Here is a 114,410-nt window from a genome sequence, read left to right as displayed (position 1 = left end):
GGGCCGCGGCGATCTGGCCGGTGAAGATGGCCAGCGGGAAGTTCCACGGGCTGATACAGGCGAAGACCCCGCGGCCGTGCAGCATCAGCTCATTGGTTTCGCCCGCCGGGCCTTTCAGGGTTTCGCGGCCTGCGAACTGACGCTCGGCCAGCATGGCGTAGTAGCGGCAGAAGTCGGCGGCCTCGCGCACCTCGGCGACCCCGTCGTTGAGCGTCTTGCCCGCCTCGCGGCTCAGCAGGGCGACCAGCCGGTCCATGTCGTTTTCCAGCGCATCGGCCATGGCGCGCAGGATCACGGCGCGACCGGCCCCGCCCTTGCGGTCCCAGGCGACCTGGGCGGTGTGGGCCTTGTCGATGGCGCGGTCCATCTCGGCCTCGGTGATTTCCGACACCTGACCCAGCACGCGCTTGCGATCCGAGGGGCTGGTGACCTCCTGCACGTTCTGGCCGGCCATCAGGGCACCGCCGACGATGGGGCCGGAGGTGAAGCGTTCACGGTCCAGCTTGTCCAGAGCCAAGGCGTGGGCGTCGCGGTCTTCGGCGCGCGAATAGTCGCGTCCGAGGGAGTTCTGACGGTCGCCGTACATGTCGATGGGCCTCGGGATTTTCGGGTGGGGGCCGGGTTCGGCCTCGAGCTGATCCAGCGGATCGGCGGCGACGGCCTCGGCGGGCACGCGCTCATCGAGCAGCGCGTGGACAAAGGAGGAGTTGGCACCGTTCTCAAGCAGACGGCGGACCAGATAAGGCAGGAGGTCTTCGTGGCCACCGACCGGCGCATAGGTGCGCACCGTCATCGGCTCCTTGAAGCTCTTCTCGGCGGCCTCATAGAGGGCCTCACCCATGCCGTGCAGGCGCTGGTACTCGATCTTGACCCCGGCCTCCTTGGCCATCTGGTGGACGGCGGCCAGCGAATGGGCGTTGTGGGTGGCGAACTGGGCGTAGAGGTGGGGCGACGCCGCGATCAGCTTGCGCGCGCAGTACAGATAGTTGACGTCGGTGGCCGGCTTGGTCGTGAAGACCGGATAGTCGGTACGACCCGCGACCTGGGCGCGTTTGATCTCGGTGTCCCAATAGGCGCCCTTGACCAGCCGGCACATCAGACGCCGCCCACGCTCACGGGCGATCTGATGGACCGTGTCGATCACTTGCGGGCAACGCTTCTGATAGGCCTGAATCGCCAGTCCGAGGCCCGTCCAGCCGCCAAGCGATTCCTCGCCGGCCAGACGGTCGAGCAGCTTGAGCGACAGAACCAGACGATCCGCCTCTTCGGCGTCGATGGTGAAGTTCAGATCATGGCGCGCAGCGATCTGGGCCAACCGAACGACACGCGGATAGAGCTCGTCCCAGACGCGCTCTTCCTGAGTCGCCTCATAGCGGGGCGAAAGGGCCGACAGCTTGACCGAGACACCGTGACCCGTTTCCGGTCCACCGGCCTTGCCTGACTTGGCGCGGTGTTTGCCAACCGCCTCTATGGCCACGGCATAGAGCCGCTCATAGCGTTCGGCATCAGCGACCGTGCGGGCGCCTTCGCCGAGCATATCGAAAGAACAGAGAAAGCCCTCCCGGCCGGCGCGCTTCATCGCCGTTTCGATGGTGCGGCCAAGGACGAACTGTTCGCCCATGATGCGTACGGCCTGGGCCACCGCCTGACGGATAACCGGCTCGCCCAGGCGCCCGGCGATGCGGCGCAGGAAGGCCGGCAGATTGTCGCGCGCCTCAGGGTCGACCTCGACCAGGTGGCCGGTCAGCATCAGGCCCCAGGTCGAGGCGTTGACGAACAGATTGTCGGAATGACCCAGATGACTGGCCCAGTCGGCCGAGCCGATCTTTTCGGCGATCAGCTTGTCGCGGGTGTCTTCGTCGGGTGTGCGCAGCAGGGCCTCGGCCAGGCACATAAGGGCCAGGCCCTCGCGGGTGCCGAGCGAGAACTCCTGAAGGAAGCTCTCGACCACGCCCTGACGGTCGTTGGAGCGGCGCGCACCGCGCACCAGTTCGACGGCCTCGTCCAGCACCGCCGTCCGCTCCGCGCCGGCCAGTGGCGGTGCGGCCAGCAGATCGGCCACAGCCTCGCGCTCATCGCGGTATTTCAACGCGTCAAGGGAATCGAACTGGGGGGTGGTCAAGGCCATGCCGCGCCGTCTAACGCCGCTTTGACGGTAGGGAAAGGGGCTGGGAAGGGAATAGGGATCAGGGAACAGGTTTTAGGGGGATTGCGGATAGGGACGTCAATGCGGCCACCTGCCCTGGAACCTGGAACCCGAAAGCCTAAAACCTAGCCCCTGGAACCCCGCAGCTAGCCCGCGTTCATGTCCTGGATCTTGATGATCGCCGGCCCGAGGATGACCACGAACAGCACCGGCAGGAAGAAGAGGATCATCGGCACGGTCAGTTTGGCCGGCAAGGCGGCGGCCTTCTTCTCAGCAGCCGACAGCCGCATCTCGCGGCTTTCCTTGGCCATGACGCGCAGCGCCTGCCCCAAGGGGGTGCCGTATTTTTCGGCCTGGATCATGGCCGTGGCCACCGACTTGATGCCCGGATGGTTCGTTCGTTTGGCGAAGCCCTCGTAGGCCGAGCGTCGCTCCGGGAGATAGGACAGCTCAGCTGCCAGCAGGGTGTATTCTTCTGCCAGGTCGATGGACTGGCCACCGATCTCTGCCCCAACCTTAGTGATTGCGGCCTCGATCGACATCCCGGATTCCACACAGATCAACAGCAGATCCAGCGAATCCGGGAAGGCCTGAACGATTGACTGGCGACGCTTGGAAGCCCGGTTCGAGACATAGACGTTGGGAAGATAGAAGCCGAGCACGAACCCGCCGACGACGGCGGCCACGCGCATCATGCCCGTCAAGCCGAAGTCGTTGATGGCGAACAGATAGATGGCGACGATCAGAGCCATGACGAAGGGCATGGCAAAACGGAAGAAGTAGAAGGTCGTGAGCGGGCCCGGGCCTCGGAACCCGGCCTGCGCCAGGCTTTCAACGACCTTTGGGTCCTCCAGTAGCTTCGAGAGATTGAGGCGATCTACCACCCGCTTCTTGAAGCCTTCGTCGCTGTGGCGCAGGGCGGATTCCCGCTGGGCCAGTTGTTGGCGAGACCGCCGGCGCAGTTCTTCCTTGCGCTCAGCCATCGCCTTCATTCGTTTCTCAAGCTTTGCCCCGCCACCTAGCCCCCCGAGGAGGGTGATCAGGGTCGCAAACGTCAGGATCGCGATCAGGACGGTGAGGAGGTTGCGGGGCTCGACAAGGGCTTCCATGACAGGTCCCGCGCTAGAACTTGAAGTTGATCATGCGCCGCATCACGAAGATGCCGATGCCCATCCACAGACCGGCTCCCAGAAGCATGATCTGGCCTCGGATATCCGTGAACATGAGCATCATGTACGAGGGTGTCGTGGCCGTTACCATGGCCATGACGCCGGGCGGGAGACAGCCGATGATGGCGGCTGAGGCCGTGGCCTCGGACGACAGGGCCTTGATCTTTTCGGCCATCAGTTTGCGCGACCTGAGGACGTTCGACAGATTGCCCAGCGCCTCCCCCAGGTTGCCCCCGGTCTTGGCCTGGATGGAGATAACGATAGCCAGAAAGCGGAGCTCCGGTGTCGGCATTCGCGCGTACATCTTCTCCAGAGCCTGCTCGAGCGTCAGACCCATGCCGATGTTCTCCACCAGGCGCTGAAACTCAGGCCCGAGAGGCGCGCTCATCTCCTTGCCGATGACCTTCAGACAGTCGTGGACCGGCAGTCCTGATTTGACGCCACGAACGATGATATCGATGGCATCCGCAAAATCAGCGGTGAATTTCTTTGTCCTTCGTTTGGCCAGGGTGCCGACGATCCAGCGTGGCAGCCCCACACCAAAGACGAGGGGCAGGGCCGGCCAGATGAACCAGGGCATGCCGAACAGCATCCCGAACAAGAGGGCAAAGACGCCCAGCGCGGCTGATACCACCCAGAAGACACCGATCTTCATCGACAGGCCGGCCTGCTGGAGCTTGGCCTCCATGGTGACGCGCGCCTTGCGCTCGTTGCGCTCGGCCTCCTTGAGCTGGAGCACGATCTGTTTGCGGCGCTGCTCAGCCGTCTGGGGTCCGGTCTGGTTCCGCTTGGAGGCGGCCTGGGGAGCACGGTTCGAGAACCCCTGAGCACGCTTGACCGCGCGCGATGAGGAGTCCTCACCTCCGACAAACGCAAAGCCAAGGCTGGTGATGGTCACGAACCCCAGGACGGCAGCCAGTATCATCAGCATGACGGCTACTCCGCGGCGTCCAGGGCCTCGGCCAGCTCTCGTTCCAGCCCATAGTATCGGGCCCGGTCCCAGAAGCGCGGACGAGCGATCCCTGTCGAACGGTGCCGACCAAGCACCTTGCCGTTTTCATCCTCACCGGTGATCTCGTAGACGAACAGATCCTGGGTCACGATGACGTCGCCTTCCAGGCCCAGAACTTCGGTCACATGGGTGATGCGACGCGACCCGTCGCGCAGGCGCGTCGCCTGGATGATGACGTCGACCGAGCCGACGATCATTTCGCGAATGGTCTTGGACGGGAGGCCGAAGCCACCCATGGTGATCATCGATTCCATCCGGCTGATGGCTTCGCGTGGCGAGTTGGCGTGCAGCGTACCCATGGACCCGTCATGGCCGGTGTTCATGGCCTGGAGCAGGTCAAAGGCCTCGGAACCGCGGACCTCACCGACGATGATCCGCTCGGGACGCATCCGCAGACAGTTCTTGACCAGATCACGCATGGTGATCTGGCCCTGACCCTCCAGGTTGGGAGGGCGCGTTTCAAGGCGCACGACATGCGGTTGCTGGAGCTGAAGTTCGGCGGCGTCTTCGCAGGTGATGACCCGCTCGGTCGGATCAATGAAGGCCGTAAGGGTGTTGAGCAGGGTGGTCTTGCCCGAGCCCGTGCCGCCCGAGATGACGACGTTGCAGCGGCAGGCCCCGATGACCCCCAGAACACGCGCACCTTCCGGGCTGATGGAGGCAAACTCCACCAGGTTGCGCATGGTCAACTTGTCCTTCTTGAACTTTCGGATGGTCAGGGTCGGGCCATCGATCGCCAGGGGCGGCGCGATAACGTTGACGCGTGACCCATCCGGAAGCCGGGCGTCACAGATCGGCGAGCTTTCGTCGACACGGCGACCGACCTGAGACACGATCCGCTGACAGATATTCATCAGCTGAGTGTTGTCCCGGAAGCGAACATTGGTCAGCTGGACCTTGCCGCCCACTTCGATAAAGACCCGATTGGCCCCGTTGACCATGATGTCAGCGATGTCATCGCGCGCCAGCAACGGCTCCAGCGGCCCATAGCCCAGGACGTCGTTGACGATGTCCTGAACCAGGTACTCCTGTTCAGCCACGGACATGGAGACGTTCTTGATCGCCACCAGCTCGGCAACGATGTCGCGAATTTCCTCCGCCGCCGCTTTAGGGTCGAGCTGCGCCAGCTGCGACAGGTCGATTGTGTTCAGCAGGGCATTCAGAATGGTCGTCTTGGACGCGTGGTAATAGTCCGACTGTTCGCGGACGATCTCAGCAACCGGCTGGGCCTTCTTGAGCTGCTCAAAACCTTTGGTGGCCCGCGGCGCGGCGGCGGGCTCGGGCTTGCGCGCTGAATCGTGGCCCGACTTCCCGGCAAGCGCGTCCATCCGCTCAGGCCGAGCGGTCACCCCGACATCGATGGCTTCGTCATCGCGACCGGATTCCGTCAGCGCCTCCGGCATCGGCGTAGCCGACTGTTGGGGCCGGACGGTCGGCGTAGGTGCCCCGGTGCCTGAAGAGGTGCGCTTGCCGAACACTCGCGTTTAGGCCTTCTTCTTGAACAGGTTTGAGAACAGACCACCCGATTTTTTGCCGGGAGCCGGCAGGGCTGTGATTTCTCGCTGAGACACAATCTGGGCCAGCCCAAGAAAGGCTTCCGCCGCCTTGGACTTGGGTGCCGCCTCGATCACCATCTGACCATTGTTCGCGGCCTCGCCAAAAGTCTTGGCGTCGAACGGAATGATCATCGAGGGATGGACGCCCAGCGCGCCGGCGAACTCCTTGAGGGGAATTTCCGGGCGACCCGGGAGGCCAACCTGATTCAGGACCAGGCGGGGCGGGGCGTCGTTCGGACGCGCCTGACGAACCAGGTCGATGATATTCTTGGCATTGCGCAGCGAGGCCAGATCGGGCGCGGCGACCACAACGACCTCGTCCGAGGTCACCAGCGTCTGTCGCATCCAGCTCGACCAGCTGTGCGGTAGGTCCAGCACAACGAAGGGCGCGGTTGACCGAATCTTCTGGGTCACCTCTTCAAAGGCCTCGCTCGACAGATCCCAGTCCGCTTCCAGGGTGGCCGGTGCCGCAAACAGGCTCAGGCGATCGGTGCAGCGGGCCGTCAAACGATCCAGCAGGGTCGGGTCCAGTCGATCGGGCTGGCCCAGGGCATCGGCCACGCCGCTCAGGGGGTCCTGATTGAAGTCCAGCCCTGCTGTTCCGAACGGAAGATCGTAGTCGACAATCACCGTGTTGGACCCGACGCGCTCGGCCAGGGTGTAGGCTGTGTTGTGGGCGACAGTCGAAGCCCCCGCTCCGCCACGGGCTCCGACAAAGGCGATCGACCGGCCCACAAAGGGGCGTGCCGGGTCGGAAAAGAGCGATCCGATGGTCGAGATCAGCTGCAACGGGGGAACCGGTCCGACAAGGTATTCGCTGACACCGCGGCGGATCAGCTCACGATACAGCATGATGTCGTTGGCCGCGCCAATCACCACCACCTTGGTCCCGGCGTCGCAGACCTCTGCCAGGCCATCCAGCGCATCCAACAGGCTGGTGCCCATCAAATCGCTCTCGACCATCACCAGCGCCGGCGTCGGCTCATGTCGATAGGTCTCTATCGCGGCCGCCATGCCGCCGACCCGGATCTGGGTCGTGGCGCGTGCCATGCGACGATCCTGGCCGGCCCGCTCAGCCGCTGACAGGGTTTCAGCGCGCTCGCCGAAAATGTGGATTGTGATGCGCGGAATCTGAATGGCCGCCAGCGCAGCATCGGTTTGGGCCACTAGATCGCCGACAGGATTGAACCCTCCGGGGGACGTCGCGACAGGCGCGCTCGCGCGGGTCGCCGGCAAGGCCGAAGCCGAGGCTGATGCGTCAGGCGGCATGAATTGCAACGGCCCGGCATCGCGCGCGGTGCTGGCTTCCAATGCCGAAGGGTTTGAATCGGATGACGACGGCATGGCACCGCTCAGCGGCGATCCATTCGACCCGAGTTCGAGGTCGAGATCGAGATCGAAGTCCTCTTCGAACCCGTCGTCTCCAAAGGCCTGGCTGCGGGCAGAGTTCATGGTCTGGCTCGAGAGTTGGCGGTCATCAGTTGACGGCGTCCGAAACGGTAGTTGAGTCGCTACTGGTGTGCGTCGAGGTGCCTTCGCCCCTTCGGTAGCTCTGAATCACGACCGTGCGGCGACCGGCATCTGACGGCCCCATGGGGCGCTGCCCCATGATGTCGCGGGGATCGGCGATCTGGGCGGCCATGTTTGATATCGTGGCGCAACCCAGGCCTGAGTATGAGGTGTTGTTGGCATGACGCGTCAGGGACTCCCATTGGCGCGAGCAGTCATGGGTGACAGCCTGAAGACGGGCGAACCCGACAATGACCGGAGCCCGGGGGTCCGGGGCCCCGTAGGCCACGGTGCGAACCGGAACGCCGCTGGAGCCCAGCATCTCGGACACGGCCCATCCCATCTGCAGAGTGGCGGGATCGTCGCCAGACGGTATCTCGATGACGATCTCCGAGCTTTGCTCGGCGCGAGCCCGCGCAACCAGACTGGCCAGAGCCGACCGCTGGTTGGCCGACAGGCCGCTGTCGTGGACGGCCAGAGCGATCCGATCCAGTTGCGGCTCGACCCGGAGCTGCCAGCGAGACAGCGGCGTGAGCGGCTCAGGCTGCCGGATGGACGCTGAGCCTCCGCAGGCCGCCAGGAGGCCTGCGCTGAGAGAGAGGGTGACGAGGCTGGCGGTAAATCGCATCGTCGGCTCCTATTCGATCACATAGCCGACCGGGCCCTGCCATTGGCCGGCGGGCGGGGCGGATTGGTCGGGACGGTAGGCGCGGTTGAGGCGGCCCATCAGGATGGATTCGGCATCGGACGCGATCCGGTACCCATCGGCAGGTGTCTGCAGGCGCGCCGGATCTGTCGGGTTGACCAGATACGGGGTCACGATGATGACCAGCTCGGTTTCACCCTGAAGATAGTCCCGCGACCTGAACAGCGCGCCCAGGACGGGCAGTTCTGTCATGCCCGGCAAGGCATCAATGCTTTCACGCGTGATCGACTGCATGAGGCCACCGATCATCAGGCTCTGGCCGGACGGGATCTCGACGGTGTTGGAAATGCGACGCACGGTCAGGCCCGGAATGACCACCGAGCTGCCGGTGCCCAGGGACATCGAGAATGACCCGTTGGTCGTCAGGTCTGACACCTCAGCCGAGACACGCAGCGAAATCCGACCACCGGACAGGACAACCGGGGTCACCGTCAGGCCGACGCCATAGGACCGGAACTCGATGACCACGCGGCCATTGTTGTCGACGCCCGACGGCACGGGGAACTCACCGCCGGCGAGGAAGTCCGCCTCTTCGCCGGACACCGTGGTCACATGAGGTTCCGACAGGACCCGCACGACACCCACCCGTTCAAAAGCCCGCAACTGGGCCGACAGTCCGTTGCCACCCAGGGCTGCCGGCGTTTCAAAGTTGAGAGTACCGCCGCCCGCCGGGGCGCCATTCACACCAAATCCCGGCGCATTGCTGATCAACCAATTGGGATCGGCCCCGTTGTTGACCGATCCGCTGAGCGAGATGCCCAACTGTTCGACGATGTTGCGCTGCATCTCGACGACGCGGACCTGGACCATGACCTGATCGGATCCCGCGATCGACATCATGTTCAGGACCTGGTCCGGGCGCTCGACGAAGGTGGCCGCCACGCGTTCGATGCGCTCTGCCTCACCTGCACTGTCCACCGTCCCGGTGAGGATCACGGCACCGTTGACGGCTTCAGCCGTGACGTTGGCGGTCGGGGCAATGCGCCGGATCGTATCCTGCAAGGCCCCAACGGGTGCGCCGACACGGACATTCAGACTGAGAATCTGGCGTCCAGATGCGTCAAAGAAAAGGGCATCGGTGGCCCCGGGTGCCAGCCCCATAAGGACGATCCGGCGAGGTGACTGAAGCACCGCATCGGCCACCGCCGGGTTGGAAACCATCACGTCGCGCGCATCAACCGGCAGCTCGATCACGGCCGATTCGCCGCGTGGCAGGCTCATGGACTGGCTCGCCGATGATCCGACGCCGACACGAACCACCTGCTGGGCATTCGCTGGATATGACAGCGCGGCGAACCCCAAGCCCAGGGTCGCCGCCGCCATCAGACAAAGGAGAGGGTTCTTGTGCGCGGTCATCCCACGGGCACCTCTGTAACTTCACCGTTGCGGAAGACACGCACGGATCTGGCCTCGCCGCTGTCGGCGCGTGTTTGGGTTGAAATCGCGGCCCCTGACGCCTCGCGAGAGTCGGCGTAGGATCTCAGAACGAGGAACAGCTCGCCCTGGGCCTGGGCGAAGGCCAGGACCTCCGCTTCACGTGGGCCAACTTCAAGTGTGGCATTGGTCCCCTCGATCGTCTGTTGATCGCCGGCTTCCGTGGTTTCGCCCACGGCAAGAACGCGGATGTTGACCAGGACGGTGGCCGTGATTGTCCCGTCTGCTCCGGCACTTCCCTGTTCGGCGCGGCGGCTCATAATGACGTCGACGCGATCCCCCGGCAGGATGAAACCGCCCGCCCCCGTCTCCCGGGTTACCGGTACGGACATGGCCCGCATGCCGCGTTCAAGGACAACGGCCAGGAAGCCGCTCTGCCCGGCCCGGACAAGTTTGGAGGCGACGATCGGTTCTCCGGCGAGAATGCGTTCGCGCACGACCGCTCCGACAACCTGGGCCCGCACGCCGCCGCCGGTTACGCGTTCCGCCATGCGTTGAACCTCGGCGGTTGCGGATCCATCGCCTTGGGTATCTGGCGCAGCATCCTCGCCGCCCTCGCCCCCTTCGCCCTCAGCCGGCGTTCGACGGGGCGTCGGGATGGAAGCTGCGCCTTCAACGATCCAGGCGGCGTTGACCGCCTCAGCGGGGAAGGCCCGCCAGGTCATCGCCCCATCGTCGATTCGGTCGCCGACTTCGAGATCCCGCGAGGCGACGAGCACCTGGGCCATCTGGGCCTGCGAGGCTTCGGCTGCAGCGGCGGACGGGGCCGCCTCGCCATTGCCCGAACCCATGGCGCGCACGACAAGCGCCAATCCGATGGCGGAGACAGCGGCAACCGCAATGACGGCAATTCGAGCTGGTTTCATCGGTCAGATTCCTTCCAGTCCGAGCGGCATTCTGCGCCCTGGCACCGGGATTGTTCTGACTGAGGGTGAAGCCGACGGGTTAACGGTCGCTTACGACGCGTCCGCAGGGCTTGAGCTTATCCCGCGATGAAGGCCTGAACCAGGGCGCTTGTCGGGAAAGCCATCAGGGCGCCGGCCGAGATGGCGACCCCATACGGAATGTCGCCGGCCGGTTCGAGCAGACGCGACATCCAGGACGGCCCGGCGAGCATAGCCAGCCCAGGCGTGCTCCGCGCCATGATCAGTCCCAGGGAAAACAACCCGCCCACAACCGCCGTCACCAGAAGAAATGTCGCCGAGCCGCTCAGGCCGAGCCAGAGGCACACGGCGGCGATCAACTTGGCATCGCCTCCGCCCAGCCAGCGCAGGGCGAACATGCCGGCACCGATGAACAAGGCCCCCAGGGCCACCCCGAAGTGCACGGCGATGGTGCTGAGCGGCAGGCCCAGCGCAAAGGCCGCCGGGACAAACCCGATCATCAGTCCCAGCGATATCCAGTTCGGAATCGTCATCGTCGTCAGGTCGTTCAGACCCGCGGCGATCACCAGAATCGGTAGAACACTCAGAAGGATGATCAGGGCGAAATCCACGACGTATTCCTTGATTGGACGCGCAGAGTTTCGTCGCTCTGCGTAAAGTTTTCGTCACCCAGGCGACGTGAAATAAGAAAAGGCCCCGGCGTTTCCGCCGGGGCCTGATCCGTGACCTTTTGGTCGGGTCAGCTTAGCTGGACTTGCCGACCGAACCGCCGAGGTTGCCGGCGATGTTGTTGAAGGTAGCCTTCAGGTTCGTACCCACCAGGGTAACCGCCGTAATGATGACCACGGCGATCAGAGCGGCGATCAGGCCGTACTCGATGGCGGTGGCACCCGACTCGTCGTTCAGGAACTGTTTGATAAAGTTCGACATGAGATTTCTCCTTGGATAGTTGAGCAACCGATTTTGACACCTGGTCAGGGTTTGGTCGGTTGCCCGCCGTCCCTGATCACACGATCACAATGCGCCAAGGTGATTAAAAGCAAGTAAAGCGAACAATGCTTGTTGGAATTATTATATAGTAAACAACGATTTACTATTAACGACCATTAACTTACCCGCATCTTAACAGAAATCGGCCGCCCGCGGACTCATGGCGGGAACGCAGAAACGAATTTTTGAGATTTCGGCGGCAGCTTGCGCGGGCGCGTTACGCGTAAAGATTCAAATGGAGTCCGACATGCGCCGGATCGGAGTTGCGCTTCTCACCCTGGCCGTCCTTGGAAGCGCCCCAGCGGCCCTCGCCCAGAATCGCGGCCTGTCGGTCGAGGTCAATCACATCACGCGCCTCAATCTGAATGGCGCGGCGGCATCCGTGATTGTCGGCAATCCGACCATTGCTGATGTCACGGTCGTGGACGCCCATACCCTCTACGTCAGCGGTCGCGCCTCGGGCGTGACGGAGATCGCCGTCCTCGATGGCCTGGGTCGCACCATCTATCAGGGCCAGGTCGTCGTGAACGATGCCTCTTCGGGCCAGGTTCGGGTCTGGCGCGGCGTGGCCGTCACCAATATGGCATGCGGCACCACCTGCTCGGCAATCTCTTCGGACGGAACCGCGGCACCGGCCGCTCCCCCTATGCCGACCGCTACGGCGGGCACGCCCTAGTCGTTCCTGACTGGCGGGTGCCCTAGCCTTCCAGATCCAGCGAATAGCCGGCAGACCGCACGGTGCGGATCGGGTCGATATCTACGTCCTGCATCAAAGCCTTGCGCAGTCGTCCGACATGAACATCGACCGTGCGGGCCTCGACATAGACATCCGAGCCCCAGACCGCATCGAGGAGTTGCTCGCGGCTGAAGACCCGACCGGGGTGCTGGATCAGATGGTCGAGCAGCCGATACTCTGTCGGCCCCAGATGCACTTCGCGACCCGCCCGCCGAACCCGATGGGACACCCGGTCCACGACGATGTCACCGTGGCTGAGGCGGTCGTCGGCCAGGCCGGGACGCATTCTGCGCAGCACCGCCCGAATGCGCGCATTCAGCTCCGGCACGGAAAACGGCTTGGTGAGATAATCATCCGCGCCGACATCGAGGCCGCGCACCCGGTCGCTTTCTTCCCCCCGGGCCGTCAACATGATGATCGGCACATTGCGGCTCTCCGGCCGACTGCGAAGGCGGCGGCAGACCTCGATTCCTGAAACCTTGGGCAACATCCAGTCCAGAACGACCAGATCCGGCAGCCGCTCCTCGGACTGCATCAGGCCCTCTTCGCCGTCACCGGCCACTGCCACGTCATAGCCTTCCTTCTCCAGATTGTACTGGATCAGGGTGGAGATCGCGTCATCGTCTTCGATCACCAGAATGTGCGGCTCGCTCATGACGGCTCCTTCTCACTCACCGGGGTGTCATCGGCACCTTGTCGGGGCCGGGCCGTATCCAGCTCATCGCCGGTGATCTCATAGTGGATCATCTCGGCAATATTCGTGGCGTGATCGCCGATCCGTTCCAGGTTCTTGGCCATGAACAGCAGGTGGGCACAGGACGTAATCGTGCGCGGGTCCGCCATCATATAGGTCAGGAGTTCGCGAAACAGCGCATTGTAGTGCTCATCAACGTCGTCGTCGTGCGACCAGACATCGAGGGCGCCTGCAATCTCCGACGTGACATAGGCGTCCAGGACCGCCTTCATCCGCTTGGCGACCAGCTTGCCCATCCGCTCGATGGAACGGGTCAACGGGGCCAGGGGCTCCAGGTCCGACAGGCTCAAGCCCCGCTTGGCCACAGACCGCGCCAGATCGCCGGTTCGCTCCAGATCGGTGGCGATCTTCATGGCCGCGACGGTCCGGCGAAGGTCGGTGGCCACGGGCTGACGCAGAGCGATAAGGCGGATGGCCTTGCGTTCGATCTCGCGCTGGAGCTCATCCAGCCTGGCGTCGCGGGCAATCACCTGCTGGGCCAGTTCCGCATCGCGGCGTGAGACAGATTCGATCGCATCGGCGATCTGGGCCTCGGCGAGCCCTCCCATGCGGGCCACATCGGCAGTGATCTGATTGAGTTCGTCGCCGTAGGCGCGAACCGTGTGCTGATTGGTCGAGTCCATCATCGCGTCATTCCCTAGCCGAAGCGGCCGGTGATGTAGTCCAGCGTCCGCTGTTCCTTGGGATTGGTGAACAGCTCGTCCGTACGACCGATCTCAACGATCTGGCCCATGTGAAAGAAGGCGGTCTGTTGCGACACACGAGCCGCCTGCGCCATCGAATGCGTCACGATGACGATACAGTATTGCTGGCGCAGTTCGTCGATCAGCTCCTCGATCCGAGCCGTGGCGATGGGGTCCAGAGCCGAACAGGGCTCGTCCATCAGGATGACTTCTGGATCAACGGCAATGGCGCGGGCGATGACCAGACGTTGCTGCTGCCCGCCTGACAAACTGGAGCCCGACTGGTCGAGGCGATCTGCGACCTCATCCCACAGGCCGGCGCGACGCAAGGCCTGTTCCACGACGTCCTGGAGCTCGGATTTCGACGTTGTCAGGCCGTGAATCCGCGGGCCGTAGGCCACATTCTCAAAAATAGACTTGGGGAAGGGGTTGGGCCGCTGAAACACCATGCCGACGCGGGCACGCAGGGCCACCGGATCGACCGCGCGGGCGTTGACGTCCTCTCCGTCCAGTTCGATCACGCCCTCGACGCGCGCGCCCTGGATGGTGTCGTTCATCCGGTTCAGGCAGCGCAGGAAGGTCGACTTGCCGCACCCTGACGGACCGATCAGTGCGGTCACCGCCCGATCGGCCATATCCAGGGAAACATCACTCAGCGCCTGTTTGTCGCCATAGAAGACACTGACATCACGGGTGCGGACCTTGATGCCGTGCGCCGGAGCTTTGGGGCCGGCGGCAACGATGGGGCGAGTGTCGATCACGGGAGCATCCATGCGGGTCACCATCTCCGTTCAAGTCGGCGTCGCAGCACAATTGCGACGGCATTCATGACCACCATGAAGACCAGCAACACCAGGATGGCGGCGGCGGTGCGTTCATGGAAGGCGGCCTCAGCGGCATTCTCCCAGATGAAAATCTGGGTAGGCAGGGCACTCGACGCGGACAGGATACCCTCCGGAACGCCCGGCACGAACGACACCATGCCGATCATCAGCAGAGGAGCCGTCTCTCCCAGAGCATGCGCCATCGAGATGATTGAGCCGGTCATCACGCCCGGCATGGCCAGGGGCAGGACGTGAGCAAACACCGTCTGGGTGCGCGATGCCCCAAGGGCCAGGGCCGCATCCCGGATCGATTGCGGGACAGCCTTCAGCGCCGCACGCGTCGCGATAATCACCGTCGGCATGGCCATCAGGCTGAGCACGATACCGCCGACCAGCGGCGAGGACCGGGGCAGGCCCATCCAGCCGATGAAAACGGCCAGGCCCAACAGGCCGTAGACAATCGATGGCACGGCCGCGAGGTTGTTGATGTTGACCTCGATAATCTCCGTCAGTCGGTTCTTGGGCGCGAATTCCTCGAGATAGACCGCCGCCAGAACACCCACCGGGATCGACAGCAGAGCCGTCACCATCAGCATCAGGGCTGAACCGACCACAGCGCCCAACAGGCCCGCCATCTCCGGCTGGGTTGAATCCGACCGGGTGAACAGGCCCGTATTGAAATGCGCCTCGACCAGTCCCTGGCGCTCAAGCTGATCCAGCCAACCAATCTGTTGATCAGTGAGAACACGTTGCTCTTCTGGCGTGTCCCGACTGATCTCGCCCTTGAAGTAGAGGTCCGCGCTATCGCCGACCGGGGCTTCGATCGTCACCGTTCGACCGATCAACGAAGGGTCGGCTCGGACCTGGGCCAGGATCTGGAACCCCATGTCCGGGCTGAGAAGGTCGCGCACAGCGCGTCCGTTGTCCGCGGTGTTGGCATCGACGCCCAAACGGACCAGCAGGGCCTCGGCGGCCATCTGGTCGTAGTTGGCCCCTTGCGGATAGGCGGGATCAACCCGGGCGGCATCGACGGGCACGTCCAAGGTAATCGAATGGGTGACAAAAGCAGAGTGGCCCTGCTCGATAATTCGACCGAGCAGCAACGCCAGAAAGGCGACCGCCACGGTAATGGCCAGCACGCCATATAGCCGGAAGCGGCGCTCTGCCGCGTGCCGCCTCTTGAGCCGCCGCTCGACTGCGGCGCGAATATCGGGCCGATCAGTCATACTGTTCTCGATAGTGCTGGACGATCCGAAGGGCGACGATGTTCAAGATCAGGGTCACCACGAACAGGGTCAAGCCCAGACCAAAGGCCGACAGGGTCTTGGGACTGTCGAACTCCTGATCCCCGGTCAGCAGGGTGACGATCTGCACGGTGACGGTCGTGACGCTGTCCAGCGGATTGGCCGTAATCCGGGCCTGGAGCCCGGCCGCCATGGTCACGATCATCGTTTCGCCAATGGCCCGGCTGGCAGCCAGCAGCATGGCCCCGGCGACCCCTGGCAGGGCGGCGGGCAGGACCACCCGCTTGATCGTCTCGGACTGGGTCGCCCCCATGGCGTAGGAGCCGTCGCGCAGCGACTGGGGCACAGCATTGATAATGTCGTCTGAAAGAGAAGATACAAAGGGAATCAACATGATCCCCATGACCACACCCGCGACCAGCGCCATCTGGTTCTGCACGCCCATCAGGTACAGGCCAAGATCGTTGAGGGGCCCGCCCAGCAGATACTCCCCGAGCCGATTGAAACCGGCCCGGAAGGCCGGCCCCACCGTCAAGGCCGCGAAGAATCCGTAGACCACGGTTGGAATGCCGGCCAACACCTCCAGCAAGGGCTTGATCCAGGCCCGCTGAAAGGCCGACGCATATTCGGCCAGATAGATGGCAGCCATCAATCCGATCGGTGCCGCCGTCAGCATGGCGATCCCCATAATCAGAAAGGTGCCGACGAACAGCGGCACGGCCCCGAACCCACCGGACGACCCCACCTGATCGGCGCGGATCGCGATCTGCGGGCTCCAGTGGGTGCCGGTGAGGAACTCCAGCGGCGAGACAGTCTGGAAAAAGCGAAGGGATTCCCAAACCAGAGACAGCACAATCCCCAGCGTCGTCAGAACCGCTATGGCTGAGGTGGCGAACAACAAGCCCCCCACCCAACGCTCAACGGCGTTGCGGGCCCGATAGTCTGGCCTGGCCCTCGACCAGGCGTACAGGCCGCCCATGAGGGCCGCTAGCCCAACGGCGACCAACCCGCCCAGGCGCAGCATTCCGCTAAGGGCTGAAATCCGATCCGCGTGGGCCGCAAGCGCGGCGCGCTGGTCGGCGGAATAGGCCACCGCCGAAGGGATAGAGCCGGCGGCGATAGCTTCGGCATCATATTGGAATTGTGATCGGAACGGCTCGACGCTGGGAGCCGCTGCCGGCAAGTCCGCCCAGGTGACGGCTGTGATGATGCGGGGGGCCGCCACCGCCAGACCAACAAGAACCAGCAGGGCCGGGATCGCAGCCCAGAGGGCCGCGTGGGCACCATGATATTTGGGTCGCGAATGCGGGCGGGTGCCAGACCCGTGTGCGGCCTGCAGGACCTTGCGCCGCGCCAACCCATAGGTTGCCGCCGAGAACACCGCCAGACAGATGAGGACCAAGCCGAACATGACGCCCGTGCCTTTGCCCGCATCAGGTCATCCCATCGCGACGGTTCGATGACAGTTTTGATACGCGATCAGCCCGGTTCTGTGACGCCGCGCCGCTCGGTGACTGGAAAATAGACCGAGAACGTCGTGCCGTGACCCTTCTGGCTCTCAACAATCAGGCCTCCGCGGTGGCGGTTGACGATGTGTTTGACGATTGAAAGACCCAGGCCTGTTCCGGGGCTGGCCCCGCTCTTCTGGCCTTCAACACGATAGAATCGTTCGGTCAGGCGCGGCAGGTTCTCGCGAGCCAGCCCCTCTCCCTGGTCGACGACCCGGATCAGGACATAGCGGACACCGCCTTCCCGATCCGGCGTCAGGAGCGCTAGCCGAGCACTATCCGACCTGGAGGGGGCCTGCGCCTCGGCCAGCGACAAGTCCCCGAGAATATGGATCCCGACGCGCGAGCCCCGTCCCGAATAGCGCACGGCATTCTCGGTCAGGTTTTGAATCACCTGGATAATCTGATCTCGATCTCCCACCACCGTCGCGTCGGTTGGGCGCTCGACCAGTTCGACCCGACTGTCGTGCTCCGCCAGCAGCGGGGCCAGGGCATCCATGACATCCGTGGTGGCTCGCGCGACATCCGCGCGACCGGCGGGCGATATGTGCTCTGACAGTTCGATTCGGCTGAGCGCCAGCAAATCGGCGATCAGGCGGCTCATCCGAGCCGTCTGCGCCGCCATGATATCGAGAAAGCGATCCCGCGCCCGTTCGTCATCGCGCGCATGGCCCTTGAGCGTTTCGATGAACCCCTGAAGCGAGGCCAACGGGGTCTTGAGCTCATGGCTGGCATTGGCCAGGAAATCGGCCCGCATCCGTTCGATCCGTTGGCTGTCCGTCTCGTCGCGAAACCGCACCACGGCCATTTTTCTTCCCAAGCCAGCCGCCGTCAGTGGTGTCACTGAAATCCGCCAGAACCGATCCTGGGCCCCGGCCGGTTCATAGGTCGTCTCGCCGGCTATTTCGCCGTAGATGGCCGCGTCAACCGCATCGAGAGCCTGAGGATCACGAAGGGCCGCAACCAGCGGCTCGCCGCGACCCTCGACCTTGAGCAGGCCACGCGCCGCGGCATTGGCGAACAGGATCCGGCGGGCGGACAGGTTGCCGACAGCCCCCCCCTCCACGATCAACACCGGATCTGGAAGGCTCTCCAGGGCGGCCCGAAAGTCACCCGCCTCGGCATCGACGAGCGGCAGAACGGGCGGCGAGACCGCCTCAGGCGACCAATTCCGAAAAGCCGCCAGGGCGGCTTTCCAGCGGCTTGAAGCTCGATGGCCTAAAGACGTTTCCGGCATGGGGGCTTGTATAGCCGTCCAGAGCACGCGCAAGAAAGTCCTGCAATTGCTCACGGAATGTTCATTCGATCCTGCGACTGTGCACGCTGGTATCCGAGGGTTGAATGCTCACAGTCCTGAACTGCCTGACGACCGAACACGACCTGAGACTGGTTGTGCTGGCGGCGCTGGTCTGTCTGATCGGCGTCTGTGCCGCCGTGCGCCTGTTCGTCCACTCGCGAGAGGTTGACGGCACGATCGGCCTGGCATGGCTGGCTTTGACCGGCGTTGTCGCCGGGGCCAGCGTCTGGGCGACCCATTTCATCGCCATGCTGGGCTATGACCCCTCGTTCGAGGCCGGCTATGAGCCAGTCGGAACCGTCGCATCCCTGATGATCGCCATCGTCGGTGCGATTGGTGCCTTTTCGATGTGGCACTTGCGCCCTGGCAAACTGGGCACGATCGCCAGCGGCTTGATCCTGGCCGGTGTCATCGGAGCCATGCACTACATCGGCATGAACGCCTTTCAAACCAAGGGCGTCATCGTCTGGGACCCGGTGCTTGTCACGGCCTCGTTTGTCCTGGCCATGGCCATTGCTCCGCTGGCTCTCCTGGCGCTGGGCAAGAGCCAGCGCTGGCGCGCCACCTTCGTCGCCACGGGGCTTCTGGCGGTAGCAATTTGCAGCCTGCATTTCACCGGCATGGCCGCCGTCACCATTATGCCGATCGAGACCGACATGCAGGGTGTGACGGTGATCGACCGTGGCCTTCTGGCCGCGATGGTCGCCGGTGTTGCCAGTATCCTGGTGTCTGCTGCCTTGCTGGTGGCGGCGCTGGACCGCTGGCATCGCGGTACGGCCCATGAACGACTTATGGAAGCTCTGGAGGCCATGACCGATGGTCTGGCCTATTATGACGCCCACGACCGCTTGATGGTCTGGAATGGTCAGTATCAACGCACCTGTCCCGATATAGAGGACTGCCTGGCGCTCGGCATCACCTTCGAACAAATTCTCAGGCTTGGCCTGGAACGGGGCCACTATTCGGAGGCCATCGGACGCGAAGAAGACTGGCTGGCCGAGCGCATGGCGGCGCGGCGCACCGGGATCGGTGCCCTGGAACAGCGGATGGCGGATGGCCGCTGGCTGCGGATTCAGGACCGACGCAGCGCCCTCGGTGGTACCGTGTCGACCATCATCGACGTCACCGACCTGAAGACGGCGGCTGCCAAGCTGGAACAAGCCCGCGACGCAGCTGAAGAGGCCAACCGTGCCAAGTCCGAGTTCCTGGCCAATATGAGCCACGAGATTCGCACGCCCCTCAACGGCGTCCTGGGTGTGGCTGAGGTTCTGAGCAAGACCGACCTGAGCCAGGACCAGAAGGAAATGCTGCGCCTGATCGCGGCCTCGGGGACAACCCTGCAGCAGCTGCTCAGCGATATTCTCGACATCGCCCGGGTGGAATCCGGTCGCCTCACGCTCAGCGACAACCCGTTTGATCTGGCCCAGGCCGTTCGCGACGCCGGGCAGCTCTATCAGGCAGCAGCGCGGGACAAGGGCCTCCAGTTCTTTATCGACGTATCCGCCGACGCCGAGGTCTGGGCCTTGGGGGATGTGGTCCGGGTCAAGCAGGTCCTGACCAACCTGGTGTCGAACGCGGTCAAGTTCACCCAGACCGGCTTTGTCCGACTCACCGTCGAACGGGCCGCCGACCGTGATAGCCAGGCCGTCTTTCGTTTCTCAGTGGAAGACACCGGTGTCGGCTTCGATGCCGCAGGTCGAGACAAGCTGTTCAACCGCTTTGAACAGGCGGACGGTTCGATTACCCGCCGCTTCGGCGGGACTGGTCTGGGGCTGGCGATCTCTCGTCAGCTTGCCGAGATGATGGGCGGGGATATCGATTGCGAGAGCGAGCTCGGCGGGGGCTCTGCCTTCTTCGTGACCCTGCCAATGTTCCTGACCGACGCGCCGGCCGTGGTCGAGGAACCGGGGAGCCAGACGCTCGCCGACGCCGAATGCCCGGTTCGGATTCTGCTGGCCGACGACCACCCCACGAACCGCAAGGTCATCGAGCTCATCCTGTCGCAAATCCAGGCCGACCTTGTCTGCGTCGAGAACGGTGCACAGGCCGTTGCGGCCTTCGACACCGAGGCGTTCGATCTGGTGTTGATGGATATGCAAATGCCGGTGATGGACGGCCTGGCCGCGACCCGCGCCCTACGCGACATCGAGATGGCTGAGGCGCGCCTGCGCACCCCGATCGTCATGCTGACGGCCAACGCCTTGCCGGAGCACGTCGAGGCTGCGCACGCGGCAGGCGCTGATCGCCATCTGGCCAAACCAGTGAGCGTTCAATCCCTGCTGGACTGTGTTTTTGAACTGACGGCCGACGGCGCTGCACATGAAGCGCCCGCCGCGGGCGAGCGCGCCGCCTAGGGCCTGATCGGTTTGAGGAGGAAGGCGCGAGCCTGAGCCGGCTTCGTTGTCGGGGCCGCGCCGCGGTTGCAGCAAGCACCCCCCGGCTCTAGCCGTCCAGAACCTCATAGGCTGGCAGGGTCAGGAAGCTCTCGCACGTCTGGGCAAAACAGAGCTGGGTGAACAGGGCGACGGCCTCCGCCAAACGCTCCAGCCCCGGCGGCATGCGTGTCACCTCGTCCTCGATCAAGGCGCGCACCAGGGCCTCATCGACCGTGCGACCGTCGTCAAGCGTGGCGGCATGCTTCAGCCATTGCCAGACCTGGGTACGACTGATCTCGGCGGTGGCGGCGTCTTCCATCAGATTGTAGAGCGGCACCGCGCCGCGACCGTTTAGCCACGCTTCGATGTACTGAATTCCTACGCGGATGTTCTCGCGCAGGCCCGCCTCGGTGCGCGGCCCCTTGTGCATTTCCAGAAGGTCGGACTGGTCTAGGCCGGCCCCGTCGCCGAACACGTCAAGCTGGTTGGGACGGGGCATCAGGCGGTTGAAAACCTCCATAGCCACAGGGACCAGGGCCGGATGCGCGACCCAGGTGCCGTCATGGCCATAGCCGGCCTCGCGCTCCTTGTCGGCCTGGACCTTGGCGAAGGCGGCGGCGTTGGCGGCTTCGTCGCTCTTGATCGGGATCTGGGCCGCCATGCCGCCCATGGCGAAGGCACCGCGCCGATGGCAGGTGGCGATCAGCTTGCGTGAATAGGCGCTCAGGAAAGCCTCGCCCATGACCATGCGCGCGCGGTCGGGCGTGAGGAAATCCGGGTTCAGGCCCAGCCGCTTGATGGTCGAGAAGATATAGTCCCACCGTCCACAGTTCAGGCCGACGATGTGGTCTTTCAGGGCGAACAGGATCTCGTCCATCTCGAAGGCGGCGGTGATCGTCTCGATCAGGATGGTCGCCTTGATCGTGCCGACGGGGAGGCCCAGCCGCGACTGCGCAATGCGGCAGGCGTCGTCCCACAGGGCCGCCTCCTCCATCGATTCCAGCTTGGGGAAATAGAAGTACGGACCCGAGCCCTGATCCAGCGCCGCCTTGGCGTTGTGGGTCAGATACAGGGCGAAATCGAACAGGCCGCCGGCGACCGGCTCTCCGTCGACCTCGACGTGGCGCTCCAGCAGATGCCAGCCGCGCGGGCGCACCAGCAGCACGGCGGGTGTGTCACCCAGCGCATAGGCCTTGCCAGAAGCCGGATCGCTGTAGGCCAGGTCGCCGGACCACCGGTCCTTCAGATTGATCTGCCCCTCGACGACATTCGCCCAGGTCGGGCTGGTGGCGTCCTCGAAGTCGGCCATGAAGACCCGCGCGCCCGAGTTCAGCGCATTGATGACCATCTTGCGGTCGGTCGGGCCGGTGATCTCGACGCGGCGGTCCAGAAGGTCAGCGGGGATCGGCGCGACGGTCCAGTCACCGGCGCGGATTTCGGCGGTGTCGGCGCGAAAGTCGGGCAGGTCGCCGTTGTCGAAGCGGACCTGGCGGGCCTCTCTCTGTTTGAGCAGGGTCTTGCGTCGGCCATCGAGCGCCCGGTGCAGCTCGGCGACCAGAGACAGCGCCTCTGGCGTCAGAACCTCCGCCGCCCGGCCCTCGACGGGGCCAAGAACGCGGACGGTGTCGGGCAGGGTGTCGAGGGGCATGGTTCGGTCCTATCCCTTCTCCCCTTGCGGGAGAAGGTGGCCCGCGCAGCGGGTCGGATGAGGGGTCACGCAGGCCTGGCAAGCCGGTGCGACGGACAGATCGGGTGCGGACGGGTCGGTGCGACCCCTCATCCGTCATCCTTCGGGTGACACCTTCTCCCACACGGGGAGAAGGGTCAGGGTCATTCGTAGCCGTGGGCCGCTTCGTTGATGACCACTGACGGCATGGTCGAGAAGTCGACCACGACCGGCTTGGCGGCGGCCTGGCGGAAGGCCTTGATGGCGTGCTCCAGCCGGCGGCGGGCTTCCCGCTCGGGTTCGGACCCCGGCGTCAGGTTCAGGGGAGCCAAGCAGTAGTCGATGATAGCCTTGGGGCTCGAGATCGCTTCCATGGTCTTTCCTCCAGATGGTGTCTGACTATTCCGCCGCGAACTGGGCGGCTTCGGTCGAATCCTTGAGTGCGGTCGTGGACGACTGGCCCGACGAGATGACGGTGGCCACCTGGTCGAAATAGCCGGTGCCGACCTCGCGCTGGTGGCGGGTGGCCGTGTAGCCGCGCGCCTCATTGGCAAACTCGCGCTGCTGCAACTCGGAATAGGCGGCCATACCGCGATCACGATAGCCGTCGGCCAGCTCGAACATCGAGTTGTTCAGGCTGTGGAAGCCGGCCAGGGTGACGAACTGGAACTTGTAGCCCATGGCCCCCAGTTCGCGCTGGAACTTGGCGATGGTCGCCTTGTCGAGCTTGGCTTCCCAGTTGAACGATGGCGAGCAGTTGTAGGCCATCAGCTTGCCGGGGTGCTCCTTCTGGATGGCCTCGGCGAATTTCTTCGCATCGTCCAGATCGGGGTGGGAGGTTTCCCACCACAGCAGGTCTGCAATATTTGCATAGGACAGGCCCCGCGCGATGCAGTGGTCCAACCCTGTACCTTCTTTCAGGCGATAGAAGCCTTCGACGGTGCGGTTCTCGCGGTCGATGAAGGGGTGGTCGCGCTCGTCGATGTCGGAGGTGATGAGCTGGGCCGATTCGGCATCGGTGCGGGCCACCGTGATGGTCGGCGTGCCCATGACGTCAGCGGCCAGTCGCGCGGCCACGAGGTTGCGGATGTGCTGAGCCGTCGGGATTAGCACCTTGCCGCCCAGATGGCCGCACTTCTTCTCACTGGCAAGTTGGTCTTCGAAATGGACACCCGAAGCGCCGGCCTCGATGAAGGCCTTCATGATCTCGAAGCTGTTCAGGGGGCCGCCGAATCCGGCCTCGGCGTCGGCGACGATGGGGGCGAACCAGTCGCGCTTGGCACCGCCCTCGGCGTGTTCGATCTGGTCGGCGCGCTGGAGGGTGCGATTGATGCGGCGGCACAGTTCGGGCGCGGCATTGGCGGGATAGAGGGACTGATCCGGGTACATGGCCCCGGCGGTGTTGGCGTCCGCCGCCACCTGCCAGCCGGACAGATAGATGGCCTTGAGGCCCGCCTTGACCATCTGCATGGCCTGGTTGCCGGTCACGGCGCCGAGCGCATTGATGTAGGGCTCCGAATGCAGCAGTTCCCACAGCCGGTTGGCACCGCGCTCGGCCAGGGTGTGGGTCACCGGCACCGATCCACGCAGACGCAGCACGTCTTCAGGCGTGTAGGGGCGCTCGATGCCGTCGAAACGACCGGAAGGCGATGGAACGAGATCGGCGAAGGTGGTCATGGGAGGCCCCGGGGTCTGAAATCTGGTGACGCGGCTAAGGCACCGCTCTGTCGCTCAGGAAACCGGATGAAAGTCACAAATACTACGGTCAGGGCCTCATATTTACAGTCATTTTGTCATAATATGACACTTGCCGATTGGTCACTTTGTGACAAACTCGATCCATGGCGCGATCAGCGGATCAGAAACTCTTCCTCGGCGGACGGCTCAAGCGGCTGCGGCGCGAGCTGGACCTGACGCAGACGGCGATGGCGGCCGATCTGGAGGTGTCGCCCTCCTATCTGAACCATATCGAGCGCAATCAGCGGCCCGTCTCGGCGCAACTGCTGCTCCGGCTGGCCGACACCTATGACGTCGATCTGCGCGCCTTCGGTCAGGGCGATGAGGCAACAGCGGAGGCGCTGGGCGAGCTTCTGGCCGATCCGGTGTTCAAGGGGCTTTCGGCCCCGCGGCATGAGATTCTGGCCACGGTGGATGAGAACCCGGCCATCGCCGAGGCCCTGACCCGACTCTACCAGGCTTTTTCCGATCAGCGGTCGCGCACCCAGATCGAGGCCGAGCGCGGCGGCGGGGGCCTGGAAGAAACACCCGCGGACTGGGTGCGCGATCTGATCCAGTCACGTCGCAACCACTTCCCCGAAATCGACGCCCTGGGCGAGGCTCACCATACCGAGCTGTCAGGCGACCCGCTGGGACTGGAGGCGGCGCTGAGGGCGCGGCTGAAGTCCGCCTACGACCTGTCCGTCCGCATCCTGCCGGCTGAGGTGATGGTCGAGTGGACGCGCAGGCTCGATCTACACCGACGGCGGTTGACCCTCTCCGAAACGCTCAGCACTGCCTCGCGCCTGTTCGCCATGGCCTATCAACTGGGACTGAGTGCTCACGCCCATGAGATCGAAGCCATGGCGGAGACGACTCGGCCCCCCAATACCGCCGCCCACGAGCTGTTGAAGGTCAGCCTGACCAACGCCCTGGCCGGTGCCATCCTGATGCCCTACGGCCCGTTTCAGGCGCTGGCGGAAGCCACAGGCTATGATCTGGACCTCCTGCAGCAGCGGTTCGGCGTCTCGTTCGAGCAGGCGGCACATCGGCTGACGACGCTGGGCCGACCGACGGCGCGCGGGGTGCCGTTTTTCCTGATGCGGGTGGATCAGGCGGGCAATGTGTCCAAGCGATACGCGGCGGGCGCGTTTCCGTTCTCGCGCTTCGGCGGGGCCTGCCCGCGCTGGCGGTTGCATGCGGCGTTTCGAACCCCCGGTCGGGTGGTGACCCAGATCGTCGAGACGCCCGACGGCGGGCGCTGGTTCACCCTGGCGCGGACCGTGGCCCGCCAGGGTGCCGGGCGGGCCGGTGATCAGGATCTGGCCATCGGCCTGGGCTGCGAGCTGAAGGACGCGCACCGCCTGGTCTATGCGCGGGGTCTGAATCTGGAGGCGCCTGAGGTGACGCCGATCGGTCCGGCCTGTCGGCTGTGCCCGCGCCACCCTTGCGCCGAACGGGCCGCTCCGCCGGTCCATGCCGACCTTCAGATCGACGCCTGGTCCAAATCTGTCAGCCCCTGGCCGTTCTCAACCTAGTCGAGGCGGACCCGGCCCTCATCCAGTCGATAGGCCACGCCGGTCCGCTCAAACAGGCTGGCGATGACCGCAGACGGGTCGGGCGTCCCGCGGTCCAAAAGCAGTTCGATGTCCGAGGCCAGGCTCGGGTCGCGTGAGATCGACGTCAGATGATCAAGCCATTCTTGGCGCGTGAGGACCCCGTCCTCGCGGTTGGCGTCGATCAGCGGCCTCAGGAAATCGAACCAGTCACCGCCCGTCGCGCGCCGTTGCACCGCCTCTGCGGCTAGGGCAAAGACCGCGCCGCAGGCGTAGTAGGCCCGGTGTTCGCCGCGCCGCCCCGCCTCGCTGACCGGCAGCACCGCCAAGCCGCTGCAATCGTCAACCTCGCCCTGCAGGTCGTCGCGCGAAACGAACGCCGGATCGAGCGCTTCCAGGGCGCGGATCGCCATCAGATCGGCCCCGCCCTCGGTAATCCAGGAATCCCGCGTCCGCTCATAGCGAACCGTCTGGCCCAGCCAGAAGTGCGCGCTCTCATGGCCGATGAACCAGTGGGTCGTGGCCAGGCATTCGGGCGTGGCCTCCACCTGGCCGACGCCTTCAAAGCTCATCACAATGAGGCCGGGCAGAACGCTGCCGCTCAGGCTCTGAAGTTCGGGCGTCGGCCCTCGCCAGGCGGCCATGATCGTGGGCCGGTCCGTCTGACCCGGTCCCAGGCGCTCCGCATAATAGGCCGCAACCGCCGGGGCGAAGCTCTCGATCGAGGCGGCCACCCATTCGGGCAACGCCTGATCGACGACGGTGACGAGGCGCTCGGTCTGCGTCATCTGCGCCGGGCCGAACAGGGCATAGGTCGTGCCATCCTCCGTCACCGCCTCAGTCTCGCGTTGACCGTAGATGAGGACCTGGCCGTCCCGGTCGCGCCAGGTGATCCGCGCATTCTCGACTCCGACATCTGACCCGTTGAGATCCTCGGGCAGGGCGCGCGCCGCCTCCACGGACTCCAGAGGGAAAACTTCAAAGGCACCCGTGAACAGCGCCGTGGAGCCATCGGTGAAAACCAGGGGGCCGTAGTCGGCCTCCAGCACATGGTCCCGGGGCGTGATCCGCAGGCTAACCCGGCGCGGCACCGGGCCACCGTCGACGGTGCGCAGGATGTCCAGATGTCCGACGCGCTCAAGCACCACGCCCGGCGTCGTCACTACCCAGTCATCCGGCCGCCACGGCTCTCGCGAGCCATAGATCAAGGACGACCGGATGAAGGCCCACACCGCCGCATCCCGGTCCAGCTCATACTCGACCTGCCAGACGTCGCCATCCCGCTCGACCGTCACCTCGGGAACGGGGCCGGAGGTCTCCTGCGTCGCCGTCGCGGAGGCCGGGCCCGCCAGCACCGTCGCCAGGATGAAGGTCGTCGTGATAGCCAGGTTGCGCATGTGGAATCCCTGTTGTCCGTCTGTCTGGGCATGGCGTGCGCCATTGCCCAAGTGAACGTGAGGCTAGAGTGATGGCCAAAGCTTGGCCGTTAGAAGGCGTCGTCGCCCAGGACGCGGTGCCTTGCGCCCGCGCCCTGATCGGCTGGACCCTGACGGTCGAGGGGGTCGGTGGGGTGATTGTTGAAACGGAAGCCTATGACCGCGACGACCCGGCCTCGCACAGCTTTCGCGGTCCGACGACGCGCAACGCGGCGATGTTTGGGCCGATGGGTCGGGCCTATGTCTATCGGATCTACGGTGTCCACTGGTGCTTGAATATCGTGTGCGGCCAGGAAGGATCGGGCCAGGCGGTGCTGATCCGGGCCCTGGAACCGACCCAGGGCGTGCCGTCGATGCGGGCACGCCGACAGCTGGAAGCGGAGCGGGCGCTGTGTTCGGGGCCTGGCAAACTGTGCGAGGCGTTGGCGGTGACCGGACACCACGACGGGCTGCCCCTGATCGAGGCGCCGTTCGCCCTGACCCCGCCGTCAGGTCCGCCCGCCGACATCCTGACCGGTCCGAGGATCGGCATCACCAAAGGCATCGAGACACCCTGGCGGTTTGGCCTGAAAGGCTCGCGCTTCCTCAGCCATCCGATGCGGTGAGAATGCCTGACAATGGAAAGAAATGGCGGACCCGGAGCGATTCGAACGCCCGACCCTCAGATTCGTAGTCTGATGCTCTATCCAGCTGAGCTACGGGTCCGCAGACCGGGCGCTTGAAGGTGGCCCGGCGAAGGGGCGGACACCTAGCCCCTCGCGCCGCCCGATGCAAGGGGCAGAATGTGCTCTTTACAGGGCAGGCCCGACGGGCCCACTCCTGGGGCTCGTTTGAGGAGCCTATCCGATGACCAGCGGTGATTTCGACAGGCTGTGCGACGGTCCTCTGGCTTCGGCCATCGTCGGGCTGAAAGGCGCGCGCCGGACGGCCATGCAGCGGTTCGGATGCATCATGGTCGGGGCCGGAGCCCTCGGTCTGGTCGCGGCCTTCCTGGTTCCCGGGCTGGCCTTCAAAGCCTTCATTCTCTTCTTTGTGCTGGTGGTCGGCTACATGGTGGCTTCGGTTCCCCTGAGCCGGGCCGCACGGACCCTCAAGGAACCCGCCCTGATCGCAATCGGCCAGGCGCGTGGCCTGTCGCATCAGGCCGGCAGCTTCTCCGCCGACGGCTATGACGCCATCCACCCCCTGTTTGGCCGACCCGGCGGGCGAACCTTTCGCGACCGGTTCGAGGGCGACGACAACGGACGACGGTTCATCCTCTACGAGGCCTCCCTGGTATCCGGATCAGGCAAGAGCCGGCGCGATGTGTTCAACGGTCTGATCTTCAACATTTCGCGTCGATCGGTTCAGGGCGAAACGGTCGTCATCCCCGATCGTGGCCTGTTCAACTTTTTCAGCCCCGGGCGGGGCATGGAACGGGTTCGTTTCGAGGATGACCCTACCTTCGAACAAGGTCTGGAGGTCTATTCGACCCGCCCGGACGAGGCCCGGGCCCTGATCAATCCGGTTGTCCGCGAACAGCTCAAGGCCTGGCGAAGCGCCCACGGCAAGGTCATTGTACGGCTGGCCGGCGATCAGGCGACGGTGGCGCTCGCCTCGCCCGGCGACCGGTTCGAAGTCGGGTCGATGTTCCAGTCGATACCCGGTCGCGAGCGCGTTCGCGTCATCTGGGATGATCTCGAAGAAGCTCTCGGCCTGATGCGCCAGATCGCCGGAACGCTTGGCTAGATCGAGGTCGGCTTTGCCCCGGCGCGGCGGCTGGTTTAGCAAGACGACATGCGTTTGATCCTCGCCCTCGCCACCGCCCTGACCCTTTGCGCCTGTTCGGGCGTCGGCCAGACCACGCCACAGCGCCCGGACATCCCCGCGCCCGCCGAAAGGGCGCACGGCCCCTTCGTCTCTGCGGCCAATCCGATGGCGGCGCAAGCCGGTATGGCGGTGCTGCGGCGGGGTGGCTCGGCCGTGGATGCAGCGGTGGCGGTTCAGGCGGTGCTTGGTCTGGTCGAGCCTCAGAGTTCGGGCCTGGGGGGCGGGGCCTTCATGGTCCACTATGACGCCGAGACGGGGGCGATCACCGTCTATGACGGGCGCGAAACCGCCCCGGCCTCGGTGACACCGGAGCTGTTCATGCGCGACGGTCGGCCTGAGGACTTCCGTTCAGCGGTGCTGTCGGGCCGCTCGGTGGGCACGCCCGGCGCGGTGGCCATGCTGGCGATGGCGCAGGCCGATCATGGACGTCTGGCCTGGTCAGGGCTGTTCAACGACGCCGAGCGACTGGCTCGCGACGGATTTGTCGTGCCGCCACGCCTGGGCACCTTCATCAATATGTCGGCAGAAGCCGCGCCCCAGTCGCATACCGTCTGGGCCGACGCCTATTTCGAGCGACCCGACGGGACGCGCCCACGCGCCGGCGATGTCCTGACCAACCGCGCCTATGCCGAGACGGTGCGGCGGCTGGCCGCCGACGGGCCGGACTATTTCTACCGGGGCGACCTGGCCCGCCAGATCGTAGCGGCCGTCCAGGACGGGAACGATCCGGGCGGGCTCACCCTGGCCGATCTGGCCGCCTATCGACCCGTCCGCCGTGAGGCTGTCTGTCAGGCCTATCGAGTCTATCTCGTCTGCGTGCCGCCGCCGCCATCCTCAGGCGTGGGCCTGCTTCAGCTCCTGGCCATGGCCGAGCATACCCCCGACATCGACCGTGGCCCCGACAGCCCCGAAGCCTGGGTGGCCTTCGCTCGGCTCCAGCGACTGATGTATGCAGATCGTGACCTCTATGTGGGGGATGCCGACCATGTGGCCGTTCCGGTCGCCGGGCTGCTGGATGCCGACTACGTCGCGACCCGGGCCGCGCTGGTTCCTACGGTGACTGGACCGGTTGGGCCGGGTACGCCGCCCGGTGCCCCGAGCGAGCGCGCACCGGATGCGACGCGCGAACCGGCGGGGACCAGCCACTTCGTCATCGTCGACCAATGGGGCGACGCCGTATCCATGACCACGACGGTCGAAAGCCTGTTCGGATCCGGGCGGATGGCCGGGGGCTTTTTCCTCAACAATCAGATGACCGACTTTTCGTTCTCGCCGGTCGATGCCCAGGGTCGTCCCGCCGCCAATGCCGTGGCCCCGGGGAAACGGCCCCGATCCTCGATGGCCCCCGCGATCATCCTGGATCGTCAGGGGCGGCTGGTCGGAGCCCTGGGATCGCCGGGGGGCAACTCCATCCTCGCCTACAACGCCAAGGCCCTGATCGGGGTGCTGAACTGGAATCTGTCGATGCAGGCCGCCTTTGATCTGCCCAATCTGGTTGTCCGCGGGTCCAGTATCGGGGCCGATACGGAGCTGTTCAGCCCGGCCATACGCGAGGCGCTGGCGACCTCGGGGGCACCGCTGCGTCCCAATGCCTCTGAAACCAGCGGCCTGCATGGGGGGATCTGGCGCAACGGCCGCTGGGATGCCGGAGCCGACAATCGGCGCGACGGGGTCAGCCTGACGGAATGAACCGCTTCAGTGCTGGGCCGGCAGGGTCAGCAGGAACACCGTCCCGCCCGGCCCGGTGACGTCCAGTACCAGATCGCCGCCTCCAGCCTGGGCCAGCTCACGGGCAATCGGAAGGCCCAGACCGGCACCATTGCGGCGGGTCGATCCCTGGAACGGCAGGAACAGGCGTTCGCGCGCGCGGGCCGGAAGGCCCGGCCCATCGTCACGCACCCGGATCTCGACCTTGTCGCCTGTCCGCACCGCCGACAGGGACACGCGCCCGATACCGTCACGCTCAGGATCGGCCTCAATGGCCTCACGAGCATTGCGCATCAGATTGACCAGAATCCGGTGCAGATGCTCAGGGTCCGCCTCGACTCTCAGCCGAGAGGGCGCGCGCTGGATCAGCCGCACGCCCTGATCTGTCAGCCCGGCGTCTTCCGCAGCCGCATGGATGGCTGGGACCAGTCTCAGCGGGCGGGGGTCGGGACGAGGCTCTTCCGAACGACCATAGGCCAGAACGTCCTGGGCCAGGTTCAACGCCCGATCCAGCGCCCGCTCCAGACGCGGCAGGGCGCGAGTCACGGTAGGATCACCGGAATCCGCGAGACGATCCGACGCCATCTGGGCCGCTGTCAGCATGTTGCGAAGGTCATGGCTGATCTTGGCCACCGCCTCGCCCAACGCCGCCAGTCGTGCGCGGGACCTCAAGGCTGATCGCACCTCCTGCTGCATGCGGTTCAGCTCGTCCTCGACGCGGCCGATCTCGTCGACCCGCTCGTGGCGGATGGGTCGGGGGTCAGCTTCCGGGTCATCGCGGAAACGCTCGATGGTCTGGGTGACGCGGCGGACCGGCTCGAGCACCAGAATGACCAGACCGGCATAGAGCAGCCCCCCGGCCAGGACCGAGATCACCAGCGAGGCAAACACGATCTGCAGGACATAGGTTCGCAGTTCGGCCTTCAAGGGTGCCGCTTCGGCGACGATGTCGATGAAGTCACCCGAACGCCAGCGCGGGGCCGCTATGACCTGAATCCGCCGATCATCCGGCCCCAGCAGCGTCAGCCACGGGTCCAGCAGTCGCGCCGCCAGATCAGACTCGCGAAGATCAATCAGGTGGGGCGTTGCCCCTTCCTTGGGCGTGCCGCGCAACAGGCGGCGGATGCCGTTCTCCTGAAGCACCACCGTGTCGGCTCCGACCCCAACCAGCAGGCGGTCCGCCAGACTATCCTCGACCGTCGCATAGGGGGCCGCCTCCACCACCAGCGAGGCCACCTCGGCGGCGCGGACGCGGTCCGTCACCCAGCGTTCGTGAAAGCTGGCGGCGGCCGGAAACAGGATCAGCAGGTCTACAGCAATGGCAAAGGCCGCCGTCAGCAGCAGCAACCGGGCCGACAGGCCATTGATCCAGGCACGCCGACGCGGCCCACGCCGTGGGGCAGGAGGTGTCGGATCAAAGTCGTCGTTCACGGCCATGTGATCCGCACATAACCCGTCCGGCGCGCGATCCCAAGCCGTCCGCGCCTGACAGGTCGCCCTCTAGGCAAGCCAGACCATCATGCGCGAGGCGACCCAGGCCCCCCGTGCGCGGCTGAACAGGGAACGGCGCTCGCCCGTGTAGAGGAAGCCGGCCTTCTCGAGCACGCGGCCCGAGGCCGGGTTGTCGGCGAAATGCCCGGCTGAGACGACACGACGGCTCCAATCCCGACGCGCCCAGCCCAACAGGCCCTGCACGGCCTCCGTGGCCAGTCCACGCCCGGCCCAGGAGGCCCCGATGCAGTATCCCAGCTCGGTTCGAACCGCGGAGCGGCCCGGTGGCGTTGCTTCATCAGCAAGCTGCTCGCTGGGGAACAGGGAAATCATGCCCACGACCCCTTCCTCATCATGATCAATGACGAAGTTGCGCTCGACGCGCGGGTCCTGGCCCTGGGCGCGACCGATCCAGCCCTCGGCATCCGTCAGGGCATAGGGATGCGGCATGCGTGCCGTCATACGGGCAACCGCAAGGTCACCACAGACTGCCGCAATGCGAGCGGCATCGACCGCTTCAGGCGCACGCAGAACCGTGCGGCGCGTCTGGATTTCAGGACTTGTCTCTATCAGGCACATGACCGCTTCTCCCAAGCCGGTCGTGAAACGAAAACGGGGAGCCCGGCGTCCGGACTCCCCGCTTGCGCTCGTCTGTCCGGATCACCTTTTGGGGGCGATCCGGAAAGCTGCCTTATCGGATCGCTATTCTGCCGCCTGCGGCTGTTGAATCGACACGTAACAACGGCCACCGCGCTTGGTGGTGAAGGTTACGGCGCCGGCGATAAGGGCGAAGAGCGTGTGGTCGCGTCCCATGCCGACATTGTCGCCGGGATGGAATTTGGTGCCGCGCTGACGCACGATGATATTGCCGGCAAGCACACGCTCGCCGCCGAACCGCTTCACGCCGAGGCGTTTGGATTCCGAGTCGCGACCGTTACGCGACGAACCACCGGATTTCTTGTGAGCCATGGGTCGAGCTCCTTACGCTTCGTCAGACTTTTTGGCGGCGGCCTTCTTGGGCGCAGCCTTGGTCTTGGTTTCGGTCTTGGCGGCAGCGGCCTTTTTCGGCGCAGCCTTGGTTTCCGCAGCGGCTTCGGCCTTGGCGGGCTTGGCAGCCTTCACCGGCTTGGCCTCGGCCTCGACACGCGGGGCCAGGTTGCGGGCGCGGGCATCCAGCTCGGCCTTGGTCGTCAGGTCGGCCTTGCCGTCCCACTTGTGGGCCTTGCCGTCCGAGCCGGTCAGGCCGACCACGCGCAGCACGCTCTCAGGCTGACGGTGGCCATTGGTGCGGCGATAGCCCTGGCGGCGGATTTTCTTGAAGATCTTGACCTTCTCACCCTTGCGGGTCTCGACCAGAACGGCCGAGGCGAAGGCCTTGGCGACCAGGGGGGCCCCAACGTCGTCGCCCATCATCAGGACCTGGTCCAGCTTGATTTCATCGCCCGGTTCACCGGCGAGCTTTTCAACAACGATCAGGTCGCCCGGTTGAACCCGGTACTGTTTGCCGCCGGTCTTGATCACCGCGTACATGGCTTGGCCTCTAGGCTTGTAAAACTTGCGCGGACGCAAAAAAGATCGCGCCCGCGAGGGGAACCCGCGGGCGAAGAGGGCGGACTTATACGGATCGGCACGCGAGAGTCAACGCGAAGCCATTATGAATTCTCCCCCTTGCGTCCCGCCCGGACGTTCGGCTATAGCGCCGCCTCTCGACTGAGGAGCCCCACCCCGGCTCCTTCAAGAATGCGGGCGTAGCTCAGGGGTAGAGCATCACCTTGCCAAGGTGAGGGTCGGGCGTTCGAATCGCCTCGCCCGCTCCAGTCGAAGATTTGATCAGGCCCGGTCCCCGCGACCGGGCTTTTTGTTTCCGGCTCTCCCAACTTGTGGTTCTGAACAGACTCCCGCACCTTCGTTCCGTCAGAACGGAGGCGAGCACTTGGAGACAGCCGAAAGGGACAGCCACCGCCTGGACGCCTTCGTCGATGCGGCCTTCGCCTTTGCGGTGACCCTGCTGATCGTCGCGGGCGGTGAAGCTCCGACCAGCGTGGAGGGCCTCTATGCCGGCCTAGCCCGCGTGCCTGCCTTTGCCATGGGGTTTGGCCTGATCACCATGTTCTGGCTTGGGCATCGCAGTTTTGGCCACCTGGTACCGCGCCGTGACAACATGGTGGTCGTGATCAGCCTGGCCATTGTCTTCATGTCTCTCGTCTATGTGATGCCGCTGCAGATGCTCGCCAATACGGCGGCCCACTATCTGTCTGGTGGGCGACTTCCAGGCGGCGAAATGATCGCCAGCCTGGATGATCTGAAGGCGACCTTCACGATCTACGGCCTGGGTTTTGCGATCCTGAGCGGGCTTTATGTCTGGCTGTTTCGGTACGGAACCCTTCGCGCTGTCGCCTTGGGTGTCAGCACCGCGGATCGCCCCCGTCTGGCGGAATGGACCCAGACCTGGTGCGTGATCGCCGCATCAGGCCTCCTGTCAGCGGTCCTTGCCCAGGTCGTCCCCCAGGGCCTTCGCTACGGGCTACCGGGCTTTGCCTATTGGCTGATTCCCGTCGGCATTGCCGTCCTAGACGCCCGCCGGCGGCACCAAGCACGCTCGGCCCCGCCTGACGACACCTAACCGTTCCGATGCCGCGACTCGCCTCAGGGTCATGCGTGCGCTATCGGTCCGGAGCGGCCCGGACCTTGCTTTATCCACCCTGTTCGAGGGTTCGACCGCAGGGGTGATGCGTATGATCATGGAAGGCGACGTCAACTGGGTTCTGGTGCTGGGCCTGGCTTTGGCGCTGGCAACGGCAATTGCCTTGCTGTTCATTTTCCTGACCAGTCGCGCCGCCTGGGCGTACCGAAATGCGACAGTCGAGCGGGATCGTTTCCGTACCGAAGCCGAAATCCATGAAACCCGGCTGAACCAGATCCTCACCTCCCTGCCTGTCGCCTTGGTCGAGACAGACACCCAGGGCCGCTTCATTTTCGCCAACCGCGCCGCCCACCACCTTCTGGGACGCAAGGATCAGGAACTGATCGGCCTGAGGTTCCACTCGGCCACCTGGGGCATCACCTACCCCGACGGTCGGCTCATCCCGCCGGAACTGTTGCCCAATGCGCGCGCCCTGCGCGGCCAGACGGTCAAGGGCTTCCAGCATGTCATCGCTCATCCTGGCACCAAGCGGAGGTTGCTGGTGTCGGTGACCGCCATGCCGATCCTGAACAGCCTGGGTCAGGTTATCGGTTCCAGTGCCGCCATCGTCGAGATCGACAGCCTGAATCCAGCCGCTTCACCCGAGGCCGAACTGACCCGCCGGGTGTTCGACGCCGCGCCCAATCCGGTTCTTGTGATCGGGGCCGAAGGCCAGGTCCGCGAAGCCAATGCTGCCGTCGCCCGGATGCTGGGTCTTGACGCCGACGCACTGCGGGGCAGGCCCTTTGCCGAGTTGATTTCACCCGAGCATCGCTGGGAAGCCGTCAACGCCTTTGCGGCGCAAGTCATCCAGTCCGGCGAAGTCCCTGCCAGCGCGATTGAGGAATCCCTGACCGTTGGCCAGGAGCGCCGGTTCGTCCGCTGGACCGCCATGCCCCTGCCGCTTGAGGATGCCATCGACGCCGTCCTTCTGGTCGGAGAGGACGTCACCGATCTGCCCTTCGAGGAAACCGACACCCACGCCACTGAACAGGCGGATACCCAAGCTGCCCTGGCAGAGCTTACCGAGCGCCTCGCCATCGCGGAACAGGCCCGGACTCGCGCCGAGGCTCAGGCTGAGGAAACGCAGACGGCTCTGAACCAGACCCTGGCGGCGTCCGAGGCGCGCCGTCGTCGTGAGGATTCCAACACCGCCGAGGGACGCCGCCTTGAGGACATCGGCCGAATGACGGGCGGCCTCGCGACGGACTTCAACGCCCTTCTTACACTCATGCTGGGCGCGCTCGACATGATTGGGCGCCAGGCCGATAATCCCGAGCGGGTGCGTCGGGTTGCGGAGGCAGCCCTCACGGCCGGACGGCGGGGCGAGGTCCTGACGCGACAGCTTTCAGCCTATTCCCGTGGCGACGAGACGACGTTGCGGGCCTTGGATGTCGGCACGATCGTGCGCGGCCTTCCGTCTCCTATTCAGGCCGGAGCCGTTGAGGTCCAGGTGGCCGAGAACGCCGCCTATGCCCGCTTTGATCCGGTGCGGCTGCAAAGCGCCCTGACGGCCTTGATGATCAATGCGCGCCAGGCTCAGGGCCCGACCGAGCCCATCCGCGTGCGGATTGAGTCGGCCAGCGTGGCCGACGGCGACCCAGACCTCGTCGTCGGTGACTATGTAAAGATCACGGTTTCGGATCGGGGGCCCGGCATGGACCCCGACGTCCTGGTCCGGGCGCAGGAGCCCTTCTTCACGACGCGGCCTGGAGCTGAAGGTCTGGGACTGGCGCAAGCGCGTGGCTTTGCACGATCCCTCGGCGGGGCCTTGCGCCTGGGCAGCACACCCGGCGTCGGCTCGACAGCGGCCATCTGGCTCCCGCGCGTGCCGACCGAGATCGCACGCGCCGAACAGAACGATACGCCGGCGATCGCCGGCTGATCCTAGCTGTTGAGGGCCGCTTCGGCGGCCAGCACCCGGCTCACCGCATTGACGACGGCGGCAATCCGCAGAGACGCCTGAATCTGCACATTGGTCGCGCCATGTTCGCGCAGCGTTTTCTCGTGGGCGTCGATACAGGCCCCGCAGCCATTGATGGCCGAGACCGCCGTACACCACAGCTCGTACTCGACCTTGGGCGCACCAGGATTGGCCAGGATATTCATGCGCAGGCGCGCCGGCAGGGTCTTGTACTCGCCGTTGTGCATCAGGTGCAGCGACCGATAATAGACGTTGTTCATCCCCATGATCGCCGCGGCCGACTTGGCAGCCGTCATGGCTTCAGGCGACAGACGCTGGGACGCCGCAGCCTCGAAGGCCCGCACGGTCTGCGCTTCGCCGATGGCATAGGCACAGGCCAGGAAACAGCCCCACTTCTGAGCGTCCGACAGGACCGTCTCAGAGGCCAGGGACGACAGGTTCAGTGACAGGTCTTTGGCATAGGACGGCAGGGCGTCACGCAGGGTGTCGATCGACATCGACTGTCTCCGGTTGGGAAATCTGAACAAGGGGGGACCGGGGGCGCGCGAGGGGAGGAGGGGTGCGCGCCCCCGAATCCGGCTGGGGCCTTTAGGCCGCCAGCGTCTCACCACCCAGCGGGCGGTTACACGGGCACAGTTCGTCGGTTTGCAGGGCGTCGAGCACCCGCAGGGTGTCGGCCGGCGCGCGGCCGACGTTCAGGCTGGTGACATAGACGTGCTGGATGACGTTGTGCGGGTCGACGACAAAGGTCGCGCGCTGAGCGACGCCTTCGTCTTCATCCAGGACCCCGAGCGCCCGGGCGAACCTGCCCCCGTTGTCGGCGAACTGCCACATCGGCAGCTTGTCCAGATCGGCATGGTCGCGGCGCCAGGCCAGCTTGGTGAACTCATTGTCGGTCGAGCCGCCCAGCACCACGGCGTCGCGGTCTGCGAACTCGCGGTTCAGACGGGCGAACTCGGCGATCTCGGTCGGACAGACGAAGGTGAAGTCCTTCGGGTAGAAGAAGATAACCTTCCACTGGCCGTCGAAGCTGGCTTCGGTTACCGGCTCGAAGGCCGAAACACCGTTTTCTTCGTGTTGGTTGAAGCCGGGCTTTACACCGACGATCTTGAATTCAGGCAGTTTCTGGCCGACGCCGAGCATTGCGCTCTCCTTATAGACGGACATGAGTGAGGGGCGTCGGGGGAGCGACGCTGCACCTGCGAAGTGCTTTGTGCGGCGCACAAAGTCAACCTTGGAGTGCGCGATTCTCCATCGATATTTCTTATCTAGCCCATAGAATCGATCATCGTGAATCACCCCCGGGGCATAACCCTGGTTGATCTAACTGGGAAAAATCATAGATCGCATCTAGGATATCCTTATGCTTCCGACCCTGCGCCAGCTTCAGTACCTCAAGCTCCTGGCTGAGCACCGCTCCTTCTCGCGAGCAGCCGAGGCCGCCTTCGTCAGCCAGCCGGCTCTCTCCGCTGGGGTTCAGGAACTAGAGAAAATACTGGGCGCGCCTGTCGTTGAACGCACGCGGGGACGCATCCAGCTAACGGCCGTCGGGGCCGAGGCCGTCAAACGGGCCGAAGATGTCCTGGCTCGCACCGAGGATCTGGTCGAGGCCGCGCAAAGCGCCGGTCGCCCCCTGTCGGGCCGGTTTCGACTGGGCATTATTCCGACGATCGCGCCCTTCCTTCTGCCCGCCAAACTGCCGGGCGTGAAGGCGGCCTATCCGGCTCTCAAGCTCTTCATCCGCGAGGACCTGACGCCCGGCCTGATCAAGGCGCTCAAGGCCGGCCAGCTGGATGCCGCCATCATCGCCCTTCCCTATTCGACCAGCGGCATCGATCACGCCCGCATTGGTGACGATGCGATCCTGGCGGCGGCACCGGCTGGTCACCCGCTGGCGGCACCCGGACCGATCCGGCCCGGTTCCCTGAAAAGCGAGGATCTGATCCTGCTGGAGGACGGCCATTGCTTGCGCGATCAGGCCTTGGCCGCCTTTCACATTGAGCCGCCCAAGGGCGACGATGTCTTTGCCGCCACCAGTCTGCACACCCTGGTCCAGATGGTCGGATCGGGTCTGGGAGTTTCGTTCTTGCCCGAAATGGCGGTGCGGGCCGGCCTGGCCGACAATCCCGCGGTCGTGGTGCGCCCGATCTCTGCCGATACCCCGCGGCGCGAGATCGTTGTGGCCTGGCGCACCGGGTCGAGTCGGGAGGCCGAGGCCCGACTTCTGGCAGAGACCTTCCAGCTGGACGCGACGTTTTCCTCTGTCGTAGCCTGATCTGGCCAAGGGAGGGATTATGATCCGCACGCTCATCATCGCCGGTCTGTTGGTCGTACCTTTGTCGGCCTGCGTCGGCCTGTCCCGCTCAACGGCCGTCACCCCCGTGAGCGAAGCGGCCAGCTATCGTATCCAGTCGGTGCGGCTTGTCATCGACCCCGAGATCGAAACCACGGCTGACTTCGACGAGATTTTCCGCGAGCGGGTCCAGACGGCCCTCGACGAATGTGCAGTGGGTTCGCGTCCCTTGCGCCTGGATGCCGCCATCAGCCGACTGGACCGAGCCAATCCTGTGCAGGTCGCAATCATCGGCGGGGCCAATGTCCTGCGGGGCAGGGCTCGATTGGTAGAGCCTTCGACCGGCCGGGTCGTCGGTGAATATGAGATCGGCCACACGGTGATCGGGGCGCGCGTGGCCGTCTTCGAGATGGCCGAAAGCGAGGAACAACTCTCGACGGCCTTCGGCGAGGAGCTTTGCGATCAGGCGTTCGCAACGGCGCAATAGGCGTGCTCGTCCGTCGCGTGACATTGCGACCGCAGGCCGGCGCTGCAACAATCCGTGACGGAAATTCGAACGCCCAGACAGAACAGTCTGCTAAGAGCCGCCGCGTCGCACCGTCGTGCTGCCCGGAGATCCGCGCCCCATGGGGCTGATTCGTACGCTTCCTCTACCGGTTCGCCTGCCTCTGATCCGCGCCGCCCTGGCGACGGCATGGACACTGCGCGAACCGCACTGGCGGGAGTTGCCGACCAGCCTTAGTGCCGGCCCCCTCATCGTCAGCGGATTTCTGGGGGAGGCCCTGGGCGTCGGTCGGGGTGCCGATGCGACGGCCAATGCCCTGGAGGCGGCGGGATACGTCGTCGAACGACAGTCCCTGCGACCGGCCCAGAAGGCCATGTGGTCGCCGAGCCGCAAGCCGGCACTCACGGACAGGCCTGGAGGCGTCTGGCTGATCCATGCCAATGCACCCGAAGTCGAAGTCGCCCTGATGGCCCACGATCCTGCCGATTGGCTGACCCGATACCGGATTGGCTACTGGGCCTGGGAGACGACCCAGGCCCCTCATGCCTGGGTCAGAAGCGCGCGCTGGCTGGATGAGATTTGGGTGACCTCCAACTTCACAGCCGATGCCATCCGAAACACCCTCGAGCAGGCAGGAATGGGCGAGCAGGCTGCCAAGTTGAGGGTCATGCCGCACCCGGTCACACGGCCAGCGTCGGCCCGTCCTGATCCGACCCGGTTTGGCCTCAAGCCCGGCATCAAGCATGCCCTGGTCATGTTCGATGGGCGCTCCGCCTTCGCCCGAAAAAACCCCTGGGGTGCTATCGAAGCCTGGACGCGCGCTTTTCCCGAGCCCCGCGCAGACGCCCACCTCATCGTCAAGGTTCGCGCTTTGAATACGGACGCCAGCGCCCGCCGGCGGTTGAATGCCCTGATGTCAGAGCGCCCCGATCTTCAGTTGATCGAGACAGACCTGTCCAACCCCGAGGTCTGGGATCTGCTGGCCAGTATCGACCTGTTGATCTCCCTGCACCGAGCTGAAGGCTTCGGCTTGATCCCGGCCGAGGCCATGGCCTTGGGCAAGCCAGTGGTGATGACCGGCTGGTCGGGCGTCACCGATTTCGCGGATAGTGACAGCGCCGCCCTCGTTCCGTTCCATCTGGTCCCGATAAAAGACCCGTCGGGAGCCTATAGAACCGGGCAGTGGGCTGAACCCGATCTCGGGGTCGCTGCAGCCTGCATTCGCGAGCTGATCGACCATCCCGAAGTAGCGGCCCGCCTGGGGGCCGCTGGCCCGGCTCGCATCCACGCCTTGTCCAGGGCCTGGGCGCCGGATGCCCTCGCAGCCATGCCCTTCGCCACCTTTGTCGACAATTCTGCTAATAGGCCCGCCCCATGAGCATTCAGTTCATTGACCTTCAGGCTCAGCGCCGTCGTATCGGCGAACCGATGACCCGCGCCATCCTCGACGCCGTTGAGGGCGGGGCCTGGGTGATGGGCCCGCAGGTGCGCGAGTTCGAAGCCGACATGGCCGCTTTCGGCCAGGCAGATTACGCCCTGGGTTGTGCCAACGGCACCGATGCCCTGGCCCTGCCGTTGATGGTCTGGGGCATTGGGCCCGGCGACGCCATCTTCTGCCCCTCCTTCACCTTCGCCGCCACCGGAGAGGTCGCGCCCTGGTTCGGAGCCGAAAACGTCTTCGTCGACATTGATCCCGTGACCTACAACATGGACCCGGCGCATCTGGAGGCGTCGATTCAGGCCGTCATCGCCGAAGGCCGTCTGACGCCCCGCGTCGTGATCGCTGTCGACCTGTTCGGCCAGCCCGCCGACTATCCGAAAATCCGCGAGATCTGTGACCGCTACGGGCTCAAGCTGATCGCCGACACGGCCCAGGGCTTCGGCTGTACCCTCGATGGCAAGCATCCGGTCCACTGGGCCGATATCGCCACCACCAGCTTCTTCCCCGCCAAGCCGTTGGGCTGTTACGGCGACGGCGGGGCGGTCCTGACCAATGATGCGGCCCTGGCTGAGCTGATCGATTCGGTTCGCGTCCACGGCAAGGCCGTCGCCTCCGATCTTCAAGGCCGCTCCTTCGACCATGACCCGAAGTACCTCAACATGCGGGTCGGCATGAATTCGCGGCTCGACACTATCCAGGCGGCGGTCCTGATCGAAAAACTCAAGGTGTTTGCTGACGAGATCGACGCCAGAAACCGGATTGCGGCGCGCTACAACGACCTGCTCAAGGACCATGTCGCAGCGGTCCCCGGCGTGATCGACGGCGGCGTTTCCGTCTGGGCTCAGTACACGATCGAACATCCGCAGCGGGATCGGTTGGCCGCCCACCTCAAGGCGCAAGGGGTGCCGAGCGCGGTCTACTATCCGATCCCCATGCACCAGCAGCCCGCCTATGCGCTCCATTCAGTCGGACCGCAGGGTCTGGCCGTGACCGAGGCCAAATCCAAGGTGGTCATCAGCCTGCCGATGCATGCCGATCTGGATGAGGCCACCCAGGATCAGATCGTCGCCGCCGTCAGGAGCTTTGCATGACCGAACGTCCTTTAATGAAGGTCGGGGTCGCCGGCCTGGGCGTGATGGGGCGCAACCATGCCCGCGTCCTTTCCGATATGCGGGGCGTGCGTTTGACCTGCGCCTTTGATCCTGACCCACCGACCGCCGAAGCCGCGCGCGCCTATGGCGCCGTGCCTGTCACCACGGTCGAAGCCTTTCTGGAGGCGGATCTGGATGCGGCCGTTGTCGCCACGCCGAACCGGCACCACGCCGAGCTGGGCGTCGCCCTCCTCGAGCGAGGCGTTCCGGTGCTGGTCGAAAAACCCATCGCCGCCGACCTGGCCGGGGCGCGGCGCATGATCGACGCCGCGCGGGCCTCGGGTGTGGTCCTGATGGTTGGCCACGTCGAACGGTTCAATCCGGCGGTCGAGGCGGTCAAGAAGGCGGTCGCCGGCGACGACATCATCTCGATCCAGATCACCCGCGTCGGCCCCTTCCCACCCCGCATGGGCGAGGTCGGGGTCGTGATCGACCTGGCGGTGCATGACATCGACATCATCCGCCACCTGACCGGTTCGGAGATCACCGAGGTTCAACCCCAGTTGGCCCGCACCCGCGCCGACCGTGAGGATACCGCCCTGCTGCAGTTCAAGACGGACACGGGGGTCATCGCCCAGATCAACACCAACTGGGTGACGCCCTACAAGGCCCGGATGCTCCAGGTCGCGACCCAGCAGAAATTCGTCGTGGCCGACCTGATCACCCGCCAGGTTCAGGAATTCTTCGCCTACGACAAGGACGGTTCCTACTCGACGCGTACCCTGCACACCTGGCCCAACGAGCCCCTGAAGGTCGAGCTGACCGCCTTCCTGGATGCGGTACGGAACGGCACACCACCGCCAGTGACGGGAGAGGACGGCCTGGCCAATCTGGACGTCGCCCTGCGTTGTCTGGAGCGCGCGTGAACGCCAACGCCGGACTTCCGGCCCGACAGGCCGCTCTTCGGCTCATCGAGGCCGCCACCTTGCGCCGGGGTGGGCTGGATGTCGCCCTCAACGAGCCGACCCTGCGCACACTCAGCCCTGAGGATCGCGGCTTTGCGCGGGCGCTCGCCATGGCCGTTCTGAGACGATTGGGCTCCATCGACCGGGCGTTGGACTCGCGGCTGCAACGCCCGCCGCCGGAGCCGGTTCGCCGTCTGCTACGGATCGGCCTGGCCCAGATGCTGTATCTGGACACACCGGATTTTGCGGCGGTATCAACAACGGTCAAACTGGCCGAGCGCGACAACGCGACTCGCCCCTACAAGGCCCTGATCAACGCCGTGCTGCGTGGCCTGGCCCGCGATCCCGCCGCCGAACCTCCGCCGGAAGCCGATATTCCGCCCTGGCTGTTCGCCCGCTGGGTCGCCCAGTTCGGCCAGGCCGATGCTGAGCACATTGCCCTCAACGCCCGCGTCGAGCCGGCCACGGACCTGAGCCTGAAGCCCGATACAGACCCTGTGGTCCTGATTGACGCTCTGCCCGCCGAGGCTCTGCCGGGCGGGTCCCTGCGGACACACCGTGGCGGCGATGTCGCCGGATGGCCGGGCTTCACCGACGGCGGCTGGTGGGTTCAGGATGCCGCAGCAGCCGTGCCGGCCCGCCTACTTGCTGCCAGGCCCGGGGAAGCGGCGCTGGATCTGTGCGCGGCCCCCGGCGGCAAGACCCTCCAGCTGGCGGCAACGGGGGCCACCGTGACGGCGCTGGATCGTTCCGAGCCCCGCCTGAGACGCCTGCGCGCCAATCTGGAACGGATCGGCCTCAAGGCCGAGGTCGTGGTGGCGGACGCCGAAACCTGGGCCGACCATCGCCAGTTCGACGCCGTGCTGTTGGATGCCCCCTGTACGGCCACCGGCACCCTGCGCCGTAACCCGGAGGCCCTCTATGCCCTCGGACCGGCGGAGATCGCCAAGCTGGCGGACGTTCAGCATCGGCTGCTGGACGCGGCGGCGGCACGGGTGAAGCCGGGCGGGCGGCTGGTCTATTGCGTCTGTTCGCTCGAACGCGAAGAGGGCGAAACACAGATCCTGGCCTTCCTGAAACGTCATCCTGATTTCCGCGTCGGGTCCGCGGACCCACAGGCGGCCGGCGCACCGGTCGAGGCCCTGGGCAAGGAGGGCTGGCTCCGGTTGTTGCCGTCCCAATGGCCTGAGCTCGGCGGGCTGGATGGTTTCTTCGCGGCGCGCCTGGAACGCACCGCCTGACCGCTCAGTTGACACCGCGCCGGCTGGTCAAGGTTCAGACGCCCGCTCTGCGCTGGCCGCGCAGAGACCAGGCGCGGGACCTGTGGTTCGGTGCCCACAACTTCGTCGCCGTGATCTCCTCACACGGCGCGCTGCTGCAAGAGTTGCACGGCATCGCGCGCGGACCCGGGGGGACACCTTTGCGCATCTACGGCGGCGTCCTGCCGTTCCGGCGCGAGGTGATCTGGGGCGAGCGGTTCGATCACTGGACCGGGTTTTACGATCCAGCTTTTCCACAGGCCGATCTGGGTGCCGGCGATGATGCCGACGTTGAACGATGCTTGCGACGAGCCGAGGCCGTGCGCGCCGAGGTCAACGCACGAGAGATCGCCTACCCATGGCCCGCCGCCTTCGGGGCCAATAGCAATGCCTATTACGCGACCCTGATCGCGGGCATGGGCCTGGCGGACGTCTGTGTCGAGGGCCAGCTCTGGGCACCGTCGTCGCACCGCCTGTTGCTGGACGGCCCAACCCTGGCGCGCATTCAGGCTCTGGCGTGATGAACCTTGCCCCCGACACACTTGCGGCCTATCCCACAAGCATGCCCGCGCCGCTCATCTGTCCGTCGATCCTGGCCAGCGACTTTTCGCGACTGGGTGAAGAGGTCCGTGCCCTTGATGCCGCCGGGGCCGACTGGATCCATGTGGATGTCATGGACGGCCATTTCGTGCCGAATCTGACCATTGGGCCCGACGTGGTGAAGGCGCTGCGCGCCCATACGGACAAACCCTTCGATGTGCACCTAATGGTGGCACCGGTCGATCCGTGGCTGGAGGCGTACCGCAAGGCCGGGGCCGATATTCTCAGTGTCCACCCCGAAAGTGGCCCCCACCTGCATCGCACCCTGGGTCAGATCAGGGCCATCGGAGCCAGGGCCGGCATCGTTTTCAATCCGGCCACGCCTATCGGCCTTCTCGAAGAGGTGACCGATCTGGTCGATCTGGTTCTGATCATGTCGGTCAATCCCGGCTTCGGGGGCCAGACCTTCATTCCAGCCTCCCTGGACAAGATCGCGCGCGCGCGCGCGCTCCTGGATCGCGCCGGGTCGACGGCCATCCTCCAGGTCGACGGCGGCGTCACCGCTGACAACGCTGCGGCCTGCGTTGCGGCGGGGGCCACAGCCCTGGTCGCAGGAACCGCCGTGTTTCGGGGCGGCCCCGAGGCCTATGCCGCCAATATCGCGGCCTTGAAGGGTTGAGGTGACCGTGAGCGACACGGCCGACAGCCGCTTCCGCCTGCCGGATCTCAGGGCACCCCAGATGCCGGACCTGACCTGGCTGCGGGCGACCGGTCGGCTCATCAGCCGGCAGGCCTCGGCTGAGTTGTTTGGAGCCCCCGGATACGTCTGGACCCTGAGCCGCCCGCGCGCCAACGGGTTCGCCTGTTCGCCGCGTGACTTCCGCCCACCGGATTCAGCTGTGGGACGATCCACAGCCTCGGGCCGTTTCGTCATCGCCGGGTCGGTGGTCGATGTCGGCTCGTCGGGCGATATCTGGGATCGCCCCTGCCCGACGCGCCGGTTTGCGGTCGAGCTTCATCGGTTCAACTGGCTGCCGGACCTGATGGCCGCCGGGGACCGCGCCCCGCGTGAGGCTCTGCGTCTGATCCTGGCCTGGGCGGAGGTATTTGGAAAATGGAACGCCTTCTCCTGGGGGCCTGAAACCCTGCCCCGGCGCGTGATTAACCTCGCTTGCTGGGGCCGGCGTATCGGAGCCTCCACCTCCGAAGCGGATCGGGCCCGGCTGGCAGACCTGCTGGCGCGGCAAGCCCGACATCTCTCCCGACTGGGCGTTCGCGCCCAGGAGGCCGAATTCGCCTGCGCCCAGGTTCTCGCTGGGGCGGCCTTGGACGAGGCCGCAGGTGGGCCCATCCTGCGCAAGGGCCTGGCCCTGCTTCGCAAGGCCCTTCCCCGCACAGTTTTGGCTGATGGCTGTCACGCCAGCCGCAATCCCGAGGCCGGGCTGGAGCTGCTGTTCGATCTGCTCAGCGTCGACGATGCCCTACTTCAGATCGGCGAAGAGCCGCCACAGGAGGTCCGGCGTGCCATTGATCGGCTGACGGCGGGCTTGCGATCCCTGACGCTGCCCGATGGGCGTCTGGCCGCCTTTCAGGGCGGAGAAATGCTGACGCCGCAGCGCGTTGCCGCGGCCCGCGCCCACGACGACACCGGAAGTCCCGCCGGAGCCGAACGCCTTATGGCGGGTGGTTATGAGCGGCTGGACGGTCAGATGATGCACATCATTCTTGACGCGGGCGCACCGGCGGCCTCGGCCTTTCCGCAAACCGCCTGCGCCCAGCCCGCCGCGCTTGAGATCGTGTGTGGCCGCGACCGCCTGATTACCAATTCCGGCTGGAGTGAACGCGCCCATGATCGGCAGGGTTTTCGTCTGACCCCCGCCGCCTCGACTTTGAGCTTAGGCGAAGGCTCGATCGGCGAGATTCTGTCGGGCCGGATGGAGCGGATACTGGGGCCTCGGCTCAAGGTTCCTCCGATGCAGGTCACTGTCAGTCGGGAAGCCGGCGAAGGCGCGATCCTGGTCGAAACCGGCCATGACGGCTGGGTTCCCGACTATGGCCTGCGGCACGAGCGGCGGTTGTATCTGGACCAGCGGCTCGACGAGGTGCGCGGCGAGGAACGGCTGGTTCCCACCGGCCCGGCGGTCAATGCCCTGGCGGCACCCTATGCCGTGCGTTTCTTTCTCCAGCCTGGGGCGACGGCCTCGATGGCGCGCGACCGGCGTAGCGTCATTCTGCGCGGCGAGTCCGGCCGGGGCTGGTTCTTCCGTAGCGACGCCGCCGATGTCGCCATTGAACCCAGCGCCTGTTTCGAGAACGGCCTGACCCGGCGCTCGGTCCAGATCGTCCTGCGCGGAAGTGTTCGCACCGATGCCGAAAGCCGTGTGCGCTGGAAGCTCGAGCCCGCCGGTGCGACGGAAACGCCGGCATGAACGCCACCCCGACCTCCATCCTGTCACGCAAGCCCCGAACGCTTGACCCGGCACGCACACGCGACCTCATTCGAGGTAAGCGGGTTCTGGTGACAGGAGCCGGCGGCACAATCGGCGGCGAACTAACCCGACGCGCCGCCGCCCAGGGGCCTGAACGGTTGATCCTTCTGGATGCGTCGGAATTCAATCTCTACGGCCTGGATCAACACCTGGCCGAGACGGGCTCAAACACAAGCTGGGCGGTAGCGCTGGGCGATGTACGCGACCGCGCCCGCCTGGAGCAGGTCTTCGAACAGCACCGCCCTGAAATCGTTCTGCACGCCGCCGCGCTCAAGCATGTTCCGTTGATGGAGACGCACCCGTGCGAAGCCGTCCTCACCAATGTCGGTGGCGTCGTGCATGTGATGGAACTGGCACGCGAGGCGTCGGAGGCCTTCGTCTTTGTTTCGACCGACAAGGCGGTCAATCCAACCAATGTGATGGGGGCCACCAAGCGGGTCGGCGAGCGGGTCGTGCAGGCCCTGGCGGCAGATTCTCTCACGCGGGCCGCCATCGTCCGGTTCGGCAATGTGCTGGGCTCGACCGGCTCCGTCGTTCCTCTGTTCGAGCGGCAGATCGCGCGCGGCGGGCCGGTCACGGTGACGCACCGAGACATGACCCGCTGGTTCATGACGGTGGGAGAGGCGGCCGAGCTGGTGCTTCAGGCGGCAACCCTGCCTGACGCTGGAAAGGCCGATGTCTTCGTGCTCGACATGGGCGAGGCGGTGCGGATCGATGATCTGGCCCGCCAGCTGATCCGCCTGGCCGGTCTCGAGCCCGACCTGGACATAAAAATTCAGTACACGGATCTTCGTCCCGGTGAGAAGCTGACGGAGGAAATCTTCTACGCTGAAGAGGATGTCAGCCCGACGCGTATTGATGGCGTGATGGCCGCGCGCGCCGAGACGGCGAGCCTGGAATCGCTCAAGCCTGACCTGGACGCGCTCCTCGCCGCCGCAGCCGCGCGGGACGAGGCAGAGACCCTCGCCCGCCTCGAGGCGCTCGAACCCGAATTCAGTCGTCGCTGACATCCTTCCCCTCCCCAAAACGAAACAGACCTCCCATGCCCGCCGCCCCTGACTTTCCGCCGCCGCCTGATCGCGTGGTCCCCGGTCGCGCCCTGATCTCCCTGTCCGACAAGAGCGGGCTCGAGGTGGCGGCACGCGCTCTGCACGACCTGGGGGTCGAGCTGGTGTCGACCGGCGGCACCCGCGCGGCGATCGAAGGATTTGGCCTACCGGTGAAGGATGTGGCCGATCTGACGGGCTTTCCCGAGATGATGGACGGACGGGTCAAGACGCTGCACCCGGTCGTGCACGGCGGTCTCCTGGGCGTGCGCGACGCCCCGACCCACGCCCAGGCCATGGCTGAGCACGGTATTGGACCGATCGACCTGGTGTGGATCGACCTCTATCCGTTCGAGGCGACGGTGGCGTCGGGCGGCGACTTTGAAGCCGCGGTCGAGAATATCGACATCGGCGGGCCGGCGATGATCCGGTCCTCGGCCAAGAACCACGGCTATGTCACGGTCTGTGTCGACAAGGCCGGACTGGACGAGACGCTGGCGGCGCTAAAGGCCGATGGGGCGACGTCCCTGGAGCTCAGAAAGCGGCTGGCGGCACGGGCCTTTGCGCGCACGGCGGCCTATGATGCGGCGGTATCAGGCTGGTTCGCCGCTCAGGTCGGCGACGAGGCTCCGGCCCGCACGACGATCGCCGGGTCGCTGGCCCAGACCCTGCGCTACGGCGAGAACCCACACCAGACCGGGGCCTTTTATCGCACCGGCGAGACGCGGCCCGGCGTCGCCCATGCCGAACAGGTTCAGGGCAAGGAGCTGGGCTACAACAACATCGCCGACGCCGATGCGGCCTATGAGTTGGTGGCGGAGTTCACCGCCCCGGCCTGTGTCATCGTCAAACACGCCAATCCTTGCGGCGTCGCCGTTGGCCGGAACCTGTCGGAGGCCTATGCGCGGGCGCTGGAGTGCGATTCCGTCTCGGCCTTCGGCGGAGTGATTGCGGTCAACCGACCCCTGAACGGGGCTGACGCGCGGGCCATCACCGACATCTTCACCGAGGTCGTGATCGCGCCGGGCGCCGACGAGGAGGCGCGCGCGGTCTTTGCGGCCAAGAAGAACCTGCGCCTGCTGATCACGGACGGCCTGCCCGATCCGCAAGGGGTCGGAGAGGTGTTCCGCTCGGTCGCCGGCGGCTTTCTGGTGCAGTCGCGCGATCGCAGCCTGATCCGGCCCGAGGACCTGAAGATCGTCACCCGGCGCCAGCCGACCGATCAGGAGGTCCAGGACATGCTGTTCGCCTTCACCGTGGCCAAGCACGTCAAGTCCAATGCCATCGTCTATGCCAAGGACGGCCAGACGGCGGGCATCGGTGCCGGCCAGATGAACAGGCGCGACAGTGCCCGCATCGCCGCCATCCGCGCGCGAGAGGCCGGTGAGGCCAAGGGGCTGAATCATTCCCTGGCGCAGGGCTCTGCCTGTGCGTCGGAAGCCTTCTTCCCCTTCGCCGACGGCCTGCTCGAAGCGGTCGCGGCCGGGGCCACCAGCGTGATCCAGCCGGGCGGATCAATCCGCGACGAAGAGGTCATCGCCGCCGCCGACGAAAAGGGAATCGCCATGGCCTTCACCGGCACCCGGGTGTTCCGCCATTGACCGACACCGTCGCCGAACGCTGGGCCCGACTCGAGCCGCACGTCATCGCCTACGGCCCGGACGATGGGACACCCCGACCGGCGGTGATCCTGTTCCACGGCTGCGGCGGCCTGAGGCCGCATCTGCCCCGCTATGCCGAGGCCGCGGTCAACGCTGGCTGGCGGGCCTTTGTCATGGATTCCTACGCCCCGCGCGGCTGGGGCCGCGATTTCAGCCTGGCCATGGTCTGCACCGGCATGATGCTGCGCGGGCCGGAGCGGGCGGGCGATGTGGCCGCCGCCGTCTGGGGCATCGCTCAGCGCCCGGATGTCGATGCCGCCAAACTGGTGCTGGCCGGATGGAGCCACGGCTCGTGGTCGATGATGGATCTGATGACCATGGCGTTGGACCGTTCCGGTGAAGCCGGACTGGCCGACCCGCAAGTGGCGCGCACCGCGCTGAACGGCGTCGTCGGGTTGGGACTGTACTATCCCTATGTCGGACCCGGCGCGCTGAGCCGTACACGACCTTGGGTGCGACATCCGCAAGCCTTGGCCGTGATTGCGCGTGATGATCACCTGACCAGCGTGCCCAACGCCCGAACTGTGCACGACCGGGTGGCGCGCGATGGAACCCCTGTGGAGGTCTGGATCGCCGGCGGCACCCATGCCTTCGACGAGCCGACGGGCCTGGGGATGATGCGGCACGACCCGGAGCTGACGCTGGAATCGCTGATGCGGTTCGAGGCGTTCCTGGATCGGCTCTGACGCCCAGCTCAGGCAAAGGTCGTGTAGACGATCCTCTGGCGGATTTCGAAGCCCAACGAACGGTACAGGCTGATGGTCGCCGCGCGATCCGCAAAGGCGTGCAGGAAACAGGCGTCGCCCTCATCCAGAATGTGCCCGATGACCACGCGCATCAGGGCGCTGGCCAGACCCCGGCCGCGATGGTCCGGGTGGGTGCAGACCGCCGACACCTCGGAAAAGCCCTCGACCCTGAGGCGGGTCCCGGCCATGGCGATCAGCCGGCCGTGTTCACGCACGCCGATATAGCCGCCGAAGTCGAAGGTGCGGGGCCGGAACGGGCCGGGGTTGGTAAGCATGGCCAGGTCGTAGATGTCCTTCGCATCGGCCTCACCCAGCGCCGTCCAGTCGACCGAAGGGCCGGACGTGACCGTGGTGGCCACCATCTGGGCCAGGACGGCGTTCAGCGTCGGCGCGACGCCCGGCGGCGTCCACCCGGCCAGCGGCGTGCCTTCCGCCTCCAGCGACCCGGCACCGGGATAGCGGGCACAGATGGCCTGAAGATCGTCGGTTGAGCCGGCGTCCTTGCCGGCCACGAACACCCCGACATCGGGCCGCAACCGCACGGCATCGCCCTCGCGGAGGGCGAGATGAGCCTGACGGCCGGTCAAGGCGTTCCAGACGGGGCGGTCGAGGGGGTGGGTCATGGCGACGGTGTGGCGGACTGCGGGGGCGCTTTCATCCCGGAAATTGCGGTTGAAACGTCGCCTAGCCCCGCCAGAACCCCACGATCCGCTTGGTTTCGGCCACCACCGGCGCGGCGATGTTCCGCGCCTGTTCGGCGCCGGCGGACAGCACCCGGTCGATCTCCGCCGGGTCAGCCATCAGGCGGCGCATTTCGGCGGTGATGGGCGCGAGGGCCTCGACGGCCAGCTCGGCCAGTTTGGGCTTGAAGGCACCGAAGCCCTGACCGGCGAAGTCAGCGGTGACCTGATCGCGCGTCTGGTCCGACAGGGCGGCGTAGATGGCGATCAGGTTCCTGACCTCGGGCCGGTCATCCAGCGCCGCGCCGACCTCGGGCATCACCCCCATGTCGGTCTTGGATTTCTTGATCTTCTGGCTGATGGCGTCGGCATCGTCGGTCAGGTTGATGCGGCTGGCGTCCGACGGGTCGGACTTGGACATCTTGGCCGCGCCGTCGCGCAAGCTCATCACGCGCGTGCCCGGCCCCTGGATCAGCGGCTCGGGCAGGGGAAAGAAGCCGGGTGCCGAGAAGTCGTTGTTGAACTTGGCGGCGATGTCGCGGGTCAGCTCAAGGTGCTGTTTCTGGTCCTCGCCGACCGGAACCTCGGTGGCCTTGTAGAGCAGGATGTCCGCCGCCTGGAGCACCGGATAGGTGTAGAGGCCGACCGACGAGCGTTCCTTGTGCTTGCCGGACTTCTCCTTGAACTGGGTCATGCGGTCGAGCCAGCCGAGGCGGGCGACGCAGTTGAAGATCCAGGCCAGCTCGGCGTGCTGTGGCACCGCCGATTGCGGGAAGATAGCCGCCTTGGCCGGGTCCAGACCCGAGGCCAGATAGGCGGCGGCGATCTCGCGCGTCTGTTGGGCCAACAGCGCCGGGTCCTGCCACACGGTGATGGCGTGCATATCGGCCACGAAGACGAACAGGGGGTCGCCCTGGTCTTGAAGGGCGACGAACCGCTTCAGGGCGCCCAGATAGTTGCCCAGATGCAGGGCACCGGAGGCCTGGATGCCGGAGAGAATCCGGCGCGGGCCGGTGTAGGCGGGAGGGGAAGCGTCAGACATGGCCCCGCGCCTAGAGCCTTCCGCGCCCGGCGGCAAGCCGTCAGGCGCGGCGTTCGCGTCTCAGCAGGCCCTTGATCTCGCCGATGGTGACCGCGCGGGTGACGAACAACAGCACCAGATAGACCAGCCCACCGACGCCGGTGGTCAGGATCAGGGCGATCTCCTTGGCACCGTGTTCGGTCAGGGCGGCGATCGGTGCCTCGATCATCGGGCGATACATCTGGGCCAAAACCAGCACCGCGCCCAGCGCCGCAGAGGCGATCAGGACGCGGATCAGGCGCGACACTGCGGACGGTCCCGGGCGGTAGTGGTCGCGCCGGAACAGGGTGAACCCCAGAAGACCGGCGTTGACCCAGGCCGCGGTCGAGGTGGCGGCGGCGATGCCGGACACGCCCCAACCGATATTGAACAGCAGGATAGCCAAGGCCGCATTCACCGCCACCGAAACCAGGGCGAAGACCATCGGGGTCTTGGTGTCCTGACGGGCGAAGAAGCCAGGGGCCAGAACGCGGATAAGAACGAAGGCCGGCACGCCCCAGCCGAACTGAAGCAGGGCGCGCGCGGTGTTCTCGGCGTCGAACGCCAGGAACTCGCCGCGCGTGAACAGGCCGTCGATGAGGAACAGGGGCATGGCCATGATGGCCGCCGCTGCGGGCAGGGTCAGGGCCATGGACAGCACCAGGGCCTCGTCCATCGAGGCCTGTTCCTGACCGCGATCTTCCGAGGCGATGGCCGATGACAGCTTGGGCAAAAGCGCAATGCCGATGGCCACGCCGATGAGGCCGAGCGGCAGCTGATAAAGCCGGTCCGCCGTCGCCAGCCAGGTGCGGCCGCCGTCGACGAAGGACGCCAGATTGCCCGAGATGAAGACGTTGATCTGGGTTGCGGAATTGCCGATGGCGGCGGGAATGGCGGTGATGATGATGGCCTTCACCGCCGGGGTCAGTTTGGGCATCGACAGGCGCACATTGGCCCCGGCCCTGCGCACACCCCACCAGCACAGGCCCGCCTGGGCCACGCCCGACACCAGCACCGACCAGGCCGCCGCATAGGCGGACTGGATCTGGTCGCCCCGCCAGATCAGCAGGGCCGCCAGCATGATCAGGTTCATCAGGATCGGATAGGCGCCCGAGACGATGAACCGCCCACGCGCGTTCAGCACGCCCGACAACAGGGCGGCAATCGCCATGCACGGCAGATAGGGCATGGTGATCTGGGTCAGAATGACGGCCAGACGGAAGCGGTCCGGGTCATCGAGAAAGCCGATGTTGATGGCCATCATCAGCCACGGCATCGCCAACTGGGCCACGATGGTCAGGATGACGGTGACGACGGCGACGGTGGCCAGGGCGTCGGTGGCGACCTGGTCAGCCTCGGCCTCGCCCTTTTGCTTCAGGGTCTTGGCATAGGCCGGCACGAAGGCGGCGGCGAAGGCCCCTTCGGCGAAGATGCGCCGGAACAGATTGGGGAAGCTGAGCGCCGTATTATAGGCGTCGGCCGCCGGCCCGGACGAGGCCCCGAGAAAGGCGGTGATGGCGATGTCGCGTGCAAAGCCCACCAGCCGGCTGACCAGGGTCAGGCCTGAGAAGATCGCCGAGGATTTCATCACCCCGCCCTGTTTGGGCGGCTCGGGTGCGGGCGGATTTGTCGAGGCTGTGGCCCGGATCTCGGGTTCGGTCGTCATGGAAATCTCGGGCGTCGCTATGGCTTCGACTTAGAGCCGAATTAGGCTGAGGAAAACAGGGCCGGCCTTCGGATTAGTTACCGCGCCGCAGAGGCCCGGGCCCGCGCCATCTTTTTCGGCGCGACCGGCTCGACCGGCGGCTTCAGGGCAGCCAGCAACGCCTCGCGCACACGCGCCTGGTCGGCCTTTGCCGTCAGGCGCTTGCCTGTCCTGGTCGTGACGTAGAAGGCATCGACGGCGCGCACCCCGTGGCTTTCGATATGGGCCGAACGGATGGTCAGCCCCGAAGCTGACAAGGCCGCGGCCAGGTCCGCCAGTAGGCCCGGGCGGTCCCGACCGGAAGTTTCGAGAATAGTGGCGTCACCGCCGTTCGGATTGTCGAAGACCACGACCGGAGCCACATCGAAAACGGATGTCCGCGGAGTGGCGTTGGCTGGGGCCCCCGGCTTACGCCGACCCAGGGCCGCATCGACCACGGCCTTTTGCAGACGCCGGCTGGCCTGATGATCGCCTTCACCATAGGCCCCGCCCTGGCTGTGCTGGAGCTGGAAGACGTCGATGGCCCAGCCGTCGTCCGAGGTATGCACACGCGCCCCCGACACATCGGCCCCCTCAGCCGCCAGGGTCGCCACGACGTCGGCGAACAGGCCGTGGCGATCACGCGCGACGAAGGTAAGCTCGGCAGTATCCCAGGCAGGGCGATGAACCAGTTCAGCCGCCGCCCCCTGTTTGACCGCGCGCGCCATCAGGGCCGCGTCCGGCTCAGGGCTCACGTCATCCGGGGTGTCCTCTCCACGGAAACGGGCCGCGGTGGCGGCATAGAGGTCGCGCATCAGCTGGCCCTTCCAGCCGTTCCAGACCCCCGGCCCAACGGCGCGCACATCCGCCGCAGTCAGAACCAGCAGCATTCTAAGGCGCTCCAGGTCACCGACAATCTCGGCAAAGGCGGCAATGGTGGCGGGGTCGGCGGCGTCGCGCTTCTGGGCAAAGTCGGACAGGACCAGGTGGTGCTCGACCAGCCAGGCCACCAGCTCGGCACGGGCATGGCCCAGACCCATCCGCTCACAGGCGCGCCGCGCGGCGATGGCGCCGTCCTCGAGCTGCCCCCGAGTTCCCCCCTTGCCGACATCATGCAGCAGCAGGGCCAGGTAAAGGGCCTCCCGGTCGTCGATCAGTGGAAAGATCGAATGCGACAGCGGGTGGTCGTCCTTGAGGGTGCCCGTCTCGATATCCCGGAGGATGCCGATGGCCTGAAGGGTGTGCTCGTCGACCGTATAGGCGTGGTAGCGGTTGAACTGGGTCTGGCCGACGACCCGGGCAAACTCCGGCACGAACCGCCCAAGCAGGCCGGCCTCGTTCATCAGGCTGAGGGTGCGATAGGGGCGTTTGCCATGCGCCAGAATATCAATCAGGGCCCGCGCCGCCTCTGGATCACGACGCAGGGCGGGCGTGACCCGGTCCAGCGATCGGGCCACGGCCCCGAAGGCATCGGGGTGCAGGTCAAGACCGAGGCGATCCGCCTCGCGAAACAGCTCCAACATGCGGACCGGATTGTCCGCCAGGGCTGTGGCATCCGTAACCGTCAGGCGGCCGGCTTCCTCAACTACGCCGTCGACCGCCGATTTCCGCCGTCGACCCGGCAAGGGCAGGAGCCGCATCAGCCCCCCGGCCTGTTTGGCGTGCTGAGCCTCCAGCTTGGCTGACATCGCCCGGGTCAGGGCCCCGACATCGCGGGCAATGACGAAATAACGCCGCATGAAGCGTTCGACCGGCAACTCGCCCTTGCGGTCCTTTGAACCCATCCTGCGGGCGACTTCGGGCTGATATTCAAAGGCGAGCTTGTCCTGCGCCCGTCCTGCCAGAAGATGCAGATGGATGCGAACCGCCCACAGGAAATCAAAGGCTTGCGCCGCCAGACGTTGTTCGCGCGCGGTCAAAAGGCCTTCGAGCGCGGCACGGCCCATGTCGCTCTGCGGTGCCAGGGAGCGGGCGATCCAGTACAGGGTATTTAAATCCCGCAGGCCGCCCTTGCCGTCCTTGACGTTGGGCTCGACCTGATAACGAACGCTCCCGGCCTTGGCGTGGCGGATGTCCCGCTCCTCGAGCTTGGCCGCAATGAAGGGACGCGGATCAGCCTTCTTCACCGCCCGACGGAACCGCGACAGGAAGCGATCCGCTGGACCGGCAGCCCCGACGAGGTAGCGGGCTTCAAGCAAACTGGTGCGGACGGTCATGTCCTGGCGGGCCAGGCGCAGAGCCTCCGCCTCGGTGCGGACAGCCCAACCCACCTTGAATCCCAAGTCCCACAGCCCATGGTGCACGGCCTCGATCCGGGCCTCCAGGTCGGGCGGCAGTCTGGCGGGGATCAGCAGCATCAGATCCAGGTCGGACCACGGAGCCAGGACGCCACGACCGTAGCCGCCGACCGCCAGAACCGAGACGTCTGTGTCGCCGGTGCCGAACAGATCCCAGACGGCAGTGACAGCCCGGTCGGCGGCCGCGGCGTAGAGGCGGGCCGTCTCAACGCCGCCCAGCCCAGCCTCCAGTCGCGCGGCAGCCTTGTCGCGTGCCGCCTGAAGGTCATCACGGATGGGTACGAGCGCCGAGAGGTCAGTCACGCCCAACCCCTGTCCGTCGCCATGAACGGGCAGACCCGCCACCCGGAATGGCGTAGTGTACGACCCTGGCGCCAACCGGGGTGAGGGAGGTGTGGTTGCGTGCGTTTCTGATCATGTCCGCCATCGTGTCGTTTAGCACGCAGCCGACCCAATCCTATCCCAGTTCGGCTGATCTCGTCGCTGAGATCAATGCGGTCAGGACAGATCCGGCGGCCTATGCCGCACACCTCCAGGTCTTTCGAAACCAGTTTGAAGGGCGGGTGTATCGCACGCCGGAGGGCGTTCATGTGCGGACCCAGGAAGGCGTTGCCGCCGTGGACGAAGCGATCCTCGTGCTGCTGGCCCGCAGCCCGGCCACGGCCCTGGTGCATGATCCGGCTCTGGACGAAGCCGCCGCCGATCATGTCCGAGATCAAGGCCCCGCCGGCCTGCGCGGTCACACAGGACGCGACGGATCGTCACCGACCGAGCGGGGCCGAAGATGGGGTGCCTCAACGGGGGTCGGTGAGAATATCGCCTACGGCGGCGGCTCTGCCCGTGAGGTCGTGATCCAGCTCCTTGTCGATGACGGGGTGCCGGACCGGGGACATCGGGCCAACACCTTCAGGGACTATTCCAGCGTCGGTGCGGCCTGTGGACCGCATGGCGTCTACCGCCAGATATGCGTGATCGATTTCGGGCTCTGACGCTCAGGTCTTGAGGCCCTTCAGTCGATAGAGAATGTCCAGCGCCTCTCGCGGGCTCAGGTCATCGGGCTCGATGTCCTGCAAGGCTGCCTCGACCAGGGACCGGCGCGGCGGTGCCGGCGTGTGTGGACCGGTCGCAAACAGGGGCAGATCATCCAGCCGGGAAGGCGGTGCCTCCTGCCCCTCCAGTCGCGCCAGGACCTCTTGAGCACGACAGACCACGGCGGGCGGCACCCCCGCCAGCCGGGCCACCTGGACCCCATAGGAGCGGTCTGCCGCCCCTGGCCCGGCCTCGTGCAGAAAGACCAGCTCGCCGTTCCATTCGCGCGCGCGCATCGACAGATTGCCCAGATGCTCCAAACGCCCTTCCAGCCGGGCCAGCTCATGATAGTGGGTGGCAAACAACGTCCGGCAACGCGCCTGGTCGTGCAGATATTCGGCACAGGCCCAGGCGATGGCCAGACCGTCATAGGTGGCCGTGCCCCGGCCTATCTCGTCCAGCACCACGAACGACCGATCCGTCGCCTGGGTCAGGATGGCGGCGGTTTCGACCATCTCGGTCATAAAGGTCGATCGGCCGCGCGACAGGTCGTCTCCGGCCCCGACCCGGCTGAACAGGCGATCCACCACGCCAAGCCGCAGCGAGGTGGCGGGCACATAGCATCCCGCCTGGGCCAGGATGACCAGCAAGGCGTTCTGGCGCAGGAAGGTGGACTTGCCCGCCATGTTCGGGCCGGTGACGATCATCAGGCGACGGGCCGTCTCTCCCGCCCCATCAAGCTGACAGGCGTTGGGCGTAAAGGGCTCTCCCTCGCGCGTGACCGCGGCCTCCACCACCGGGTGACGACCGGCCTCGACCTCAAAGACCGTGGAACGATCCATGAGAGGTCGCACACAGCGCGCCTCTTCGGCCCACTCGGCCAGGGCTGCGGCTACATCCAGCTCGGCCAGGGCGTCCGCCATACTCCGCAAGGCATCGGCCAGATTGACAGCTTGCTGCCTCAGCGAGTCGAAGATCTCGACTTCCATGGCCAGGGCCCGGTCGCCGGCCTGGGAGATCCGGGCGTCCAGTTCCGCCAGCTCGACGGTGGTGAATCGCACTTGATTGGCGAGGGTCTGACGATGAATAAAACCACTGTCAGCGCCCTGTCGAATTAGGCCTTCGGCATATTTCGGCGCTATTTCAAGAAAATAACCAATGACAGCATTATGCTTTGCGCGAAAAGGCAGTCCGCTGTCAGTCTGATAACGCGCCTCAAGGTCGGCGATCACCTTGCGGGAATCGTCGCGCAGCGTCCGGGCTGCATCGAGGTCATCAGACCACCCGCGGGCCACGAACCCGCCGTCGCGCACCAGGTGTCCCGGCTGTTCAACCAGGGCCCGATCCAGGTCGACCGCGAGCGCGGCACCGTCGTCCGATGGGGTCAGGGCCTCGCAAGCCGCCGCCACCTCCGACGGGTACCCTGACAAGGGCTCACCCGCCTTGGCCAGGCCGGCTAACACAGCCGCCGCCCGCGCCAGACCGTCGCGCAGCGCCGCCAGATCCCGCGGCCCCCCACGCCCCAGTGCCAGCCGGGACAGGGCGCGGGCCAGATCGGGCGCGCCCTTCAGGTCGTTTCGCAGAGCCCGGCGACTGTCGCGCCGCTCGAGAAACCAGCCGACGGCGTCCAGTCGCGCCACAATGGCGGCGGGATCAGACAGGGGCCGGCTGATGCGCTCGGCCAGTCGCCGCGCCCCCGGCGCCGTGACGGTTCGGTCGACGGCGGCGATAAGTGAGCCTTCACGATTTCCCGTCTGGGTCCGGTCGATTTCCAGCGACACCCGCGTCGCCTGATCGATGGCCATGAACCCGGCCTCGGCCAACCGGCGCGGGGCCTTCAACGCCGGCAGCTTTCCGGCCTGGGTCGTTTCGATATAGGCCGCAATCAATCCGAGGGCCGCAACCTCGACCGGCTCGAATTGGCCAAAGCCATCCAGCGTCGCGGCCCCGTACAGACGCTCAACGCGGTCCTGTGCTGCCTTGGGCTCGGCCAGGGCCTGGGCCATGGGCTGGACCACGCCCCCCGACATCTTGAGGGCACTCGCCACAGCCTCATCCGCAAACAGGCGATCCCCCGCCAGGGTTTCGGACGGCCGCACCGCCGCCAGCGCCGCACCCAGTTGATCGCGCGCCACCGCCAGGCTTTCGACCTCGCCGGTGGACAGTTCGACGGTGGCCAGGGCGGCCCGATCCCCACGCACCGCTATGGCGGCCAGCCGGTTGGCACGCCCGGCCTCCAGCAGACTGTCTTCGGTCAAGGTGCCGGGCGTGACCACGCGAACGACATCACGATGAACCACGGCCTTGGAGCCGCGCTTCTTGGCCTCGGCGGGATCTTCAAGCTGTTCACAAACGGCGACCTTGAACCCGGCCCGGATCAGCCTTGCCAAATAGCCATCGACCGCATGGACTGGCACGCCGGCCATCGGAATGTCACCGCCCTGGTGTTTCCCGCGCCGGGTCAGGGTGATGCCGAGCGTTTCGGCCGCCACCTCGGCGTCCTCGAAGAACAGCTCGTAGAAGTCGCCCATGCGGAAAAACAGCAGGGCATCCGGCTGGCGCGCCTTGGCGGCCAGGTACTGGGCCATCATCGGGCTGGCGTCGGCCGGGACAGGCGGGGGTGAGGGCGCGTTCATGGTGAAGGGCGCTAACGTGGCGGATCGGACGGCGCGGCTCAAGCGATTCCGGCCTGACGCCCGCCGGGATTGGAGGCTAACCTCGATCCATCCACAGGAGAGGCCTCAGATGACCGACTTCACCGGGTTTACAGACGACGGCCTCACCTTCCTGCGTGGCCTCGCCGCCCACAACGACCGCGACTGGTTCACACGGCACCGCGCCGTCTACGACGACCAGCTCAAGCCGACGCTGGCGACCCTGATCGCGGCAACCTCCGTGGCCATGGCGGCGCGCGGCGTTCCCCTGGCCGGTGACCCGAAATCCAGCCAGTTCCGTCTGCACCGCGACACCCGCTTCTCAAAGGACAAGCGGCCCTACAAGACCCATGTCTCCGGCACCCTCACCCGCGACGGTCGCAGGATGAGCCCCGGCATGGCCTATATCCACATCGAGCCGGAGCCGTCGGGTGGGATCGACCCACTCGCCCTGCCTGATGAGCCGCATGGACATGGCCCGTTCGTGGCGGTCGGCTTCTACCTGGATGAGCGCGCCGACATCGACGCGATCCGGCGCGCCATCGTCACCGAACCCCTGGCCTGGGGTCAGGTCGAGGGTGCCCTGGCAGCCGCGGGCCTCAGCCTGGATCCCGGCGCTCCGGCCAAGCGCCTGCCCAAGGGGTTCGAGGATCAGGCGGGCGCATCGATCGAAGACGCCATCAAGCGCACCCGCTGGATCGTGTCACGGCCCCTGAGCGAGGCCGAGGTGCAGGCCCCCGACCTGCCCGACCTCATCGCCGGCTTCGCCGCCGACGCCCGGCCCCTGCTCGACTTCGGATGGAACGCGCTCGACCGGGGTTGACGGATCCTCGTTGTTCGTATTTTGTTCCACAACCCGAAGGCGGGTTCGGAGCGGGAGATGTTCGCCAAGGTTGTCACGGTCGCCTTTGAAGGTGTTGAGGCCCGGCGCGTCGATGTCGAGGTCACCTCGACCCACGGGATGCAGGGCAGCTTTCAGGTCGTCGGCCTGGGCGACAAGGCCGTGGCCGAGAGCCGCGAACGGGTGCGCGGGGCCCTGGCCGGGATCGGCCTGGCCTTTCCGGCGCGGCGGGTGGTGGCCAATCTGGCCCCGGCCGACCTGCCCAAGGAGGGCAGCCATTTCGACCTGCCCATCGCCCTGGCGCTGTTGGCGTCGATGGGCATCCTGCCGGTTGATGCGCTCGACGGCTGGGCGGCAGTGGGCGAGCTGGGGCTGGACGGTCGGATCGCGCCGGTCGCCGGTGCCCTGCCGGCGGCGGTCGCCGCCTCGGCCATGGGCCTGGGCCTGATTTGTCCCGAGGCCAATGGGCCTGAAGCCGCGTGGGCCGGTGATCTGGCCATACTGGCACCGCGCTCGCTGATTTCTGTCGTCAACCATTTCCGCGGCACCCAGATCATGACGGCCCCCAGGCCCGGGGCGGCCCTGACCGGTGGGGCCGTATCGGACTTGAAGGACGTCAAGGGTCAGGACATGGCCAAGCGCGCCCTCGAGGTGGCGGCGGCGGGCGGGCACAATCTGTTGTTCGTCGGGCCACCGGGGTCGGGCAAGTCGATGTTGGCCGCCCGTTTGCCGGGGCTGTTGCCTCCGCTGACACCGGCGGAGCTTCTGGAAACCTCGATGGTCTGGTCGCTGGCGGGGATGATCGCCAAGGGAGCCCTCACCTCGGCCCGACCGTTTCGTAGCCCGCACCACTCCGCCTCTATGGCCGCCCTGACCGGCGGCGGGCTCAAGGCCAAGCCGGGCGAAGTGTCATTGGCCCACAATGGCGTCCTGTTTCTCGATGAACTGCCCGAATTCACGCCCCAGGCGCTGGATTCGCTGCGAACGCCGCTGGAAACCGGTGAGGTAACGGTAGCGCGCGCCAACGCCCATGTGCGCTACCCGGCCCGGTTCCAACTCGTTGCCGCCATGAATCCATGTCGATGTGGAGTCGGAGGTGTTGGCAAAGGCCATTGCGGCAAGGCCCCGCGTTGCCAGCGCGACTATCAGGGCCGTCTGTCCGGGCCCTTGCTGGATCGCATCGATCTGCAGGTCGAGGCCCCCGCTGTCACCGCCGCCGACATGGCCTTGCCGCCGCCGGTCGAGGGTACCGCCGAGGCCGCCGCCCGCGTCGCCGCCGCGCGCGAGATCGCCACCGAACGCGGTCGGGAGTTGGGTCTTGATCCCTCAGAAGCCCTGAACGCGCGCGCCTCCGGCCCGACGCTGGACCGTATCGCTACGCCGGACCCGCCGGGCCGCGACCTGTTGATCCGGGCCGGGGAGGCCGGGAACCTGACCGCGCGGGGCTGGACCCGCACGCTCAGGCTAGCGCGCACCATTGCCGATCTAGAAGGCGGCGGTGGCGTCCTGCGCCGCCACATCGCCGAAGCCCTGGCCTACCGGCGACCGCTACATGAGGGAACCGCGCCGGCCCTGTCCACAGAATCTCGGGCCACCGTGACCGCCCGTTAATCCCATCTGTGCATCATGGGGCCTCAAGAGCGGGAGGCGTCATGGCCAGAAAGGCAAAGACCTCAACAGCCGCCAGGGCTGAAGCGGATGAATCCGGCGCGGAGTTTCTGCGCCTGATGAGCCATGAGATGCGCACGCCGCTCAATGGCGTGATCGGTATGCTGGGCCTGTTGTCGCGCACGCGCCTGGATGGGGCTCAGAAGGCCTATGCCCAGGCGGCCCGCGACAGCGCCGAACATCTGCTGGGCCTGGTCAATGACCTGCTGGACTACGCCCGACTGGAGGCCGGCAAGGTCGAGTTTGAAAGCGCCCCGGTTGATCTGGAAATCCTGGTCCAGGGCGTGGCCGAACTGCTCAGCCCCAAGGCCCACGAAAAGGGCCTGGAGATCGTCTGGACCGTCTCGCCGGACGCGCCGGACGTGCTGGGCGATGATGGACGACTGCGTCAGATCCTGTTCAACCTGGCCGGCAATGCCGTCAAGTTCACCGAAACCGGTGGCGTCCACATCGGCATCGAACGCGCCGGAGGGCCGGACGACCGACCGATCTTGCGGTTCGTTGTCGAGGATAGCGGGCCGGGTGTGCCGGTCGAGGCGCGCCGGCGCATCTTCGAACAGTTCGGCCATATTCAGGCCGACGATGCCGTCCGGCATGGCGGCACGGGGTTGGGACTGGCTGTCGTCGACAAGCTGGCGCGCGGCCTGGGCGGAAAGGCCGGGGTGGAAACGGCGGCCGCCGGCGGGGCCCGGTTTTTTGTCGAGGCGGCATTCGAGGCCGCTCCCCACTCTCAGCCCGACCGGGGCCGGCCACTGGATGGCCTTCAGGTCTGTGTGCAGTCGCAAGATCCGTTTGTCCGCCTGGCCACAGCGGCCCACATCCAGGCTTGCGGCGGAACCGCCCGACCCATCGGGGCGGGCGACGATGCCGGCTGCGGCGTCGTCCTGGTCGATCACGCACCTGTCGCAGGGTCGGTATTGGCAGCCGCCCCAGCCGGCGGTCGCGGCATTATTCTTCTACGTCCCCAGGATCGTGACCTGATCCAGCGGTATCGCGACCACGGTTTCGCCGGCTATCTGATCAAGCCCCTGCGCCGCGCCTCTCTGGCCGAGCGGGTCCAGGCCATTCTCAGAACCGCCCCGGTCAACACGACCACCCGCGACGATGAGCGCGTAGCCTCGCCCACCTTCGCGGGCCTGCGCGTGCTCCTGGCCGAGGACAACCCAGTCAATGCCCTGCTGGCCAAGACCCTGTTGCGACGTGAGGGTTGTTCGGTCGAGACGGCGGCGTCCGGCGAAGAGGCCGTCGCCTCCATGGCCCGCGCCCGCTACGATCTGGTGCTGATGGATATGCGCATGCCCGGCATGGACGGCCTGACGGCGACGCGGGTGGTGCGTGAAAAGGGCGATGAGACGCCCATCATCGCCCTGACCGCCAATGCCTTTTCCGAGGACCGTCGGGCCTGTCTGGAGGCTGGGATGAATGACCATCTGGCCAAGCCGGTCGACGTCGAACAGCTCCGCGCCGCTCTGGGCCGCTGGACGAACCGCGACAGTCGGGTAAAGCTGGCCTCCTGACACGGCGCGGGGGCGCCTGATTGAGGGGCCTTCTCGCATGACGAACGACACCGGAACCACCGAGCGCCTAGGTTGGTGGGATTCCATCAAGGTCTATGGCCAGCGGCAGGTGTTCGTCATGCTGTTGCTCGGCTTCGCATCAGGCCTCCCGAACCTGCTGATCTACGACACCCTGACCGCGTGGCTGCGCGAGGCGGGGATCACCCTTGAGGTCATCACCTTCTTCGGTCTGGCGACGCTGACCTATGCGTTGAAGTTCGTGTGGGCGCCGTTGCTGGACCGCACCTCGATCCCCTTCCTGACGGCCTGGCTGGGACACCGCCGGTCGTGGATGCTGCTGACGCAGTTGCTCATCGTGGTGGGATTGTGGCTGATCTCGGCCTCCAACCCCCAGACGTCTCTGGCGGCGGTGGCCTTCTTTGCCCTGATCGTCGGCTTCTTCGGTGCAACCCAGGACATCGCCATCGACGCCTGGCGCATCGAGGTCTCGGACGACAGCGAACAGGGCGCCATGGCCGCCGCCTATCAGCTCGGCTACCGCGTCGCCTTGATCGTCGCGGGCGTCGTGCCGCTGGTCCTGGCGCAGCTCTATAACTGGAACCTGTCCTATGCGGTGATGGCGACCCTGATGGGGGTCGGCGTCTTGGCTGTGCTCTTTGCTCCGCGCGAGAAGCAGCACGTAATTCGCCCTATTCCTGTGGGGGATATTCCCTCCAATCCGCCGGCGGAGATCCTCGAGTGGACGATCCGGGTGGCGCTGCTCGCCTTTTCCGCAGTGATCATCGGCTCGGGCCTGACCGACAGCGCCAACGCTCTGATCTGGCTGATCGGGCCGGTCATTGGCGAGGGCGGGCGCGCGGCGATTGCCTCCTCGCTGGAAGCCGGTGAACTGGGCGGGGTTCTGACACAGTTTGTCTATGTCATCAGCGGCTTCGCCCTGTTGACCGCCGCCTGCTGGCCGCTTCCCGGTTATCGGACTCGGCCGGGCGCCTATCTGGCCGGGTCGTTCGGGGCACCCCTGAAAGACTTCTTCGGTCGCTTCGGGAAGCTGGCTCTGCCGATCCTGGCGCTGATCTGCTGCTACCGTCTGGCGGATTTCGTCCTGAACCTGATGAACCCCTTCTATCAGGACCTCGGCTTCAGCCTGATCGAGATTGCCGAGGTGCGTAAGGTCTTCGGCGTTATCGCCACCAGCCTCGGCGTCATCATCGGCGGATGGTCGGTGGCACGGCTAGGTCTGATCCGAACCATGGTCATCGGTGCCTTCATGAGCCCGGTTTCGAATATCGTCTTCGCCTGGCTCGCCACCCAAGGACATGATCTGAGTGCCCTGTTCGTGGCCATCAGCGTTGACAATGTCGCCACCGGCTACGCCGGCACGGCCCTGATCGCCTATATGTCGAGTCTGACGTCCATCGGCTTTACGGCCACCCAATACGCCCTGTTCACCTCGCTCTACGCCCTGCCCGGCAAGATTATCGCCTCGCAATCCGGACGCATCGTCGAGGCCTCGGCCCGCTCGGCGGATGAGGGGGGATTTCTGTCTGGCCTGAAATCCCTGTTCGCGCGCCTCCCGGAGGGGTCGCTGGTTGCCGGCGCCCAGACCAGCGGCGTGTCGCCGGCCGGCCTGGGCGCGGGTTATGTCACCTTCTTTATCTATTCGACGGTGCTCGGCGTCTTCGCCATCCTTCTGGCCTTCTATGTCGCCAAGCGTCAGCCGGCGGTTGAGGCCGAGGCGCGCACGCGGACAGAGGCGGAAAAGGCCGAGACGGCGACCTAGTCCTCCTCGACCACGCTCTCTTCGTAGGCAGCAAACGTGGCGGCGGTGATGATTTCGGTCACGGACGCGCCCAGCGGCACGATCTGGACCGACTTCTCCAGGCCGACCAGGATCGGCCCGATCACGGTCGCGGCCCCCAGGGCCTGGACCAGCTGGGTCGATATGGCGGCTGAGTGGATCGCCGGCATGACCAGGACGTTGGCATCCTTGGACAGACGCATGAACGGATAGTTGGCGCGCGCCTCGGGGTTCAGCGCCAGTTCCGGCGGCATCTCGCCCTCATATTCGAAGTCCACGCCCATGCTGTCGAGGATGCGGATGGCGTCACGAACCTTCTCGGACCGGTCGCCCGGCGGGTTGCCGAAGGTCGAATAGGAGAGGAAGGCGACGCGCGGCTGGCGGCCCAGCTTCCTGACCGTATTGGCCGCCTTGACGGCGATCTCGGCCAGATCCTCGGCGGTCGGCAGCTCGTGGATTGAGGTGTCGGCGACGAACAGGGTGCGCCCCTTGGCCAGCACGATCGACATGCCGATCATCCTGTCGGTGACATCCAGCACGCGCCGCACTTCGCGCAGGGCCATGTTGAAGTTGCGGGTCACGCCGGTGACCATGCAGTCGGCGTCGCCGTGGGCGCACATCGTGGCCCCGAAATAGTTGCGGTCCTGATTGATCATCCGCTGGACGTCGCGGCGCAGATAGCCGCGCCGCTGCAGACGTTCGAACAGCCAGTCCGTGTAGACGGCGTTCTTGTGAGAGACCTTGGCATTGGTGATCTCGATGCCCAGCTCGTCGAAGTTCAGCCCGGCCTCGGTGGCATTGCGGCGGATCAGTTCCTCTCGCCCGATCAGGATCGGCGTGCCCAGATTGGCCTGTTTGAAGCCGTAGGCGGCGCGGATCACCTGGGGCTCCTCGCCTTCGGCAAAGACCACCCGCTTGTTCGGCGCGGCGCGGACGGCGGACGAGATCTTCTGCATCAGGGCGGCGGACGGATCGACCCGCTGGCGCAGCTCGGTCCGGTAAGCCTCCATGTCCTCGATGGGCTTGCGCGCCACGCCGGTATCCATGGCCGCCTGGGCCACGAACGGCGGGATGTACCAGATCAGCCGCGGGTCAAAGGGCGTGGGAATGATGTACTCGGGTCCGAACTTCAACTTGCGCCCTCGGTAGGCGATGGCGACCTCGTCGGGCACGTCCTCGCGCGCCAGCTGGGCCAGGGCGCGGGCACAGGCGATCTTCATCTCGTGGTTCACCTGCCGGGCCCGCACATCCAACGCGCCCCGGAAGATGTAGGGGAAGCCCAGCACATTGTTGACCTGGTTGGCATAGTCCGACCGGCCCGTGGCAATGATGGCGTCGTCGCGCACCGACTGCACCTCTTCGGGCGTGATTTCCGGGTCGGGATTGGCCATGGCGAAGATGATCGGCTTGGGCGCCATGGTCGCGACCATCTCCTTGGTGATGGCACCCTTGGCGGCCAGGCCCAGCACCACATCTGCCCCGACCATCGCCTCGGCCAGCGTGCGGTGCGGCGTGTCGGTGGCGTGGGCGGCCTTCCACTGGTCGACGTTGGCGCGGCCCTTGTAGAGGACGCCGTCGCGGTCGACGATGACGGTGTTTTCAGCCTTCACGCCAATGGATTTCATCAGGCCGATGGACGACAGGCCCGCCGCGCCGGCCCCGACCAGCACGACCTTGACGTCTTCCAGCTTCTTGCCGGCGATCTCGACCGCATTGATCAGGCCGGCGGTCGAGATGATGGCGGTTCCGTGCTGGTCGTCATGGAAGACCGGCACGTCCAGCAGATCCTGGAGCTGGCTTTCGATGACGAAACATTCCGGGGACTTGATGTCCTCCAGATTGATCCCGCCCCAGGTGGCCCCGATGTTCTTGACCACGGTGACGAATTCGTCCGGGTCGGTGGTCTGGACCTCGACGTCAAAGCTGTCGACGTCGGCGAAGCGTTTGAACAGGACGCTCTTGCCCTCCATCACCGGCTTGGAGGCCATGGCCCCCAGATTGCCCAGGCCCAGGATGGCCGTCCCGTTGGAGATGACCGCGACCATATTGCCCTTGGACGTATAGTCGTAGGCGAGGTCCTCATCCTTGGCGATGGCCAGAACCGGTACGGCGACGCCCGGCGAATAGGCCAGCGACAGGTCCCGCTGGGTCGCCATCGGCTTGGTCGGCTGGACCGCCAGCTTGCCGGGACGCGGCAGGCGATGGAAATCGAGGGCTTCGTCTTCGGTGAAGAACTGCTTGTCGGTGCTATGGGGCATGAAGCGAGGCTTAGCCCTCTCGCGCGCGAGGCTCAACCGGCTGGATGATCAAGGCTTGGACAAAAGCCGTTCCAGCCCTTCGCGCCAGGTCGGACAAGCCGGTCGCCAACCCAGTTCTGCCTTGGCCCGCGCATTCGAGACGCGTTTGGAATCAAGATAGAAGCCTCGCATGATCTCGGACACCGTCGGGTCGTCCAGATCGGTCTGAGGCGGCGGCTCGATCCCGAGGCGCGCGCAGGCGGCGAGAATCACCGTGTCCATCGAGGACGGGTCGTCATCCGTCAGATTATAGGCACGGTCCGGATTCGGACGCTCGAGCGAAGCCATCACACCGGCTGCGGCATCACCGATGTGGATGCGGTTGAACACCTGGCCCGGCTTGTGAACCCGCTTCACCGTTCCCGCCCGCAGTCGATCAAGGGTTGATCGACCGCGCCCATAGATGGCCGGCAGTCGAAACAGGTGGGCGCCGAAAGGTGCCCACGCACGTTCTGCGGCGACGCGGCGGGCTCCGGCGATTGACGCCGCATTCAGGGCAGAATCCTCGAAAACCCAGCCCCCGCCCCGATCACCATAGACCTCTGTTGAGGACGCATAGCCGATCCAGCCGGGCCGATGGGCCGCCAGCAGAGGGCCCAAGGTCGCCAGGGCTGGACAGCCCTCGGATGTCGGCGCGACGGTGACCAACAGAGCATCCGTCTCTGACAAGGCGGTCCCCAGGGCATCGGCATCCGTCGGGTCGATCAGGCCGCGATCCGGATTGCGCGACGTGGCGCGCAAACGCCAGCCGGCCTCACCGGCGCGTCGCGCCACGGCCTCGCCCAGGTAACCCAGCCCATAGATCAGAAGGGTCGGCATACCCCTTGGCTAGACCCACCCGGCCCGCACGACAAGCACGGGGCTTTGCGCCGGGGCCGCTTGCCTCTAGGAAGCGGCCATGACCGTGATTGTGACAGGGGCCGCCGGCTTCATCGGTATGCACACCGTCCAGCGCCTGCTGGATCGAGGCGAAACCGTCGTCGGCGTCGACAACTTCAACACCTATTACGATCCGGCGCTCAAGCCCGCCCGCGCGGCCCGGCTGGAAGCCAGCCCCGATTTTCGCATGGTCCGAATGGACATCTCCGACGCCGAGGCCTTGGCGGCCCTGGTGAGCGACAGCGGCGCCAAGCGGATTGTCCACCTGGCCGCCCAGGCCGGAGTTCGCTATTCGATTGAGAACCCCTTTGCCTACCAGAAGGCCAATCTGGCCGGCCATCTCAGCGTGCTCGAGGCCGCGCGGCACAATGAGATCGAGCACCTGGTCTACGCGTCATCCAGCTCGGTCTATGGCGACCGGCCGCTGGAGGGATCGGGCTTTTCCGAAACCGATCCGACCTCGGCACCCGTCTCGCTCTATGCCGCGACGAAGAAGGCCAATGAGCTGATGAGCCATTCCTATGCGCGGCTCTATGGCCTGCCGCTGTCGGGTTTGCGGTTTTTCACCGTCTATGGTCCCTGGGGTCGGCCGGACATGGCCTATTTCAGCTTTACCCGGAAGATCCTCGCCGGCGAGCCGATTGAGGTGTTCGGCCAAGGCCGCATGGCGCGCGACTTCACCTTTGTCGAGGATATCGTCGACGGCATCGTCGGGGTGCTGGATCGGCCCCCGCCGGGCGATCAGCCACGAATCCTCAACATCGGCGACAGCCGGCCCATCGGTCTGATGGACATGATTTCGACCCTGGAATCGGCGCTGGGGCGTGAGGCGATCAAGATCATGAAGCCCATGCAGCCCGGCGATGTCACTGCCACCTTTGCCAATGTCTCGGCCCTGCACGCGCTCACGGGCTATGACCCGAAGGTCAAGCTGGAGGACGGCATTCCGCGCTTCGTCGACTGGTACCGCAGCTTCTACAGCTGACCGGGCTTGAGCCGACGCAATCCGCCGCTATAGTCCCGCGCAAATTCTGACCCCCTGGAGAGACCGCCCAATGGCCGGCCCCGCCTCAAAAGACAGCGACTACCACCGCGGCGAAATGAACGTCGAGGAGCAGGAAAAGACCTATCTCGGCTTCCTCGGCATGTCGAAGTGGCTGGCCTTGGCCATCGCTGCGGTCGTCTTGTTCTTCACCATGTGGCTGTACCCGCGCGGCAACTTCTTTGGAGCCGGCTTTGCCACCTTCGTGCTTCTTGCCGTCGGGATCTATTTCCTGCGCAAGCCGCAGCACATCGAGCCCTAGTCGGACGTTAGTTCTGCAACGCTTCCTGGCCGGCCTCCACGGGGCAAACAGGGGCGGGCAACAAACCGGTACTGTAGAGCCCCCGTCGCCGTCTGGTCGGCGGAATCTAGGCTGACCAAGGCTTGGCCTTCACCGCCGGCTGAAGTGAGCGTGAGAGATGCGTCGATAGCCAGGATCGGGCCCGGTGCGCCGCGCGCGCCACAGCCGGCCTGACGGAGGCGCCCCGGCGGAAGGCGGTCCGTGAAAGCAAAGTCACCTTCGCGAGCACCTTGCAGATGCCGCTGGAAACGCGGCGCGCGATTGCCGCGTCCAACTTCATAGTCCACGACGATATCAGCCGACTGGCGCTGTCCGAGCAAGGCAAAGCCGCGGTAGTCAACGCTGCTCAGGCTCAGGGCGTATCCCGTCGGTACCGCCATTGGAATCTGGATCCGGCAGGTCGTGCGGGCACGCGCCGGACCTGAGCCGTCCACCTCTGCCGTAAAGTCATGGAACAGGACCGTGACTGAGCTACCGTCGGGCGACTGAACCACGGAATAGGCGCCGGTGGGGCAAGCACTACGTGCCTCGACCGCCGGACGGCCCTGGCCAGGGCGACCCTGTGCGGCGACGCTCGAGGCCGCCGCCAGGACCACAATCAGACCGGTAAATGCGACCGACCGTTTCATGGGATGTTTCTTTCCAGCTAGAGAACGGTCGGTCGCACCGACCCGATGAACAAGGGACCGCCCTAGCGGCAACGGCGCCACTGCAGGTGATAGACCAGGGCCGCGTTCACATCCTGGGAGTCAACCGTAGCCATCGCGTCGGCTCCGCCGCGAGTCTGGACCCGCATCGACGAGTTGGTGCGCAGGATCACGTCCTCGCCACAGGCTGACCAGGTGACCGCCGAGGCGACCAGGGTATTGTTGAGCAGGAAGTCCGAATCCATCGCGCCGTTGAAGGTGCGCGTGAACCGCGGGCCCTGACGACCGGCGAAGAAATATTCGACGTTGAACTGCGACTGGGCCGAGCGCGGCAGGCTGTTGTAGCCGCGATAGTCGATTTCCAGGACCGAGACGCTGTAGCCGTTGGGCACATGGACGGGGATGGCGATGTTGCAGCTCTTGCGGTCGAAGCTGCGGCCGACCGACTGGCCGGCCTCAACCACATACTGGTCGAACAGCAGGCTGAGCGAGGTATTGTCAGGGCTGAGTGCAGCCGAGACAGAACCGGCCGGACAGCCGGTGCCGCCGTAGGCGGGCGTTCCCAGGGCAATGCCGCTCTGGGCGTGGGCAGAGCCGGCGGCGGCGACAAGCGCGACGGCGGCGGTGGAGATCATCAGGGCTTTCATCGGGGGCGTTCCAGAAAAGGGGATCATCGCCGGCTTGGCGACGCGCTGACAATCGCCGTCGCTGACTGAACGCGTTTTGAGAGGGTCGGTTATCGCGGGTTCACCATGGTGAATGCCACCCCAACCGAACGGCCCTTTACGCCCCTGTGCGAACGCGCCTAACGTCACAAGCCAGATTGATCAGGGAGGCGCGTTTGGCTGTCGTCATCGCCTGTACACGCGAGCGTCGCGCGGAAGACCCCCGCGTGGCCATCACGCCCGAGACGGCCAAAAAGCTGGTCGATGCCGGCGCTCAGGTTCGCATCGAAGCGGGTGCCGGGGCTGGATCGGCGATTCCTGACGAAACCTATCGGGAAGCAGGGGCTACGGTTGTAAAGGACGTCCACGACGCCCTGGACGGTGCCGATGTGCTGTTCAAGGTGCGTGGCCCGACCGCCCCCGAGATCGCGGCCCTAAAGCCGGGGGCCGTCGTCGTGGCCATGCTCGACGCCTGGCGCGAGAAGGACACGGTCCAGGCTCTCGCCAAGGGCAAGATCACGTCCTTTGCCATGGAATTCGTGCCGCGTATCACCCGCGCCCAGGTCATGGACGTGCTGTCGTCCCAGGCCAATCTGGCGGGCTATCGCGCGGTGATCGAGGCGGCCCACGCCTACACCAAGGGCTTTCCGATGATGATGACCGCCGCCGGCACCATCGCGGCGGCCAAGGTCTTTGTCATGGGCGCGGGCGTCGCCGGCCTGCAGGCCATCGCGACGGCTCGGCGGCTGGGAGCCGTGGTCACGGCCACCGACGTGCGGCCCGCCTCCAAGGAACAGGTCGAAAGCCTGGGGGCCAAGTTCATCGCCGTCGAGGACGAAGAGTTCAAGGCCGCCGAGACGGCCGGCGGCTACGCCAAACAGATGTCAGCCGAATACATGGCCAAACAGGCCGAGCTGACGGCCAGCCACATCGTCAAACAGGATGTGGTCATCACCACCGCCCTGATCCCCAGCCGTCCCGCACCCCGACTGATCACCGCCGCCCACGTCGCCTCGATGAAACCCGGCTCGGTCATCGTCGATCTGGCGGTCGAGGCCGGGGGCAACGTCGAGGGCTCCAAGCCCGACCAGATCGTCACCACCGCCAATGGGGTGAAGATCGTCGGCTGGGCCAGCCTGCCAGGCCGGATCGCAGCGGATGCCTCGGCTCTCTATGCCCGCAACCTCCAGGCCTTCTCGGGCCTGTTGATCAAGGACGGGGCGCTGGCGCTGGATCTGGACGACGAAATCCTCAAGGCCGCCGTGGTCACCCATCGCGGCGAGATCGTGCATGAGGGGGTGAAGGGGTGAGGGCCGCGCTCCGCCACCCGCTGCACCTGCTCGCGATCGCCGCCGGCATGGTCGGCTTTGCTGTGGCTTACTGGACCGCGAAGGGCGACACGCTGCTTGTCGGCGCGTTAGGGCTCGCCTTCATGAGCGCCATCGATCTGGCTCGCCGCCTCGGCCTCGAGCCCCCTGATGACCCCGCCGCACCGCGCAACCGAGGAAAGACCTGATGGACGCCGTAGACCCCACCATCTTTCGCCTGGCGATCTTCGTGCTGGCGATCTTCGTCGGCTATTACGTCGTCTGGTCGGTAACGCCGGCCTTGCATACCCCCCTGATGGCGGTGACCAACGCCATTTCCTCAGTGATCATCGTCGGGGCCCTGATCGCGGCGGCGGCCAGCCTTGGATCGGCTGAGGGCGTCAACGGCTGGATCGCCAAAGGCGCCGGCGCGGTCGCGGCGGCCCTGGCCAGCGTCAACATCTTCGGCGGCTTCCTCGTCACCCAGCGCATGCTGGCCATGTACAAGAAGAAGGAAAAGCCCAAGGCATGACGGCCTCGACTGATGACTGGCTGCTTTGGATCACCTGGGCCGTATCCGGCCTGGGTTTCGGCCTGGTCGTGACCGGCCTGTTGCAGCGCGCCGACCCCATTCGTCGTCAGCGCCTGTTCGATGCCGCCATTGTCCTGATTTTCGGCAGTGTGCTGGCGCGCGTCGCCATGCAGCCGGAGCGCACCGTCATCGACTGGATGCTGGCCGCCCTGGCTCTGATCTACATCCCTCTGGCCATCTGGCGGCTTAGCCGGACCCAGAGCCATATCGAAACGGATGGTCCTGAATGAACGCCTCGATCGCCGCCCTGGCCTATCTGGTTTCAGGCGTCCTGTTCATCCTGTCCCTGCGCGGCTTGTCGAGCCCGGAGACGAGCCGACAGGGCAATCTCTACGGTATGATCGGCATGGCCATCGCCATCGCCACCACCCTGTTGACCCTGTTCGCGCAAGGGTTGCTGGATTTGACGACCCTGGCTTTTATCGCCGGCGGTGTAACGGTCGGGGGCGTGATCGGTGCCCTGATCGCGCACAAGGTCGCCATGACCCAGATGCCCCAACTGGTCGCCGCCTTCCACTCGCTGGTCGGCCTGGCCGCCTGTCTGGTGGCGGTGGGTGCCGTCTATGCGCCGGAGGCCTTCCACATCGCCACGGCGTCGGGCGGCATCAAGACCCTGTCGATCATCGAGCTTTCCCTCGGCGTCGCCATCGGGGCCATCACCTTCACCGGCTCGGTCATCGCGTTTGCCAAGCTCAACGGCAATATGTCCGGCGCGCCGATCATCCTGCCGGCGCGCCACCTGATCAACATCGGCCTGGCGCTGGGGTTGGTGCTGCTGATCGGTGTGATGATCGGCTCGGGCGGCACCGCCACCTGGGCCTTCTGGGGCGTGTTCATCCTGGCCCTGATCCTGGGGGTGACCCTGATTGTCCCGATCGGCGGAGCCGACATGCCCGTCGTGGTGTCGATGCTGAACTCCTATTCGGGATGGGCGGCGGCGGCCCTGGGCTTCACGCTGGAGAACATCGCCCTGATCATCACCGGTGCCCTCGTGGGCAGCTCGGGTGCCATCCTCAGCTACATCATGTGCAAGGGAATGAACCGGAACTTCTTCTCGGTGATCATGGGTGGCTTCGGCGGCGACGCCGGGTCTGCTGGCGAGGGTCACGTCGAGACGCGTCCGGTCAAGCAGGGCAGCGCCGACGACGCGGCCTTCATTATGAAAAACGCCTCGAAAGTCATCATCGTCCCCGGCTACGGCATGGCGGTGGCCCAGGCCCAGCATGCCCTGCGCGAAATGGCCGACAAGCTGAAGGAGGAGGGGGTCGAGGTAAAATACGCCATCCACCCCGTCGCCGGCCGGATGCCCGGCCATATGAACGTACTCCTGGCCGAGGCCAATGTGCCCTATGACGAGGTGTTCGAGCTGGAGGACATCAACTCGGAGTTCTCATCAGCCGACGTCGCCTTCGTCATCGGGGCCAATGACGTCACCAACCCCGCCGCCAAGACCGATCCGACCAGCGCCATCTACGGCATGCCCATCCTCGACGTCGAAAAGGCCGGCACCGTCCTGTTCGTCAAACGCGGCATGGCCGCGGGTTACGCCGGCGTCGAGAACGAGCTGTTCTTCCGCGACAACACCATGATGCTGTTCGCCGACGCCAAGAAGATGGTCGAGGGGATTGTGAAGGGGCTGTGAGGCATCCGCAGGGATGCTGTTCGCGGATGCCAAGAAGATGGTCGAGGGGATCGCAAGGGACCGATTGAGTGTTGGCTTCTGTAGTGACCTGGATCAGTTTTGATCCAACGACAGGGTTTCAGATCGTCCGTCGTATCTCTGTTTTCGAGATACTGTCGATCATTGGCCTAATCGCTGCCCTAGTTTCGCTGTTCATGTCCGTACGCGCGAATCTAGATCTCGCGCGAACGCGTTCGGCAGAGTTCTCATTCCGGGTCTGGGAGCGGTTTCGCAGCGACGATGTCCAGTCGGCCTTCTTGTCGATTGAATGGGGTAAATTTGAGTACCCAATCGAGCATACAGCAAACGGCTTCGCCTCCGCCGAAGATGAGCGCAAGGTTGATCGGTTGCTCTCCCTGCTCGATGACGTTGCCGGTTTTGGCTTCGACCGAACCCTCAGCGCGAGGGACGCAGACCGATGGGACTACATATTCGCCCGCGTCTATCGCAACCCATCCATTCGGCGCTACATTGCATTCCTTGACGATTTTTATCCGGCGAACGGCGTCCAACACCGACCGTTTCAGCTCGGTCGGGCTTGGCAAGAGCACCGAGAGGCGCGAGTTGGTGCCATGACCCACGCTGCGGCCCAGCCCCGTTTCCTCGCGCTAGACGCGCTGCGCGGCGCGCTGGCGCTGTTTGTGGTGTTGTTCCACCTGCCGGTCGCCAGCCATCTGCGCGACCTGCCGCTGGTGATGCACGGCTATCTGGTGGTGGACTATTTCTTCGTCCTGTCCGGCTTCGTCATCGCCCATTCCTATGGGCAACGGATCAATGACGGGCGACAGGCGCGCGACTTCCTGATCAAGCGGGTGGCGCGGGTCTGGCCCCTGCACGCGGTCATGCTCGGAGCGTTCGTGGCGCTGGAGGTGGTGCGCGCCACCACCCATTTTGACAGCGTGCCGCCCTTCACCGGCGACCGGGCACCGGGCGGCATCGTCACCAACCTTCTGATGATCCAGTCCCTGGGAACCGAGGATAGCCAGACGTGGAATGGCCCCGCCTGGGCCGTCTCGGCCGAGATGCTCTGTTACGTGGTCTTCACCGGCCTGATCCTGTGGGGGCGCAAGTGGAGCCTGGTCCTGGCGGCGGTCCTGGCCGCTTTCGGACTGGCGATCCTGATCATCTATGCGCCGCCCGAGCCCTGGGCGGCGTGGATGAACACCACCTGGCGCACCGGTTGGGCGCGCGCGCTCTACGGCTTCTTTTTGGGGGTCATCGTCTATCGTGCCTGGACCTGGCGGCCCCCGGCGGGCCGGGGCTGGCTGGAAGCCCTGCTGATCGTGGCTGCCCTGGCCTTCATCTGGGTCGCGGTCGGGCCGTGGACGGTCCTGGCTTCGCTGGTCTTTGCCCCGCTGGTCTGGGTTCTGGCCGGAGATCGCGGTCCGGTGGCCAAGGCCCTGACCTGGGAACCCTTGGTCAAGCTGGGTGACATTTCCTACGGCATCTATCTGATCCACATGTTCATCATCACCCTGATGGTGATCGCCGCCCGCAAGCTGGACTTGATGCACGACCGGCGCATCGATCTGGGGTCAGTCTGGCTGAACGACCTTTTGACGCTGGGCTTTCTCGGGCTTGTCGTCTGGTTGGCGTCCCTGTCCTACCGCCTCATCGAAACCCCGGCACGAGATGCAGTTTCCGCTTGGCTGAAGCGCCGTTCTCAGCCTTCATAGGTCATGGCCAGCGAACCCAAGACCCGACCGACCGACGCCTCGGTCGATGACTTCATCTCCGCCGTTGAAAACCCGACCCGGCGCGCCGACGCCGAGGTGGTGCGCGCGATGATGGACGAGATCACCGGCGAAACGGCTGTCATGTGGGGGCCGTCGATTGTCGGCTACGGCAGCTACAAGGGCCCGACGGGCGACTGGCCGATCACCGGCTTCTCACCGCGCAAGGCGCAGATGGTGCTCTATGTGATGGGCTCGGCCGATCTGGACGAGAAGATGGGGCGCCTGGGCAAGCATACGACCGGCGTGTCATGCCTCTACATCAAGAAGCTGGCCGATGTAGACCAGGCTGTGCTGCGCGAAATCGTCGAGGCCAGCGTCGCCGATATGCGCGCGCGCTATCCAACCGGCTGATGGCGATCCCCAGCCTCGCGCCACAGGCGCACGACGGCGGGACGATCGACGAGGGCCACCCAGACCATGCCGGCCAGACCCGCCAGGGCCGACGCGGCTCACACCACCATCTGGACCGCCATAGCGATGGCCCAGATGAGTGTCTGCAGGCCGCCGAACGCCATCAGAAGCACGGCGAAAGCGATCAGATAGGCCATCAGGCCGCGGCCGCGAAGGCGGGCTCGGCCTGACGGCCCCAGTTGCGGGCCTCGGCCCAGAGATCGTCTTCTTCGGCATAGCGCCCGACGCGTGAGGCCGGTACCACATCGACGATCTGCTCCTCGATCGGGTCCCAGACCACGCACAGGTCGCGATCTGGCCCTTCGCAGGGCGTCACCACCAGACCGTCCAGGCGACGGATGATCCGGGGTCCGCGCGACACCAGCGAGCGAAGCAGTGAATGGGCCATGACGATCTCTCCTTGCGATCAACGAGAACAGACCTAGAATAAACACACGACAGAATCGGACGTTCCATCATGCGACACGACAAGGCAGCCATTGTTCTGGACCTGGCACGGCGCATGGCCGCCTCTGCCGAGGGCCTGACGCTGGACGAGATGGCCCGCGATCTGGAGGTCGGGCGGCGAACGGCCGAGCGTCTGCGCGATGCGGTGCTGTATCTGTTTCCCCAGGCCGAGGAGGTGTCGGATCCCCCGACCAAACGCTGGCGAATCCGCGATGGGCTGTCTGCCTTCCAGCAGGCCCCGACGACGACCGAGTTGCTGGAGTTGTCCAAGGCCGCCGAAGGCTTGCGTCGTCAGGGTGAGGCCGGTCGCGCCACGGCGCTTGAGACGCTGGAGCTCAAGATTCGCTCGGCCATGCGGTCGACGGCCCTGAACCGGATCGCCCCGGATCTGGAGGCCCTGGTGCGCGCCGAAACCATCGCCGTTCAGGCTGGGCCGCGCCCCTTCGAGGACGAAACCACCCTGGCCGCCATTCGCCACGCCATCATGGCCGGGGCCGCCATCAGCTTCATCTACAATCGCGGCTCACGTCCGGGAGAGCGGCGCGAGGTCGCCCCGTGTGGCCTGATGTTCGGGCGGGCCAATTATCTGGTGGCCGCCGAGATCGGCTCGGACAGCCCCAAGACCTTCCGCCTCGACAGCGTCCAGGGCGTTCAGGTGATGGATCGACCAGCCGCCCCACCCGAAGGGTTCGACCTGACCGCCTTCGCCAATCGCTCCTTTGGCATCTATCAGGACAGCGTCGAGGACGTGGAGCTGACCATCCTGCCAATAGGCCAGGCGGTCGATGAGGCCCGGGTCTGGCGTTTCCACCCGACCCAGACCCTCAGCGACAACCCCGATGGGTCGCTGACCGTGCGGTTCTCGGCCAGCGGCATGCGCGAGCTGGCCTGGCATCTGTTCACCTGGGGCGAGGGTGTGCGGATCGAGAAGCCGGAACGTCTGAAACAGGCCATGCAGGAGGCGCTGGCGGCGGCCCAGCGCGCCCATCCGGGCCCTTAAGATTACCGGCCGCCAATCCAAACTGCGACAATTGGTTCCCGGGGTGCGACATTCCGTCAGGTTCTGTCAGCGTCGCCAGCCGGGCATAGACAACCACGAGCCGGGAACGTTTCCCGGCTTTTTCGCGGTTCCCGAGCGTTCCGCCCCACTCGACTGACCTAGAACTACAGCCGGAGCGCGGGCTTGTCCTCTTTGATTTCGAACGGTTTCAAGGCATTTTCCTTAACGGGCCTCGCCGCCGCCGCGGTTGTTTTCGCCGCCCCGGTCCAGGCCTCGGAAGTGACCGATACCGTCGCTGACGCCCCAACCCTCGCCGTTCGCACCATCGCCTTTTCTGCGCCGGTGGTCGGTTATCAAACGAATTCCCGCTTTGGCCTGCGCCGCCTCTCGTTCGAGCGCCGGGCCCGTATGCATGAGGGTCTGGACTACGCCGCCCCCTCCGGCACGCCGATCCTGGCCGCCGCCGATGGGCGCGTGATCCGCACCGGCACGTCCAGCTCCTATGGACGTTTCGTCGAAATCCAGCACGCCAACGGCGTCACCTCCTTCTACGCTCACATGAGCCGGATCGTTGCCAGCGAAGGCGACGTCGTGGTCGCCGGCGATCAGATCGGGGCCGTGGGCTCGACCGGTCGCTCGACCGGGGCCCATCTGCATTTCGAAATCCGCCGCGAAGGTCGCCAGATCAATCCCGAGAATTTCCTGGGCCGGTCGTTTGCCCTTCAGAACGTGGCCCCCGACGCTGACGGCTCGTGGGACGCTCCCGCCTTTTTCGCCAGCGCGCCGGTGGCCTTTGGCCCCTTCCGCACCCTGACCCCGGCCTTCCAGCCCTGATCCAAAATCCCCTGCGGGTTGATTCATCCTTACCGATGGGTTAACAGCCGCCGCTCTTCGGCCCCGGCAACACCGGGGCCGACTGTTTTTCGGCCCACCCGGCTATCGTCCTGCGTGCGTATCGCGGGCCGACGTCACCGCAAGAAGACCGATCCTCCTCCATGGTTTCCACTGCTAAATCTCTGCTGTACCGCTTTGGTCAACTCTCAACCCTCGCCATGGTCGCCGCCCTGGCGACGGCCGCCGCGCCCCAGGCCCTGAGTGCCGTTGAGCTGGAAGTGATCCCCGACAACGCCCAGCCGATCGCGCCGCCCGTTGTGGCGCGCCCAACGCCGATGGTTCGCGTGATGACCTTCGAACGTCCCGTGGCGAACCGGCCGATCAACTCCAACTACGGCATTCGCCATCTGGTCGGGGAAGCCGCCCCGCGCATGCACCAGGGCGTCGATATCGCCGCCCCGACCGGCGCTCCGGTTCTGGCCTCGGCGCAAGGGGTCGTCGTGCGCTCCGGCTATGACGGTGGCTACGGCAACTTCGTCGAGATCCGCCACCCCAACGGCCTGACCACCTTCTATGGTCATCTCAGCGAGATCACCCGCGGCATGACCGCCGGGGTCGAGGTCGATGGTGGCCAGCAGATCGGGCGTGTTGGCTCGACCGGCTATTCAACCGGGCCGCACCTTCATTTCGAGGTGCGTCGGCGCGGCACCAAGCTCAATCCTGTGGAGTATCTGGGCCGTCAGTTCGTACTGCGCGGCCCTGAGCGGGCCTAGTCCAGCGTGACGTCGGTGATCTGATCCCCACGGGTCGTCACGCGCCGCATCAGCACGACCGGCTCGGACCCGCCATCCGTCACCGGCACAATGACGAACCAGTTGCCCGCCGGCAGATTGTCAAAGCGGAAGCGGTCCTGGCTGTCGCACGTCTCGGACCGTACGAACCCCTGATAGTCGGCGCTGGCCTCGGTGACGCTGCGCGCCCGCACAATCGCCGCCGGAATCGCCGCGCGCTGGGTCGAGCCGTACAGGGTTTGGAACCGCTGACGGGTCCAGGGCGTCTCGGGCGTCAGCCCGACCGAGCCGGCGCACGACCAGCTGCGCCCCCCGCCGACATAGGCCACCCGGCCCGATATGGCATTGTCACCCGGAACGGCTGACCAGGCGAAGGCCGCCGCGTCAAAGACCGCGACACTGGACGCGGGCGCTGGACCCGTCGCACAGCCCGCGAGGATCGAAGCCGCCCCAAGGGCAGCAGCAAGGGCGAGATGACGATGGGCGGGCATGGCGGCCTCCGTTTCAGACAGGGGAGCAATCAAACTCCAACGCGCCGCGAAAGCCAAGGTTTCGGGAAATGATCTGACGGCAAACAGGCCGTTGTGCCGGCCCGCACTCGGTTCTAGGGTCCGCGCCCATGAGCGTCACCTTTGCCGACATCCAGGCCGCCGCCGAGCGTATCGCCGGCCATGTAGACCGCACCCCGACCCGTTATTCCCGCAAGCTGTCCGAACTAACCGGGGCCGAGGTCTGGCTCAAGTTCGAGAATCTGCACTACACGTCGTCCTTCAAGGAGCGCGGGGCCTGTAATCGCCTGTCGCAGCTCAGCCCCGAAGAGCGCAAGCGCGGCGTCGTGGCGGCGTCGGCCGGCAACCATGCCTCGGCGCTGGCCTATCACGGCAGCCGACTGGGCATCCCCGTCACCATTGTCATGCCCGAGGGCACGCCCTTCGTAAAAATCGAGAAGACCGAACGCTACGGCGGCAAGGTGGTCATCAAGGGCGCGGACTTCACCGAGGCCACCAACCACGCCCGCGAGCTTCAGGCCAGGCATGACTACATCTTCGTCTCGGCCTTCGACGACGAGGGCATCGTCACCGGTCAGGGCACCTGTGGGCTGGAATTCGTTGAGGACGCGCCGGATCTGGACGCTCTCATCATTCCGATCGGCGGGGGCGGCCTGATCGCCGGCTCGGCCATCGCGGCCAAGGCGCTCAAGCCCGACATTCGCATCTTCGGGGTTGAGGCGGCCATGTATCCGTCCTTCACCGCCCGGCGCGCCGGAGAGCCACCGAAATGCAGCGGTCAGACCATCGCCGAGGGCATCGCCATCAAGGCCGTGGGCGAAATCCCGTTCGCCCTGGGCAACCCCCTGATCGAGGATGTGCTGGTCGTCGACGAGGCCGACTTTGAACAGGCCGTCGCCTTCTATGCCACCGTTGAAAAGACCGTGGTGGAGGGGGCTGGGGCCGGCGGTCTGGCGGCGCTCCTTCGCTATCCCGAGCGGTTCAAGGGCATGAAGGTCGGGCTGGTCGTGTGCGGCGGCAACATTGACCCGCGTATCCTGGCCATGGTTCTGAACCGTGAGCTGGTGCGCGAGCACCGTCTGGTCACCTATCGGATCGTCGGCGACGACCGGCCCGGCATGATGGCCGGCATGACCGCCGTGATCGGCAAGATGGGCGGCAATATCATCGACATCCATCACAACCGGTTGGCACTCGACGTGCCCGTCAAGGGGGCCGAATACGACATTCAGGTCGAAACCCGCGACGACGATCATGCCGAGGAAATCGGCAAGGCTTTGGAGAAAAAAGGCTATGTCCTCAAACAGCCGTAAGGCGCTCGTGGGTCTGGTGGCCCTGTCGATCCTGTCGGCCTGTTCGGGAGGCATGGGCGGCTCTGACGACCAGAGCGCCGAGGCCGCCGCCTTCTTCATGGAACAGAACGGTCGTCAGGCCGGCGTCGAAACCCTGCCGTCCGGGGTTCAGTACCGCGTCGACCGCGCCGGATCGCCCGATGCGGCCCAGCCGGATTCCAACGACCTGGTGATGGTCAACTATGAGGGCCGACTGACCGACGGCACCGTATTCGATTCCAGCTATCAGGCCGGCCGGCCCGCCTCCTTTGCCCTGGACGGGCTGATCCCGGCCTGGGAAGAGGCCATCCCGCACATGCGCGTCGGCGACGAATGGACCCTGTGGGTCCCGCCGGCTGAGGGCTATGGGGCCGAGGGCTCCGGCCCCATCCCGCCCAACAGCGTGCTGGTCTTCAAGATCGAGCTGTTGAACGTGGCCCCCGTCCCGGGCGGCACGCCGGCGGGCGCACAACAGGGCTAGATGCTCCCTCGCCGAGAGGCCTGCCGGCTCAATTCGCTTGGACTTCGCGGGGATGACGGGACATCTGTGCCCGTCGCACAGCCGGCGTCTATCCTGCCATGTTCGTTCTGTGGCTCGAATTTAGTGCACCTTTTGCACTAATTGCACCCGATTTACCGTGCACTATTGGGGTGGGTCGTGCCGCACATCCAGGCCGCGCCGGGCTGACTTGACCGGATTCCAGGTCATGGCGGCTATGACGTCACGCGCATGGCCCCGTTTGCCGGACCGCTCACGCCGCATGGCCCAAAAGCCGCGCATCCCGGCCATCAGGCCCTTCCAGGCCGGGCCGGCCTCGCCCCGCGCCAGACAGCCGATGAGCGACACAGCCGTCGCCACGGCATGCAACAGCAAGGCCAGCGGCATCAAGACGCTCGGCGTGTTGCGGGCAAAGCACCACAGCCGGTTCCTGAAGCCATGGAACTGGGCAAAATCCGACCGCGCCCCCAGCGTCGCCGAGCCGACATGGGCCACGACCGCGTCCGGGACCAGCCGCGTCCGGCCACCGGCGGCGCGCAGCCGATAGCCGAAGTCCACGTCCTCGCAATAGCTGAAGAACCGGGCCTCAAAGCCGCCCAGGCCAAGAAACGTCTCGCGTCGGACCAGCATGGCCGCCCCGCACGGGCTGAAGACCTCGCCCGCCAGGATCGCCTGCGGGCGCGGCCGCCGGTAGCCCATCCGATAGGGCAGACCGGCCAGGGTCATGGCGTCGCCCGCCCCGTCCAGAAGCCCCGGATCATCCGCCGCCACCTGGAGCGAGGTGAAACAGGCGTCATCAGAGTGGGCCTCGGTCGCCGCCATCAACCGGGCCAGCCAGTCAGGCTGCGCAAAGGCATCCGGGTTCAGCAGCGCCAGCCAGCGCCCTTTCGCCACGCGTGCCGCCCGGTTGTTGGCCGCCGCAAAGCCGAGGTTGGCCCCATTTTCCAGAAGGACAAGCGACGGGTCAGCCCGGGCCGCCGCCTTGGCCGCCCCGTCGACCGAGCCGTTGTCGGCCAGGATGACCTCGAAATCGGTGAAGGATTGAGCCTTCAGCTGTTCGAGACAGCGCGTCAGCACCGCGCGGCTCTCATAGGTGACGATGATCACGCTGACGCTCGGCCCGGTCATGCCGCCTCCAGCCGATCAAGCGCCCAGCGGGCGGCATCGCGAACGCCCGGATCGGGGTCATCCAGACGGGCCTGGGCCGATGGCCTCAGGGTCGCGTCACCCGAATTTCCGATGGCATACAGCACATTGCGAACAAAGCGATCGCGCCCGATGCGCTTGACCGCGGACTTGCGAAACAGGGCGCGAAAGCCGGCATCGTCAAGGCTCGCCATCTCGTCCAGCCGCGGGGCCTTCAGCTCGTCGCGGGCGTGGAGCCGAATCTCGGACGCCGATTGGGCGAACTTGTTCCACGGACAGGCCGCCAGACAGTCATCACAGCCATAGACCCGGTTGCCCATGGCCCGTCGGAGGTCCTCCGGCCACGGCCCGGCGTGCTCGATGGTCAGATAGGACAGACAGCGCCGGGCATCGAGCTGATAGGGCGCGGGAAAGGCCGCTGTCGGACAGGCATCCAGGCAGGCCCGGCACGACCCACAATGGTCCGTTTCGGCCACATCCGGCTCAATCTCGGCGGCCGTCAGGATCACGCCCAGGAAGAACCAGGACCCCAGGTCGCGCGACACCAGATTGGTGTGCTTGCCCTGCCAGCCGACCCCGGCCCGTTCGGCTAGCGGCTTTTCCATCAAGGGGGCCGTATCGACGAAGACCTTGACCTCGGCCCCCAGGTCGCGGGCGAGAGCCCCGGCCAGCTCCTTGAGCCGGCCCTTGATCAGCTCGTGGTAGTCGTCGCCTTGGGCGTAGCAGGAGATGGCCGCGCGGTCCCTGAACGCCTGAAGCCCGCGCGGGTCTGTCTCTGGCCCATAGTTGAGACCCAAGACCACGGCACTACGGGCATCCGGCCACATGGCGGTCGGGTGCGACCGACGATCCAGCGTTGTCACCATCCAGTCCATGGATCCGTGCCGACCGTCCTCGACGAACGCGGCCAACCGATCACCGGCCGGCCAGGCCTCAGCCGCAGAGGCGAACCGGCAGACGTCGAAACCCAGGTCGCGCGCGCGGGCGCGAAGTCCCGGGCGTGGATCTTTGGGCCGAGGCTGTTGAGATGACGGGCTCACGCGGCCTTATAGGCCGGTTCTGGCGGCTCAGAAATCCAGGTCCGCATAGTGCTCGACCGGGGCCATCCCTGGCAGGCGATCCGCCAGAAGCGGCCGGAAGCTGGGGCGGCTCTTGAGCCGCATGTACCAGGTCTTGAGGTGCGGGAACGACCGCCAGGCGATCTCGCCGAAATAGTCCAGGACCGACAGGTGCGCCGCGGCCGCAAGGTCGGCCTGGCTCATGGTCGTTCCCGCCAGCCAGTCGCGCCGCGTCAAAAGCCCTTCCATATAGGTCAGGTTGTCTTTCAGAGCCGTCCGGCCCTGACGCAGGGGTTCGGCCTCCGGCGGGCCGAGCCGCTGAAGACGTTTTTCCATTCGCTCATAGAGGATCGGGGCATCGACCTCGACCTCGAACTTGCGGTCAAACCAGGTCCGCAGGCGCATGGCCTCGGCCCGTTCAGCCGGATCTGTCGACAATAGCGCGGGCTTGGGAGCCTGGGTTTCGATCCAGTCGAGGACCGCCAGGAGCTCACAGGCCAGAATGCGCCCCTCGCCCTTGCCAATCTCCAGAACCGGCGTGCGGCCTGTCGGCGACAAGGCATGAAACACCTCATCGAATTCCCAGTAGCGAACCGGTCTTTCCTCGAAGCTCAGCTTCTTTTCGCCCAGCGCCAGACGCGCCTGACGCGAGGCGGGATCAAGCGGGAAGTGGTGAAGCAGAAGGGACTGGGCCATGGTCGTCGATCTGCCTTAACGGGCAAGCCTTAAGACGGCGTTCACTTTGATGCTGCGTCCGGCGACGACCCGCGCGGGTCAGGGTGGATCAGGACATCGGCCCGAGGCAGGATTTCGAGAATCCGCGCTTCTGCTTCGTCCAGAATGTCATGCACCTTTTTCAAGGTCAGATTGGGGGCGAGGTCGACGTGCATCTGGACCATGGGCACCGCCCCCGAGGCGCGGGTCCGCAGCCGGTGAACGCCGCCGATGCGTTTGTCGGCCAGAACCGCCGCCGTGATCGCGGCCTGATCCTCGAGGGGGAGTTCTCGATCAAGCAGTTGGTCCGCGGCCTCCCGCAGAACATTGAGCGCCCCCCAGAGCAGCCAGATGGCCACCACCAGCCCCGCCGCCGCGTCCAGCGGTGCCGCTGACAGAAAGGTAGCCGATGCCACCCCGATCAGAGCCACCAGATTAGAGGCCAGGTCGGCCGAATAGTGCGCCCGGTCACCCTTGACCGCCAAAGAGCCACTTAGTCGGATGGCCCGGGTCTGCGCCCAGACCAGACCCACGGTGACGACGATCGACACCCCCATGACCCCGACCGCCCAAATGCCGTTGGCGACAGGGCGTGGCGTCAGAATGCGGTCGACTGCTTCCCACCCGACAAACAAGGCCGACGCCATGACCAGCCCCGCCTGGAGTAGTCCGGCGAAGGCCTCGGCCTTGCCGTGACCGTGTCGGTGGTCCCAGTCGGGGGGACGGGCCGCCCAGCGAACGGCAAAGAAGACCGCCAGCGAGGCGACCAGGTCGAGGCCTGAATCCAGGAGCGAGGCCAGCAGAGACACCGATCCCGATGCCGCCCAGCCGAAGACCTTGAGTAGCACCAGCAGGCTGGCCGCCAAGATCGACAGACGCGTCACCTGACGGACCGCGCGGGCACCGGCCTCTGGGTCTTGCGGCGGGATCTCGACCTCAGCTGTCATGGGGGTCTTGTGGCCCCCTAAACCTATTCGTGCAACCGGCAGCTTGTGAGGCGTCGCCGTCATGGATTATCAACATTGATCAACTAACGAGGGTCCATGACTGTCGATCAGCAAAGCTGGATACCCCGAGCCGATGCCGAGGCTCTGTTGGGGGTCAAGAGCCAGACCCTCTATGCCTATGTGAGCCGGGGTCATCTGGCGGCGCGGCCGGACCCGGCCAATCCTCGACGAAGCCTATATTCGACCGAGGACATCAGACGCCTGAAGGATCACTCGACCCCGCGTCCGACGCGGGGCCCTGTCGAGCGGGCCGCCGGGGTCGTTATCGCCAGCGGCCTGTCCCGTCTGGAGCCGGGAACGGTAGAATTCCGCGGCGTGGATGCCATCGGCTTGTCTGAAACCGCCACCCTCGAACAGGCGGCGCGCCTGGTCTGGGGTGGAGAGGCGGACGATCCGTTCGCCGACCAGCGCCCGCGCGTTGACGTTATTTTCCCCGGCAGCCCGCGCAGTCGGGCGTTTGCCTGTCTGGCGCGCCGCGCCGATGAAGACGGCCCCATCACCGGTCGGTCACCTGTGTCGCTGCGGCGTGAGTCAGCGGCGATCGTCAATGAGGTGGTGGATGCCATGGCCGGCCCCGGCCCTCGCCTCCACATCCACCAGAGACTAGCCAGGGCCTGGAAGCTGTCGGAACTGTCGGCTCCAATCCTGCGCCAGGCGCTGATCCTGTCGATCGGCCATGGACCCGATGCCTCGGTGCTGGCCGCCCGGGTGACCGCCGATGCCGGTGCGCCGCTTTCCGCCTCAGCCCTGGCCGGACTGGCGGCCTTCTCGAGCCCTGAACTCGGCGGGCGACTGGCCCAGGTGAATTCGTTTGTCATTGAGGCGCGCAAAACCGATGCCCGCACCGCTTGCCGGGCCCTATTGTCTGAAGGTCGTGACCTGCCGGGCTTCGAAGCCGGGTCGCACCCGGACGGTGATCCGCGCGCCCGTGCTCTGATCGCCACAGCCAAACTGCCCGAGCCCCTGGCGGACATTGTGCGCGTGGGTGAGGGGCTTACTGGTCGCGGGCCCAGTTTCCCGCTGGCCCTGTGTCTGGCCACCCGCAGCCTTGATCTTCCGCGCGATGCGGCCTTTGCCCTGATGGCGGTGGGTCGGTGCGTCGGCTGGCTTGGCCACGCGATGGAGCAGGCCGGTTCGGGCTCGCCCTTCCAGGCCCGACTGCGCTATGTCGCTAGCGGATCCGCCACGATCTGAATCAATCTTGAAAGCGCGAAATGTCTGACTGGCTGGCCGCCATTATCCTGGGCCTCGTAGAGGGTCTGACCGAGTTCATCCCCGTGTCCTCTACCGGACACCTCCTGATCACCAAGGAGATGCTCGGCCTGACCGACCCCAAATGGGACACCCTGATTGTCCTCATTCAGCTGGGTGCGATCCTGGCGGTCGTGGCCCTGTATTTCCAGCGCCTGTGGAAGGTGCTTCTGGGCCTCGCCTCACCCGACCCCTGGGCGCGACGCTTTGCGATTTCGGTTTTGGTGGCCTTCCTGCCCTCGGCGGTGGTCGGACTGCTGCTGCACGACTTCATCAAGACGGTGCTGTTCGATGTCCGCATCGTCTTCGTCACCCTGATCGTGGGGGGATTCGCCCTGATGGCGGTGGAACGCTGGGCACCGGCCCCGCGGGAGGACGACGCAATGGCCTTCTCGTTCAAGACCGCCGGGCTGATCGGCCTGTTTCAATGCCTGGCGATCATTCCGGGCATGTCGCGGTCCGGAGCCACGATCGTCGGGGGGCTGGTGTCCGGCGTCGACAAGCGCGCTGCGGCGGAGTTTTCCTTCTTTCTGGCTATCCCAACCATGGTTGGAGCCTTTGCCCTGGATTTCTGGGAAAGCCGCGACATGATCACCGGCGACTTCATGGGCACAATCGCCATCGCCTTCGTCGTGTCGTTCCTCAGCGGACTGTTTGTGGTGCGCACCATGCTCGACTTCGTCAGCCGGCATGGATTTGCGCCCTTCGCCTGGTGGCGGATCGCTGTCGGAGCCCTGGGATTGGTGGCGGTGGGGGCCGGCTGGCTCTAGGCCGCCGCGATGGCCGTTTCGTCGTATTCGGCCAGGCTCAGATTGGTCCCGGCTGTCTTGACGCCATCGAGCTCGGCCTCGATCAGGCGGGCCCGGGTCAGATCGGCACCCGACAGGTCGGCCTGTCGCAAACAGGCCCGGCTGAGATCGGCCCGGACCACCCGACCCTGACCGACATCCAGCGGGCCAAGCCTGGCATTTGAAAGATCGGCACGGGTCAGGCGGGCATCACGCAGCTTGGCCCCTCGCAAATCGGCCCCTCGCAGACAAACGCCCCGCAAGTCCGCCCCGGTCAGATCCGCGCCCTGAAGCTCGGCCCCGGTCATATCCATTCCGTAGAAGACCGCAGACCTGGCCGTGAGGGCTGTCAGGCTCACGTTTCGGAGCGTCCCGACTGACCTGAAGTCAACGTCGCTCCCGCTGAAGAAGACCCCTTCCATCCCCCCCGTCTCACACCAGAGCTGATGGTCCCTGATCAGGTCGATCAGGGGTTTGTCGTCGATGAAGACAATTGGAGGAGGCGCGCGCAAAAGCCCCTCCAGGTCGGCTCCACGGGTCGAGGCGCTCGCAAGATTTGTCCCAACCACCACGGCCCCTTTGAGGCTGGCACCTGAAAAGTCAGCCCCGGAGACGTCGCAGTTGGACATATCGGCACCGTCCAGGCGAGCATTGCGCATGCGCGCACCGTTCAGGCTGGCACCGGTTAGCACCGCATCACGGAAGTCTGCCGCGATTCCTCCCAGACCGCCGAGTTGCGCGCCGGACAGGTCGGCCCCCGTCAGGACGGCACTTTCCAGATCGCCGGCCCGCTTCTCATGCTGAATCAGCCGAAAGCCGTCGGTTCGGTTCTGGATCGCCGTCTGCCCTTCGCGAAGGTCACAGTTCAGCATCTGCGCCCGGGCCAGATTGGCCCCCCGCAGGCAGGCCCCGCGCAAATCCGCCCTGTTCAGGCTCGCCTCGCGCAGATCCGCGTCACGCAGATCTGCCCCGTACAGGATAGCGCGGTCCAGATGAGCCTTCCGCGCCGCCGCGCCACAGAGGAGGGCACCGGTCAGGTCAGCTTCGCTGAGATCGACGCCTTCAAGGGCGCAGTTGCTGAGGTCGTGGTAGGCGAGATTAGCGCGCCGCCCGCCCTGTTCACGACGGACATAGCGGCCATGGGCGTCGAGGGCCTCGCGAAGAGCGGAGGCATCAATCAGCTTGATCAGCTTTGTCGACACCCAATCCCCGCTCGCGGCCCCTCGATCCTGCAACTATGAGGGCGGAGGCTTAAGCAAGCGTTGGCATCAGGCCGCCTGACAGGCCGCGCAAAGTCCGTGGGCCTCGACCGTCACGCGATCCAGCCGGTATCCGGCCGTCGCCGCACTGGCCTCAATCAGGGGCTTGGTCGGGGTGGTGATCTCGCGCGTGTCGCCGCAACAGTCACAAATCAGAAAAGCCGCCGTGTGGTCGACCTTGCCGTGTGCGCAGGCCACATAGGCCGAAATTGACGAAATTCGGTGGACCAGACCGGTACGCTCGAGAAAGTCGAGAGCCCGGTAGACGGTCGGCGGCTTGGCCGGGCTGCCATCCCGTCCATAGTCGCTGATCAGGTCGTAGGCCTTCACAGGCCTTCCGGCAGCCAGAAGCAGTTCGAGAACGCGGCGACGAGGATCGGTGAGGCGTTCGCCCATCGAACCCAGCCGAGCCTCGATGTTGCTGACCGCGCGGGTCAATGCAGGGCCCGACGGGCCCTCGCTTCCACCGTGATCATGATCGCAGGTCGTTGCCATGTGCTGGAGCTAAACATCTGGCTCGGGCGACGCAAGGATTGACCGAATGTAATGTTATTATATTACACCCCAATGATGCGATCCAGTTCCCTTCTGCGTAAGCTGCTGATGTCTGCCGCCGCGGCGGCTCCGCTGCTGTCACCTGAGGCTCAGGCCCAGCCGGCACCCCCCGCTGAAGATCTCGGCGAGGTCGTGATCACAGGCATCCCCTACGGCGTTACGCGCCGCGCAACGACGCTGGCGGTGGATGTGCTGGACCAGGAGACGCTCTCTACGGCTCCCCCCGGAACGCTGGGTGATGTCCTCAATGGCCTGCCTGGCGTGCGAAGCACCGCCTTCGGGGCCGGCGCGAGCCGCCCGGTCATTCGCGGCATGGCCGGGCCGCGCGTTCTGGTCCTGTCCAACGGGGTCGGCTTGATCGACGCGAGCGGGCTGTCACCAGACCATCAGGTCGCCGCAGACCCCGGCGACGCCAGTCGCATAGAGGTGCTGCGAGGTCCCTCAACGCTCGCCTATGGCGGCACAGCCATCGGTGGCGTGGTCAATGTCATCGACAACCGCATCGCGTCGGAACGACCGGTCGACGGCCTGGAAGGCGGCCTTTCGGTCCAATCCACATCGGTCGACGCAGGCTGGTCGACCTCAGCGGATCTGTCCGCTGCGTTTGGCCCCTTCGTCGTTTCCCTGGAAGGCCAGCGGCGGGAGGCCGGTGACTACGCCATCCCGCGCCCGGCAGAATCCCGGCGACAGGTCGAGGCCGAGGGCGAAACCCTTGAAACGCTTCAGGGAGGCGAACTGGAGAACAGCTTCTCGAACCTCAGTGTTTATGGCGGCGGCCTGAGTTGGATCGGGCCGGAAGGGTTTGTCGGCCTCTCAATCCGACACACCGATGCGGACTATGGCGTCCCGGGCCATGAGGCCCACCACGACCCTGATGCCGACGCGGCCCTCGTTACCATTGGCCTGGAACAGACCCGCTACGACCTGCGGGGCGAATGGGGCCTGAGCGTCGGCCCGTTCGAACGCATCCGGTTCTCGGGCGGCTATGCCGACTATGAGCATACCGAATTCGAGGGCGACGAGGCGGGCACCCAGTTTCGGTCCGACGGTTGGGAAGGCCGTGCCGAGCTCATCCAACGTCCTGTTGACGGCTGGCGCGGAGCCTTCGGCATACAGGCCCTGCGCCGCGACCTCGACGCCATTGGCGATGAGGCCTATGTGCCCCAAACCCGCATCAGCGAAGCCGGCATCTACACCCTGCAACGCCTGGATAGCGGCCGCTTCGGCCTCGAAGGCGGGCTACGTTATGATAGCCGCCATCTCGAAAGTCTGGCGGGCGCGCGCGACTTCCAGAACGTTTCGGCTTCACTGGGCCTGTTCTACCGACCAACCCGTGCGTGGTTCGTCGGCCTGAGCCTGGCCAGCAACGGGCGTGCGCCGACCGAAGCCGAGCTCTTTGCCGACGGCCCGCACGCAGCGACGCGGAGCTTTGAAATCGGCTCCGCCGACCTTGGGTCCGAGCGAGCAACCTCCGTCGAAGGCACGCTTCACCTTGATCTCGGGTCGGTCACGGCGGACCTGCACCTCTATCACGCCCGATATGACGGCTTCATCGACCTGGCTCCGACCGGAGCGGAAGAAGACGGCCTACCGGTCCTCTCCTATGTCCAGACAGACGCCACCTTCAGCGGGTTTGAGGCCCAGGTCGCCTGGCGGGTGTGGGATGCCGGCGAACGTCGAACCTTCTCGCTGGAAACCACCGCCGACTCTGTCCGCGCGACAACCGATCTGGGTCCGCCCGCCCGTATTCCGCCCTGGTCCATCAATGTTCGCGGCGTGCTCGAATTCGACGCCTGGACCGGTCGGATAGACCTCCGTGAGGTCGGCGAACAGGATCTGGCCGGCGCGTTCGAACTACCGACTGACGGCTACACCACCCTGAACGCTTTCGTCTCCTGGGCCCCGGACCCCGATCGCGGCTTGCGGCTGTACGCGGAGGCCAGAAACCTCAACGATGCGGAAATTCGCGAGCATGCGTCCTTCCTCAAGGACCTGGCCCCGTCTCCGGGGCGAAACATCCGTCTGGGTGTGAACTACCGATTCTAGAGCCTGATCGGCCGAGGTGGGATCGCTTCGCGATGTCATCTCTGGCGTGGATCAGGCCCAAGAGACAGCGCGAGCCTGATTCAGCTTTCTGTTGGCGCCGCGCGGCGGTTCCAACAAAAACCATCATGCTCTGAGCGAGCCGGTTTGATCCCGCGGCCCTAACAAGATAGAAGCCCGCACCATTTCAATCCGCCGGATAGCCAAGTTTCATGGAACAGTCGCCGCTCGCCCCGCAGATGTCGGGCAATGTCCTTTTCTACAAGAACCCTGAACCGATCACGCCGGAGCATCACGGCAAGCTCGGCGTCAAGCAGGTCGCACACCCCTACGCCTTTGTGGCCGGGTCGCACATCATCCCGGTGACCGTGACGGAATTCGCGCCGGCGGGCCTTTCCTATCCGGTGATCTTTGTCGGCGAAGACGTGAAAACCCCGCTCGCCGTCATGGGCCTGCGTACCGGTGACAACCTGTACATCGATGCCAACGGCGATTTCCGCACCGACGCCTATGTCCCGGCCTTCGTGCGACGCTATCCGTTTGTCTATGCCAACGACACGGAATCTGACCGCATGATCCTGTGCGTCGATCGTTCGGCGGACTTTGTCGGCGAGGATTACGAGACGCCGTTCTTCGTCGACGGCAAGCCGTCGGACTACACCAACCAGGCCATGCAGTTCTGCAATGACTTCGAAACCGAGCGTCAGCGCACGACGTCGTTCATGGCCCTGCTCGCGGAGTTGGACCTGCTTGATCGTCGTGAGGCCAACTTCACGCCGCGCAACCCGGACGGCTCGGCCGGTCAGCCGCAGAAGATCGCCGACTACTGGGCGGTGTCCGAAGAGAAGCTCGCCAAGCTGAGCCCCGAAAAGCTCACCGAGCTGCGTGACAACGGTGCCCTGGGCCAGATCTACGCCCACATGAACTCGCTGATGGGCTGGGATCGCCTGATTGCCATCGCCATGGATCGGGCTCAGCGCGCGCCGGCCGCCAACGCCTAGGCGAGGATCTCGTCCGAAATAGCGAAACCCCGGCGGACCTAGTCCGCCGGGGTTTTTCGTTTAACGCCTCAGGAAAACGGCGCGGGTCAGACACGAAAAGATCAGCCGACCCGCCTCATCCAGCAAATCCTGCTGGGCAATGATGACGCCTCGTTCGTCTCCGACCGGGTCCTTGCCCATGACGGTCATCCGGCCCCGCAACAGCTCGCCGGCGGGCGGGACGCGCGAAAACCTGAGTGCATCAACCGCCAGCGACTTGGACCGCGCCCATCTTTTGGCCGAGTCCGTTTCGAGGCGGGACCAGTAGGCATAGACCAGAACCTCAGGTGCCCCCTGGGTCGGGTCCCAGCCCGGCGCGAACCGACGCGCAAAATCGGCCACGGCCTCAGCGTCGACGGCACAGGTTCCCAGATTGACCACCTGGCCAACCTCAAGATCATCGAAATGGACCAGAAATTCGTCGCTCACGGTTCCTCCGATACGCGCACTAACAGCTTGCCGTCATGCGCGCCGGTGAACAAGCGGCCAAGCGACGCCACGGCGTCCTCGAGCCCCTCGTCGACATGAACCTTCCACTTGACCCGCCCGTTGGCAAGCCACGGCCCCATTTCAGCAACCATCTCCCTGGCGCGCGACTGATAGTCCAGAACCAGAAAGCCCTGGACCTTGAGCCTGTGGGTTATCAGTCGCGCAAGATTGGGGGGCTTGGGCGCTGAGGTGGCATTGTAGGCCGAGATCATGCCGCAGACGGCGATGCGTCCATGGATCTTGGTCCGATTCCAGGTGGCGTTCATGATCTCGCCGCCAACATTCTCGAAACTCATCTCGACGCCGTCCGGGGCCAGGCGATCCAGCGCCTCGCCGACCCGTTCGTTCTTGTAGTCAATCGCCGCATCAAAGCCGAGTTCATCGGTCAGCCAGGCACATTTGGCCGGCCCTCCGGCAATACCGATGACGCGCGCACCCTTCTGCTTGGCGACCTGCCCAGCGATGGAGCCGACCGCCCCTGCCGCCGCAGAGATCACCATCGTCTCGCCCGACTGGGGCTGGAGAACGTCTGTGACACCGAAATAGGCCGTCAAACCGGTCATGCCGAGGACCGACATATTGGCCGTCAGGGGCAAGCCGGGGAAACGATGCACCTTGCCGGCCGCCGCCGCCGGGATCGCAGCATAGTCCGCCCAGCCTCCGGCCGAGGTGGTGACGATGTCGCCGATGGCAAAGCGGTCCGATTTTGAGGCCTCGACAACCCCCAGCGACAGGCCGCGCATGACGGATCCAAGCTGAACGGGCGGCAGGTATCCCTCGGAATCGTTCATCCAGGTCCGGTTGGTCGGATCAAGGGACAGATAGACGGTGCGAATCAACACCTCGCCGTCTGCCGGCTCCGGCACCGCCGTTTCGACCAGTTCGAGGTCGCCATCCTTGAGATCTCCGAACGGGCGATTCTTGAGAACCCACTGGCGGTTTTTGGTCATCGGTAGGCTCCGTCCTTATTTGCGACCCTATTCAGCGCCAAACGAACCCCTTGTCGAGCCTCCCCGGATAGGGTTTTCGATCCCGTCATGTTCGCGCGCCTTGTTCTTCTGGTTCTGGCCCTGGCCTGCCTGACGCCGTTCCCGGCGATGGCCCAGCCCGTGGATACAGGCCACCTGCAAGCCCAATTGGTGCCCCAGACGCGATCCGTCGTCCCCGGCGGCATGGTCTATGTGGCGGTCGTTCAGGACATCGACCCGGACTGGCATACCTATTGGATCAATCCGGGTGATGTCGGCCAGGCCACCCAGCTTGTCTGGCACCCCGGGCCGGACGTCGAGATTGGGGAGGCGGTCTGGCCCGTGCCCGCCCGCATCCTGACGGTGGCGGGTGAGGACCGGTTTTCCAGCTATGCCTATGAAGGTCGGGTGATAACCCCCATCCCGGTGGCGGTCCCTGCTTTTGCGACGCCGGGGACCTCTCTGCCGGTGCGGCTGTCAGCAACCTTCTTTGTCTGTTCAGATACCCTGTGCATTCCTGAAAGTGCCGAGCTTTCCCTGGAATTGCCGGTGCGTAGCGAACGGCCCGAACTGGATCGCCGGTGGGGTGCGTTAATCAACCAGGCCCTGGCTGTGGCCCCAGCCGAAGGCGACATCAGCGGCCGTGTCTCAAGCACCACCGGCGTTGTCAGCTTCGCCTTTGCCGGCCCGGCCCTGGAAGGCATCGATGCCGATGGCGCTTATTTTCTGCCGGATCGACCGGGTGTCATTGACCAGGCAGCGGTCCAGCGGGTCGAACGCGGACCACGGGGCTTGATCCTGTCTGCCCCAGCTGCCCAGACGTTGGTGCCGTTGACAGGATCCGTCTCAGGTATTCTGGCCACGTCCCGGGGAGCCTGGACGGTCAATCTGACCGCCGGGCCCCCACCTGCCGGCTCCTTTGGCCGGGGGTCGGCCCAGCCGGCCTCGTTGACCGGGTCGCTCGACCCGTCGGCCGGGATCGGATTGTGGGCGGCTCTGGGTCTGGCCTTCCTCGGCGGGTTGATCCTCAACATCATGCCCTGCGTCTTTCCGATCCTGTCGATGAAGGCGGCGAGCCTGGCGGCGACCTCGGCCCAACCTCAGGCGGCGCGGCGCGAAGGATTGGGCTTTCTGATCGGCGTCCTGCTGACCTTCCTGGCCCTGGCCGGGGTGCTGCTGACCCTGCGAAGCGGTGGTGAGGCAGCTGGTTGGGGCTTTCAGCTCCAGAATCCCGCGGTTGTGGCGATCCTGGCCCTGATCATGCTGGCCGCCGCCCTGAACCTGTCGGGTGTTTTTCATGTCGGGGCTTGGGCGCAACGCCTCGGGGCTGAGGCCGGAGACAGCCTTGAGGGGCCGCTGGCCCGCATCGGACCGTGGGCCGGGTCGGCCCTGACCGGGGCCCTGGCCGTCGTCGTGGCCGCCCCCTGTACGGCACCCTTCATGGCCGCGGCTCTGGGATATGCCGTGACACAGCCGGCGGGGACGGCCCTTCTGGTCTTTGCAGCCCTGGGCCTTGGGTTTGCTACACCGTTTGTCCTGATCGCTTTTTCACCGATGGTGATAAGCGTGCTGCCACGCCCGGGGCCCTGGCTGTCACGGACCAAGGCGATCCTCGCCCTTCCCATGTATGGGGCCGCACTGTGGTTGGGGTGGGTGTTCTGGCGGCAGGCTGGGCCGGGCCCGGTTCTTGTCCTGACCGGGACAGCGGCGATCTTCGCCGCCGCCGCCTGGGTCTATGGCCGCCGTCAGACCGCCCGGCTGGAGGGCTGGACCTACCCGCCGTCTCCGGTGGTACTGGCCATCCTGATATGCCTGAGCGGCGTCGGTCTGGTCTGGGCAGCGACAGCACCGCGCGAAGTTGCAGGGGCGGGCGCGGATCTCGGGGCCGAGGCCTGGTCGACAGAACGCCTGACAGCCCTGCGCGCCGAAGGTCGACCGGTATTGGTCAACTTTACCGCCGACTGGTGCCTGAGCTGCAAGACCAATGAGGCGACGGCCTTGTCGTCGCGACGTGTGGCCGATGCCCTGGCACGCACCGATACAGCCTATCTGCTGGCAGATTGGACCCGCCGAGATGATCGCATCGGTGCTGAACTGGCCCGCCATGGACGCTCAGGCGTGCCGCTCTATCTGGTCTATCCTGCCGACGGCGGCGACCCGGAAGTCCTGCCTCAGCTTCTCACCGAAGGGCGGGTCGTATCCGCCCTAGAGGCGGCTGCGGCGTCGCGCGACTAGGCGTCAGTGTGGGGGTTCGCCCGTCGACGGGCCGGGCGGGGCCACAACCACCTCGACATTGTCGTTGAGGAGGTAGCGGAGCTCGGACAGGGCATCGCCACGTTGCGTCGGGGTTTCGGCAGCGGCCAGGGCCTCGACACGAACCGTCAGGTCTTCCGACAGACCGCGCAGGATACAGCGCAGGTCACCGTCAGTCCCGCGCTGGCGCAGATCAAGGTGACCGGCCATGTCGCGCTCGGAGAGTTCGGCCGCAGCGATCTGGAACCCGGAGAATTCCTCGCTCTGGGCAAACTGGGCATCGGCAGCCATGCCCCGCGCGATCCAGGAATCAACCACATCCCGCAGGGCCCGGGACCGCGACACGATGTCGGCGTACATCGGTTCCTCCGCCAGGGTCTGGGGCGGAGGTACCGGCTGGACGGCGGCGACGGAGGGGTCGCTCATCAACAAGACGGCGGCGACGGCGAGACCACAGGACATAAGCGGCTCCTTGCGCTAGGAGGTCACGGTAGAACTGCGCCTGAAATGGTTAATGAGACCTTGATTCCATGAGCCTGGACGCCGCCCGTGACCGCCTGAACGCCCTCGCTTGCCGCGATGCAGGGACAGATATCAACGCCCGGTTCCATCAGGAGCCCGACCGTTTGGATCGTTTGACGGTCGAGGCCTGTGGCCTGTTTGTCGATCTGTCCAAACAGAGCTGGAGTCTGGAGGGCCTTGAGGCGGCCCTCGATCTGGCCGACGCGGCAGGCGTGAAGGCGAGTCTGGCCCGCATGTTTGCGGGCGAAGCCATCAATGCGTCTGAAGGGCGGGCCGTGCTGCACGCGGCCCTGCGTGGCGCGGATGGGGCACGGTTTTCGGCACGGGGGCAGGCCGTCTCGAGCGAGGTCGAGGCGACGCGGGCGGCGATGAAGGCCCTGGCTCAGGGCGTCCGCGACGGTGCGCGCGCCGCGGCGGACGGCGGGCGGTTCGACACCGTGCTTCACATCGGTATAGGCGGCTCGGATCTGGGACCGCGTATGGTGTGGACAGCCCTGAAGCCGCTGACGCCGCGCATCGATGTGCGATTCGTGTCCAATATCGACGGCTCGGACCTGGCCGAAGCCCTGACCGGACTGGATCCGAGCCGGACCTTGGTGATCATCGTCTCCAAGACCTTCACCACGCTGGAGACACTGGCCAATGCCAAACAGGCGCGCGCCTGGCTGCGCGCGGCTGTCGGAGATGAGGGTCTGCCGACCCATTTGATCGGGGTGTCGGCAGCCCCCGAGAAGGCGGCGGCATTCGGTTGTGGCGAGGTTCTGGGTTTCGCCGACTGGGTCGGCGGGCGTTATTCCCTGTGGTCGGCGGTGGGGGCCAGCCTGGCCATCGGCCTCGGCTGGAATGTCTTTGAGCGCCTGCTGAGTGGGGCGCGGGCGATGGACGCGCATTTCCGGAGCGCCGATCTGGCTGCGAATGCGCCCGTCCTGTTGGCCCTGGCCGAGGTTTTCAACGTCGCGGCCGGTCGAGCGGCCCGGACAGTCGTGCCCTATTCTCATCGCTTGCGGTTGTTGCCCGCCTTTCTTCAGCAGCTGGAGATGGAATCCAACGGCAAGCGGGTGAAGGTTGACGGGACACCCGTCGACGGCGCGACCTGTCCGTCGGTGTTCGGAGAGCCGGGGACCAATGCTCAGCATGCCTATTTCCAGCTTCTACACCAGGGAACCCAGATCATTCCCGCCGAATTCATCGTCGTGCGGACCAATCCCGAAGGGCTGACCACCCAGGGGTCGCTCAACGCCAACGCCCTGGCCCAGGCCGAGGCCCTGATGGTCGGCAAGAGCGCCGAACGGGTCCACGCCGAATTGGTCGCGGCAGGGGTTCCCGGGGCCGAGGCCGATGTGTTGGCTCCCCAGAAGGCGTTTGCGGGGAACCGACCGTCCTCCGTGATCGTGCTTGAGGCCCTGACACCCGAGGCCCTGGGCACCCTGGTCGCGCTCTACGAGCACAAGACCTTCGTCGAGGGAGTTATCTGGGGGATCAACAGCTTCGACCAATGGGGCGTGGAGTTGGGCAAGGTGCTGGCCCGAGCCATCGAGGCGGAACTGCAAGGCGGTGATGGCGGGCCACACGACCCCTCCACCACCGCCCTGATCGACCGGCTGAAAGCACGCTAGTCTTTACTGGCCCGGGATCTGACCGTCCCAGTAGAACATCGGCTCGGTGATCTGGGTTCCGCCGGACGGCACCGACACACGGACCTGATCGAAGGTCGGCGGGCCACGCAGGGCCGCTCCGTTCGACATGGCCCAACCTTCCTCCGGAATGCCGATATCCGAGGTCTGCATCTGGCCGTCGCCGTTGAGGTCGTGAAGGACCGAAACGGCATAGTCGCCTGCCGGGACGTCCCGGAACGTCACCGTCACCGTCCCGGCCTGGGGGTTGTCGACGATCTCGCCGAAGCCGGCCGGCCGCATGAACTGGTCGTCGGTCTGTAGTGCCACCAGCAGGCGTCCGCCCCTCGCCTGAACATCCGTCAGATTGATGCTGACGTCGCCGGCCCGGGCGGCACCGGCTGTCAAAAGGGCCGCCGAAGCGGCCAGGAAAGTGATCGCTCGTTTCATCGTCTATCTCCTTTGAGGACCAATGATGAAGGACTTTGTATTGCAAAGTACATGGCACGTCAAGGCGGGTGATGCGCGCTTCTGTCGTTGCTCTCGCTCAAGGGGAATTCTAGGGTCCGGCGCATGACCGATACAGCGCGCGAACCCACCGCCGGCGTGGCCGAACTTTCGTTTGAGGCGGCCCTGAAGGAACTGGAATCCATCGTTGACCGGCTGGAGCATGGCGAGGCCCCGCTGGAGGAGGCCATCAGCCTGTATCAACGCGGTGCGGCCTTGAAGGCGCATTGTCAGGCCCGACTTGAGGCCGCACGCCTGCGCGTCGAGCAGATCGTTGTCGGCCAGGACGGCAATGCCGCCGGGGCCGAGGCGGCCGACTTCCAATGAGCGGGCCACCGGCCGGCGAAATCAGCTTCGACGATTTCATGCGGGTCGATGTGCGGCTCGGCATCATCACGGAGGCTGAGGCGTTCCCCGAGGCCCGGAAACCGGCGTTCAAGCTGAGGATCGACTTTGGCCCTGAGATCGGCGTCAAGCGGTCTTCGGCCCAGATCACCGAACACTACACGCTGGACCAGCTGGTCGGGCGCAAGGTCGCTGCGGTGGTCAACTTCCCGCCACGTCAGATCGGGCCGGTGATGTCCGAAGTGCTGACGTTGGGTTTCCCGGATGAGAACGGCAAGGTCGTTCTGGTCGGAGTGGACCGCGACGCCCCGATCGGCGGGAGGTTGTTCTGAACACGATCGCCTCTGCCCGAAGTGTCGCCGGCCGCCTGGCCGAAGCCGCCGATCTGGTCACGGTGGCCCTGGATGAGCTTTTGCCGCGCGCAGATGGGGCAGAGGCCCGGGTGGTCGAGGCCATGCGCTATGCCACCCTTGGGCCGGGCAAGCGAATCCGCCCCTTCTTCGCGTTGGAGGCCGCGCGGCTCTTTGACGTCGACGAGCGGGCCGTGCTTCGAGCCGCCTGCGCTCTGGAGTGCATCCACACCTACAGCCTCATTCACGACGACCTCCCGGCCATGGATGACGATGAGCTGAGGCGGGGACGACCGACCGTGCACATCGCCTATGACCAAGCCACGGCGATTCTGGCGGGGGATGCCTTGCAGGCCTTCGCCTTCGAAATTCTGGCCGACCCGGACACGCACGACGATCCAGACATCCGCGCCGAATTGATCCTGCGGCTGGCCCGCGCCTCCGGCGCGTTGGGCATGGTCGGGGGACAGATGATCGACCTGATGGGCCTGGGCAACGACCTGGGACAGGTCGCCCGGATGCAGCGCATGAAAACCGGCGCGCTCGTTTGTTATGCTTTTGAAATTCCGGCCGTTATAGCCGATGCGCGCGAGGCGGAACGCCACGCCCTGCTTGGTTTTGCCCAGGACCTGGGCCTGGCCTATCAGATCACCGACGACCTGCTCGACGTTGAGGGCGATCCGGGCAGGTTGGGCAAGGCAGTCGGCAAGGATCGGGACCGCGGCAAGGCCAACTTCGTCACGCTGCTGGGCATCGAGGCGGCGCGCGAGCGTGTGCAGGTGCTGGCAGACCAGGCGAAGGGCCGGCTTGAGATTTTCGGGGCCAATGCGGATTCCCTCAAAGACAGTCTGGATTTCGTGCTAGAGCGAACGGTCTGACATCGCCGCCGCCTGGTGGCCAAAGCCTTGAAACCATGCCCGACACGCCCCTTCTGGATACCGTCACCTGGCCCGCCGATACGCGGCGGATGTCGATCTCTCAACTGAGCCAGCTCGCCGACGAACTGCGCTCCGAGGTCATTGATGCCGTTTCTGTAACGGGCGGGCATCTGGGCTCCGCACTGGGCGTCATCGAACTGACGGTGGCGTTGCACCACGTCTTCAGCACGCCGGACGACATTCTGATCTGGGACGTCGGCCATCAGGCCTATCCGCACAAGGTTCTGACCGGACGACGCGACCGCATCCGCACCCTGCGCCAGGGCGGCGGCCTGTCGGGCTTCACCAAGCGATCCGAGAGCGACTACGACCCGTTCGGGGCGGCCCATGCGGCCACCTCGATCTCGGCGGCGCTTGGCTTCTGCGTGGCCCGCGACAAGGCCGGGACGGACAACAAGGTCGTGGCCGTGATCGGCGACGGCTCGATGTCGGCGGGTATGGCCTATGAGGCCATGAACAACGCCGCCGAAACCACCGGTCAGCTGACCGTGGTGCTCAACGACAACGACATGTCGATTGCCCCGCCGGTCGGCGGGATGAGCGCCTATCTGGCCGGGCTGGTATCGGGCGGTGCCTACCAGTCCATGCGCAAGGTCGGCAAGAAGGCCGCCAGCCTCCTGCCTGAACGGCTGCAACAGGCGGCGCGCAAGGCCGAGGAGTATGCGCGGGGCATGGTCACCGGCGGCACCTTCTTTGAGGAGCTCGGCTTCTACTATGTCGGGCCGGTCGATGGGCACGACATGGAGGCCCTGGTCCCGATCCTGAAGAATGCGGCCGAGATCACTGACCGGCCGGTGCTGGTCCACGTTGTGACCAAGAAGGGAAAGGGCTATGGCCCGGCTGAGAACTCGGCGGACAAGTACCATGGCGTGGTCAAGTTCGACGTCGTGTCCGGTACCCAGCACAAGGCACCCTCCAATGCGCCCAGCTACACCAAGGTGTTCGGCACCGAGCTGATCAAACATGCCCGGCTCGACGACAAGATCGTGGCGGTGACCGCCGCCATGCCCTCGGGGACGGGGCTGGATCTGTTCGGCCAGGCCTTCCCGGACCGGACCTATGACGTCGGCATCGCCGAACAGCACGCGGTGACCTTTGCCGCCGGCCTGGCGGCGGGGGGACTAAAGCCGGTCTGTGCCATCTATTCGACCTTCCTTCAGCGCGGTTACGACCAGGTGGTGCACGATGTGGCCATCCAGTCCCTGCCGGTGCGTTTCGCCATCGACCGGGCGGGGCTGGTGGGGGCGGACGGCTGCACCCACGCCGGGTCGTTCGACATCGGCTATCTGGGAGCCCTTCCGGGCATGGTCCTGATGGCGGCGGCCGATGAGGCCGAGCTGGCGGCGATGATCTCAACCAGCCTGGCCATCGACGACCGACCTTCGGCCTTCCGCTATCCGCGCGGCGACGGCGAGGGGGTCGAGATCCCCGAACTGGCCAGCCCCCTGGAAATCGGCAAGGGACGGATTGTGCGCGAGGGGACCAGCGTGGCCCTGCTCAGCTTGGGCACGCGCCTGGGGGAAACGCTGAAAGCCGCTGATCTTCTGGCCGCGCGTGGAATTTCGGCCACCGTCGCCGATGCCCGCTTCGCCAAGCCGCTGGACGAGGAGATGATCCTCCGACTGGCGCGCGAGCATGAGGCCCTGATCACGATTGAAGAGGGTTCTGTCGGCGGCTTCGGGGCTTTCGTCCTGCATCTGCTGGCCGAGAAGGGCGCGCTGGATCGTGGCCTCAAGGTGAGAACCCTGACCCTGCCCGACATCTTCCAGGACCACGACAAGCCCGAGGCCATGTACGCCCTGGCCGGCCTGAACGCCGAGGGGATTGCGGCGTCCGCGCTGACGGCCTTGGGCATCGAGGCCGAGCGGGCGGTCAGGGCGTAAACCCTTCCCGTCATCTCATCATTTGTCATCCCGGCCGAAGCGGAGCTGAGAGCCGGGACAAGGGTGAAGCGGCTCGCTTGTCCCGGACCGCCTTCGGCGTCCGGGATGACAAATCCCTAAAGCGTCAGTGGTGGGCGTCCCACCAGCGCACGGCGTCGGCGTCCCGGGCGGACAGGTCGGGGAACTCCGGGTCGGAGCCGACGTCCGGGACGCGGCGCCAGGAGCGGGCGCATTTGGGGTAGTCGGCGATCTTGACCTGAACCGTCACCGCCTCGCCGCCGGGAACCAGCTCGGCACCCGAGGTGCGGAAGATTTCAGCGGCGTCCAGACCCTCGAAGGCTGCGAAGGCCTCGGCGGGACCGGTGACCGTCGGCCAGGCGTCGAGCGCGCCGCCGATGATCTTGTCGCGACGGGCGGCCTCAAGGGCCTCATTGACCACTTCCAGCACGGTTTCGATCCGGCCCCAACGCGCGGCCTCGGCGTCGTTGCGCCAGTCCGCCGGGGTGTCGGGGATGACCCGCGCGCAATTTGTGCCGGCGTCGGGGAAGCGCGTGGTCCAGGCCTCGTCCATGGTGAAGGGCGTCAGGGGCGCCAGCCACGCGGTCAGGCGCATGAACACCTCGTCCATCACCGTGCGGGCGGCCCGCCTGCGGATCGCATCGGGCCGGTCGCAGTAGAGGCTGTCTTTCCTGATGTCGAAATAGAGGGCCGACAGATCGCCCGAACAGAAGTCGAGCACCGGGCGGATCACATCCTGAAAGCGGTAGGTCTCATAGGCCCGGCGGACCTGGCCATCGAGCTCCCACAGCCGGTGCAGGATGTAGCGCTCCAGCGGCGGCATCTGATCGAGCGGCAGACGCTCGTCTTCGGTGAAGCCGTTCAGGGCCCCCAGCAGATAGCGGACGGTGTTTCTCAGCTTGCGATACGCGTCGACCGTGGTCTGGAGGATCTCCTTGCCGATGCGCTGGTCCTCGGCGTAGTCGACCATGGCCACCCACAGGCGCAGGATATCGGCCCCGCTCTCCTTGATGACGGTCGCCGGGTCGGTGGTGTTGCCCCGCGACTTCGACATCTTCTCGCCGTTCTGATCCAGGGTGAAGCCATGGGTCAGAAGCGCCTTGAACGGCGCGCGGCCACGGGTGCCGCAGCCTTCGAGCAGTGAGGCCTGGAACCAGCCACGATGCTGGTCGGAGCCCTCGAGATAGAGGTCCGCCGGCCAGGCCGTGTCAGGACGGCCCTCCAGCGTAAAGACGTGGGTGGAGCCGGAATCGAACCAGACATCGAGAATGTCTTCGACCTTCTCGTAGTTGTTCGGGTCATAGAGGCCGAGGAACTCGGAATCCGGCGTGTCGAACCAGGCATCGGCCCCGCCGGCCTCGATCGCCGCTACGATACGGGCGTCTACACCTTCATCGTGCAGCGGCTGGCCGGTGTGCTTGTCGACGTACATGGCCAGCGGCGTGCCCCAGGCGCGCTGGCGGCTGATCAGCCAGTCCGGGCGACCCTCAACCATGGCGCGGATACGGTTGCGGCCACCTTCGGGGAAGAAGGCGGTCTCGTCGATCGACTTCAGGGCGCGGTCGCGCAGGGTCACGTCGTCGTCCAGCGGCTTGTCGAGCTTAATGAACCACTGGGGGGTGTTGCGGAAGATGACCGGGGCCTTGGAGCGCCAGGAATGCGGGTAGGAATGCTCCAGCCGCCCGCGCGCCAGGAGATTTCCGGCCTCGATCAGCCTGTCCATGACCGCGCCGTTGGCCGGGCCGAACTTGCCGGTTTTCTTGCCTTCGGTTTCCAGCACCTTGAGGCCGGCGAACAGGGGGACGTGGTCATAGTAGGCCCCGTCCGGGTCGACCGTCTCGGGCACCTCGTGATGGCCGTGGGCCTTCCAGACCTCATAGTCGTCCGCCCCGTGGCCGGGGGCGGTGTGGACAAAGCCGGTGCCGGCGTCGTCGGTCACATGGTCGCCATCCAGCAGCGGCACATTGAAGCCATAGCCGGGATCCAGCTCGGCCAACGGATGGGCGACCTCAAGACCATTGGGGTCGATGTCATAGAGGCGGGTCCAGGTCCCGGCCTTGGCCGCCTGCATGACCTCGTCGGCCAGCTTGTCGGCCAGGATCAGGCGGTCGCCGGTCTTGACCCAGGGCTCGAATTCCAGCCCGGTCTGGACGCCGGTGACTTCGTACAGGCCGTAGGAGATCGCCGGCCCATAGGCGATGGCGCGGTTGGCCGGCAGGGTCCAGGGCGTGGTCGTCCAGATGACGATCGACGGCGTCGCCGTCTGGAACGACAACAGGTCGTCGGGGTGATCGTCGGTCATGGCCGTGACCGGGAATTTCACCCAGACGGTCGGCGAGACGTGGTCGTGATATTCGATCTCGGCCTCGGCCAGGGCCGTGCGCTCGACCGGCGACCACATGACCGGCTTGGAGCCGCGATAGAGCTGGCCGGTGTTCTTGAACTTGTGAAACTCGCCGACGATGGCGGCCTCAGACGCATAGTCCATGGTCGCATAGCGGTTGGCGAAATCGCCGGTCACACCCAGCCGGATGAACTGGTCGCGCTGGAGGTCGATATATTTGCCGGCATAGGCGCGACAGGCGGCGCGGAATTCGCTCTTGGACACCTCGTCCTTGCGCCGGCCCTGTTTGCGGAACTCTTCTTCGATCTTCCACTCGATCGGCAGGCCGTGACAGTCCCAGCCCGGTCGATAGTCGACGTCATAGCCCAGAAGGAAACGCGACCGGACCACGAAGTCCTTCAGCGTCTTGTTCAGGGCGTGGCCGATGTGGATGTCGCCATTGGCGTAGGGCGGGCCGTCGTGCAGCACGAACAGGGGCGCGCCCTGGTCCTGACGCGCCTTCCTCAAGGCCGAATAGAGATCACCCCACTGCTCCAGGATCAACGGCTCCTTCTGGGGCAGGCCGCCGCGCATGGGAAAGGGTGTCTCGGGCAGAAAGACGGTGTCGCGGTAATCCCGGGTCGTCGAATTGTCGGCGGTGTCGGCCATGGCTCGTGTCTCGTGTTCTTGATCGTTCGCGTGTCTCGATCCCGGCGTGCGCGGGGGAACCCCTGCGGCGCTACGCCGGGCGGCTAATCGAAATCAGGCGAAACACGCGGACGGTCATGGTGGCGCTGGTCTAGCAGAGGCGCCGCCCCGGGCGCCAGTCCCGCCGATCCGTGAATTTCTGGTCGAACATGGTTCGGGGGCGTAGGCTCCCCTCCTCCTGCATTGGGAAAGGAATGCGAGATGCGACTTGTCGCCCTTCTGACCACGGCACTTGTGACGACCGGCTGCGGGCCGGCCGCCATCAACACCTCCGGCGAGGCGGCTTCGGACGCCGGGGTGACCGAGCAGACCACCGCCCAGACCGGCACCCAGCCCCAGGCCCGTGCGGAGGTCGAAATCGAGACCTTCGCCCGCGAACTCTACACCCAGATGTTCGAAGACGGCCTGGCACCGCTGGATGAGGCCAACAGAGGCCTGTGGACGCCGGAGGCCTGGGCCGCCATCGAGGCCGCCTGGGCGCGCGATCCGGGAGCGATCTCGGCCGACCCGCTTTGCTTCTGTCAGGACCCGACCGGCATGGAGGCCGGCACCATAACAGCCCGTTTCACCGGGGATGACGCCGCCGAGGCCGTCGTTGCGCTCAGCCCCGCAGGCGAACCCGTCCAGGTGACCCTGCGCCTGAAGAGGATCGATGATGTCTGGCGGATCGAAGATGTGCTGGACCCTGACGGCGGCTCCTTCCGCCAGGCCCTGGCCGACGGGCGAGCCTGAGGCCTCAAACCTTTCGCGTGACGAAACTCGTCGCTAGGGTCCGGGCAAACCCAGTCCGGAGTCCCCCATGCGCCTGAAGCTCTTCGCCGCCGCCTCGGTCATCGCCCTGATCTCCACCCCCGCCCTCGCCCGCGAGGAGGGGATGTGGACCTATGACAACTTCCCTATCGCGCGGGTCAACCAGACCTATGGGTCCACTATCGACCAGGCGTGGCTGAACCGGGTGCAACTGGCGTCGATCCGGTTGTCGACGGGGTGTTCGGCCTCGATCGTTTCAGCCGAGGGGCTGGTGCTGACCAACAACCACTGCGTCGAAGCCTGTGTGCAGAACCTGTCGACGGCGGACAACCAGTACGCCCTGACCGGCTTTTTGCCGGCCACCCGCGAGGAGGAGCGCCGCTGTCAGGGGATGCAGGCGGAAATCCTGACCGGCATCGAGGACGTCACCGACCGGGTGCGCGCCGCCGGTGAAGGACTGGAAGGCCGCGCCTTCACCCAGGCGCGCGACGCCATGATGGGCCAGATCGAAACGGAAGCCTGCGCCGACCGGCCCGATATGCGCTGCCAGGTCGTCAGCCTGTATCGCGGCGGACAGTTCAAGCTCTACACCTACCGCAAGTACGAGGATGTGCGCCTGGCCTTCGCGCCGGAAGAGGCGGCTGGATCGTTCGGCGGGGATCTGGACAACTTCAACTTCCCCCGCTTCGGCCTGGATGCGGCGTTCCTGCGGCTCTACGAAAACGGCCAGCCGATGAACACGCCAGGTCATCTGGGCTGGGACGCAGGCCCGCCGGAGGCCGGCGAGCTGGTGGTGGTGTCCGGCAGCCCCGGCTCGACCCAGCGGCTCCTGACCATGAGCCAGCTGCAGACCGTGCGCGACATCGTCCTGCCGCTGGACCAGATGACCCGTTCTGAACTGCGCGGGCGACTGCTGCGCTTCGCGTCCGAGAGCGACGAGAACGCCTTCATCGCCTCCTCGACCCTCAGCTCGATCGAAAACAGCTACAAGCGCGGGCGCGGTCAGGGCCGCGCCCTGATCGATGCCGAGTTCATGGCCGGGCGCGCCGAGGACGAGGCGGACCTGCGCCGCCGGGTCGGGGCCAACCTGATGCTGGCCGAGCGGATCGGCGACCCCTGGGGCGAGATCGACGCCTTGCAGGATGACTATGCCGAGCTCTATCCGGCCTATTTCTTCCTGGAATCGCGGGCCGGCGGCGGGTCACAGCTCTATGCCTGGGCGCGCACCCTGGTGAGGGCCGCGCGCGAGCGTGAACGTCCGGCGTCTGAACGTCTGCCGGAGTATGGCGACAGCCGCCTGGGCCTGCTTCGCGCCCAGACGCTGGCGGAGAATCCGACCTATCCCGAGCTGAACGAGATTCAGCTGGAATGGTGGCTGTCCAAGACTCGCGAGATCCTCACCGTCGACGATCCGCGCATCCGGCCGCTCCTGGGCAATGAGAATCCCGAAGGTCTGGCGGCGCGGCTGATTGCCGGAACCACCCTGGCCGACGCGGCGGCGCGTCAGGCCCTGTGGGACGGCGGCCTGGCGGCGGTTGAGGCGTCGGATGATCCGCTGATCCAGTTCGTTCTGGCCACCGAGACCCTGGGCCGCGAGGCCCGCGCGGAGTGGGAGGAGCGCGTCGAGGGCCCGACCGACCGGGCCGCCGAGCGCCTGGCCGAGGCCCGGTTCGCCGTCTATGGCGACAGCATCTATCCGGACGCGACCCGCACGCCGCGCCTGACCTTCGGGCGCGTTGAGGGCTGGACCTATGACGGACGCACAGTGGAGCCCTTCACCACCTTTGGCGGCCTGTTCGCCCGCGCCACGGGGGCCGCGCCGTTCGAGATCGCTCCGCGCTGGCAGGGCGCTCGCGACCGGCTGGACATGGACACCCGCTTCAACATGGCGGTTTCGACCGACACCATCGGCGGCAACTCGGGTTCTCCGGCGATCAATGCCGACGGCGAGGTGATCGGAGCCAATTTCGACTCGACCTTCCTGGGTCAGCGCAACGCTTTTGGCTATGACCCGGCGGTCAACCGCAGCGTCATCGTCACCGCCCAGGCCATCACGGCGGCCCTGCGCGACGTCTACGGCATGGGGCGTCTGGCCGACGAACTCGGGGTCGATTAGGCACCTCGTTTCCGGGTAATCGGTGCGCTCTGCGCGGCGTGCTTGCGCTTGTGCGCCGGCCGCTGCGGCGGCATAGGTTTTTCGCAACGTCCCTTGAGATTGTTCTGGAGTCCTGTCCCCATGTTGATCCGTCGTCTGAGCGCCGGCGTCGCCTCCGCCGCCCTGGTCTGCGCCACCCTGTCCTTCGCCCCCGCCGCCCAGGCCCGCGAAGAAGGCATGTGGACCTTCGACAACTTCCCGCTGGCGCGAGTGAACCGCGAGCTGGGCACCAACCTGACCCAGGGCTGGCTGGATCACATCCGCATGTCGGCGGTGCGCCTGACCACCGGCTGTTCGGCCTCGGTGGTCAGCCCGGAGGGCCTGGTGCTGACCAATCACCACTGCGTGCTGGAATGCGTGCAGAACCTGTCGAGTCCCGAGAACGACTACGTCCAGAACGGCTGGCTGACCGCCACCCGTGATGAAGAGCGCCAGTGCCCCGGCATGGCCGCGGAGATCCTGACGGAGATCACTGACGTCACCGACCAGATCACCGCTGCCGGCGAAGGACTTGAAGGCGACGCCTATGTCCAGGCCCGCACCGCCGCCGCCACGCGCATTGAGCGTGAAGCCTGCGGCGACGACGACACCCGCCGCTGCCAGGTGATCAGCTTCTACCGCGGCGGCGAGTACAAGCTCTATGAGTACGACAGCTATTCGGACGTACGCCTGGTGTTCGCACCCGAGATGCAGGCCGGCTTCTTCGGCGGCGACCCGGACAACTTCAACTTCCCGCGCTATGCGCTCGACGCCGGTTTCCTGCGGCTCTACCGCGACGGCCAGCCGGTGCGGTCCAACCACTTCCTGACCTGGAATCCGAACACGCCTGCCGAGGGCGATGCGACCTTCGTGGCCGGCAACCCCGGCTCGACGGCGCGGTTGCTGACCGTCTCGCAGATGGAGGCTCAGCGCGATTTCGACCTGCCCATCGGCCAGCTTCAGCGCTCGGAACTGCGCGGTCGCCTGATCGCCTTCTCCGAACAGTCTGACGAGAACGCCCGCATCGCGCTGGACCCGCTGTTCGGCGTCGAGAACAGCTTCAAGGCCATCTACGGCCGCGACCTAGCGCTGAATGACCGGGCCTTCATGCAGCGCATCCGCGACAATGAGGCCGACCTGCGCGCCCGTGTCGCCGCCGATCCGGCCCTGGCTGAGCGCATCGGCGATCCGTGGGCTGAGATCGACGCGGTTCAGGACGACTACGCCGACCTGTTCCTGCCGTATCGCCAACTGGTCTCCAGCGCCGGCGGCGGCTCGACCCTGTACGGCATGGCCCGCGCTATCGTCCGCGCGACCGTCGGAGCGACGCCGGGCGCAAGTACGGCGGCTCTGGAGCGCGCCCTGTCGACCGACGCGCCGATCGAGCCGGAACTGGAAGAGATGTACCTGTCCTTCTGGCTGTCCAAGACTCGTGAGTATCTGACGGTCGATCATCCGGCGGTGCGTCAGCTGCTCGGCTCGGAAAGCCCCGAAGCCCTGGCCGACCGGCTGGTGTCCGGCACCACCTTGATGGACCGCGAAGCGCGCTTGGCCCTGCTGCGTGGCGGAGCCGAAGCGGTTCAGGCCTCGACCGACCCGCTGATCCAGTTCGCTCTGGCCAATGACGCCACGTCGCGCCAGACGGCGGCCGAATGGAACAACCGGATCACCGCCCCGACCAACCGCGCCGCCGAACGCATCGCGGCGGCCCGCTTCGCCGTCTACGGCAATGAGGCCTATCCCGACGCCACGTTCAGTCTGCGACTGTCCTACGGCCGCGTCGCCGGATGGACCTATCGCGGCCAGGAGATCGAGCCCTTCACCTATATCAACGGCCTGTACGACCGGGCGACCGGCTCCTCGCCGTTCGATCTGGCCCCGCAGTGGGCTGCCGCCCAGGACCGCGTGAACGGCGATGTCGTCTTCGACTACACCACGACGAACGACATTATCGGCGGCAACTCCGGCTCGCCGGTGGTCAATGCGGCGGGCGAAGTCGTCGGTGCGGCCTTCGACGGCAACATCCACTCGCTGGGCGGCAACTACGGCTATGACGGCACCCTGAACCGCACCGTGGTGGTGTCTTCGTCGGCCATCACCGAAGCCTTGCGTAACGTCTATGGTCGCGAGGCCCTGTTGCACGAACTGGGTGTTCACTAGTCGAGGGGTTCCCCCGGGGCGGCGATCCAGCGGGTCTCCGCCCTTCTTGTTTGTCAGAGACTCCAAGGTTTTCCCATGCGCCTGATGACCCTCGCCGTCGCCTCGGCATCCGCCCTGTCGCTTCTGTTGCCGGCTGCGGCTTCGGCACGAACTGACGAGGGGATGTGGACCTTTGATCAGGCCCCTCTGAACCGCATCAACGCCGCTCTCGGCACAAATATAGACCGGGCCTGGCTGGACCGGGTTCGCCTCGGTGCCGTGCGGCTGGCGGGCTGTTCGGCCTCACTGGTGTCTGAGCAGGGTCTTGTCCTGACCAATCAACACTGCATCCGGTCGTGCGTTCAGGCCCATGCCGAGCCGGGGCAGGACCTTTTGTCACAAGGCGTCTTCGCCCGTTCGCGCGAGGAAGAACTGACCTGCCCCGGACAGGTGGCCGAGGTGCTGCTCGAGATTGTCGATGTGACCGACCGGGTCATGGCCGCCGGAGAGGGCCTGAGCGGGGCGGCGTTCGCCGGTGCGCGCGGGCGCGCCTTGGCCGAGATCGAACGCGAAGCCTGCGGTGAGGATCAGGCGCTGCGCTGTCAGGTCATCAGCTTCTATCGCGGTGGTCAGTACAAGCTCTATCGGTATCAGCGGTATTCTGATGTGCGGCTGGTCTATGCCCCGGAGCACCAGGCGGTGGTGTTCGGCGGCGATCCCGACAATTTCAACTTCCCGCGTTTTGCCCTCGATGCCGCCTTCCTGCGTGTCTACGAGAACGGCCAGCCGGCCGCGACCCCGAACCATCTGACGTGGAATCCCGAGCGGATCGTCGAGGGGCAGCCGGTCTTCGTGGCCGGCAATCCGGGTTCGACCTCGCGTCTCAAGACCGTCGACCAGCTGCGGATCGAGCGCGACTATCAGATTCCATCCGAGCTGCGCCGCCTGGCCGAGCTTCGTGGACGGGTGATCCGGTTCTCCGAGGAGAGCCCCGAGAATGCCCGTATGGCGCGCGACGCTCTGCGCGGCATCGAGAACAATCTCAAGCGCAACAACGGTATGCACCAGGCCCTCGCCGATCGGGATTTCTTCGGAAGCCTGGTGATCAATGAGACCACCCTGATCGGGGAAGCCTCCAGCCGTGACCTGGTCGACGGCGATCCCTGGACCGACATCGCCACTGCCCACGACGACTATGTCCTGCTCTATCCACGCAGCTACTGGCTCGAGAATGGAGCCGGCCAGGGCTCGGTTCTGTTCAACTACGCCCGCCAGATCGTCCGCGCCGCCTATGAGCGCGAGCGACCGGCAAGCCAGCGTCTCAGCGGCTTTTCAGATTCCCAGCTTGAGAGCCTCGGCCGCAACCTGGCTCAGGAACGCAATATCGATGCGCCGCTGGAAAGCCTCTATCTGCAGTTCTGGCTCAACAAGACGCGTGAGAACCTCGGCACCGACGACCCGGACGTGCAGCAGATGCTCGGCCGCGAAAGCCCGGAAGCCCTGGGAGCTCGTCTGATCGACGGCACAACCCTGGGCGATCCCGCCGCGCGAACCGCGCTGTTTGAGGGCGGACGCGCCGCCGTCGAGGCCTCGACCGATCCGCTGATCCAATTCGTCCTGCGGACTGACCCGGCAGCCCGGGCCATTCGCAGCGCCTGGAGTACCCGCGTCAGCGCCCCGATCGACCAGGCCGGGGAGCAGATCGCCGCCGCCCGCTTTGCGGTCATGGGAGACGAGACCTATCCGGACGCCACCTTCTCGCTGCGGCTGTCCTATGGTCGGATTGCCGGCTGGAACAATGGCACGCGCGACGTTCCGGCGGTGACGACGATAGCAGGGCTTTGGGAGCGAGCGACAGGGGCGGCCCCCTTCAATGTCTCTGCGGGGCTGGACGCGGCGCGTGAACGGTTGCCGATGGATGCGGTCTATACGGTCGCCTCGAGCAACGACATCGTCGGCGGCAACTCTGGCTCGCCCCTGCTGAACGCCAATGGCGACGTCATTGGGGCTGTTTTCGACGGCAATCTGGAATCGCTGGGCGGGGCCTATGGCTATGACGGCGCGCGCAACCGGGCCGTCACGGTCAGCGCCGAAATGGTCACCCTGGCCCTGCGAGAGATCTATGACATGGACGCGTTGGCCGACGAGTTGGAGGGCAACTAGAGCTTGCCTTCCTCGACCCCCAGGGCATCGGACAGTCGCATCTTGGCCGAACCGGGGCGCAGCGGCTTCTGCTGATTCGGGTGGGGAGCCCAGCCGGACAGGGTGACGATCTCGAAGGTTGCCGGAATCCGTCCATCCTGGTCGGCGTAACGCTCGGCGTAGAGGCCGGCCATGCGGGCGACGACCGCGCGCGTCAGGGGTCGTTGTCGCTCGGCGAACAGCGCCGTCTCCCCCATGGCCCTGAGGTCCCGGATCAGGGCGAGCGGGTCTGCATAGGTCACCGTCAGCCGGTCGATATCCGATACCGGCAGCGCAAAGCCCGCCCGTTGCAGCAGGCCGGCCCCGTCAAAAGCATCGGCGAAGGGCGAGACGCGCGTGGCCTGTCCGCCGGTCAACTC

At 65.8% G+C, this 114,410-nt stretch carries 102 protein-coding genes and 2 tRNA genes (2 of these 104 running past the window's edge); 54 read left to right on the top strand and 50 right to left on the bottom strand.

The features are described from left to right. The 10 genes from putA to G391_RS0104290 form a co-directional block, all read right to left on the bottom strand. Positions 1–2,128, bottom strand: the 5' portion of a protein-coding gene (putA, locus tag G391_RS0104335; protein WP_029086432.1) for a bifunctional proline dehydrogenase/L-glutamate gamma-semialdehyde dehydrogenase PutA. 995 nt of this gene lie to the left of the window's left edge; the window shows 2,128 of its 3,123 coding nt (coding positions 1–2,128); the start codon lies at positions 2,126–2,128; its stop codon lies beyond the left edge, outside the window. Positions 2,129–2,292: 164 nt separating this feature from the next. Continuing rightward, the gene (locus G391_RS0104330) at positions 2,293–3,255 is read right to left on the bottom strand and encodes a type II secretion system F family protein (protein ID WP_029086431.1); all 963 of its coding nucleotides are present in this window, start codon (positions 3,253–3,255) and stop codon (positions 2,293–2,295) included. A 13-nt stretch (positions 3,256–3,268) separates the two neighbouring features. After that, positions 3,269–4,246 (bottom strand): type II secretion system F family protein, encoded by a 978-nt coding sequence (locus G391_RS0104325; RefSeq protein WP_029086430.1) that lies wholly within the window; start codon positions 4,244–4,246, stop codon positions 3,269–3,271. A 5-nt stretch (positions 4,247–4,251) separates the two neighbouring features. After that, the gene (locus G391_RS0104320) at positions 4,252–5,805 is read right to left on the bottom strand and encodes a TadA family conjugal transfer-associated ATPase (protein ID WP_029086429.1); all 1,554 of its coding nucleotides are present in this window, start codon (positions 5,803–5,805) and stop codon (positions 4,252–4,254) included. Between the two features lie 6 nt (positions 5,806–5,811). Further along, complete coding sequence (locus G391_RS0104315) at positions 5,812–7,335, bottom strand: CpaE/TadZ family protein (RefSeq protein WP_029086428.1); 1,524 nt, start codon at positions 7,333–7,335, stop codon at positions 5,812–5,814. Between the two features lie 25 nt (positions 7,336–7,360). Next, positions 7,361–8,020 carry a CpaD family pilus assembly protein gene (locus tag G391_RS13795; protein ID WP_051257107.1) on the bottom strand — a complete coding sequence of 220 codons (660 nt, stop codon included), beginning with the start codon at positions 8,018–8,020 and terminating at the stop codon, positions 7,361–7,363. A 9-nt stretch (positions 8,021–8,029) separates the two neighbouring features. Next, positions 8,030–9,454, bottom strand: coding sequence for a type II and III secretion system protein family protein (locus tag G391_RS0104305; RefSeq protein WP_029086427.1), 1,425 nt, complete (start codon positions 9,452–9,454; stop codon positions 8,030–8,032). Beyond that, complete coding sequence (gene cpaB, locus G391_RS0104300) at positions 9,451–10,398, bottom strand: Flp pilus assembly protein CpaB (protein WP_029086426.1); 948 nt, start codon at positions 10,396–10,398, stop codon at positions 9,451–9,453. Before cpaB ends, G391_RS0104305 begins: the two co-directional genes overlap by 4 nt. Before the next feature lie 116 nt (positions 10,399–10,514). Continuing rightward, positions 10,515–11,027: an A24 family peptidase gene (locus tag G391_RS0104295; RefSeq protein ID WP_029086425.1), complete on the bottom strand. Its 513-nt coding sequence runs from the start codon at positions 11,025–11,027 to the stop codon at positions 10,515–10,517. A 133-nt stretch (positions 11,028–11,160) separates the two neighbouring features. After that, positions 11,161–11,346, bottom strand: a complete 186-nt coding sequence (locus G391_RS0104290; protein ID WP_029086424.1) for a Flp family type IVb pilin — start codon at positions 11,344–11,346, stop codon at positions 11,161–11,163. Positions 11,347–11,653: 307 nt separating this feature from the next. Between G391_RS0104290 and G391_RS0104285 the strand changes: the two genes are divergently transcribed. After that, positions 11,654–12,082, top strand: a complete 429-nt coding sequence (locus tag G391_RS0104285; RefSeq protein ID WP_029086423.1) for a pilus assembly protein N-terminal domain-containing protein — start codon at positions 11,654–11,656, stop codon at positions 12,080–12,082. A 22-nt stretch (positions 12,083–12,104) separates the two neighbouring features. Here the strand turns inward: G391_RS0104285 and phoB are convergent, their stop codons facing one another. From phoB to G391_RS13785, 6 genes are all read right to left on the bottom strand, one after another. Further along, positions 12,105–12,797: a phosphate regulon transcriptional regulator PhoB gene (phoB, locus tag G391_RS0104280; protein ID WP_035303556.1), complete on the bottom strand. Its 693-nt coding sequence runs from the start codon at positions 12,795–12,797 to the stop codon at positions 12,105–12,107. After that, positions 12,794–13,519 (bottom strand): phosphate signaling complex protein PhoU, encoded by a 726-nt coding sequence (gene phoU / locus G391_RS13790; protein WP_035303805.1) that lies wholly within the window; start codon positions 13,517–13,519, stop codon positions 12,794–12,796. Before phoU ends, phoB begins: the two co-directional genes overlap by 4 nt. A gap of 14 nt (positions 13,520–13,533) precedes the next feature. Then, positions 13,534–14,364: a phosphate ABC transporter ATP-binding protein PstB gene (pstB, locus tag G391_RS0104270; protein ID WP_084169116.1), complete on the bottom strand. Its 831-nt coding sequence runs from the start codon at positions 14,362–14,364 to the stop codon at positions 13,534–13,536. After that, the gene (gene pstA, locus G391_RS0104265) at positions 14,358–15,629 is read right to left on the bottom strand and encodes a phosphate ABC transporter permease PstA (RefSeq protein ID WP_029086420.1); all 1,272 of its coding nucleotides are present in this window, start codon (positions 15,627–15,629) and stop codon (positions 14,358–14,360) included. Before pstA ends, pstB begins: the two co-directional genes overlap by 7 nt. Further along, positions 15,622–17,058: a phosphate ABC transporter permease subunit PstC gene (gene pstC / locus G391_RS0104260; protein WP_029086419.1), complete on the bottom strand. Its 1,437-nt coding sequence runs from the start codon at positions 17,056–17,058 to the stop codon at positions 15,622–15,624. The genes pstA and pstC overlap by 8 nt, the downstream gene beginning before the upstream one ends. Positions 17,059–17,126: 68 nt before the next feature. Continuing rightward, positions 17,127–18,392: an ATP-binding protein gene (locus tag G391_RS13785; RefSeq protein ID WP_051257106.1), complete on the bottom strand. Its 1,266-nt coding sequence runs from the start codon at positions 18,390–18,392 to the stop codon at positions 17,127–17,129. A 104-nt stretch (positions 18,393–18,496) separates the two neighbouring features. Here G391_RS13785 and G391_RS0104250 point away from each other — a divergent pair, with 104 nt between their 5' ends. Then, positions 18,497–20,806, top strand: a complete 2,310-nt coding sequence (locus G391_RS0104250; protein ID WP_029086418.1) for an MHYT domain-containing protein — start codon at positions 18,497–18,499, stop codon at positions 20,804–20,806. An 88-nt stretch (positions 20,807–20,894) separates the two neighbouring features. Here G391_RS0104250 and aceB read toward each other — a convergent pair whose 3' ends face one another. The 3 genes from aceB to aceA all read right to left on the bottom strand — a co-directional run bounded on the left by aceB (position 20,895) and on the right by aceA (position 24,170). Further along, on the bottom strand, positions 20,895–22,475 hold the full coding sequence (aceB, locus tag G391_RS0104245; RefSeq protein ID WP_029086417.1) for a malate synthase A: 1,581 nt from the start codon (positions 22,473–22,475) through the stop codon (positions 20,895–20,897). Positions 22,476–22,657: 182 nt separating this feature from the next. After that, positions 22,658–22,867: a hypothetical protein gene (locus G391_RS0104240; RefSeq protein ID WP_029086416.1), complete on the bottom strand. Its 210-nt coding sequence runs from the start codon at positions 22,865–22,867 to the stop codon at positions 22,658–22,660. A gap of 25 nt (positions 22,868–22,892) precedes the next feature. Beyond that, positions 22,893–24,170 (bottom strand): isocitrate lyase, encoded by a 1,278-nt coding sequence (aceA, locus tag G391_RS0104235; protein ID WP_029086415.1) that lies wholly within the window; start codon positions 24,168–24,170, stop codon positions 22,893–22,895. Between the two features lie 164 nt (positions 24,171–24,334). Here aceA and G391_RS0104230 point away from each other — a divergent pair, with 164 nt between their 5' ends. Beyond that, positions 24,335–25,747, top strand: coding sequence for a helix-turn-helix domain-containing protein (locus G391_RS0104230; protein ID WP_029086414.1), 1,413 nt, complete (start codon positions 24,335–24,337; stop codon positions 25,745–25,747). On the opposite strand, the gene G391_RS0104225 is transcribed toward G391_RS0104230, so the two are convergent. Beyond that, positions 25,744–27,162, bottom strand: a complete 1,419-nt coding sequence (locus G391_RS0104225; protein WP_051257105.1) for a hypothetical protein — start codon at positions 27,160–27,162, stop codon at positions 25,744–25,746. The genes G391_RS0104230 and G391_RS0104225 overlap by 4 nt on opposite strands. 71 nt (positions 27,163–27,233) lie before the next feature. Here G391_RS0104225 and G391_RS0104220 point away from each other — a divergent pair, with 71 nt between their 5' ends. Continuing rightward, positions 27,234–27,806 (top strand): DNA-3-methyladenine glycosylase, encoded by a 573-nt coding sequence (locus G391_RS0104220; RefSeq protein ID WP_029086412.1) that lies wholly within the window; start codon positions 27,234–27,236, stop codon positions 27,804–27,806. Positions 27,807–27,829: 23 nt separating this feature from the next. On the opposite strand, the gene G391_RS0104215 is transcribed toward G391_RS0104220, so the two are convergent. Beyond that, positions 27,830–27,906, bottom strand: a tRNA-Arg gene (locus G391_RS0104215). 141 nt (positions 27,907–28,047) lie between these two features. On the opposite strand from G391_RS0104215, the gene G391_RS0104210 reads away from it, so the two are divergent. Together G391_RS0104210 and G391_RS0104205 are read left to right on the top strand one after the other, a co-directional pair. Next, complete coding sequence (locus G391_RS0104210) at positions 28,048–28,929, top strand: DUF3137 domain-containing protein (protein WP_029086411.1); 882 nt, start codon at positions 28,048–28,050, stop codon at positions 28,927–28,929. A gap of 48 nt (positions 28,930–28,977) precedes the next feature. Continuing rightward, positions 28,978–30,699, top strand: a complete 1,722-nt coding sequence (locus G391_RS0104205; RefSeq protein WP_029086410.1) for a gamma-glutamyltransferase family protein — start codon at positions 28,978–28,980, stop codon at positions 30,697–30,699. A gap of 6 nt (positions 30,700–30,705) precedes the next feature. Here the strand turns inward: G391_RS0104205 and G391_RS13780 are convergent, their stop codons facing one another. From G391_RS13780 to rplU, 4 genes are all read right to left on the bottom strand, one after another. Next, a complete protein-coding gene (locus G391_RS13780) occupies positions 30,706–32,154 on the bottom strand; it encodes a sensor histidine kinase (RefSeq protein WP_051257104.1) in 1,449 nt (482 codons plus the stop codon). A gap of 63 nt (positions 32,155–32,217) precedes the next feature. Then, positions 32,218–32,787, bottom strand: a complete 570-nt coding sequence (locus G391_RS0104195; RefSeq protein WP_029086409.1) for a GNAT family N-acetyltransferase — start codon at positions 32,785–32,787, stop codon at positions 32,218–32,220. 123 nt (positions 32,788–32,910) lie between these two features. Beyond that, on the bottom strand, positions 32,911–33,177 hold the full coding sequence (gene rpmA / locus G391_RS0104190) for a 50S ribosomal protein L27 (RefSeq protein WP_029086408.1): 267 nt from the start codon (positions 33,175–33,177) through the stop codon (positions 32,911–32,913). Between the two features lie 12 nt (positions 33,178–33,189). Further along, positions 33,190–33,738, bottom strand: coding sequence for a 50S ribosomal protein L21 (rplU, locus tag G391_RS0104185; RefSeq protein ID WP_029086407.1), 549 nt, complete (start codon positions 33,736–33,738; stop codon positions 33,190–33,192). A 212-nt stretch (positions 33,739–33,950) separates the two neighbouring features. Here rplU and G391_RS0104180 point away from each other — a divergent pair. The 3 genes from G391_RS0104180 to G391_RS13775 all read left to right on the top strand — a co-directional run bounded on the left by G391_RS0104180 (position 33,951) and on the right by G391_RS13775 (position 36,776). Continuing rightward, positions 33,951–34,025 (top strand) — tRNA-Gly (locus G391_RS0104180). Positions 34,026–34,141: 116 nt separating this feature from the next. After that, positions 34,142–34,831, top strand: coding sequence for a TMEM175 family protein (locus tag G391_RS0104175; protein ID WP_029086406.1), 690 nt, complete (start codon positions 34,142–34,144; stop codon positions 34,829–34,831). A 106-nt stretch (positions 34,832–34,937) separates the two neighbouring features. Beyond that, a complete protein-coding gene (locus tag G391_RS13775; protein WP_156893833.1) occupies positions 34,938–36,776 on the top strand; it encodes a PAS domain-containing sensor histidine kinase in 1,839 nt (612 codons plus the stop codon). 2 nt (positions 36,777–36,778) lie between these two features. Here the strand turns inward: G391_RS13775 and ahpD are convergent, their stop codons facing one another. Together ahpD and G391_RS0104160 are read right to left on the bottom strand one after the other, a co-directional pair. After that, positions 36,779–37,312 carry an alkylhydroperoxidase, AhpD family gene (ahpD, locus tag G391_RS0104165; RefSeq protein WP_029086405.1) on the bottom strand — a complete coding sequence of 178 codons (534 nt, stop codon included), beginning with the start codon at positions 37,310–37,312 and terminating at the stop codon, positions 36,779–36,781. Positions 37,313–37,403: 91 nt separating this feature from the next. After that, on the bottom strand, positions 37,404–37,958 hold the full coding sequence (locus G391_RS0104160; RefSeq protein WP_029086404.1) for a peroxiredoxin: 555 nt from the start codon (positions 37,956–37,958) through the stop codon (positions 37,404–37,406). A gap of 220 nt (positions 37,959–38,178) precedes the next feature. On the opposite strand from G391_RS0104160, the gene G391_RS0104155 reads away from it, so the two are divergent. From G391_RS0104155 to G391_RS0104100, 12 genes are all read left to right on the top strand, one after another. Next, entirely contained in the window at positions 38,179–39,090 is a 912-nt protein-coding gene (locus tag G391_RS0104155; protein WP_029086403.1) for a hydrogen peroxide-inducible genes activator, read from the top strand. A 19-nt stretch (positions 39,091–39,109) separates the two neighbouring features. Continuing rightward, positions 39,110–39,595, top strand: coding sequence for a hypothetical protein (locus G391_RS0104150; protein WP_029086402.1), 486 nt, complete (start codon positions 39,110–39,112; stop codon positions 39,593–39,595). Positions 39,596–39,734: 139 nt separating this feature from the next. Next, positions 39,735–40,991: a glycosyltransferase gene (locus G391_RS0104145; protein WP_029086401.1), complete on the top strand. Its 1,257-nt coding sequence runs from the start codon at positions 39,735–39,737 to the stop codon at positions 40,989–40,991. Continuing rightward, a complete protein-coding gene (locus G391_RS0104140; RefSeq protein ID WP_029086400.1) occupies positions 40,988–42,145 on the top strand; it encodes a DegT/DnrJ/EryC1/StrS family aminotransferase in 1,158 nt (385 codons plus the stop codon). The genes G391_RS0104145 and G391_RS0104140 overlap by 4 nt, the downstream gene beginning before the upstream one ends. Next, the gene (locus G391_RS0104135; RefSeq protein ID WP_029086399.1) at positions 42,142–43,071 is read left to right on the top strand and encodes a Gfo/Idh/MocA family protein; all 930 of its coding nucleotides are present in this window, start codon (positions 42,142–42,144) and stop codon (positions 43,069–43,071) included. Before G391_RS0104140 ends, G391_RS0104135 begins: the two co-directional genes overlap by 4 nt. Then, positions 43,068–44,351: an RsmB/NOP family class I SAM-dependent RNA methyltransferase gene (locus G391_RS0104130; protein ID WP_035303555.1), complete on the top strand. Its 1,284-nt coding sequence runs from the start codon at positions 43,068–43,070 to the stop codon at positions 44,349–44,351. Before G391_RS0104135 ends, G391_RS0104130 begins: the two co-directional genes overlap by 4 nt. Positions 44,352–44,359: 8 nt before the next feature. Then, positions 44,360–44,890 carry a hypothetical protein gene (locus G391_RS0104125; RefSeq protein ID WP_029086397.1) on the top strand — a complete coding sequence of 177 codons (531 nt, stop codon included), beginning with the start codon at positions 44,360–44,362 and terminating at the stop codon, positions 44,888–44,890. A 41-nt stretch (positions 44,891–44,931) separates the two neighbouring features. Further along, positions 44,932–45,588, top strand: a complete 657-nt coding sequence (rpe, locus tag G391_RS0104120) for a ribulose-phosphate 3-epimerase (RefSeq protein ID WP_029086396.1) — start codon at positions 44,932–44,934, stop codon at positions 45,586–45,588. Positions 45,589–45,595: 7 nt separating this feature from the next. Next, positions 45,596–47,338: a heparinase II/III family protein gene (locus tag G391_RS13770; protein WP_156893832.1), complete on the top strand. Its 1,743-nt coding sequence runs from the start codon at positions 45,596–45,598 to the stop codon at positions 47,336–47,338. Then, positions 47,335–48,405, top strand: coding sequence for a UDP-N-acetylglucosamine 4,6-dehydratase family protein (locus G391_RS13765; protein ID WP_051257102.1), 1,071 nt, complete (start codon positions 47,335–47,337; stop codon positions 48,403–48,405). Before G391_RS13770 ends, G391_RS13765 begins: the two co-directional genes overlap by 4 nt. Before the next feature lie 35 nt (positions 48,406–48,440). Continuing rightward, positions 48,441–50,045: a bifunctional phosphoribosylaminoimidazolecarboxamide formyltransferase/IMP cyclohydrolase gene (gene purH / locus G391_RS0104105; protein WP_029086395.1), complete on the top strand. Its 1,605-nt coding sequence runs from the start codon at positions 48,441–48,443 to the stop codon at positions 50,043–50,045. Beyond that, complete coding sequence (locus tag G391_RS0104100) at positions 50,042–50,791, top strand: dienelactone hydrolase family protein (RefSeq protein WP_029086394.1); 750 nt, start codon at positions 50,042–50,044, stop codon at positions 50,789–50,791. Before purH ends, G391_RS0104100 begins: the two co-directional genes overlap by 4 nt. Before the next feature lie 8 nt (positions 50,792–50,799). Here the strand turns inward: G391_RS0104100 and G391_RS0104095 are convergent, their stop codons facing one another. The 4 genes from G391_RS0104095 to glnD all read right to left on the bottom strand — a co-directional run bounded on the left by G391_RS0104095 (position 50,800) and on the right by glnD (position 56,875). Next, positions 50,800–51,474: a GNAT family N-acetyltransferase gene (locus G391_RS0104095; protein WP_029086393.1), complete on the bottom strand. Its 675-nt coding sequence runs from the start codon at positions 51,472–51,474 to the stop codon at positions 50,800–50,802. 61 nt (positions 51,475–51,535) lie between these two features. Further along, the gene (trpS, locus tag G391_RS0104090) at positions 51,536–52,573 is read right to left on the bottom strand and encodes a tryptophan--tRNA ligase (RefSeq protein WP_029086392.1); all 1,038 of its coding nucleotides are present in this window, start codon (positions 52,571–52,573) and stop codon (positions 51,536–51,538) included. A gap of 40 nt (positions 52,574–52,613) precedes the next feature. Then, complete coding sequence (murJ, locus tag G391_RS0104085) at positions 52,614–54,257, bottom strand: murein biosynthesis integral membrane protein MurJ (RefSeq protein ID WP_084169113.1); 1,644 nt, start codon at positions 54,255–54,257, stop codon at positions 52,614–52,616. Between the two features lie 77 nt (positions 54,258–54,334). Then, complete coding sequence (glnD, locus tag G391_RS13760) at positions 54,335–56,875, bottom strand: [protein-PII] uridylyltransferase (protein WP_245572029.1); 2,541 nt, start codon at positions 56,873–56,875, stop codon at positions 54,335–54,337. A gap of 95 nt (positions 56,876–56,970) precedes the next feature. Between glnD and G391_RS13755 the strand changes: the two genes are divergently transcribed. Then, on the top strand, positions 56,971–57,561 hold the full coding sequence (locus G391_RS13755; RefSeq protein ID WP_084169111.1) for a CAP domain-containing protein: 591 nt from the start codon (positions 56,971–56,973) through the stop codon (positions 57,559–57,561). Positions 57,562–57,564: 3 nt separating this feature from the next. Here the strand turns inward: G391_RS13755 and mutS are convergent, their stop codons facing one another. After that, positions 57,565–60,237: a DNA mismatch repair protein MutS gene (mutS, locus tag G391_RS0104070; protein ID WP_029086390.1), complete on the bottom strand. Its 2,673-nt coding sequence runs from the start codon at positions 60,235–60,237 to the stop codon at positions 57,565–57,567. Between the two features lie 109 nt (positions 60,238–60,346). On the opposite strand from mutS, the gene G391_RS0104065 reads away from it, so the two are divergent. Genes G391_RS0104065 through G391_RS13750 form a run of 4 tightly spaced genes read left to right on the top strand, consistent with a single transcriptional unit; the run spans position 60,347 to position 66,061 of the window. Further along, positions 60,347–61,078 carry a DUF2461 domain-containing protein gene (locus G391_RS0104065; RefSeq protein ID WP_029086389.1) on the top strand — a complete coding sequence of 244 codons (732 nt, stop codon included), beginning with the start codon at positions 60,347–60,349 and terminating at the stop codon, positions 61,076–61,078. 57 nt (positions 61,079–61,135) lie between these two features. Beyond that, positions 61,136–62,707 carry a YifB family Mg chelatase-like AAA ATPase gene (locus G391_RS0104060; RefSeq protein WP_029086388.1) on the top strand — a complete coding sequence of 524 codons (1,572 nt, stop codon included), beginning with the start codon at positions 61,136–61,138 and terminating at the stop codon, positions 62,705–62,707. Between the two features lie 41 nt (positions 62,708–62,748). After that, the gene (locus G391_RS0104055) at positions 62,749–64,281 is read left to right on the top strand and encodes a response regulator (protein WP_029086387.1); all 1,533 of its coding nucleotides are present in this window, start codon (positions 62,749–62,751) and stop codon (positions 64,279–64,281) included. A 37-nt stretch (positions 64,282–64,318) separates the two neighbouring features. Then, a complete protein-coding gene (locus tag G391_RS13750; RefSeq protein WP_051257100.1) occupies positions 64,319–66,061 on the top strand; it encodes an AmpG family muropeptide MFS transporter in 1,743 nt (580 codons plus the stop codon). On the opposite strand, the gene G391_RS0104045 is transcribed toward G391_RS13750, so the two are convergent. Both G391_RS0104045 and G391_RS0104040 read right to left on the bottom strand, forming a co-directional pair. Beyond that, a complete protein-coding gene (locus tag G391_RS0104045) occupies positions 66,058–68,337 on the bottom strand; it encodes an NADP-dependent malic enzyme (RefSeq protein ID WP_029086386.1) in 2,280 nt (759 codons plus the stop codon). The two genes, G391_RS13750 and G391_RS0104045, sit on opposite strands and share 4 nt — an antisense overlap. Positions 68,338–68,385: 48 nt before the next feature. Next, positions 68,386–69,195, bottom strand: coding sequence for a Rossmann-fold NAD(P)-binding domain-containing protein (locus G391_RS0104040; RefSeq protein WP_029086385.1), 810 nt, complete (start codon positions 69,193–69,195; stop codon positions 68,386–68,388). A 79-nt stretch (positions 69,196–69,274) separates the two neighbouring features. Here G391_RS0104040 and G391_RS0104035 point away from each other — a divergent pair, with 79 nt between their 5' ends. Then, on the top strand, positions 69,275–70,240 hold the full coding sequence (locus G391_RS0104035; protein WP_029086384.1) for an NAD-dependent epimerase/dehydratase family protein: 966 nt from the start codon (positions 69,275–69,277) through the stop codon (positions 70,238–70,240). A gap of 70 nt (positions 70,241–70,310) precedes the next feature. Then, positions 70,311–70,559 (top strand): aa3-type cytochrome c oxidase subunit IV, encoded by a 249-nt coding sequence (locus G391_RS0104030; protein ID WP_029086383.1) that lies wholly within the window; start codon positions 70,311–70,313, stop codon positions 70,557–70,559. On the opposite strand, the gene G391_RS0104025 is transcribed toward G391_RS0104030, so the two are convergent. Together G391_RS0104025 and G391_RS0104020 are read right to left on the bottom strand one after the other, a co-directional pair. Continuing rightward, the gene (locus tag G391_RS0104025) at positions 70,556–71,227 is read right to left on the bottom strand and encodes a DUF4360 domain-containing protein (protein WP_029086382.1); all 672 of its coding nucleotides are present in this window, start codon (positions 71,225–71,227) and stop codon (positions 70,556–70,558) included. The genes G391_RS0104030 and G391_RS0104025 overlap by 4 nt on opposite strands. A gap of 62 nt (positions 71,228–71,289) precedes the next feature. Next, positions 71,290–71,892 carry a DUF4360 domain-containing protein gene (locus G391_RS0104020; RefSeq protein WP_029086381.1) on the bottom strand — a complete coding sequence of 201 codons (603 nt, stop codon included), beginning with the start codon at positions 71,890–71,892 and terminating at the stop codon, positions 71,290–71,292. 194 nt (positions 71,893–72,086) lie between these two features. Between G391_RS0104020 and G391_RS0104015 the strand changes: the two genes are divergently transcribed. The 7 genes from G391_RS0104015 (at position 72,087) to G391_RS0103985 (ending at position 77,577) form a co-directional block, all read left to right on the top strand. Next, on the top strand, positions 72,087–73,220 hold the full coding sequence (locus tag G391_RS0104015) for a Re/Si-specific NAD(P)(+) transhydrogenase subunit alpha (RefSeq protein ID WP_029086380.1): 1,134 nt from the start codon (positions 72,087–72,089) through the stop codon (positions 73,218–73,220). Next, on the top strand, positions 73,217–73,426 hold the full coding sequence (locus tag G391_RS0104010) for a hypothetical protein (protein ID WP_029086379.1): 210 nt from the start codon (positions 73,217–73,219) through the stop codon (positions 73,424–73,426). The genes G391_RS0104015 and G391_RS0104010 overlap by 4 nt, the downstream gene beginning before the upstream one ends. After that, on the top strand, positions 73,426–73,749 hold the full coding sequence (locus G391_RS0104005) for an NAD(P) transhydrogenase subunit alpha part 2 (RefSeq protein ID WP_029086378.1): 324 nt from the start codon (positions 73,426–73,428) through the stop codon (positions 73,747–73,749). The genes G391_RS0104010 and G391_RS0104005 overlap by 1 nt, the downstream gene beginning before the upstream one ends. Continuing rightward, entirely contained in the window at positions 73,746–74,039 is a 294-nt protein-coding gene (locus G391_RS0104000) for a DUF202 domain-containing protein (protein ID WP_029086377.1), read from the top strand. Before G391_RS0104005 ends, G391_RS0104000 begins: the two co-directional genes overlap by 4 nt. Next, on the top strand, positions 74,036–75,451 hold the full coding sequence (locus tag G391_RS0103995) for an NAD(P)(+) transhydrogenase (Re/Si-specific) subunit beta (RefSeq protein WP_029086376.1): 1,416 nt from the start codon (positions 74,036–74,038) through the stop codon (positions 75,449–75,451). The genes G391_RS0104000 and G391_RS0103995 overlap by 4 nt, the downstream gene beginning before the upstream one ends. Positions 75,452–75,645: 194 nt before the next feature. Beyond that, positions 75,646–77,166, top strand: coding sequence for an acyltransferase family protein (locus G391_RS0103990; protein WP_211226465.1), 1,521 nt, complete (start codon positions 75,646–75,648; stop codon positions 77,164–77,166). A 3-nt stretch (positions 77,167–77,169) separates the two neighbouring features. Next, positions 77,170–77,577 carry a DUF1801 domain-containing protein gene (locus G391_RS0103985; RefSeq protein ID WP_029086374.1) on the top strand — a complete coding sequence of 136 codons (408 nt, stop codon included), beginning with the start codon at positions 77,170–77,172 and terminating at the stop codon, positions 77,575–77,577. A 196-nt stretch (positions 77,578–77,773) separates the two neighbouring features. On the opposite strand, the gene G391_RS0103975 is transcribed toward G391_RS0103985, so the two are convergent. Beyond that, entirely contained in the window at positions 77,774–78,025 is a 252-nt protein-coding gene (locus G391_RS0103975; protein ID WP_051257098.1) for a hypothetical protein, read from the bottom strand. 69 nt (positions 78,026–78,094) lie between these two features. Between G391_RS0103975 and G391_RS0103970 the strand changes: the two genes are divergently transcribed. From G391_RS0103970 to G391_RS0103960, 3 genes are all read left to right on the top strand, one after another. Next, complete coding sequence (locus G391_RS0103970; protein ID WP_029086372.1) at positions 78,095–79,084, top strand: helix-turn-helix transcriptional regulator; 990 nt, start codon at positions 78,095–78,097, stop codon at positions 79,082–79,084. A gap of 279 nt (positions 79,085–79,363) precedes the next feature. After that, on the top strand, positions 79,364–79,918 hold the full coding sequence (locus tag G391_RS15080; RefSeq protein ID WP_245572028.1) for a M23 family metallopeptidase: 555 nt from the start codon (positions 79,364–79,366) through the stop codon (positions 79,916–79,918). A gap of 161 nt (positions 79,919–80,079) precedes the next feature. Further along, on the top strand, positions 80,080–80,691 hold the full coding sequence (locus G391_RS0103960; protein ID WP_029086371.1) for a M23 family metallopeptidase: 612 nt from the start codon (positions 80,080–80,082) through the stop codon (positions 80,689–80,691). Here G391_RS0103960 and G391_RS0103955 read toward each other — a convergent pair. Continuing rightward, entirely contained in the window at positions 80,688–81,200 is a 513-nt protein-coding gene (locus G391_RS0103955) for a hypothetical protein (RefSeq protein WP_029086370.1), read from the bottom strand. The two genes, G391_RS0103960 and G391_RS0103955, sit on opposite strands and share 4 nt — an antisense overlap. Before the next feature lie 128 nt (positions 81,201–81,328). On the opposite strand from G391_RS0103955, the gene G391_RS0103950 reads away from it, so the two are divergent. Further along, complete coding sequence (locus tag G391_RS0103950) at positions 81,329–82,531, top strand: threonine ammonia-lyase (RefSeq protein ID WP_029086369.1); 1,203 nt, start codon at positions 81,329–81,331, stop codon at positions 82,529–82,531. Continuing rightward, a complete protein-coding gene (locus G391_RS0103945) occupies positions 82,512–83,030 on the top strand; it encodes an FKBP-type peptidyl-prolyl cis-trans isomerase (protein ID WP_029086368.1) in 519 nt (172 codons plus the stop codon). The genes G391_RS0103950 and G391_RS0103945 overlap by 20 nt, the downstream gene beginning before the upstream one ends. A 162-nt stretch (positions 83,031–83,192) precedes the next feature. On the opposite strand, the gene G391_RS0103940 is transcribed toward G391_RS0103945, so the two are convergent. From G391_RS0103940 to G391_RS0103925, 4 genes are read right to left on the bottom strand one after another with little or no spacing between them, the layout of a single operon-like run. Continuing rightward, positions 83,193–84,176 (bottom strand): glycosyltransferase family 2 protein, encoded by a 984-nt coding sequence (locus G391_RS0103940; RefSeq protein ID WP_029086367.1) that lies wholly within the window; start codon positions 84,174–84,176, stop codon positions 83,193–83,195. Then, positions 84,173–85,234 (bottom strand): tRNA epoxyqueuosine(34) reductase QueG, encoded by a 1,062-nt coding sequence (queG, locus tag G391_RS13740; RefSeq protein WP_035303786.1) that lies wholly within the window; start codon positions 85,232–85,234, stop codon positions 84,173–84,175. The genes G391_RS0103940 and queG overlap by 4 nt, the downstream gene beginning before the upstream one ends. A 27-nt stretch (positions 85,235–85,261) precedes the next feature. Next, entirely contained in the window at positions 85,262–85,948 is a 687-nt protein-coding gene (gene fzlA / locus G391_RS0103930; RefSeq protein WP_029086366.1) for an FtsZ-binding protein FzlA, read from the bottom strand. Between the two features lie 41 nt (positions 85,949–85,989). After that, positions 85,990–86,913: a cation diffusion facilitator family transporter gene (locus tag G391_RS0103925; protein ID WP_029086365.1), complete on the bottom strand. Its 924-nt coding sequence runs from the start codon at positions 86,911–86,913 to the stop codon at positions 85,990–85,992. Positions 86,914–87,009: 96 nt separating this feature from the next. Here G391_RS0103925 and G391_RS0103920 point away from each other — a divergent pair, with 96 nt between their 5' ends. Both G391_RS0103920 and G391_RS0103915 read left to right on the top strand, forming a co-directional pair. Further along, on the top strand, positions 87,010–88,167 hold the full coding sequence (locus tag G391_RS0103920; protein ID WP_035303549.1) for a citrate/2-methylcitrate synthase: 1,158 nt from the start codon (positions 87,010–87,012) through the stop codon (positions 88,165–88,167). Positions 88,168–88,187: 20 nt separating this feature from the next. Next, positions 88,188–88,994 carry an undecaprenyl-diphosphate phosphatase gene (locus G391_RS0103915; protein ID WP_029086363.1) on the top strand — a complete coding sequence of 269 codons (807 nt, stop codon included), beginning with the start codon at positions 88,188–88,190 and terminating at the stop codon, positions 88,992–88,994. Here the strand turns inward: G391_RS0103915 and G391_RS0103910 are convergent. After that, on the bottom strand, positions 88,991–90,214 hold the full coding sequence (locus tag G391_RS0103910; RefSeq protein ID WP_029086362.1) for a pentapeptide repeat-containing protein: 1,224 nt from the start codon (positions 90,212–90,214) through the stop codon (positions 88,991–88,993). The two genes, G391_RS0103915 and G391_RS0103910, sit on opposite strands and share 4 nt — an antisense overlap. Before the next feature lie 66 nt (positions 90,215–90,280). Next, on the bottom strand, positions 90,281–90,766 hold the full coding sequence (locus G391_RS0103905) for a Fur family transcriptional regulator (RefSeq protein WP_029086361.1): 486 nt from the start codon (positions 90,764–90,766) through the stop codon (positions 90,281–90,283). Positions 90,767–90,838: 72 nt separating this feature from the next. Here G391_RS0103905 and G391_RS0103900 point away from each other — a divergent pair, with 72 nt between their 5' ends. Further along, positions 90,839–92,872, top strand: coding sequence for a TonB-dependent receptor domain-containing protein (locus G391_RS0103900; protein ID WP_029086360.1), 2,034 nt, complete (start codon positions 90,839–90,841; stop codon positions 92,870–92,872). Between the two features lie 209 nt (positions 92,873–93,081). Beyond that, complete coding sequence (locus G391_RS0103895; protein WP_029086359.1) at positions 93,082–93,870, top strand: SapC family protein; 789 nt, start codon at positions 93,082–93,084, stop codon at positions 93,868–93,870. Between the two features lie 60 nt (positions 93,871–93,930). Here G391_RS0103895 and G391_RS0103890 read toward each other — a convergent pair whose 3' ends face one another. Together G391_RS0103890 and G391_RS0103885 are read right to left on the bottom strand one after the other, a co-directional pair. Then, positions 93,931–94,338, bottom strand: coding sequence for a hotdog family protein (locus G391_RS0103890; RefSeq protein ID WP_029086358.1), 408 nt, complete (start codon positions 94,336–94,338; stop codon positions 93,931–93,933). Then, the gene (locus G391_RS0103885) at positions 94,335–95,348 is read right to left on the bottom strand and encodes an NADP-dependent oxidoreductase (protein WP_029086357.1); all 1,014 of its coding nucleotides are present in this window, start codon (positions 95,346–95,348) and stop codon (positions 94,335–94,337) included. Before G391_RS0103885 ends, G391_RS0103890 begins: the two co-directional genes overlap by 4 nt. A gap of 87 nt (positions 95,349–95,435) precedes the next feature. Here G391_RS0103885 and G391_RS13735 point away from each other — a divergent pair, with 87 nt between their 5' ends. Further along, positions 95,436–97,601, top strand: coding sequence for a protein-disulfide reductase DsbD family protein (locus G391_RS13735; RefSeq protein WP_035303548.1), 2,166 nt, complete (start codon positions 95,436–95,438; stop codon positions 97,599–97,601). A gap of 3 nt (positions 97,602–97,604) precedes the next feature. Here G391_RS13735 and G391_RS0103875 read toward each other — a convergent pair whose 3' ends face one another. Further along, positions 97,605–98,081 (bottom strand): hypothetical protein, encoded by a 477-nt coding sequence (locus tag G391_RS0103875; protein ID WP_029086356.1) that lies wholly within the window; start codon positions 98,079–98,081, stop codon positions 97,605–97,607. A 68-nt stretch (positions 98,082–98,149) separates the two neighbouring features. Here G391_RS0103875 and pgi point away from each other — a divergent pair, with 68 nt between their 5' ends. Then, entirely contained in the window at positions 98,150–99,757 is a 1,608-nt protein-coding gene (gene pgi / locus G391_RS0103870) for a glucose-6-phosphate isomerase (protein ID WP_029086355.1), read from the top strand. 3 nt (positions 99,758–99,760) lie between these two features. Here pgi and G391_RS0103865 read toward each other — a convergent pair whose 3' ends face one another. Beyond that, a complete protein-coding gene (locus G391_RS0103865) occupies positions 99,761–100,204 on the bottom strand; it encodes a DUF2141 domain-containing protein (RefSeq protein ID WP_029086354.1) in 444 nt (147 codons plus the stop codon). Positions 100,205–100,327: 123 nt separating this feature from the next. On the opposite strand from G391_RS0103865, the gene G391_RS0103860 reads away from it, so the two are divergent. From G391_RS0103860 to dxs, 4 genes are read left to right on the top strand one after another with little or no spacing between them, the layout of a single operon-like run. After that, entirely contained in the window at positions 100,328–100,588 is a 261-nt protein-coding gene (locus tag G391_RS0103860; protein ID WP_029086353.1) for an exodeoxyribonuclease VII small subunit, read from the top strand. Then, positions 100,585–100,938: a tRNA-binding protein gene (locus G391_RS0103855; RefSeq protein WP_029086352.1), complete on the top strand. Its 354-nt coding sequence runs from the start codon at positions 100,585–100,587 to the stop codon at positions 100,936–100,938. The genes G391_RS0103860 and G391_RS0103855 overlap by 4 nt, the downstream gene beginning before the upstream one ends. Before the next feature lie 5 nt (positions 100,939–100,943). Further along, complete coding sequence (locus G391_RS0103850; protein ID WP_029086351.1) at positions 100,944–101,834, top strand: polyprenyl synthetase family protein; 891 nt, start codon at positions 100,944–100,946, stop codon at positions 101,832–101,834. 35 nt (positions 101,835–101,869) lie between these two features. After that, positions 101,870–103,777 carry a 1-deoxy-D-xylulose-5-phosphate synthase gene (gene dxs, locus G391_RS0103845; RefSeq protein WP_029086350.1) on the top strand — a complete coding sequence of 636 codons (1,908 nt, stop codon included), beginning with the start codon at positions 101,870–101,872 and terminating at the stop codon, positions 103,775–103,777. Positions 103,778–103,901: 124 nt separating this feature from the next. Here dxs and ileS read toward each other — a convergent pair whose 3' ends face one another. Further along, positions 103,902–106,787, bottom strand: coding sequence for an isoleucine--tRNA ligase (gene ileS, locus G391_RS0103840; protein ID WP_029086349.1), 2,886 nt, complete (start codon positions 106,785–106,787; stop codon positions 103,902–103,904). A gap of 240 nt (positions 106,788–107,027) precedes the next feature. On the opposite strand from ileS, the gene G391_RS0103835 reads away from it, so the two are divergent. The 4 genes from G391_RS0103835 to G391_RS0103820 all read left to right on the top strand — a co-directional run bounded on the left by G391_RS0103835 (position 107,028) and on the right by G391_RS0103820 (position 114,012). Next, positions 107,028–107,558, top strand: coding sequence for a YqhG/Tai3 family protein (locus G391_RS0103835; RefSeq protein WP_029086348.1), 531 nt, complete (start codon positions 107,028–107,030; stop codon positions 107,556–107,558). A 67-nt stretch (positions 107,559–107,625) separates the two neighbouring features. Then, a complete protein-coding gene (locus G391_RS0103830) occupies positions 107,626–109,692 on the top strand; it encodes a S46 family peptidase (RefSeq protein ID WP_029086347.1) in 2,067 nt (688 codons plus the stop codon). A 120-nt stretch (positions 109,693–109,812) separates the two neighbouring features. Further along, the gene (locus G391_RS0103825) at positions 109,813–111,870 is read left to right on the top strand and encodes a S46 family peptidase (RefSeq protein WP_029086346.1); all 2,058 of its coding nucleotides are present in this window, start codon (positions 109,813–109,815) and stop codon (positions 111,868–111,870) included. Positions 111,871–111,945: 75 nt separating this feature from the next. After that, on the top strand, positions 111,946–114,012 hold the full coding sequence (locus tag G391_RS0103820) for a S46 family peptidase (protein ID WP_029086345.1): 2,067 nt from the start codon (positions 111,946–111,948) through the stop codon (positions 114,010–114,012). Here G391_RS0103820 and G391_RS0103815 read toward each other — a convergent pair. Beyond that, positions 114,009–114,410 carry the 3' portion of a methyltransferase domain-containing protein gene (locus G391_RS0103815; protein ID WP_029086344.1) on the bottom strand. 474 nt of this gene lie beyond the right edge of the window, so only the last 402 of its 876 coding nucleotides appear in the window; its start codon lies off the right edge, out of view; its stop codon occupies positions 114,009–114,011. The genes G391_RS0103820 and G391_RS0103815 overlap by 4 nt on opposite strands.

The organism is Brevundimonas aveniformis DSM 17977 (genome assembly GCF_000428765.1).
In the GTDB taxonomy this organism is placed as follows: domain Bacteria; phylum Pseudomonadota; class Alphaproteobacteria; order Caulobacterales; family Caulobacteraceae; genus Brevundimonas; species Brevundimonas aveniformis.
Note: the sequence above shows the minus strand (reverse complement) of the source record. Positions and strands in the feature narration are given on the sequence as shown.

What these genes read in the sequence shown, in the direction of transcription:
- G391_RS0104045 (WP_029086386.1), bottom strand. Translation starts at nt 68,337, where the DNA reads ATGCCCCATAGCACCGACAAGCAGTTCTTCACCGAAGACGAAGCCCTC.
- ileS (WP_029086349.1), bottom strand. Translation starts at nt 106,787, where the DNA reads ATGGCCGACACCGCCGACAATTCGACGACCCGGGATTACCGCGACACC.
- G391_RS13780 (WP_051257104.1), bottom strand. Translation starts at nt 32,154, where the DNA reads ATGGCCGTGAACGACGACTTTGATCCGACACCTCCTGCCCCACGGCGT.
- rpmA (WP_029086408.1), bottom strand. Translation starts at nt 33,177, where the DNA reads ATGGCTCACAAGAAATCCGGTGGTTCGTCGCGTAACGGTCGCGACTCG.
- G391_RS0104290 (WP_029086424.1), bottom strand. Translation starts at nt 11,346, where the DNA reads ATGTCGAACTTTATCAAACAGTTCCTGAACGACGAGTCGGGTGCCACC.
- murJ (WP_084169113.1), bottom strand. Translation starts at nt 54,257, where the DNA reads ATGACGACCGAACCCGAGATCCGGGCCACAGCCTCGACAAATCCGCCC.
- G391_RS0103860 (WP_029086353.1), top strand. Translation starts at nt 100,328, where the DNA reads ATGACCGATACAGCGCGCGAACCCACCGCCGGCGTGGCCGAACTTTCG.
- G391_RS0104240 (WP_029086416.1), bottom strand. Translation starts at nt 22,867, where the DNA reads ATGGAAGCGATCTCGAGCCCCAAGGCTATCATCGACTACTGCTTGGCT.
- rpe (WP_029086396.1), top strand. Translation starts at nt 44,932, where the DNA reads ATGCCCGCGCCGCTCATCTGTCCGTCGATCCTGGCCAGCGACTTTTCG.
- G391_RS0103985 (WP_029086374.1), top strand. Translation starts at nt 77,170, where the DNA reads ATGGCCAGCGAACCCAAGACCCGACCGACCGACGCCTCGGTCGATGAC.
- pstC (WP_029086419.1), bottom strand. Translation starts at nt 17,058, where the DNA reads ATGTTCGGCTTGGTCCTCATCTGTCTGGCGGTGTTCTCGGCGGCAACC.
- cpaB (WP_029086426.1), bottom strand. Translation starts at nt 10,398, where the DNA reads ATGAAACCAGCTCGAATTGCCGTCATTGCGGTTGCCGCTGTCTCCGCC.
- G391_RS0104330 (WP_029086431.1), bottom strand. Translation starts at nt 3,255, where the DNA reads ATGGAAGCCCTTGTCGAGCCCCGCAACCTCCTCACCGTCCTGATCGCG.
- G391_RS0104005 (WP_029086378.1), top strand. Translation starts at nt 73,426, where the DNA reads ATGGACGCCGTAGACCCCACCATCTTTCGCCTGGCGATCTTCGTGCTG.
- G391_RS0103835 (WP_029086348.1), top strand. Translation starts at nt 107,028, where the DNA reads ATGCGACTTGTCGCCCTTCTGACCACGGCACTTGTGACGACCGGCTGC.
- G391_RS0103895 (WP_029086359.1), top strand. Translation starts at nt 93,082, where the DNA reads ATGGAACAGTCGCCGCTCGCCCCGCAGATGTCGGGCAATGTCCTTTTC.
- G391_RS0104285 (WP_029086423.1), top strand. Translation starts at nt 11,654, where the DNA reads ATGCGCCGGATCGGAGTTGCGCTTCTCACCCTGGCCGTCCTTGGAAGC.
- G391_RS0104325 (WP_029086430.1), bottom strand. Translation starts at nt 4,246, where the DNA reads ATGCTGATGATACTGGCTGCCGTCCTGGGGTTCGTGACCATCACCAGC.
- G391_RS0104060 (WP_029086388.1), top strand. Translation starts at nt 61,136, where the DNA reads ATGTTCGCCAAGGTTGTCACGGTCGCCTTTGAAGGTGTTGAGGCCCGG.
- phoU (WP_035303805.1), bottom strand. Translation starts at nt 13,519, where the DNA reads ATGGACTCGACCAATCAGCACACGGTTCGCGCCTACGGCGACGAACTC.
- G391_RS13775 (WP_156893833.1), top strand. Translation starts at nt 34,938, where the DNA reads ATGCGTATGATCATGGAAGGCGACGTCAACTGGGTTCTGGTGCTGGGC.
- G391_RS0103975 (WP_051257098.1), bottom strand. Translation starts at nt 78,025, where the DNA reads ATGGCCCATTCACTGCTTCGCTCGCTGGTGTCGCGCGGACCCCGGATC.
- mutS (WP_029086390.1), bottom strand. Translation starts at nt 60,237, where the DNA reads ATGAACGCGCCCTCACCCCCGCCTGTCCCGGCCGACGCCAGCCCGATG.
- purH (WP_029086395.1), top strand. Translation starts at nt 48,441, where the DNA reads ATGCCCGCCGCCCCTGACTTTCCGCCGCCGCCTGATCGCGTGGTCCCC.
- G391_RS0104205 (WP_029086410.1), top strand. Translation starts at nt 28,978, where the DNA reads ATGCGTTTGATCCTCGCCCTCGCCACCGCCCTGACCCTTTGCGCCTGT.
- ahpD (WP_029086405.1), bottom strand. Translation starts at nt 37,312, where the DNA reads ATGTCGATCGACACCCTGCGTGACGCCCTGCCGTCCTATGCCAAAGAC.
- G391_RS0104140 (WP_029086400.1), top strand. Translation starts at nt 40,988, where the DNA reads ATGAGCATTCAGTTCATTGACCTTCAGGCTCAGCGCCGTCGTATCGGC.
- G391_RS0103995 (WP_029086376.1), top strand. Translation starts at nt 74,036, where the DNA reads ATGAACGCCTCGATCGCCGCCCTGGCCTATCTGGTTTCAGGCGTCCTG.
- G391_RS0104030 (WP_029086383.1), top strand. Translation starts at nt 70,311, where the DNA reads ATGGCCGGCCCCGCCTCAAAAGACAGCGACTACCACCGCGGCGAAATG.
- G391_RS0104025 (WP_029086382.1), bottom strand. Translation starts at nt 71,227, where the DNA reads ATGAAACGGTCGGTCGCATTTACCGGTCTGATTGTGGTCCTGGCGGCG.
- G391_RS0104225 (WP_051257105.1), bottom strand. Translation starts at nt 27,162, where the DNA reads ATGCGCAACCTGGCTATCACGACGACCTTCATCCTGGCGACGGTGCTG.
- G391_RS0103990 (WP_211226465.1), top strand. Translation starts at nt 75,646, where the DNA reads ATGTCCGTACGCGCGAATCTAGATCTCGCGCGAACGCGTTCGGCAGAG.
- G391_RS0104150 (WP_029086402.1), top strand. Translation starts at nt 39,110, where the DNA reads ATGATCCGCACGCTCATCATCGCCGGTCTGTTGGTCGTACCTTTGTCG.
- G391_RS0103830 (WP_029086347.1), top strand. Translation starts at nt 107,626, where the DNA reads ATGCGCCTGAAGCTCTTCGCCGCCGCCTCGGTCATCGCCCTGATCTCC.
- fzlA (WP_029086366.1), bottom strand. Translation starts at nt 85,948, where the DNA reads ATGGCCCAGTCCCTTCTGCTTCACCACTTCCCGCTTGATCCCGCCTCG.
- G391_RS0103820 (WP_029086345.1), top strand. Translation starts at nt 111,946, where the DNA reads ATGCGCCTGATGACCCTCGCCGTCGCCTCGGCATCCGCCCTGTCGCTT.
- G391_RS13795 (WP_051257107.1), bottom strand. Translation starts at nt 8,020, where the DNA reads ATGCGATTTACCGCCAGCCTCGTCACCCTCTCTCTCAGCGCAGGCCTC.
- G391_RS0104250 (WP_029086418.1), top strand. Translation starts at nt 18,497, where the DNA reads ATGCTCACAGTCCTGAACTGCCTGACGACCGAACACGACCTGAGACTG.
- G391_RS0103875 (WP_029086356.1), bottom strand. Translation starts at nt 98,081, where the DNA reads ATGTCCTGTGGTCTCGCCGTCGCCGCCGTCTTGTTGATGAGCGACCCC.
- aceB (WP_029086417.1), bottom strand. Translation starts at nt 22,475, where the DNA reads ATGCCCCTCGACACCCTGCCCGACACCGTCCGCGTTCTTGGCCCCGTC.
- G391_RS0104315 (WP_029086428.1), bottom strand. Translation starts at nt 7,335, where the DNA reads ATGAACTCTGCCCGCAGCCAGGCCTTTGGAGACGACGGGTTCGAAGAG.
- G391_RS0104210 (WP_029086411.1), top strand. Translation starts at nt 28,048, where the DNA reads ATGACCAGCGGTGATTTCGACAGGCTGTGCGACGGTCCTCTGGCTTCG.
- rplU (WP_029086407.1), bottom strand. Translation starts at nt 33,738, where the DNA reads ATGTACGCGGTGATCAAGACCGGCGGCAAACAGTACCGGGTTCAACCG.
- G391_RS0104230 (WP_029086414.1), top strand. Translation starts at nt 24,335, where the DNA reads ATGGCGCGATCAGCGGATCAGAAACTCTTCCTCGGCGGACGGCTCAAG.
- G391_RS0103905 (WP_029086361.1), bottom strand. Translation starts at nt 90,766, where the DNA reads ATGGCAACGACCTGCGATCATGATCACGGTGGAAGCGAGGGCCCGTCG.
- G391_RS13765 (WP_051257102.1), top strand. Translation starts at nt 47,335, where the DNA reads ATGAACGCCACCCCGACCTCCATCCTGTCACGCAAGCCCCGAACGCTT.
- G391_RS0103960 (WP_029086371.1), top strand. Translation starts at nt 80,080, where the DNA reads ATGGTTTCCACTGCTAAATCTCTGCTGTACCGCTTTGGTCAACTCTCA.
- G391_RS0104020 (WP_029086381.1), bottom strand. Translation starts at nt 71,892, where the DNA reads ATGAAAGCCCTGATGATCTCCACCGCCGCCGTCGCGCTTGTCGCCGCC.
- G391_RS0103865 (WP_029086354.1), bottom strand. Translation starts at nt 100,204, where the DNA reads ATGAAACGAGCGATCACTTTCCTGGCCGCTTCGGCGGCCCTTTTGACA.
- G391_RS0103945 (WP_029086368.1), top strand. Translation starts at nt 82,512, where the DNA reads ATGTCCTCAAACAGCCGTAAGGCGCTCGTGGGTCTGGTGGCCCTGTCG.
- G391_RS0103970 (WP_029086372.1), top strand. Translation starts at nt 78,095, where the DNA reads ATGCGACACGACAAGGCAGCCATTGTTCTGGACCTGGCACGGCGCATG.
- G391_RS13735 (WP_035303548.1), top strand. Translation starts at nt 95,436, where the DNA reads ATGTTCGCGCGCCTTGTTCTTCTGGTTCTGGCCCTGGCCTGCCTGACG.
- phoB (WP_035303556.1), bottom strand. Translation starts at nt 12,797, where the DNA reads ATGAGCGAGCCGCACATTCTGGTGATCGAAGACGATGACGCGATCTCC.
- aceA (WP_029086415.1), bottom strand. Translation starts at nt 24,170, where the DNA reads ATGACCACCTTCGCCGATCTCGTTCCATCGCCTTCCGGTCGTTTCGAC.
- G391_RS0104220 (WP_029086412.1), top strand. Translation starts at nt 27,234, where the DNA reads ATGGCCAAAGCTTGGCCGTTAGAAGGCGTCGTCGCCCAGGACGCGGTG.
- pstB (WP_084169116.1), bottom strand. Translation starts at nt 14,364, where the DNA reads ATGGTGACCCGCATGGATGCTCCCGTGATCGACACTCGCCCCATCGTT.
- G391_RS0103925 (WP_029086365.1), bottom strand. Translation starts at nt 86,913, where the DNA reads ATGACAGCTGAGGTCGAGATCCCGCCGCAAGACCCAGAGGCCGGTGCC.
- trpS (WP_029086392.1), bottom strand. Translation starts at nt 52,573, where the DNA reads ATGTCTGACGCTTCCCCTCCCGCCTACACCGGCCCGCGCCGGATTCTC.
- G391_RS0103950 (WP_029086369.1), top strand. Translation starts at nt 81,329, where the DNA reads ATGAGCGTCACCTTTGCCGACATCCAGGCCGCCGCCGAGCGTATCGCC.
- G391_RS0103900 (WP_029086360.1), top strand. Translation starts at nt 90,839, where the DNA reads ATGATGCGATCCAGTTCCCTTCTGCGTAAGCTGCTGATGTCTGCCGCC.
- G391_RS0103885 (WP_029086357.1), bottom strand. Translation starts at nt 95,348, where the DNA reads ATGACCAAAAACCGCCAGTGGGTTCTCAAGAATCGCCCGTTCGGAGAT.
- G391_RS0103940 (WP_029086367.1), bottom strand. Translation starts at nt 84,176, where the DNA reads ATGACCGGGCCGAGCGTCAGCGTGATCATCGTCACCTATGAGAGCCGC.
- G391_RS0103825 (WP_029086346.1), top strand. Translation starts at nt 109,813, where the DNA reads ATGTTGATCCGTCGTCTGAGCGCCGGCGTCGCCTCCGCCGCCCTGGTC.
- G391_RS0104095 (WP_029086393.1), bottom strand. Translation starts at nt 51,474, where the DNA reads ATGACCCACCCCCTCGACCGCCCCGTCTGGAACGCCTTGACCGGCCGT.
- G391_RS0104155 (WP_029086403.1), top strand. Translation starts at nt 38,179, where the DNA reads ATGCTTCCGACCCTGCGCCAGCTTCAGTACCTCAAGCTCCTGGCTGAG.
- G391_RS0104000 (WP_029086377.1), top strand. Translation starts at nt 73,746, where the DNA reads ATGACGGCCTCGACTGATGACTGGCTGCTTTGGATCACCTGGGCCGTA.
- G391_RS0104160 (WP_029086404.1), bottom strand. Translation starts at nt 37,958, where the DNA reads ATGCTCGGCGTCGGCCAGAAACTGCCTGAATTCAAGATCGTCGGTGTA.
- G391_RS0104135 (WP_029086399.1), top strand. Translation starts at nt 42,142, where the DNA reads ATGACCGAACGTCCTTTAATGAAGGTCGGGGTCGCCGGCCTGGGCGTG.
- G391_RS13750 (WP_051257100.1), top strand. Translation starts at nt 64,319, where the DNA reads ATGACGAACGACACCGGAACCACCGAGCGCCTAGGTTGGTGGGATTCC.
- G391_RS0104145 (WP_029086401.1), top strand. Translation starts at nt 39,735, where the DNA reads ATGGGGCTGATTCGTACGCTTCCTCTACCGGTTCGCCTGCCTCTGATC.
- G391_RS13785 (WP_051257106.1), bottom strand. Translation starts at nt 18,392, where the DNA reads ATGCCGGAAACGTCTTTAGGCCATCGAGCTTCAAGCCGCTGGAAAGCC.
- G391_RS0104040 (WP_029086385.1), bottom strand. Translation starts at nt 69,195, where the DNA reads ATGCCGACCCTTCTGATCTATGGGCTGGGTTACCTGGGCGAGGCCGTG.
- G391_RS0104195 (WP_029086409.1), bottom strand. Translation starts at nt 32,787, where the DNA reads ATGTGCCTGATAGAGACAAGTCCTGAAATCCAGACGCGCCGCACGGTT.
- G391_RS0104065 (WP_029086389.1), top strand. Translation starts at nt 60,347, where the DNA reads ATGACCGACTTCACCGGGTTTACAGACGACGGCCTCACCTTCCTGCGT.
- pstA (WP_029086420.1), bottom strand. Translation starts at nt 15,629, where the DNA reads ATGACTGATCGGCCCGATATTCGCGCCGCAGTCGAGCGGCGGCTCAAG.
- G391_RS0103855 (WP_029086352.1), top strand. Translation starts at nt 100,585, where the DNA reads ATGAGCGGGCCACCGGCCGGCGAAATCAGCTTCGACGATTTCATGCGG.
- G391_RS0103955 (WP_029086370.1), bottom strand. Translation starts at nt 81,200, where the DNA reads ATGCCCGCCCATCGTCATCTCGCCCTTGCTGCTGCCCTTGGGGCGGCT.
- dxs (WP_029086350.1), top strand. Translation starts at nt 101,870, where the DNA reads ATGCCCGACACGCCCCTTCTGGATACCGTCACCTGGCCCGCCGATACG.
- G391_RS0104305 (WP_029086427.1), bottom strand. Translation starts at nt 9,454, where the DNA reads ATGACCGCGCACAAGAACCCTCTCCTTTGTCTGATGGCGGCGGCGACC.
- G391_RS0103920 (WP_035303549.1), top strand. Translation starts at nt 87,010, where the DNA reads ATGACTGTCGATCAGCAAAGCTGGATACCCCGAGCCGATGCCGAGGCT.
- G391_RS0104055 (WP_029086387.1), top strand. Translation starts at nt 62,749, where the DNA reads ATGGCCAGAAAGGCAAAGACCTCAACAGCCGCCAGGGCTGAAGCGGAT.
- pgi (WP_029086355.1), top strand. Translation starts at nt 98,150, where the DNA reads ATGAGCCTGGACGCCGCCCGTGACCGCCTGAACGCCCTCGCTTGCCGC.
- G391_RS0103915 (WP_029086363.1), top strand. Translation starts at nt 88,188, where the DNA reads ATGTCTGACTGGCTGGCCGCCATTATCCTGGGCCTCGTAGAGGGTCTG.
- G391_RS0104035 (WP_029086384.1), top strand. Translation starts at nt 69,275, where the DNA reads ATGACCGTGATTGTGACAGGGGCCGCCGGCTTCATCGGTATGCACACC.